113 protein-coding genes, 3 pseudogenes and 1 riboswitch (2 of these 117 only partly in view) are annotated in these 109,053 nt (G+C 70.2%); of the genes and pseudogenes, 58 read left to right on the top strand and 58 right to left on the bottom strand.

What is annotated here, in order from left to right:
- On the bottom strand, nt 1–680 hold the 5' portion of the coding sequence (locus tag ABFX50_RS25095; RefSeq protein ID WP_346149780.1) for an alpha/beta fold hydrolase. Its footprint begins 214 nt before the window's first position; 680 of the gene's 894 nt are visible here — the first part of the coding sequence; its start codon is at nt 678–680; its stop codon lies off the left edge, out of view.
- Between the two features lie 338 nt (nt 681–1,018).
- The gene (locus ABFX50_RS25090; protein WP_346149779.1) at nt 1,019–1,837 is read right to left on the bottom strand and encodes a hypothetical protein; all 819 of its coding nucleotides are present in this window, start codon (nt 1,835–1,837) and stop codon (nt 1,019–1,021) included.
- Between the two features lie 445 nt (nt 1,838–2,282).
- Here ABFX50_RS25090 and ABFX50_RS25085 point away from each other — a divergent pair, with 445 nt between their 5' ends.
- From ABFX50_RS25085 to ABFX50_RS25075, 3 genes are all read left to right on the top strand, one after another.
- Nucleotides 2,283–3,725 (top strand): MFS transporter, encoded by a 1,443-nt coding sequence (locus ABFX50_RS25085; protein ID WP_346149778.1) that lies wholly within the window; start codon nt 2,283–2,285, stop codon nt 3,723–3,725.
- Nucleotides 3,726–3,830: 105 nt separating this feature from the next.
- The gene (locus tag ABFX50_RS25080; protein ID WP_346149777.1) at nt 3,831–5,669 is read left to right on the top strand and encodes an ABC transporter ATP-binding protein; all 1,839 of its coding nucleotides are present in this window, start codon (nt 3,831–3,833) and stop codon (nt 5,667–5,669) included.
- On the top strand, nt 5,666–7,381 hold the full coding sequence (locus ABFX50_RS25075; protein WP_346149776.1) for an ABC transporter ATP-binding protein: 1,716 nt from the start codon (nt 5,666–5,668) through the stop codon (nt 7,379–7,381). The genes ABFX50_RS25080 and ABFX50_RS25075 overlap by 4 nt, the downstream gene beginning before the upstream one ends.
- Before the next feature lie 42 nt (nt 7,382–7,423).
- On the opposite strand, the gene ABFX50_RS25070 is transcribed toward ABFX50_RS25075, so the two are convergent.
- Entirely contained in the window at nt 7,424–7,915 is a 492-nt protein-coding gene (locus ABFX50_RS25070) for a nitroreductase family deazaflavin-dependent oxidoreductase (RefSeq protein WP_346149775.1), read from the bottom strand.
- A 118-nt stretch (nt 7,916–8,033) separates the two neighbouring features.
- A complete protein-coding gene (locus ABFX50_RS25065; RefSeq protein WP_346149774.1) occupies nt 8,034–8,627 on the bottom strand; it encodes a TetR/AcrR family transcriptional regulator in 594 nt (197 codons plus the stop codon).
- 190 nt (nt 8,628–8,817) lie between these two features.
- Here ABFX50_RS25065 and ABFX50_RS25060 point away from each other — a divergent pair, with 190 nt between their 5' ends.
- A complete protein-coding gene (locus ABFX50_RS25060) occupies nt 8,818–9,459 on the top strand; it encodes a TetR/AcrR family transcriptional regulator (RefSeq protein ID WP_346149773.1) in 642 nt (213 codons plus the stop codon).
- Nucleotides 9,460–9,560: 101 nt separating this feature from the next.
- Nucleotides 9,561–10,286: a ubiquinone/menaquinone biosynthesis methyltransferase gene (locus tag ABFX50_RS25055; protein ID WP_346149772.1), complete on the top strand. Its 726-nt coding sequence runs from the start codon at nt 9,561–9,563 to the stop codon at nt 10,284–10,286.
- 207 nt (nt 10,287–10,493) lie between these two features.
- Here the strand turns inward: ABFX50_RS25055 and ABFX50_RS25050 are convergent, their stop codons facing one another.
- On the bottom strand, nt 10,494–11,333 hold the full coding sequence (locus tag ABFX50_RS25050; protein ID WP_346149771.1) for a glycerophosphodiester phosphodiesterase: 840 nt from the start codon (nt 11,331–11,333) through the stop codon (nt 10,494–10,496).
- A 308-nt stretch (nt 11,334–11,641) separates the two neighbouring features.
- Nucleotides 11,642–12,412, bottom strand: coding sequence for a TetR/AcrR family transcriptional regulator (locus tag ABFX50_RS25045; RefSeq protein WP_346149770.1), 771 nt, complete (start codon nt 12,410–12,412; stop codon nt 11,642–11,644).
- An 85-nt stretch (nt 12,413–12,497) separates the two neighbouring features.
- On the opposite strand from ABFX50_RS25045, the gene ABFX50_RS25040 reads away from it, so the two are divergent.
- The 4 genes from ABFX50_RS25040 (at nt 12,498) to ABFX50_RS25025 (ending at nt 15,098) form a co-directional block, all read left to right on the top strand.
- The gene (locus ABFX50_RS25040) at nt 12,498–13,442 is read left to right on the top strand and encodes an ATP-binding cassette domain-containing protein (RefSeq protein WP_346149769.1); all 945 of its coding nucleotides are present in this window, start codon (nt 12,498–12,500) and stop codon (nt 13,440–13,442) included.
- Nucleotides 13,439–14,248, top strand: a complete 810-nt coding sequence (locus ABFX50_RS25035; protein WP_346149768.1) for an ABC transporter permease — start codon at nt 13,439–13,441, stop codon at nt 14,246–14,248. The genes ABFX50_RS25040 and ABFX50_RS25035 overlap by 4 nt, the downstream gene beginning before the upstream one ends.
- 4 nt (nt 14,249–14,252) lie before the next feature.
- Nucleotides 14,253–14,792 carry a DUF1707 SHOCT-like domain-containing protein gene (locus ABFX50_RS25030; RefSeq protein WP_346149767.1) on the top strand — a complete coding sequence of 180 codons (540 nt, stop codon included), beginning with the start codon at nt 14,253–14,255 and terminating at the stop codon, nt 14,790–14,792.
- A 138-nt stretch (nt 14,793–14,930) separates the two neighbouring features.
- Complete coding sequence (locus tag ABFX50_RS25025; protein ID WP_346149766.1) at nt 14,931–15,098, top strand: hypothetical protein; 168 nt, start codon at nt 14,931–14,933, stop codon at nt 15,096–15,098.
- 23 nt (nt 15,099–15,121) lie between these two features.
- Here the strand turns inward: ABFX50_RS25025 and ABFX50_RS25020 are convergent, their stop codons facing one another.
- Complete coding sequence (locus tag ABFX50_RS25020; protein WP_346149765.1) at nt 15,122–15,991, bottom strand: PP2C family protein-serine/threonine phosphatase; 870 nt, start codon at nt 15,989–15,991, stop codon at nt 15,122–15,124.
- Between the two features lie 139 nt (nt 15,992–16,130).
- On the opposite strand from ABFX50_RS25020, the gene ABFX50_RS25015 reads away from it, so the two are divergent.
- On the top strand, nt 16,131–16,385 hold the full coding sequence (locus ABFX50_RS25015) for a hypothetical protein (RefSeq protein WP_346149764.1): 255 nt from the start codon (nt 16,131–16,133) through the stop codon (nt 16,383–16,385).
- A gap of 56 nt (nt 16,386–16,441) precedes the next feature.
- Here the strand turns inward: ABFX50_RS25015 and ABFX50_RS25010 are convergent, their stop codons facing one another.
- Nucleotides 16,442–16,903 (bottom strand): DoxX family protein, encoded by a 462-nt coding sequence (locus ABFX50_RS25010; RefSeq protein WP_246451606.1) that lies wholly within the window; start codon nt 16,901–16,903, stop codon nt 16,442–16,444.
- A gap of 82 nt (nt 16,904–16,985) precedes the next feature.
- Between ABFX50_RS25010 and ABFX50_RS25005 the strand changes: the two genes are divergently transcribed.
- Nucleotides 16,986–17,555, top strand: a complete 570-nt coding sequence (locus ABFX50_RS25005; protein ID WP_346149763.1) for a TetR/AcrR family transcriptional regulator — start codon at nt 16,986–16,988, stop codon at nt 17,553–17,555.
- A 3-nt stretch (nt 17,556–17,558) separates the two neighbouring features.
- Here the strand turns inward: ABFX50_RS25005 and ABFX50_RS25000 are convergent.
- Nucleotides 17,559–17,912: pseudogene (locus ABFX50_RS25000) on the bottom strand (helix-turn-helix transcriptional regulator); the annotation flags it as partial.
- Between ABFX50_RS25000 and ABFX50_RS24995 the strand changes: the two are divergent.
- The 3 genes from ABFX50_RS24995 to ABFX50_RS24985 all read left to right on the top strand — a co-directional run bounded on the left by ABFX50_RS24995 (nt 17,913) and on the right by ABFX50_RS24985 (nt 19,673).
- A complete protein-coding gene (locus tag ABFX50_RS24995; protein WP_346149855.1) occupies nt 17,913–18,128 on the top strand; it encodes a hypothetical protein in 216 nt (71 codons plus the stop codon).
- Nucleotides 18,129–18,243: 115 nt separating this feature from the next.
- Nucleotides 18,244–18,837 (top strand): TetR/AcrR family transcriptional regulator, encoded by a 594-nt coding sequence (locus ABFX50_RS24990; protein WP_346149848.1) that lies wholly within the window; start codon nt 18,244–18,246, stop codon nt 18,835–18,837.
- Nucleotides 18,834–19,673, top strand: a complete 840-nt coding sequence (locus ABFX50_RS24985; protein ID WP_346149762.1) for an alpha/beta fold hydrolase — start codon at nt 18,834–18,836, stop codon at nt 19,671–19,673. The genes ABFX50_RS24990 and ABFX50_RS24985 overlap by 4 nt, the downstream gene beginning before the upstream one ends.
- 20 nt (nt 19,674–19,693) lie before the next feature.
- Here the strand turns inward: ABFX50_RS24985 and ABFX50_RS24980 are convergent, their stop codons facing one another.
- The 3 genes from ABFX50_RS24980 to ABFX50_RS24970 form a co-directional block, all read right to left on the bottom strand.
- Nucleotides 19,694–20,890 (bottom strand): MFS transporter, encoded by a 1,197-nt coding sequence (locus ABFX50_RS24980; protein WP_346149761.1) that lies wholly within the window; start codon nt 20,888–20,890, stop codon nt 19,694–19,696.
- Nucleotides 20,887–21,036 carry a hypothetical protein gene (locus ABFX50_RS24975; RefSeq protein WP_346149760.1) on the bottom strand — a complete coding sequence of 50 codons (150 nt, stop codon included), beginning with the start codon at nt 21,034–21,036 and terminating at the stop codon, nt 20,887–20,889. Before ABFX50_RS24975 ends, ABFX50_RS24980 begins: the two co-directional genes overlap by 4 nt.
- A 95-nt stretch (nt 21,037–21,131) precedes the next feature.
- Entirely contained in the window at nt 21,132–22,109 is a 978-nt protein-coding gene (locus tag ABFX50_RS24970; RefSeq protein WP_346149759.1) for an NAD(P)/FAD-dependent oxidoreductase, read from the bottom strand.
- Nucleotides 22,110–22,201: 92 nt separating this feature from the next.
- On the opposite strand from ABFX50_RS24970, the gene ABFX50_RS24965 reads away from it, so the two are divergent.
- The 5 genes and pseudogenes from ABFX50_RS24965 to ABFX50_RS24945 all read left to right on the top strand — a co-directional run bounded on the left by ABFX50_RS24965 (nt 22,202) and on the right by ABFX50_RS24945 (nt 24,379).
- Nucleotides 22,202–22,801, top strand: a complete 600-nt coding sequence (locus ABFX50_RS24965; RefSeq protein ID WP_346149758.1) for a helix-turn-helix domain-containing protein — start codon at nt 22,202–22,204, stop codon at nt 22,799–22,801.
- A 190-nt stretch (nt 22,802–22,991) separates the two neighbouring features.
- Nucleotides 22,992–23,174, top strand: a complete 183-nt coding sequence (locus tag ABFX50_RS24960) for a hypothetical protein (protein ID WP_428834704.1) — start codon at nt 22,992–22,994, stop codon at nt 23,172–23,174.
- Nucleotides 23,171–23,431 carry a hypothetical protein gene (locus ABFX50_RS24955; RefSeq protein ID WP_346149756.1) on the top strand — a complete coding sequence of 87 codons (261 nt, stop codon included), beginning with the start codon at nt 23,171–23,173 and terminating at the stop codon, nt 23,429–23,431. Before ABFX50_RS24960 ends, ABFX50_RS24955 begins: the two co-directional genes overlap by 4 nt.
- Nucleotides 23,432–23,448: 17 nt before the next feature.
- Nucleotides 23,449–23,568, top strand: a pseudogene (locus ABFX50_RS24950) (helix-turn-helix domain-containing protein); the annotation flags it as partial.
- Nucleotides 23,569–23,689: 121 nt separating this feature from the next.
- Nucleotides 23,690–24,379 carry a LysR family substrate-binding domain-containing protein gene (locus ABFX50_RS24945; protein WP_346149755.1) on the top strand — a complete coding sequence of 230 codons (690 nt, stop codon included), beginning with the start codon at nt 23,690–23,692 and terminating at the stop codon, nt 24,377–24,379.
- 13 nt (nt 24,380–24,392) lie between these two features.
- Here the strand turns inward: ABFX50_RS24945 and ABFX50_RS24940 are convergent, their stop codons facing one another.
- The gene (locus tag ABFX50_RS24940; protein WP_346149754.1) at nt 24,393–24,728 is read right to left on the bottom strand and encodes a hypothetical protein; all 336 of its coding nucleotides are present in this window, start codon (nt 24,726–24,728) and stop codon (nt 24,393–24,395) included.
- A 187-nt stretch (nt 24,729–24,915) separates the two neighbouring features.
- On the opposite strand from ABFX50_RS24940, the gene ABFX50_RS24935 reads away from it, so the two are divergent.
- The 4 genes from ABFX50_RS24935 to ABFX50_RS24920 all read left to right on the top strand — a co-directional run bounded on the left by ABFX50_RS24935 (nt 24,916) and on the right by ABFX50_RS24920 (nt 27,077).
- The gene (locus ABFX50_RS24935) at nt 24,916–25,368 is read left to right on the top strand and encodes an NAD(P)/FAD-dependent oxidoreductase (protein WP_346149753.1); all 453 of its coding nucleotides are present in this window, start codon (nt 24,916–24,918) and stop codon (nt 25,366–25,368) included.
- Between the two features lie 66 nt (nt 25,369–25,434).
- Nucleotides 25,435–26,226 carry an alpha/beta fold hydrolase gene (locus ABFX50_RS24930; protein ID WP_346149752.1) on the top strand — a complete coding sequence of 264 codons (792 nt, stop codon included), beginning with the start codon at nt 25,435–25,437 and terminating at the stop codon, nt 26,224–26,226.
- Nucleotides 26,227–26,412: 186 nt separating this feature from the next.
- Nucleotides 26,413–26,784, top strand: a complete 372-nt coding sequence (locus ABFX50_RS24925; protein WP_346149751.1) for a cupin domain-containing protein — start codon at nt 26,413–26,415, stop codon at nt 26,782–26,784.
- Nucleotides 26,785–26,903: 119 nt separating this feature from the next.
- Complete coding sequence (locus ABFX50_RS24920; RefSeq protein WP_428834701.1) at nt 26,904–27,077, top strand: helix-turn-helix domain-containing protein; 174 nt, start codon at nt 26,904–26,906, stop codon at nt 27,075–27,077.
- 814 nt (nt 27,078–27,891) lie between these two features.
- On the opposite strand, the gene ABFX50_RS24915 is transcribed toward ABFX50_RS24920, so the two are convergent.
- The 4 genes from ABFX50_RS24915 to ABFX50_RS24900 form a co-directional block, all read right to left on the bottom strand.
- Nucleotides 27,892–29,745: a CocE/NonD family hydrolase gene (locus ABFX50_RS24915; RefSeq protein ID WP_346149750.1), complete on the bottom strand. Its 1,854-nt coding sequence runs from the start codon at nt 29,743–29,745 to the stop codon at nt 27,892–27,894.
- Nucleotides 29,746–29,801: 56 nt separating this feature from the next.
- Nucleotides 29,802–30,209 carry a hypothetical protein gene (locus tag ABFX50_RS24910; protein WP_346149749.1) on the bottom strand — a complete coding sequence of 136 codons (408 nt, stop codon included), beginning with the start codon at nt 30,207–30,209 and terminating at the stop codon, nt 29,802–29,804.
- 77 nt (nt 30,210–30,286) lie between these two features.
- Nucleotides 30,287–31,510, bottom strand: a complete 1,224-nt coding sequence (locus ABFX50_RS24905) for a serine hydrolase domain-containing protein (protein WP_346149748.1) — start codon at nt 31,508–31,510, stop codon at nt 30,287–30,289.
- 240 nt (nt 31,511–31,750) lie between these two features.
- Nucleotides 31,751–32,899 carry an FAD-dependent monooxygenase gene (locus ABFX50_RS24900; protein WP_346149747.1) on the bottom strand — a complete coding sequence of 383 codons (1,149 nt, stop codon included), beginning with the start codon at nt 32,897–32,899 and terminating at the stop codon, nt 31,751–31,753.
- Between the two features lie 118 nt (nt 32,900–33,017).
- Here ABFX50_RS24900 and ABFX50_RS24895 point away from each other — a divergent pair, with 118 nt between their 5' ends.
- On the top strand, nt 33,018–33,911 hold the full coding sequence (locus ABFX50_RS24895) for a LysR family transcriptional regulator (RefSeq protein ID WP_346149746.1): 894 nt from the start codon (nt 33,018–33,020) through the stop codon (nt 33,909–33,911).
- Nucleotides 33,912–34,327: 416 nt separating this feature from the next.
- Here the strand turns inward: ABFX50_RS24895 and ABFX50_RS24890 are convergent, their stop codons facing one another.
- Nucleotides 34,328–34,834 (bottom strand): winged helix-turn-helix transcriptional regulator, encoded by a 507-nt coding sequence (locus ABFX50_RS24890; RefSeq protein WP_346149745.1) that lies wholly within the window; start codon nt 34,832–34,834, stop codon nt 34,328–34,330.
- Between the two features lie 202 nt (nt 34,835–35,036).
- Between ABFX50_RS24890 and ABFX50_RS24885 the strand changes: the two genes are divergently transcribed.
- Nucleotides 35,037–35,855, top strand: a complete 819-nt coding sequence (locus ABFX50_RS24885; protein WP_346149744.1) for a DUF899 family protein — start codon at nt 35,037–35,039, stop codon at nt 35,853–35,855.
- A 58-nt stretch (nt 35,856–35,913) separates the two neighbouring features.
- Here ABFX50_RS24885 and ABFX50_RS24880 read toward each other — a convergent pair whose 3' ends face one another.
- On the bottom strand, nt 35,914–36,510 hold the full coding sequence (locus ABFX50_RS24880) for a hypothetical protein (protein ID WP_346149743.1): 597 nt from the start codon (nt 36,508–36,510) through the stop codon (nt 35,914–35,916).
- Nucleotides 36,511–36,919: 409 nt separating this feature from the next.
- A riboswitch (ZMP/ZTP riboswitch) is annotated at nt 36,920–37,002 on the top strand.
- 14 nt (nt 37,003–37,016) lie between these two features.
- On the opposite strand from ABFX50_RS24880, the gene ABFX50_RS24875 reads away from it, so the two are divergent.
- On the top strand, nt 37,017–37,883 hold the full coding sequence (locus ABFX50_RS24875; protein ID WP_346149742.1) for a bifunctional 5,10-methylenetetrahydrofolate dehydrogenase/5,10-methenyltetrahydrofolate cyclohydrolase: 867 nt from the start codon (nt 37,017–37,019) through the stop codon (nt 37,881–37,883).
- A gap of 264 nt (nt 37,884–38,147) precedes the next feature.
- On the opposite strand, the gene ABFX50_RS24870 is transcribed toward ABFX50_RS24875, so the two are convergent.
- Nucleotides 38,148–39,128 (bottom strand): helix-turn-helix domain-containing protein, encoded by a 981-nt coding sequence (locus ABFX50_RS24870; protein WP_346149741.1) that lies wholly within the window; start codon nt 39,126–39,128, stop codon nt 38,148–38,150.
- A 102-nt stretch (nt 39,129–39,230) separates the two neighbouring features.
- Here ABFX50_RS24870 and ABFX50_RS24865 point away from each other — a divergent pair, with 102 nt between their 5' ends.
- On the top strand, nt 39,231–40,265 hold the full coding sequence (locus tag ABFX50_RS24865; RefSeq protein ID WP_346149740.1) for a saccharopine dehydrogenase family protein: 1,035 nt from the start codon (nt 39,231–39,233) through the stop codon (nt 40,263–40,265).
- A 37-nt stretch (nt 40,266–40,302) separates the two neighbouring features.
- Here the strand turns inward: ABFX50_RS24865 and ABFX50_RS24860 are convergent, their stop codons facing one another.
- Entirely contained in the window at nt 40,303–41,736 is a 1,434-nt protein-coding gene (locus tag ABFX50_RS24860) for a DUF6297 family protein (protein ID WP_346149739.1), read from the bottom strand.
- On the bottom strand, nt 41,733–42,359 hold the full coding sequence (gene ccmA, locus ABFX50_RS24855; protein ID WP_346149738.1) for a heme ABC exporter ATP-binding protein CcmA: 627 nt from the start codon (nt 42,357–42,359) through the stop codon (nt 41,733–41,735). Before ccmA ends, ABFX50_RS24860 begins: the two co-directional genes overlap by 4 nt.
- Nucleotides 42,360–42,566: 207 nt before the next feature.
- Between ccmA and ABFX50_RS24850 the strand changes: the two genes are divergently transcribed.
- The gene (locus ABFX50_RS24850; RefSeq protein ID WP_346149846.1) at nt 42,567–43,793 is read left to right on the top strand and encodes an alpha/beta hydrolase family protein; all 1,227 of its coding nucleotides are present in this window, start codon (nt 42,567–42,569) and stop codon (nt 43,791–43,793) included.
- A gap of 111 nt (nt 43,794–43,904) precedes the next feature.
- Here the strand turns inward: ABFX50_RS24850 and ABFX50_RS24845 are convergent, their stop codons facing one another.
- Entirely contained in the window at nt 43,905–44,555 is a 651-nt protein-coding gene (locus ABFX50_RS24845) for a TetR/AcrR family transcriptional regulator (RefSeq protein WP_346149737.1), read from the bottom strand.
- A gap of 114 nt (nt 44,556–44,669) precedes the next feature.
- Between ABFX50_RS24845 and ABFX50_RS24840 the strand changes: the two genes are divergently transcribed.
- Together ABFX50_RS24840 and ABFX50_RS24835 are read left to right on the top strand one after the other, a co-directional pair.
- Nucleotides 44,670–45,245, top strand: a complete 576-nt coding sequence (locus ABFX50_RS24840; RefSeq protein ID WP_346149736.1) for a TetR/AcrR family transcriptional regulator — start codon at nt 44,670–44,672, stop codon at nt 45,243–45,245.
- 67 nt (nt 45,246–45,312) lie between these two features.
- Entirely contained in the window at nt 45,313–45,708 is a 396-nt protein-coding gene (locus tag ABFX50_RS24835; protein WP_346149735.1) for a tautomerase family protein, read from the top strand.
- A gap of 27 nt (nt 45,709–45,735) precedes the next feature.
- On the opposite strand, the gene ABFX50_RS24830 is transcribed toward ABFX50_RS24835, so the two are convergent.
- The gene (locus ABFX50_RS24830) at nt 45,736–46,392 is read right to left on the bottom strand and encodes a class I SAM-dependent methyltransferase (RefSeq protein WP_346149734.1); all 657 of its coding nucleotides are present in this window, start codon (nt 46,390–46,392) and stop codon (nt 45,736–45,738) included.
- A gap of 20 nt (nt 46,393–46,412) precedes the next feature.
- A complete protein-coding gene (locus ABFX50_RS24825; RefSeq protein ID WP_346149733.1) occupies nt 46,413–47,456 on the bottom strand; it encodes an NAD(P)/FAD-dependent oxidoreductase in 1,044 nt (347 codons plus the stop codon).
- Nucleotides 47,457–47,511: 55 nt separating this feature from the next.
- On the opposite strand from ABFX50_RS24825, the gene ABFX50_RS24820 reads away from it, so the two are divergent.
- Entirely contained in the window at nt 47,512–48,123 is a 612-nt protein-coding gene (locus ABFX50_RS24820) for a helix-turn-helix domain-containing protein (RefSeq protein WP_346149732.1), read from the top strand.
- 12 nt (nt 48,124–48,135) lie between these two features.
- On the opposite strand, the gene ABFX50_RS24815 is transcribed toward ABFX50_RS24820, so the two are convergent.
- Entirely contained in the window at nt 48,136–48,360 is a 225-nt protein-coding gene (locus ABFX50_RS24815) for a hypothetical protein (RefSeq protein WP_346149731.1), read from the bottom strand.
- 520 nt (nt 48,361–48,880) lie between these two features.
- Between ABFX50_RS24815 and ABFX50_RS24810 the strand changes: the two genes are divergently transcribed.
- Complete coding sequence (locus ABFX50_RS24810; RefSeq protein ID WP_346149730.1) at nt 48,881–50,011, top strand: sensor histidine kinase; 1,131 nt, start codon at nt 48,881–48,883, stop codon at nt 50,009–50,011.
- Nucleotides 50,008–50,661 (top strand): response regulator, encoded by a 654-nt coding sequence (locus ABFX50_RS24805; protein ID WP_346149729.1) that lies wholly within the window; start codon nt 50,008–50,010, stop codon nt 50,659–50,661. Before ABFX50_RS24810 ends, ABFX50_RS24805 begins: the two co-directional genes overlap by 4 nt.
- Before the next feature lie 109 nt (nt 50,662–50,770).
- Here the strand turns inward: ABFX50_RS24805 and ABFX50_RS24800 are convergent, their stop codons facing one another.
- Nucleotides 50,771–51,673 (bottom strand): LysR family transcriptional regulator, encoded by a 903-nt coding sequence (locus ABFX50_RS24800; protein WP_346149728.1) that lies wholly within the window; start codon nt 51,671–51,673, stop codon nt 50,771–50,773.
- 137 nt (nt 51,674–51,810) lie between these two features.
- Here ABFX50_RS24800 and ABFX50_RS24795 point away from each other — a divergent pair, with 137 nt between their 5' ends.
- On the top strand, nt 51,811–53,271 hold the full coding sequence (locus ABFX50_RS24795; RefSeq protein ID WP_346149727.1) for an MFS transporter: 1,461 nt from the start codon (nt 51,811–51,813) through the stop codon (nt 53,269–53,271).
- Here the strand turns inward: ABFX50_RS24795 and ABFX50_RS24790 are convergent.
- Nucleotides 53,261–54,262 (bottom strand): RNA polymerase subunit sigma-70, encoded by a 1,002-nt coding sequence (locus tag ABFX50_RS24790; RefSeq protein ID WP_346149726.1) that lies wholly within the window; start codon nt 54,260–54,262, stop codon nt 53,261–53,263. The two genes, ABFX50_RS24795 and ABFX50_RS24790, sit on opposite strands and share 11 nt — an antisense overlap.
- 51 nt (nt 54,263–54,313) lie before the next feature.
- Here ABFX50_RS24790 and ABFX50_RS24785 point away from each other — a divergent pair, with 51 nt between their 5' ends.
- Together ABFX50_RS24785 and ABFX50_RS24780 are read left to right on the top strand one after the other, a co-directional pair.
- Nucleotides 54,314–54,457, top strand: coding sequence for a hypothetical protein (locus ABFX50_RS24785; RefSeq protein WP_346149725.1), 144 nt, complete (start codon nt 54,314–54,316; stop codon nt 54,455–54,457).
- Nucleotides 54,454–54,825, top strand: a complete 372-nt coding sequence (locus tag ABFX50_RS24780; protein WP_346149724.1) for a nuclear transport factor 2 family protein — start codon at nt 54,454–54,456, stop codon at nt 54,823–54,825. Before ABFX50_RS24785 ends, ABFX50_RS24780 begins: the two co-directional genes overlap by 4 nt.
- A gap of 536 nt (nt 54,826–55,361) precedes the next feature.
- On the opposite strand, the gene ABFX50_RS24775 is transcribed toward ABFX50_RS24780, so the two are convergent.
- Complete coding sequence (locus tag ABFX50_RS24775) at nt 55,362–56,255, bottom strand: hypothetical protein (RefSeq protein ID WP_346149723.1); 894 nt, start codon at nt 56,253–56,255, stop codon at nt 55,362–55,364.
- A 70-nt stretch (nt 56,256–56,325) separates the two neighbouring features.
- Between ABFX50_RS24775 and ABFX50_RS24770 the strand changes: the two genes are divergently transcribed.
- Nucleotides 56,326–56,910 (top strand): SigE family RNA polymerase sigma factor, encoded by a 585-nt coding sequence (locus ABFX50_RS24770; protein WP_346149722.1) that lies wholly within the window; start codon nt 56,326–56,328, stop codon nt 56,908–56,910.
- Complete coding sequence (locus ABFX50_RS24765; protein ID WP_346149721.1) at nt 56,897–57,628, top strand: hypothetical protein; 732 nt, start codon at nt 56,897–56,899, stop codon at nt 57,626–57,628. Before ABFX50_RS24770 ends, ABFX50_RS24765 begins: the two co-directional genes overlap by 14 nt.
- A 628-nt stretch (nt 57,629–58,256) precedes the next feature.
- On the opposite strand, the gene ABFX50_RS24760 is transcribed toward ABFX50_RS24765, so the two are convergent.
- Nucleotides 58,257–58,820: a hemerythrin domain-containing protein gene (locus ABFX50_RS24760; RefSeq protein ID WP_346149720.1), complete on the bottom strand. Its 564-nt coding sequence runs from the start codon at nt 58,818–58,820 to the stop codon at nt 58,257–58,259.
- Nucleotides 58,821–59,225: 405 nt separating this feature from the next.
- On the opposite strand from ABFX50_RS24760, the gene ABFX50_RS24755 reads away from it, so the two are divergent.
- Together ABFX50_RS24755 and ABFX50_RS24750 are read left to right on the top strand one after the other, a co-directional pair.
- The gene (locus ABFX50_RS24755) at nt 59,226–59,420 is read left to right on the top strand and encodes a hypothetical protein (protein ID WP_346149719.1); all 195 of its coding nucleotides are present in this window, start codon (nt 59,226–59,228) and stop codon (nt 59,418–59,420) included.
- A 97-nt stretch (nt 59,421–59,517) separates the two neighbouring features.
- Nucleotides 59,518–60,681: a DUF418 domain-containing protein gene (locus tag ABFX50_RS24750; protein WP_346149718.1), complete on the top strand. Its 1,164-nt coding sequence runs from the start codon at nt 59,518–59,520 to the stop codon at nt 60,679–60,681.
- Between the two features lie 388 nt (nt 60,682–61,069).
- On the opposite strand, the gene bla is transcribed toward ABFX50_RS24750, so the two are convergent.
- From bla to ABFX50_RS24720, 6 genes are all read right to left on the bottom strand, one after another.
- Entirely contained in the window at nt 61,070–62,017 is a 948-nt protein-coding gene (gene bla, locus ABFX50_RS24745; protein ID WP_346149717.1) for a class A beta-lactamase, read from the bottom strand.
- 302 nt (nt 62,018–62,319) lie between these two features.
- Nucleotides 62,320–63,726: a serine hydrolase domain-containing protein gene (locus ABFX50_RS24740; protein WP_346149716.1), complete on the bottom strand. Its 1,407-nt coding sequence runs from the start codon at nt 63,724–63,726 to the stop codon at nt 62,320–62,322.
- Between the two features lie 137 nt (nt 63,727–63,863).
- Nucleotides 63,864–64,787 (bottom strand): RNA polymerase sigma-70 factor, encoded by a 924-nt coding sequence (locus ABFX50_RS24735; RefSeq protein WP_346149715.1) that lies wholly within the window; start codon nt 64,785–64,787, stop codon nt 63,864–63,866.
- A complete protein-coding gene (locus ABFX50_RS24730) occupies nt 64,784–65,716 on the bottom strand; it encodes an NAD-dependent epimerase/dehydratase family protein (protein WP_346149714.1) in 933 nt (310 codons plus the stop codon). The genes ABFX50_RS24735 and ABFX50_RS24730 overlap by 4 nt, the downstream gene beginning before the upstream one ends.
- Before the next feature lie 115 nt (nt 65,717–65,831).
- Complete coding sequence (locus tag ABFX50_RS24725) at nt 65,832–66,599, bottom strand: SDR family NAD(P)-dependent oxidoreductase (RefSeq protein ID WP_346149713.1); 768 nt, start codon at nt 66,597–66,599, stop codon at nt 65,832–65,834.
- A 216-nt stretch (nt 66,600–66,815) separates the two neighbouring features.
- Nucleotides 66,816–67,427, bottom strand: a complete 612-nt coding sequence (locus ABFX50_RS24720; RefSeq protein WP_346149712.1) for a TetR/AcrR family transcriptional regulator — start codon at nt 67,425–67,427, stop codon at nt 66,816–66,818.
- A gap of 132 nt (nt 67,428–67,559) precedes the next feature.
- On the opposite strand from ABFX50_RS24720, the gene ABFX50_RS24715 reads away from it, so the two are divergent.
- Both ABFX50_RS24715 and ABFX50_RS24710 read left to right on the top strand, forming a co-directional pair.
- Nucleotides 67,560–68,420 carry an SDR family oxidoreductase gene (locus tag ABFX50_RS24715; RefSeq protein ID WP_346149711.1) on the top strand — a complete coding sequence of 287 codons (861 nt, stop codon included), beginning with the start codon at nt 67,560–67,562 and terminating at the stop codon, nt 68,418–68,420.
- 35 nt (nt 68,421–68,455) lie between these two features.
- Nucleotides 68,456–70,153: an FAD-dependent monooxygenase gene (locus tag ABFX50_RS24710; RefSeq protein ID WP_346149845.1), complete on the top strand. Its 1,698-nt coding sequence runs from the start codon at nt 68,456–68,458 to the stop codon at nt 70,151–70,153.
- A 341-nt stretch (nt 70,154–70,494) separates the two neighbouring features.
- On the opposite strand, the gene ABFX50_RS24705 is transcribed toward ABFX50_RS24710, so the two are convergent.
- Nucleotides 70,495–72,075 carry a S8 family serine peptidase gene (locus ABFX50_RS24705; RefSeq protein WP_346149710.1) on the bottom strand — a complete coding sequence of 527 codons (1,581 nt, stop codon included), beginning with the start codon at nt 72,073–72,075 and terminating at the stop codon, nt 70,495–70,497.
- Between the two features lie 488 nt (nt 72,076–72,563).
- On the bottom strand, nt 72,564–73,163 hold the full coding sequence (locus tag ABFX50_RS24700) for a TetR/AcrR family transcriptional regulator (RefSeq protein ID WP_346149709.1): 600 nt from the start codon (nt 73,161–73,163) through the stop codon (nt 72,564–72,566).
- Nucleotides 73,164–73,200: 37 nt separating this feature from the next.
- On the opposite strand from ABFX50_RS24700, the gene ABFX50_RS24695 reads away from it, so the two are divergent.
- On the top strand, nt 73,201–73,659 hold the full coding sequence (locus ABFX50_RS24695; RefSeq protein WP_346149708.1) for a hypothetical protein: 459 nt from the start codon (nt 73,201–73,203) through the stop codon (nt 73,657–73,659).
- Nucleotides 73,660–73,779: 120 nt separating this feature from the next.
- Nucleotides 73,780–76,725, top strand: coding sequence for a hypothetical protein (locus ABFX50_RS24690; protein ID WP_346149707.1), 2,946 nt, complete (start codon nt 73,780–73,782; stop codon nt 76,723–76,725).
- A 112-nt stretch (nt 76,726–76,837) separates the two neighbouring features.
- Here ABFX50_RS24690 and ABFX50_RS24685 read toward each other — a convergent pair whose 3' ends face one another.
- The 4 genes from ABFX50_RS24685 to ABFX50_RS24670 form a co-directional block, all read right to left on the bottom strand.
- A complete protein-coding gene (locus ABFX50_RS24685) occupies nt 76,838–78,247 on the bottom strand; it encodes a hypothetical protein (RefSeq protein WP_346149706.1) in 1,410 nt (469 codons plus the stop codon).
- Between the two features lie 190 nt (nt 78,248–78,437).
- A complete protein-coding gene (locus tag ABFX50_RS24680; protein WP_346149705.1) occupies nt 78,438–78,605 on the bottom strand; it encodes a hypothetical protein in 168 nt (55 codons plus the stop codon).
- Nucleotides 78,574–79,329, bottom strand: coding sequence for an alpha/beta fold hydrolase (locus ABFX50_RS24675; protein ID WP_346149844.1), 756 nt, complete (start codon nt 79,327–79,329; stop codon nt 78,574–78,576). Before ABFX50_RS24675 ends, ABFX50_RS24680 begins: the two co-directional genes overlap by 32 nt.
- Nucleotides 79,330–79,579: 250 nt before the next feature.
- Complete coding sequence (locus ABFX50_RS24670) at nt 79,580–80,785, bottom strand: MFS transporter (protein ID WP_346149704.1); 1,206 nt, start codon at nt 80,783–80,785, stop codon at nt 79,580–79,582.
- A 123-nt stretch (nt 80,786–80,908) separates the two neighbouring features.
- Here ABFX50_RS24670 and ABFX50_RS24665 point away from each other — a divergent pair, with 123 nt between their 5' ends.
- Nucleotides 80,909–81,829, top strand: coding sequence for a GlxA family transcriptional regulator (locus ABFX50_RS24665; protein ID WP_346149703.1), 921 nt, complete (start codon nt 80,909–80,911; stop codon nt 81,827–81,829).
- On the opposite strand, the gene ABFX50_RS24660 is transcribed toward ABFX50_RS24665, so the two are convergent.
- The 4 genes from ABFX50_RS24660 to ABFX50_RS24645 all read right to left on the bottom strand — a co-directional run bounded on the left by ABFX50_RS24660 (nt 81,808) and on the right by ABFX50_RS24645 (nt 83,608).
- On the bottom strand, nt 81,808–81,933 hold the full coding sequence (locus tag ABFX50_RS24660) for a hypothetical protein (protein WP_346149702.1): 126 nt from the start codon (nt 81,931–81,933) through the stop codon (nt 81,808–81,810). The genes ABFX50_RS24665 and ABFX50_RS24660 overlap by 22 nt on opposite strands.
- Nucleotides 81,934–82,222: 289 nt before the next feature.
- Nucleotides 82,223–82,633, bottom strand: a complete 411-nt coding sequence (locus ABFX50_RS24655; protein WP_346149701.1) for a hypothetical protein — start codon at nt 82,631–82,633, stop codon at nt 82,223–82,225.
- Between the two features lie 109 nt (nt 82,634–82,742).
- Nucleotides 82,743–82,970 carry a maleylpyruvate isomerase N-terminal domain-containing protein gene (locus tag ABFX50_RS24650; protein ID WP_346149700.1) on the bottom strand — a complete coding sequence of 76 codons (228 nt, stop codon included), beginning with the start codon at nt 82,968–82,970 and terminating at the stop codon, nt 82,743–82,745.
- A gap of 65 nt (nt 82,971–83,035) precedes the next feature.
- Nucleotides 83,036–83,608: a TetR family transcriptional regulator gene (locus tag ABFX50_RS24645; RefSeq protein WP_346149699.1), complete on the bottom strand. Its 573-nt coding sequence runs from the start codon at nt 83,606–83,608 to the stop codon at nt 83,036–83,038.
- A gap of 115 nt (nt 83,609–83,723) precedes the next feature.
- Here ABFX50_RS24645 and ABFX50_RS24640 point away from each other — a divergent pair, with 115 nt between their 5' ends.
- The 3 genes from ABFX50_RS24640 (at nt 83,724) to ABFX50_RS24630 (ending at nt 85,135) form a co-directional block, all read left to right on the top strand.
- Nucleotides 83,724–84,512: an SDR family NAD(P)-dependent oxidoreductase gene (locus tag ABFX50_RS24640; RefSeq protein WP_346149698.1), complete on the top strand. Its 789-nt coding sequence runs from the start codon at nt 83,724–83,726 to the stop codon at nt 84,510–84,512.
- A gap of 126 nt (nt 84,513–84,638) precedes the next feature.
- Complete coding sequence (locus ABFX50_RS24635; protein ID WP_346149697.1) at nt 84,639–84,764, top strand: hypothetical protein; 126 nt, start codon at nt 84,639–84,641, stop codon at nt 84,762–84,764.
- 92 nt (nt 84,765–84,856) lie between these two features.
- Complete coding sequence (locus ABFX50_RS24630) at nt 84,857–85,135, top strand: hypothetical protein (protein ID WP_346149854.1); 279 nt, start codon at nt 84,857–84,859, stop codon at nt 85,133–85,135.
- Between the two features lie 33 nt (nt 85,136–85,168).
- Here the strand turns inward: ABFX50_RS24630 and ABFX50_RS24625 are convergent.
- The 5 genes and pseudogenes from ABFX50_RS24625 to ABFX50_RS24605 form a co-directional block, all read right to left on the bottom strand.
- A pseudogene (locus tag ABFX50_RS24625) lies at nt 85,169–86,040 on the bottom strand (IS5 family transposase); the annotation flags it as partial.
- A 94-nt stretch (nt 86,041–86,134) separates the two neighbouring features.
- Nucleotides 86,135–86,308 carry a hypothetical protein gene (locus ABFX50_RS24620; protein WP_346149696.1) on the bottom strand — a complete coding sequence of 58 codons (174 nt, stop codon included), beginning with the start codon at nt 86,306–86,308 and terminating at the stop codon, nt 86,135–86,137.
- A gap of 44 nt (nt 86,309–86,352) precedes the next feature.
- Nucleotides 86,353–86,844, bottom strand: a complete 492-nt coding sequence (locus tag ABFX50_RS24615) for a hypothetical protein (RefSeq protein ID WP_346149695.1) — start codon at nt 86,842–86,844, stop codon at nt 86,353–86,355.
- 138 nt (nt 86,845–86,982) lie between these two features.
- Nucleotides 86,983–88,050 carry an epoxide hydrolase family protein gene (locus ABFX50_RS24610; protein WP_346149694.1) on the bottom strand — a complete coding sequence of 356 codons (1,068 nt, stop codon included), beginning with the start codon at nt 88,048–88,050 and terminating at the stop codon, nt 86,983–86,985.
- Entirely contained in the window at nt 88,047–88,745 is a 699-nt protein-coding gene (locus tag ABFX50_RS24605) for an alpha/beta fold hydrolase (protein ID WP_346149693.1), read from the bottom strand. Before ABFX50_RS24605 ends, ABFX50_RS24610 begins: the two co-directional genes overlap by 4 nt.
- A gap of 86 nt (nt 88,746–88,831) precedes the next feature.
- On the opposite strand from ABFX50_RS24605, the gene ABFX50_RS24600 reads away from it, so the two are divergent.
- The gene (locus ABFX50_RS24600; protein WP_346149692.1) at nt 88,832–89,779 is read left to right on the top strand and encodes a helix-turn-helix transcriptional regulator; all 948 of its coding nucleotides are present in this window, start codon (nt 88,832–88,834) and stop codon (nt 89,777–89,779) included.
- 140 nt (nt 89,780–89,919) lie between these two features.
- Here ABFX50_RS24600 and ABFX50_RS24595 read toward each other — a convergent pair whose 3' ends face one another.
- Entirely contained in the window at nt 89,920–90,048 is a 129-nt protein-coding gene (locus tag ABFX50_RS24595; RefSeq protein ID WP_346149691.1) for a hypothetical protein, read from the bottom strand.
- A 454-nt stretch (nt 90,049–90,502) separates the two neighbouring features.
- On the opposite strand from ABFX50_RS24595, the gene ABFX50_RS24590 reads away from it, so the two are divergent.
- The 3 genes from ABFX50_RS24590 to ABFX50_RS24580 are packed head-to-tail and all read left to right on the top strand — an operon-like array spanning nt 90,503 to nt 94,220.
- The gene (locus ABFX50_RS24590; RefSeq protein WP_346149690.1) at nt 90,503–91,012 is read left to right on the top strand and encodes a PadR family transcriptional regulator; all 510 of its coding nucleotides are present in this window, start codon (nt 90,503–90,505) and stop codon (nt 91,010–91,012) included.
- Complete coding sequence (locus tag ABFX50_RS24585) at nt 91,009–91,701, top strand: ABC transporter ATP-binding protein (RefSeq protein WP_346149689.1); 693 nt, start codon at nt 91,009–91,011, stop codon at nt 91,699–91,701. The genes ABFX50_RS24590 and ABFX50_RS24585 overlap by 4 nt, the downstream gene beginning before the upstream one ends.
- Nucleotides 91,698–94,220 (top strand): FtsX-like permease family protein, encoded by a 2,523-nt coding sequence (locus ABFX50_RS24580; protein ID WP_346149688.1) that lies wholly within the window; start codon nt 91,698–91,700, stop codon nt 94,218–94,220. Before ABFX50_RS24585 ends, ABFX50_RS24580 begins: the two co-directional genes overlap by 4 nt.
- Before the next feature lie 166 nt (nt 94,221–94,386).
- On the opposite strand, the gene ABFX50_RS24575 is transcribed toward ABFX50_RS24580, so the two are convergent.
- Genes ABFX50_RS24575 through ABFX50_RS24560 form a run of 4 tightly spaced genes read right to left on the bottom strand, consistent with a single transcriptional unit; the run spans nt 94,387 to nt 100,545 of the window.
- Entirely contained in the window at nt 94,387–97,401 is a 3,015-nt protein-coding gene (locus tag ABFX50_RS24575) for an alpha-mannosidase (protein WP_346149687.1), read from the bottom strand.
- 30 nt (nt 97,402–97,431) lie between these two features.
- Nucleotides 97,432–98,367 carry a carbohydrate ABC transporter permease gene (locus tag ABFX50_RS24570; protein ID WP_346149686.1) on the bottom strand — a complete coding sequence of 312 codons (936 nt, stop codon included), beginning with the start codon at nt 98,365–98,367 and terminating at the stop codon, nt 97,432–97,434.
- Between the two features lies 1 nt (nt 98,368).
- The gene (locus ABFX50_RS24565) at nt 98,369–99,268 is read right to left on the bottom strand and encodes a carbohydrate ABC transporter permease (protein ID WP_346149685.1); all 900 of its coding nucleotides are present in this window, start codon (nt 99,266–99,268) and stop codon (nt 98,369–98,371) included.
- A complete protein-coding gene (locus ABFX50_RS24560; protein WP_346149684.1) occupies nt 99,265–100,545 on the bottom strand; it encodes an ABC transporter substrate-binding protein in 1,281 nt (426 codons plus the stop codon). The genes ABFX50_RS24565 and ABFX50_RS24560 overlap by 4 nt, the downstream gene beginning before the upstream one ends.
- Nucleotides 100,546–100,643: 98 nt before the next feature.
- Here ABFX50_RS24560 and ABFX50_RS24555 point away from each other — a divergent pair, with 98 nt between their 5' ends.
- From ABFX50_RS24555 to ABFX50_RS24545, 3 genes are read left to right on the top strand one after another with little or no spacing between them, the layout of a single operon-like run.
- The gene (locus tag ABFX50_RS24555) at nt 100,644–101,675 is read left to right on the top strand and encodes a LacI family DNA-binding transcriptional regulator (protein WP_346149683.1); all 1,032 of its coding nucleotides are present in this window, start codon (nt 100,644–100,646) and stop codon (nt 101,673–101,675) included.
- A 46-nt stretch (nt 101,676–101,721) separates the two neighbouring features.
- Entirely contained in the window at nt 101,722–102,942 is a 1,221-nt protein-coding gene (locus tag ABFX50_RS24550) for a glycoside hydrolase 5 family protein (protein ID WP_346149682.1), read from the top strand.
- A gap of 12 nt (nt 102,943–102,954) precedes the next feature.
- A complete protein-coding gene (locus tag ABFX50_RS24545; RefSeq protein WP_346149681.1) occupies nt 102,955–105,495 on the top strand; it encodes an endo-beta-N-acetylglucosaminidase in 2,541 nt (846 codons plus the stop codon).
- 90 nt (nt 105,496–105,585) lie between these two features.
- Here the strand turns inward: ABFX50_RS24545 and ABFX50_RS24540 are convergent, their stop codons facing one another.
- Nucleotides 105,586–106,521: a LysR family transcriptional regulator gene (locus ABFX50_RS24540; RefSeq protein ID WP_346149680.1), complete on the bottom strand. Its 936-nt coding sequence runs from the start codon at nt 106,519–106,521 to the stop codon at nt 105,586–105,588.
- A 131-nt stretch (nt 106,522–106,652) separates the two neighbouring features.
- Between ABFX50_RS24540 and ABFX50_RS24535 the strand changes: the two genes are divergently transcribed.
- The 3 genes from ABFX50_RS24535 to ABFX50_RS24525 all read left to right on the top strand — a co-directional run bounded on the left by ABFX50_RS24535 (nt 106,653) and on the right by ABFX50_RS24525 (nt 108,904).
- On the top strand, nt 106,653–107,882 hold the full coding sequence (locus ABFX50_RS24535) for an MFS transporter (RefSeq protein WP_346149679.1): 1,230 nt from the start codon (nt 106,653–106,655) through the stop codon (nt 107,880–107,882).
- Nucleotides 107,879–108,472: a cysteine hydrolase family protein gene (locus tag ABFX50_RS24530; protein ID WP_346149678.1), complete on the top strand. Its 594-nt coding sequence runs from the start codon at nt 107,879–107,881 to the stop codon at nt 108,470–108,472. The genes ABFX50_RS24535 and ABFX50_RS24530 overlap by 4 nt, the downstream gene beginning before the upstream one ends.
- Before the next feature lie 189 nt (nt 108,473–108,661).
- Nucleotides 108,662–108,904, top strand: a complete 243-nt coding sequence (locus ABFX50_RS24525) for a hypothetical protein (RefSeq protein WP_346149677.1) — start codon at nt 108,662–108,664, stop codon at nt 108,902–108,904.
- 42 nt (nt 108,905–108,946) lie between these two features.
- Here ABFX50_RS24525 and ABFX50_RS24520 read toward each other — a convergent pair whose 3' ends face one another.
- On the bottom strand, nt 108,947–109,053 hold the end of the coding sequence (locus ABFX50_RS24520; protein ID WP_346149676.1) for a hypothetical protein. The gene runs 187 nt beyond the window's last position; 107 of the gene's 294 nt are visible here — the last part of the coding sequence; its start codon lies beyond the right edge, outside the window; its stop codon occupies nt 108,947–108,949.

Here is a 109,053-nt window from a genome sequence, read left to right as displayed (position 1 = left end):
TGCTCGCGGTCGAGCGTCGCGGCGGCGCGGTACTCCTCACAGATGGCGTGCACGGTGGCGGGATCGGCGAACTGCGCGGTGTAGGCGGCCCGCACCTCGGGCGGGAAGGCGTCCGGCACCCGCGACCAGGAGTCGAGCATGTGGTCCACGAGGACGGAGGGCGCTGCCGCGATCAACCGCTCGGGCACCGGCTCCGGCGCCGCCAGGAAGGACCACACCCAGTAGCCGAGGGCGAAGTCCGTGTCCGCACGGCCGAAGACCTCCCCGGTGGGCACGATGTCGAGCACGGCCAGCCGGGCGACGGCCTCGCGATGGTCGAGCGCCATCCGGTACGCGCAGCGCGCGCCCCGATCGTGCCCGGCCACGGCGAACCGTTCGTACCCCAGCGCGCGCATGACCTCGACCTGGTCACGGGCGATCGCGCGCATGCTGTAAGGGGCGTGGTCGGGCGTACTCGGCGGCGTGCCGCTGGCGCCGAAGCCACGCAGGTCGGTGGCGACCACGGTGAAGCGCTCGGCCAGCCGCGGCGCCACCCGGTGCCACATGAGGTGCGTCTCGGGGACGCCGTGCAGCAGGAGGACAGGCGGCCCCGCCCCGCCGTGGCGTCCATGGACGGTCGTATCGGGGGTGGCGATGTCGAACTCATCGAAGTCCTTGAACCCTGCCAACACACCGATCACTCTTCCACACGGGTCCGACGAATCCCTGTCGCCGGACGGCCGGCTCAGGGAGGGGCGGAGCAACCCCCACCGTTCCCATGACCGCGGGCCCCCTGCTCACTGGACTGTCCAGTCCTCCTTCAGCGGCGGATAGGCGAACGTCTGGGTACCGCGCCAGCCCTCCCCGACGATGCGGTAGTCGTGCGCGGCTTCGCTGGCGGTGTGGTCGGGACCGATGTCGACCCTGTCGGCGGTCGACCAGCTCCCGTTGACCTTCTGCTCGATGACGTAGAGGAACTCGTTGAAGCCATCGGAGGAGACGAACGTGTTGACGATGGTGAGCGAGCGCCGGCCTGCGGTCAGGGCCGGCGGGATGTCGAAGATCTGGTTCCTCCACTTGTAGTCGCTGTCGCCGAGCAGCGGCCGCCACCTTCCCGCCGGGCCCCGTTCACGGTGACGGTGGCCTGTTGCAGGGGGACTCCCGCATCCAGGCGGCGGATCAGCCGTACGCCGGTGTTGGCGGGATCGACGACCACGGTGAACCGGCTCGAGCCGCCGGGTCCGAACGCACGGCCATCGTCACTGACGATGGAGCCGACCACGGTGCGGTGAGGCGGCTCCTGCGACGCGCCGTGTCGCGGTGCCGCCCTCTGACCGATGAGGATGCCCAGGATCACCGCGGTCGCCAGCGCGGCCACCGCCGCCACCGCCACCACCGCCGGCACGGCCGCTTTGCGCCGGCCTGGGCCGGGGTCGCGCGCCCCCGGCTCATCCGCCCTGGACGCCCGGACGGCGGGCGGCGTGTCGCGAGGGGACTCGCTCCTGTCGGTCTCGCCCGCCCCAGCGGGCAGCCGGGTGACGCGCACCCGCTCCCAGGCCCGTTCCCACGCGGGGAGCTGATCCTCGGCCACGTGGCACGCCCGCAGGAACGCCATCATCACCGCCCTCTTGGGAAAGCGCCGACCGGCCAGCATGTCCGCACAGGTAGCCCGCGGCAGCCGGGTACCGCCCGCCTTGTCCGCCCGCGCCTGCAGCTCGCGCAGCGACACATCGGCCAGCGCGAACTGCTCGGCCAGCAGCTTCACCAGGTCCTCGTGGCAGCTCACCGCCTCCGCCGCGGGTCCATGTGTCTTCGCGTCGGCGCGGAGATCTCCGCGGCCTTCCGGGTCCGCGCTCATCGCCCCTCAGACCCCGTCCTCTCCTGCACCGGGCGGCCCCGCCCACCTGACCGCATCCTCTCTGAGAGTGTACGAGCCATCGCTCAGCGTGTCCGGGGATGAATGACTCCATCCGGGGGCGGGGCCTGAGCGTCTGCAACCGCGGTCGAGCGGGTGCCACCACCTCAGGAAGCCGACGTACTTCCCACGTCGTAGTCCGGCCGGTCGTTGATCCCGAGGTGGTAGCGGCAAATGACTCCGCACGTAGGACGCCCCTGAGCGGTGGCTGCACGACGATTGCGGTCATGGAAACCTCGGTCAGCACATCCACGGGCCGGCGTCGTCGGCCATCGGGATGCCCTCGACGACGCGCTGTCGGCCTTCCACCGGCAAGCGCTGTGCGGTGACGGAAACGCGCATGTCAAGAATTCCCCCCTCGCAGAGGACTCCATCAGCAGGCGGAAGCGTGGTCAGCGAGCCGGGTGCCCGGCCGGGGCTCATCCTCGCCGCGGTGGCCGTCGTGCAGTTCATGGTGTCGCTGGACCTGTCGGTCGTGAACGTCGGACTCCCGGAGATCGCCGCCGGCCTCGGCTTCGGCGCGGTGGGCCTGACCTGGGTGATCCACGCCTACGCGCTCACCTTCGGCGGGCTGCTTCTCCTGGGCGGCAAGGCCGCCGACCGTTACGGCCGCAGGCGGGTCCTGCTGTTCGGGCTCGGCCTGTTCGGCCTCGCCTCACTCGTCGGCGGCTTCGCCCAGGAACCTGGCCATCTGGTCGCCGCCCGTGCCGTACAGGGCATCGGGGCCGCCGCACTGGCGCCTGCCGCGCTGGCGCTGCTGACCACGACGTTCCCCTCGGGCAAGGCCCGCGTCCGGGCGTTCGGGATATGGAGCGCGACGAACGCCGCCGGGGGAGCCCTCGGCGTCCTGATCGGCGGCCTGCTCACCGAGTACGCCGGCTGGCGCTGGGTGATGTTCGTGAACGTGCCCATGGCCGCCTGCGCGCTGGCCCTGGTCTGGAGGGGTGTCACCGCCGGCCCGCCCCCGGCTCGCAGCAGCCGCCCTGATGTCCTCGGTGCCGTCCTGGCCACGGCGGGCATGACGCTGCTGGTGTTCGGCGTCGTCCGCACCGACCAGTATCCGTGGACCTCGCCGGTCACCGTGACGACCCTGGCGGTCGCCGCCGCACTGCTGGCCGCGTTCGTCCACGTCGAGCGGACCACCACCCGCGAGCCGCTGATCCGGCTCGGCCTGTTCGCCAACCGGTCGGTCGTCGGGGCGAACGCCTACAACCTCCTGGCCGGCGCGGCCCTCGCCGCGGCCTTCTACTTCATCTCCCTCTACCTCCAGCGAGTGCTCGGAACGGGGCCGGCGCTGACGGGGCTCATGTTCCTGCCGTTGGCCCTCGGCGTGGTCGCCGGCTCCGTGCTCGCCATCAAACTCGGCTACCGCCTCGCGCCGCGGACGCTTCTGGTCATCGGTGGGCTGCTGACCGGGACCGGGTTCGCCTGGTTCGGTCTGATCAGCCCGGACGGCACATTCGCCACCGACGTCCTGGGGCCCTCGATCGTCGCGAGCGTCGGCTTCGGGCTCTGCCTCGGACCGCTCGTCTCCGTCGCCACCACCGGCGTCGCGCGCCACGAGAGCGGCACCGCGTCGGGCCTGCTCAACAGCTCACGCCAGATCGGCGCCTCGCTCGGGCTCGCCGTCCTCGGCACCGTGGCGCACCACCGCACCGGCCCGACCGTCACACCCGAAACCCTCAACGACGGATACGCGCTCGGCCTGACCCTCAGCGCCGCGCTCCTGGTCGCCGCGGTCCTCGTCGCCCTCACCGTCCTGCGCCGGACCAGCCCGGCCTCAGGGGCTGAGCAGAGCGATGACCGCGATCCGCTGCCCGCCAGGGACTGACCAGCAATCCACCCCATGCCGCGACCTCCCAGTGGCCCGTGGCCGATCCACCATCGGCTCGGCCACGGGCCAGGTCGCGACGAGATCGACGAAGACGGGAAAGCGATGAACGCCACCGACCTTGCCGAGGCGAGGGAGCAGTCCACACCACCATCGGACACCGGTTCCGCGACGGGTCAGAGCATGGCAAGGCTGCTGCGCCCCTATATTTGGAGTTTCGCCGCCGTCGTGATTCTGCAGGTGATCGGCGCTGTCGCGGGTCTGGCGCCGCTGCTGGCGGTCGTCGAACTGGGTCGTACTCTGTTGTCGCCCGGCCCCATCGATCACGGTCATGTCTGGATCGTCGTGATCGCGGGTGCGGTCGGCTTGTTCGTTCGGCTGCTGTTCACGGCAGCATCGTCCGGAATCGGGCATCTTGTCGACGGCCAGGTGCAACTGACATTCCGCCGGCAACTGGCCGCGCGGCTGGGACGCGTCCCGATCGGCTGGTTCTCCCGGCGCGGAACCGGCGAGCTGGCCAAGGTGGTGGGGGAGGACGTGGGCGCCGTGCACCCGTTCATCGCCCACACGCCCGGCGAGCTGGTCTCCGCCTTCGTGGTGCCGCTGGTGTCGCTGATCTACCTGTTCACCATCGACTGGCGGCTCACTCTGATCACGCTGATACCGGTGGTGCTGGCCGTGGCGCTGATCCCCCTGATGATGACCCCGACCCGGCTGCGCGAGCAGAAGGAGTTCGACGGGGCCATGGGACGGATCGCGAGCTCCGTCGTCGAGTTCGTACAGGGGATCGCGGTGGTCAAGGCGTTCGGCGGATCCGGTCGCGCCCACCGCAGATTCCTGACGGCCGTGGACGATTTCGTCGGCATCTTCTCCCGGCTGGTGCGTGGTATCTCCGGGATCGGCGCCGGGATGCAGGTGGCGTTGTCGCCGCCGTTCGTGCTGCTGGTCGTGCTGGTCGGCGGAACGGTTCTGATCACCTCCGGCGGTCTGGCCCCGGCCGACCTGCTGCCCTTCCTGCTGCTCGGACTGGGCCTGACCGCTCCGGTGGCGGCCCTCGGCCACGGTTTCGACGAGCTGCAGGCCGCAGGGCGCGCGGTCGGCAGGATCCGCGACGTGCTCGGGGTGGAGCTGCTGGCGGAGCCCGCGCACCCGGTCGCACCACAGGGGCACAGGGTGGAACTGCGTGACGTTCGATTCGGTTACGAAGCCGATCACGAGGTGCTGCGCGGAATCGACCTGGTGCTCGAACCGGGGACGGTCACCGCGATCGTGGGGCCGTCGGGAAGCGGGAAGTCCACGCTGGTCCAGCTGTTGCCGCGCTTCTTCGACCCGACCCACGGTTCGGTCGTCCTGGGCGGTGCCGATCTACGTCAGATCGGCAGCCAGGAGCTCTACCGGATGGTCTCCTTCGTCTTCCAGGACGTCCGCCTGCTACGCGCGTCGGTCGCGGACAACATCGCGCTGGCGGTACCGCATGCCGACCTCGACGACGTGATCCGCGCCGCCCGGCTGGCGAACATTCATGATCGCATTCTCGAGCTGCCGCGCGGATACGAGACGGTGATCGGTGAGGAGGCCGGGCTGTCGGGTGGCGAGGCGCAGCGGATCTCGCTCGCTCGCGCCCTGCTCGCCGACACGCCCGTGCTGGTGCTCGACGAGGCGACCTCCTTCGCCGACCCGCAGACCGAACAGGCCGTACGCCGGGCCCTGGCGACGCTGGGTGGCGATCGGACGATCCTGGTCATCGCCCATCGCCTGGAGACGGTCGCCGACGCCGACACCGTCGTGGTGCTGGAGAACGGGTCGATCGTCGAGCGCGGCAGGCCCGCGGAGCTGCTGGCGCAGAACGGAAGGTTCGCCGCGTTCTGGCAATCTCACCGATCGGCGATCGCTGACGAGACCGAAACCCACCCTGGCGTCCTGCAAGGAGACGAGCCCCGATGATTCGAATGCTGTTGCGCGTCCTCGGACACGAGTACGCCCAGCCGATCCGTCGCACCGTGGCCCTGATGACGACGACCGCGATAGCCGAAGGTCTGTCCTACGCACTGCTGGTTCCCGTGCTGCGGGCACTGTTCGGGAGCGCGCCCGGGGACGCCTGGCCCTCGCTGATCGCGTTCGGGGCCGTGGTCGCGGTCTACGCGGCGCTGCGCTACTACAGCGACCTGTCCGGCTTCCGCGTCGGGATCGCGCTGCTGCGTGGGATGTATGAGCGGCTCGGCGGCCACCTGGCCCGGCTGCCCATCGGCTGGTACAGCGCCCGCCGCGTCGGGGAGGTCTCGGTCCTGGCCAGTGAGGGCGTCCTGCAGGCGATGAGCGTGATCGCGCACCTGCTGGCACCGTTCATCTCCGCCTGTGTGACCCCCCTGACGATCGTCGCCGTGATGCTCGCCTTCAACTGGCAGATGGGATTGGCCGCGTTGGTCGCCGTCCCGGTCGTGGCCGCGATCCAGATCTGGACGGGACGCTCGATGGCCGCCGGCGACGTGGAGCGCGCCGAACGCGGCCAGGAGGCCACCGGGCGAGTCATCGAATATCTCCAGGCCCAGCCGGTGCTGCGAGCCGGCGGCCGGACCGTCGAACGCTTCCGGTTGCTCGACGACTCGCTGCGGGAGGTCCAGCGCGCCTCCCGCCGTTCCATCCTGTCCGCGCTGTCCGGCGCTGTGGGCCTGACGCTCGTGGTGCAGACGATGTTCACCGTGCTGCTGGTCCTGGGCGCCTACCTCGCGCTCGGCGGGAGCATCGGCGCGGCAGAGGCGCTGGCGATCCTGGTGCTCGCCGCCCGCTGCGCCGATCCGCTGCTGTCGCTGTCGGATATCGGTGGCAAGGTGCGCAACGCGCGTGCCGAGCTGGCGAGACTCGACACGGTGTTGCGTACCGAGCCGCTGCCGGAAGCCGCCGAGCCGATCCAGCCGGTGGGCCATGGCCTGGAGTTCGAGTCCGTCACCTTCAAGCACGGCGAGCGCACGGTGTTCGACGACGTGTCGCTGTCCGTGCCCGAGGGACAGCGGCTGGCCGTCGTCGGGCCTTCGGGCGCGGGCAAGAGCACCCTGCTCCAGCTGCTCGCGCGGTTCTACGACGTGGACGCGGGCGCGGTGCGCGTGGGAGGCGTGGACGTGCGCGCGATCGACACCGAGGTGTTGATGGAGCAGATCGCCATCGTCTTCCAGGAGGTCTATCTCTTCGACGGCACGATCGAGGAGAACGTGCGCCTCGGCCGTCCCGACGCCGATGAAGCCGACGTGCGGGCGGCGGCGACCGCGGCGCGGTTGGACGAGGTGATCGAGCGGTTGCCCGGCGGATGGGCGACGAACGTCGGCGAGGGCGGCGCGCTGCTGTCGGGGGGTGAGCGCCAGCGGGTCTCGATCGCGCGGGCGCTGCTGAAGAACGCGCCCATCGTGCTGCTGGACGAGGTGACCTCCGCACTCGACCCGGTCAACGAGGCGGCCGTTCACGAGGGCATCGAGCGCCTGATGGCGGGCCGGACGGTGGTGATGGTGGCGCATCGGTTGCGGACCGTTCAGCGCGCCGACCACATCGTCTTCCTGGACGGTGGCCGGATCGTGGAGGAAGGCAGCCACGAGGAGTTGCTGCGCCGCAGTGGCCGCTACGCCGAGTTCTGGAACATGTCCCTGACCCCGGCGGCTAGTGAATGAGCCGGCATGTCGCTCGATCCATGGTGATGTGATGATCGATCATCAGGTCACGGTCGTACGGCCGGCGCGTGGCGTGAACCGCACGAACGGAATGCGCCGCCCGACCTCACGGTAGTCCTCCGCGCCGCCGTCGACCGCGAACCCCATGATCTTGCACAGCCGGCGGGCGGCGGCCGGGTGGCGCGGCGCGTACCGGGCCATGACGGTCGCGCCTTCGTCGGTAGAAAGGGGGATGGCGGTCACCTGGTGGATCCGGCCGCCGATCTGGACGGTGACGTTCGGGGTCTTCATGACGTTCCGGTACCAGTCGGCGCGCGGCCCGAAGCCGGAGGCCGCCACGTAGCCGTGCTCGCCGTGTTCGATGACCTCGATGACGGCCTGACGGGGCCGGCCGGAGACTCGGCCGAGGTGGGTGAGCAGCATGATCCGGCGGCCCAGCAACGGGCCCAGCCCCATCCGGTACAGCCGGACGGGGAGTCGCCACAGCATGCGGCGCAGGCCGGTCGGCGGGCCTGGCGTGTTGACGATCCGCATCGTTCAGTCCTTTCCGACGTCGAGGGAGGTCGTGGCGTCCTGCGACGTCAGGATGGTGCCGGCGCCGAACCGGCGGCGTAGGACGGGCGCTCTGACCAGCCAGGGGGCGAGAGGTGCTTCATGTCCGTTCCTCCAGCAGGTCCTCGACCGCGGCCAGCGCCTCCCCGACAGGCAGATCGCGGTCGAGCATGTGGTGCAGCATCAACCCGTCGATCAGCGCGGCGATCAGGGTGGCCACTCCGGTCAGGCGTGCGGGCGGCCAGTCTGGATGCAGTTGACCGACACGGTCGGCGATCTGTCCGCGGGCCTCGCGCAGCTGATCCCGCAGCACCTCGCCGAGGGCCGGGTCGCGCGTCGCCCCCACGATCAGCTCCACGGCCAGGCGGGTCGTCTGCCCGTCACCGGTGGCCGCAGGCAGCAGACGCCGTGCCGTCACCAGCGCCGCCCGCTCGTCCACCGCGCCGAGGAGCTCGATGACCAGGGGGTTGATGACCAGGTCCCCTGCGCGCCCGGCGATCGCCGCATGCAGACCGGGCAGTCCGCCGAAGTGGTAGTGAATCAGCCCGGGATTGGTGTCCGCGCGCTCAGCCACACCACGCGTGGTGACGGCCGGCCATCCCCCCTCGCACAGCAGCGCGACAGCGGCATCCACCAGTTGCTCGCGACGCCGATCCCCACGCACCGAATTTGGTCGATCGCCTAACTTGGCCATATGGCCAAGTTAGCACCTCGCCCCGTGTCATGAGCGCATCGCCTGATGCAGCTGGGCCTGGTCCTCAACTCGATCGCGCCCTCTTCGCCACAAGGGCCGGGCAGGACGTCAGAGCCAGGTCTTCATGGTGGCGGCCAACGGCTCGGTCGGGCGGCCGAGGAGCCGGGCCAGGTCCCCCGGTGTGGGAGCCATGGCGCCGTCGCGCAGGTCGGCGTACGCCACCGAAGGTCTCGACGTCTCCATGGCGGCCGTCGCCAGAAAGGCCGGCGTCGGCAAGGCCACCCTGTCGCGCCGCTTCCCCACCCGCGAGGACCTCATCGCCGAGGTCTTCGCCGACCGCATGGACGCCTACGCGGTGGCCGTCGCCCGAGCTCTGGCCGATCCCGACCCCTGGCACGGCTTCACCGGCTTCATTCACGCCGTCTGCGCCATGCAAGCCGCCGACCGCGGCTTCGCCGAAGTGCTCACCATGACCTTCCCCACTTCCAAGGCCCTGGAAGAGCGCCGTGCCGAGGCGTACCACGGCTTTCTGGAACTCATCGCCCGCGCCAAAGCCGCCGGCCACCTGCGCGACGACTACACCGACCAGGACATGGTCATCCTGCTCATGGCCAACGCCGGCGTCGTCGCCGCCACTGGCGACGCGGCGCCCCACACCTGGCGCCGCCTGGTCGGCCAGATGCTGCGCGCCTACGCCACCCCCCGCGCCGAACTTCCCCCACTGGAGCCGGCCCCCGCGCCTACCGCCCTGTACCGCGCCATGATCCGCCTCACCCACCCCGCGTCCGGCAGCGATGACGACACCAACCCCACCAACGGCCGACGCGGCTGACGATCAAGACACGACCGCGGGCCCGGTGATCCCCCGTGCGAGGGGCTCTTCTCCCTCCTGCGGGGGAGGAGGGCCGGCGATGACACCGGCAGGGTGGCAGGGTGACTGAGGAGCGCGCACAGATGCCATCGCCTGATCCGCCGTCGTCCAAGGGGCAAGAGGCCCAGCGAACGTTCAACAAGATCACTGACTACTACGACCTGATGAATCGGCTCATGACACTGGGGCGACATGCCGTCTGGTGTCGTGACGTCGCGGCGAGGACGAGAGTGCCCTCAGGTGGACGCATGCTCGATGTCGCCACCGGAACAGGCGTCATCGCTCTTGCCGCGCTGAAGAAGTATCCGAACTCGACCATCCATGCCGTCGATTTCTCGGATCGGATGCTGACGGAAGCGGCGAGCAAACCGGGGGCCTCCGCCATCAGGTGGCAGCACGCGGATGCGAACGATCTGCCCTTCGGCGACGAGTTCTTCGACGCCGTCACGCATGGTTATCTCCTCCGCAACGTCGATGATGTCGAGCGCGTGCTCGCAGAGCAGTACCGGGTACTCAAACGCGGGGGCCGGGTCGTGATTCTGGAGACCTGCCCGCCACAAGGACTGCTCCGTTACCCGGTGACCCTGGGAGTTCGCGTTCTGATTCCCCTTCTCGGCCAGGTCGTCGCCCGCGATCGTGAGTCATACGCATATCTGCAGAAGTCCACACTCGGATTCATGACCCCAGAAGAGGTCGTCGCGATCCTTCGTCGAGTCGGCTTCGCCTCCATAGCGTGGAAGAAGAAGTTCTTCGGCACTCACATGATCATCTCCGCCGAGAAGCAATAGTTTCCCAGTTCTGGATCACGGTCATCTTCATCGACACTTCGCGACAGTCGAGGAAGGCTCGTGTGGCGGATGACCGCGAGCTGGGTGGGGGAGGAGCCTGCTTCGCGCGGGTGGCCGCATGATCCCTCGGCGTCTTCCGGTCGCGCCCCCAGGGGGTTCATGCCGGCCCACAAGCGGGATTCACGCGAGCCGTACGGCCGGCTGCGGTCAGGCGTCGGTGACCTCGTCCAACACGTCCGGCCTGTTGGTGATGATGCCGTCCACCTGGTAGGAGATCAGGCGGCGCATGATGTCGGCGTCGTCGACGGTCCAGGTGAAGACCTTCATGCCGTGATCGTGGACGCGCCGGACATAGTCGGCGGTGAGCTCGTGGTGGGGCGGGTTGATCTGCGCGGCGAACCCCGCCAGCCCGGCGAGTTGCCCTGTCGACGGCGTGCCGAGCAGTCCTGTCTGGACCTGCGGCATGAGGCGGTGGAACCTGCGCATCGAGCCCCAGTCGAACGACTGCACCACCAGCCTGCTCGGCCAGGAGACGTTACGGCGCAGCTCGTCGGCCACGCGGGACTCGATGCCGGGGTAGAGGCGCGGCGCCTTGATCTCCAGCAGGAGGCCGAGCCCGCTCTCGCTCATCGCCTGCAGCGCCTCGCCCAGGGTGGGCACTGCCTCGCCCCGGTATGCGGGGGAGGACCATGACCCCGCGTCGAGCCTGCGGATCTCGGCGAGCGTGAAGTCACCGACCCGCCAGGGCGCGCGGTGCGGGAAGAGCTTCTCGACGTCGGTGGTGCGGGCCAGGGTGGTGTCGTGCATCAGGACCAGATGGTGGTCCCTCGTCTGCTGGACGTCGAGCTCGACCATGTCGGCATCCTGCTCGTCGGCCAGTTCGAAGGCGGCGATGGTGTTCTCCGGCGCGTAGCCGGAGGCGCCGCGGTGGGCGACGTTGACGACCGTGACCGAAGAGGCGGCGACGGCGGACGGGGCGGTGAGGGTGGCGGGGGCGGTGAGGGTGGCGAGGAAGGTCGAGATGACGAGGCCGAGTCGTCGAAACATGGGTCTCCTCGGATCTGTGGAGGGGGCCTGGCGTTTCGAACGTGCCTGGCGTTCATGACTGGCGATCGATGGCAGAGTAACCCGGCGATGTCAGGCAGATGAGCAAGCAACGCGGGAGACAACGGACACATGGAGCGGGCGGGGCGGGCTCGCTCGATCGGTGCGCCACGCACGGGGAAGACCGAGGTCGACGGGGTGGTTCGTCGCGTAAAGTCTCGAGGCCGCCACGCCACCCCGCGCGCTGAGTGATCTGCGGGGACACCTTCGCAGCCTGCGAGCACAGCGGCGCATGCCGTCAGAATGACGTGCTAGTCGTCGCGGTCCTCCTGCCCTTCTCGATGCGCCGCCACCGGAGGCTCGGCCGCCGGCGGGAGAGCCGCGGCGATGCAGTCGAGGACGCGCTCCAGCCCGTATCGGAACTGGTCATCGCGGCTGAGGTGCGGCTGGCGCGCCTCCGTCACGATCTTGCGGAAGATGGGGTACTCCCCGCTCTCCAGCAGCTGGTGGACGCGCGGGCCGCTGCGCGCCATCCACTCCGACTCGCTGAGCCCGCTGCGGCGGAGCTCCTCGGCCCGGCTGACCTCCTCGCGGGCGGCGCCCTCGACGTAGCCGTTCAAAATGGCCATGAGGCTGAGGTTCTCGTCGATGGAGACGAAGGCGTCGAGCACTCCCATCAGCCGTTCGATCAAGAGCAGCTGGTTGGGGCCGAAGCTGGTGCGTGACCGGTGCACGGTGGCGATCCATGGGTGCCGCAGCCACATCGCCCGGACGCCTTCGGCGTAGCGGGTCAGATCCGCGCGCCAGTCGCCGGAGGGAACGTCCTCGAGGTCGATCTCGCCCATCAGCCGGTCGGCCACGAGATCGACCAGGTCGTCGCGGCTGGGGACGTACCGGTAGAGGGACATCGCGCCGGCGCCGATCTCGGCGGCGATCCGACGCATGGTGGCGGCCTCCAGCCCCTCGGCGTCGGCGATCCGGACCGCCGCCTCGGTGATCTGCGCGCGACTGTAGGCGGGCTTCGGCCCGCGGGCCGGGCGCTCGGGCCGCATCCAGATGTTCGTGTATTCGGCGTCGGTCACCGTCCCACCTCCTTGTTGCGTACATGGTACCCAGTGACTTAGTCTGGCCGCCATAACCGCGTACAACGTACCCAGTGGAGGGGTCATGCCTGATCCGATCGTGGTCGCCGAAGGGCTGCACAAGTCCTTCGGCGACACCCATGCCTTGCGGGGTTTGGACCTGAGCGTCCCGAGAGGAACGGTCTGCGGCGTGCTGGGGCCGAACGGCGCGGGCAAGACGACCGCGGTGCGCATCCTGGCGACGTTGTCCGATCCCGACGCCGGACACGCCCGCATCGCCGGATACGACGTCGTCCGCGACGCAGGCAAGGTACGAGCCAGGATCGGGCTCGCGGGCCAGTACGCCGCCGTGGACGAGAAACTCACCGGCCGCGGCAACCTGCGCATGTTCGGACGCCTGTCCCACCTGACCCGGCGCGAGGCGCACCGGCGGGCCGACGAGCTGCTCGAACGCTTCGGCCTGATGGACGCCGCCGATCGTCAGGTCGCCGGCTACTCCGGCGGTATGCGGCGCCGCCTCGACCTGATCACCAGCCTCATCCTGCGCCCCGAGGTGCTCTTCCTGGACGAGCCGACCACCGGCCTGGACCCGCGCAGCCGCGGCGAGATCTGGGACAGCGTCCGCGAACTGGTGGCAGAGGGCACCACGGTGCTGCTCACCACGCAGTACCTGGACGAGGCCGACCAACTGGCCGACGACATCGCCGTCATCGACCACGGCCAGGTGATCGCGACGGGCACGCCCGACGAGCTGAAGGCCACCATCGGGGACCGCCTCGACGTCGAACTCGAAGACCCCGCCGCGCTGTCCACGGCGGCGACCGTACTGAACGCCCTGGCCGGGACCGAGCCCACGATGACGGGCGCCGACCAGCTGAGCGTCGCCCTGCCCGGCGGCGGCTTCCGGCTCGCCGACATCGTGCGCGAGCTCGACCGCGCCGGGGTCGCCGCGGCCGACGTGAGACTGCGCCGTCCCACCCTCGACGAGGTGTTCCTGCGCCTCACCGACCGCAAGGAGACCGTCCGATGACCGCCCTCACTCCGCGCCTGCGCTGGACGTTCAGCGACGGGCTGACCCTCGTCGGCCGCGAGCTGGGACGGCTGCGCCAGGAACCCGGCGAACTCGTCGCCGCGCTGGTCTTCCCTGCCGTCATGGTGGTGCTGTTCGGCTACGTCTTCGGCAGCGCCATCCAGGTGCCGGGCGGCGGCGACTACCGCGAGTACCTCATGCCCGGACTGTTCTCCATGGTGACCTTCTCCGCGGTGATGGCAGTCATGACGAGGGTGGCCACCGACGCCTCCCGCGGCGTGATGGACCGGTTCCGCTCCATGCCGATGGCGCGGTTGGCGGTGCCGTTCGGGCAGACCGGCGCAGACTCCCTGATCGGCCTGCTGATGCTGGCCATCATGGTGGGCGCGGGCCTGCTGGTGGGCTGGCAGCCGCACCGCGGCCTGCTCCCCACGGCGGGGGCGTTCCTGCTGCTGATGGTGCTGCGGTACGCGCTGAGCTGGGTGGGCGTGTATGTGGGCCTGGCGGTGAAGAACGACCAGGTCGCCGACGCGATGGTGCCGCTGTTCCTGCCGTTCACGATGCTGTCCAACTCCTTCGTCCCGACCGACGGCATGCCGGAATGGCTGCGCTTCCTGGCCGACTGGAACCCTGTGAGCGCGCTGACGGCCGCCTCCCGGGAGCTGTTCGGCAATCCGGGTGCCCCGTCCGGAGACGTGGCCTGGCCGCTCGCGCATCCGGTGGCCACCGTCCTGCTCTGGTCGGCCGCGCTGCTGGTGGTGTTCGTCCCGCTGTCGGTGCGCGCCTACAACCGTGGGGGACGGTGAAACGGTGACCCCGCTGCTGGGAGGCCCGCCGCCGATCACTGAAGTCGACCGCGAAACGGCCGTGCAGCGCCTGCAGGAGGCGTACACCGAAGGGCACATCTCGCACGAGGAGATGGTCGAGCGCCTCCACCAGGCGCTCACCGCCAGGACGCACCGCGACCTCGCGTCGGCTCTGGCCTCGCTCCCCGAGCCGAACGCGGGCACCACGTCCACGATCGCCGCCGTCAGCGGACGGATCCACCGGCGCGGCGCATGGCGGGTACCTCGGATCCTCAAGGTCGAGTCCGCACTCGGGCGGGTGCGCCTGGATCTGTCCAGGGCGGTCATCGACCATCCGGTGGTCGACATCGAGCTGCATCTCGGCACCGGCAGGGCCAGGATCACGGTGCCTCGCGACGCGATCGTCGACCTCGAGGATCTGCGCACCGGGTGGAAGGATCCGCTCTACAAAACTCGTCGAGGCTCCCGTCCTCGCGGGCCGACGATCCGGATCTCCGGGGTCATGGGGCTGGGACGGTTGACGATCCGCCACGCGCGGCGTTGAGGCCCCATCCGGTGCCCGATATCGGCTCGACCTGGTGGGCCTCCCACAGCTCGATCACGGTCTGCGGCTCGCTGGCCACCTCAGGGCCGATGCCTGAGGTCTGCGCCACGATAGCGAACGCCTATCTTGGGATTCACGATGAAGCAGGTCAAGAAGGCCTACCCACGGCTGAGGTACGTGACGGGTACCGGCCGCCCCTACGTCTCCGTCCCCGGCAACCCGAAGGCCTACTACGAGTTCTTCCCGGACAAGGGCATCGTCACCGGGCTGGCTCTGGGGCTCGATATCCAGGACTGCGTCAGCTGAGTCTCTGGGTCAGCGCGGCCAGATCAGACGTCGGCTCCGGCGTTCGCGCGGCGGCCTCCGGAGTGGGGACCGTGCCAGTCCAGGCACAGGACGGTGGCGTCGTCCTTCACGTGATCGCCGCAGGCGTCGTTGACCGCGGCGATCAGAGCGCGCACGACCTCGCGCGGGTGCTCGGCGGCGGTAGCACGGAGGAGGCCGGGTAGGTCGACTGATTCCGCTTGGCGGTCCTGCATGCCGTCGGTGTAGAGCACGAGGCGGTCACCGGGGCGCAGGTCGAAGTCCTGCACCTGGTACGGGCCCTGCCCGGCGAAGCCGAAGGGCAGGTTCACGGCCAGTTGCAGAACCTCGACCATGCCGTCGCGCAACAGCAGCGGCCAGGGATGGCCGGCGTTGACGAGCTGGGCGCTGGTTCCGTCCAGGGCGATGCGCAGCAGCTGGCCGGTGGCGAAGGTCCCTCGGCCGTGGTCGAGGAGGGCCTGGTGGGTCTGACGGGCCTGCTCGGCGAGATCCGCCCCGGCGCGGCGGGCGCCGCGGGAGGCGTTGACCAGGAGGGTGGCCATGAGCGAGGCCTCGACGTCGTGGTCCATGGCGTCGGTGATGGACAGGTGCAGAGTGTCGTGGTCGAGGCTGTAGTCGTAGGTGTCACCGGCGATGTCGGAGGTCGGGACCAGGGCACCGGCCAGGGCGAACTGGGCCGCCTCGCAGGAAGGGGCCGAGGGCAGGAGCTGGCGCTGGATCTCTGCGGCCAGGCTGACCGAGGTGGTGCGATTGCCCCAGTGGTAGAGGTCGGTGAAGCGGCGGTCGGCGACGATGATGTACGCCAGCGCGTGCGCAGCCTCCTCGACCTGCTCCAGCACGTCCTGGGTGACCTGAGTGAGGAACAGCTCCAGCACCCCGATGGTGTCGCCGCGGTTGGTGACGGGGGCGAGGACCCGCTGTCCTTGCTCCTCCTGTGGGTGCCTGTACCAGCTTCTGGGTGCGCAGGACCGCGTCGTAGACGCTGCTGCCGGCGAGGAGGACCACCTGTTCGGCGTGGCGCTCCTGTTGCGTCGTCGCCTGCTCGTTGACCCGCAGCAGGCGACGGCCGACGACGTCGACAAACAGGAAAGACACGTATCGCGCGTCGAACCGGTCGCGCAGATTACGTGCCACGACGTCGAGGGAGCTCACCGGCGCGGCATCCTCCGCCGCTGCGAGGACCTCAGCCAAGCCAATCCGCCCGTGCGCCACATCAGTCTCCAGTTAGAGATCTTCCTTGCCGCCGACACGACAGGCATCACACTGTGACACACGCTTGCGCACGTACGTGTCTCGGCGAATGACCTCACACATCGAGGGCACACTCACACGGCCGCTGCGACGGCGGCGGCGACGAAGAGCACTTGCAGGGCCGTACGGGTGGGCAGGGTGGTCACCGGTTTGCCGGCCAGCGTGAGACCGCGGCGGGCCGCCGAGACGTTGGCAGGGAACATGGCGATCATGAGGAGTGCCAGCCCGATCGCCGCGTACGGCGCGACCGGCGAGAGCAGCAGCCCGGCGGCGCCGGCCAGCTCCAGGACACCGGTGAGGGTGACCAGCAGGGCCGGGTGGGGGAATGCCGGCGGGATCATCGCGACGAAGTCGCGGCGCCATGAGGGCAGGAAGTGCGGCACGCCGGTGAAGACGAACATCAGGGCGAGAGCGCCGCGCAGTGCGGGTTGCCAGGCGTCCAGTGCGTCGATACCGGCCAGGCCGATCAGCCGCAGGACGACGAAGCCGCCGGTGAGGGCGATGAACGGAACCATCCCGTCCTCCAATCTTGTCATCGGCAAGATTGGAGGAGACTCGCTATCTTGTCAATGTCAAGATAGGGTGAGGTCGACCGCGCGAACGCACCCGAGCTCGGAGGTGAGGCAGATCAACCAAGCGGCCTACCACCACGGCAACCTGAGGCGCGTCATCATCGACGCCGCCCTTCAGGCCATCAGCGAATCCGGCCCCGCGGGGTGGAGTCTGCGCGAGCTGGCCAGGCGGGCGGGCGTCTCGCACGCCGCCCCCGCCTATCACTTCGGCGACAAGCAAGGCCTGCTGACAGCCGTGGCCGCCGAGGGCTTCGCGATGTTCGCCGACACCCTCGAGCGAGCTGCCGCCGACGTGTGGGAGGTCGGCGTCGCCTACGTCCGCTTCGCCATCGACCATCGGCCCTATTCCGAGGTGATGTTCCGGCCGGAGCTGTACCGCGTCGACGATCCCAGCATCGCATCCGCGCGTGAGCGCGCCGCCCACGTGCTCGTCACCAGCGCAGGCACGCTGTCGCCGAGCCCGGAGCACGACCGGTTGACCACGATCGCCGCCTGGTCACTGGCTCACGGCTTCGCCGTTCTGTGGCTGAGCGGAGCCCTGCCTGAGAGCGCCGACGGCGACCCTGAGGCCCTCGCCCGCTCGATGATCAGGCTCGTCTTCGGCGCCATGCGCTGAGAGTCAGGCCGCCCCGCGGTCCGCCTCTGCGGACCCGCATTCTGCGCGCGCGTTTGAGCGGCGGTCTCGTTGTCCACCGAGGCGAACGTGGCACCGGGCCCACCGCGTCGGCGCGGCGCTGTGATGCTCCTGCGGACTGATGCCGTACACCCGCTTGAACGCCGAGCTGAGGGCGAACCCGCTGCCGTAGCCGACCTGCCGGGCGACGGCGTTCAGCGTGGCGTCGGATTGGCGCAGCAGGTCGGCGGCCAGGGCCAGGCGCCACTCGGTCAGGTAGGTCATCGGCGGCGTGCCGACGGTGTTGCGGAAGCACTCGGCCAGCGTCGCCCGTGACACGCCGACCGCGAGCTCCGCTACGTGCCGATCACCCGGGACCAGTTCGCCGACGCAGTCGTCGACGACGGCGCCCCGCGCGAGTTCGCCGAGCCGCTGGCCACGCTCATCTCCGAGTTCTTCGACGGCCGCAACAGCTCGCTGGCCGACGGCGTCGAGCGTGCCCTGAACCGCAAGCCCCGCGACTTCGCGGACTGGGTGGCCGAGATCGCCCCCACCGGCGTATGGGACGCCGCCTAGATGGGAATGCGCTGCGGGCGCTCCACCACCTGACGTTTTGCAATCCTTAGGGCTCAAGGCTTAGCCTAATGGCACTAGTTTGCGATGCGGTGGTCCTAGGAGAAGGGTGGCGCGCATGGCGCGGGCCGGGTTGACGGCGGACCGGGTGACGCTCGCCGGTGCCGAGTTGGCGGACGAGGTCGGGCTCGGCCACGTGACCATGTCCGCGGTGGCGCGGCGGCTCGGGGTGAAGGACGCGAGCCTGTATGCGCACGTGCGCAACCTGGAGGACCTGCGCGGGCGGATCGCGCTGCTGGCGGCGGACGAGAAGACCATCCGCATCGCCGAGGACACCGCCGGGCGGGCAGGCAAGGACGCGCTGGTGGCCTTCGCGAACGCCTATCGGGCGTATGCCCATGACCACCCTGGCCGGTACACGGCGACGCAGATCCCGATACAGATCGATCCCGAACTCGCGGCCCGGGCACCCGGGCCGCGTCGTGCGGTCGAGCTGACCTACGGCATGCTGCGCGCCTATGCGCTCGACGAGCCCGACCTGACCGACGCGGTACGGCTGGTGCGCAGCACGCTGCACGGCTTCGTCAGCCTCGAGGCCGCGGGCGGGTTCGCGCACGCGCGCCCAGCGGAGGACTCCTGGGCCCGCTGCCTCGACGCCCTGCACACCCTCCTGGAGCGCTGGCCCGCACGCCATGAAGGAGACCCGACATGACCGACCCGACCATCGGCCGCCTGCGCGTGGACGGCGCCACCCTGCACTACGAGGTGCGCGGAAGGGGACCACTCCTGCTCCTGATCCCCGGCGGCACGGGCGGCGCCGCCTCCTTCGACGGTGTCGCCGACGACCTGGCCGCCGATCACACGGTCGCCTCCTACGACCCGCGAGGCCTGTCCCGCAGCCCGCTGGACGACCCGGAGGCCCGACAGCGGGTGGCCCAGCATGCCGATGACGCGTTCCAGCTGCTGGAGCTGCTGTCTCCAGACGCTCCCGCCCGCGTGGTCGGCTGCAGTTCGGGGGCGATCGTCGCGCTGCACCTGCTCACCACCCACCCCGAGCGGATCGAACGCGTCGTGGCGCACGAGCCGCCGGTGGTGGAGGTGCTGCCAGACGCCGCCGAGCATCGCGCGCTGCTCGCCCGCGTCCAGGACACCTTCCGCAGGGACGGGCTGATGCCCGCGGCGGCCGAGTTCGCGGCCGGACTCAGGCGGCCCGGCGCCGATCCGGCCGACGCCCAGGCGGCCACGGAGCCGCCGCCGCAGGCGACGGCCCGAGCTGAGCGGACGATGGCGGACATGCCCTACTTCCTCGGGCGTATCGTGCCGAGCTTCATGGCCTATGTCCCGGACGTGGCTCGACTGGAGGCTCTGTCGGACCGGCTCGTGCTCGCGGGCGGAGCGGACTCGCGCGGCGAACTGCCCTACCGTCCCGCCGCCTTCCTGGCCGAGCGGTTCGGCACGGAGCTCATCCACTTCCCCGGCGGGCACACGGGTCTCAGCACGCACCCCGCCGCGTTCGGTGAGCTGCTCCGCAAGGTGCTGAGCACCTAGTCGTTCCTACGCCGACGCTTTCAAGCCCCTCGAGCCGACATCATCCTGTCGAGCAGGACGGGCACAGTCGTGATCGCGGCAAGCCCCGCGCCGAGCCATGGGATGACGGTGATCCCTGCTCCGGCATCGAGCGCGGCGGCGGCCAGTACGGGCACGAGGCTGATGCCGAGTTGGAAGGCGGAGACGGTGCTGGCTCCCGCGAGCGTGGGCGCCTGGGACGCGATGGCGAACACGCGCCCGTAGATGGCCGGGTTCAGCACGAATCCGGCGACGCCGAGCAGCAGGACCAGGGGGACGACGGCCAGCGCGTGCCGGGCGAGTACGGCGAGCAGAACGGAGCAGACCACGATCCCGACCGCCCCCGCCAGGAGCGCGCGGGTGGGCAGCCTGTCGGCGATCCTGCCCCCGATCGACAGACCGATCAGGGCGCCGACGCCGAACAGGGTCAGGATCGCCGGAACCCATACCCCGGGTATGCGGGTGACGTCGGTCAGGAACGCCGCCAGGTAGTTGAACGAGATCATGTAGGCCGCGGTGCTCAACAGGGTGACGGCGTAGACCACCCACAGCTGGGGCCGCCTCATCGTGCGAAGCTCGCTCCTCACGCTCGCCTCGCCGCGCACGCTCGTGGCGGGCAGCGCCACGAGCGTCACGACAGCGCCGGCGATGGTGAGGGCGACCACGGCCCAGAAGCCGCCGCGCCACCCGGTGAAGTAGCTGAGCAACGCGCCGGCCGGGCCGCCGACGATCATCGCGAGGCTGAGCCCGCTGACGACCACACCGGAGGCGCGCGCGGTACGGTCGGCCGGGACCAGGCTGATCGCGGTGACGGCCGCGACCGCCCAGAACCCCGCGTAGGCGAGACCGCACAGGAAACGCGTGGTCAGGAGCAGCGCGTAGTTGTCGGTGAGGATGCCGATCGCCACGCAGGCGGCGAAGACCACCTGCGTGACCACCAGCGTCGGCCGCCGTGGCCAGCGGAGGGTCATGATGGCCAGGGGCGGCCCGCCGACGACGACGCCGGCGGCGAACGCCGAGATCAGCGCTCCGGCGGAGGACAGCGTGATCCGCAGGTCCTCGGCGACGGCCGGCAGAACCCCTGCGAGCAGGAACTCCGCGCTGCCCATCGAGAACAGGCTGAAGGACAGCAGGTAGACCCCCAGAGGCAGTCTGCCGCGGGCGGCCGGCGCCTGCTGGATCGCGGCCTCGGCGCTCATCGGCCGGCACCCCCGTCACGCAGGAGCGAGGTGAGACGCCGGTCGAGCACGTGCCGGGGCGCCGCACCCGTCGACGAGCCGGAGGGACGGCCTCCGGCGTACATGACGAAGGCGGGGAGGGGCTGCTCGGTGTGCGTGGTGGGCATGAGTGAGTCTCCTTCGTGGGGTGAGGGTGAGGTGGCGGGTCGGGGCCCGCGTGAATGTGGCGGCGGGGGAGTGCCCGCCGCGCTGCCTCGGCCGGCTACCTGCTCCCGGCGGCCGAGGCGCGGTGCTGCTCGACGGCGTGGCGGACGTCCTCGTCCACCAGGTCGGCGTTGATGGCGAAAGCGGCGGCCGATCCCATCCCCGCGGCGGTGACGACCTGGGCGCGCGGGTCGATGACGTTCCCTGCCGCCCAGACCCCGGGGACGCTGGTACGGCCCGTCCGGTCGGTGGTGATCCAGCCGGTGTCGTCCTTGGCGCAGCCGAGGCGGGTCAGCAGCTCGTCGTGCGCCACCGTGCGCGGGAAGAGGAAAGCGGCGGTGCGGGGGAGCACGCGGCCGTCGGCGAGCTCGATGCCGCGCAGCCGGCCTCCTTCGACGACGAGGTGGTCGATCTTTCCCTCGACGATGCGCAGCCCGCGCCCCTCCAGGCGCTCCCGGTCCTCCGCCGTCAGGTCGAGGGTGTGCGGGAGGAAGAGCACGTCGTCGCTCCACTGGCGCAGGAGCAGGGCCTGATGCACCGCCCCCGGATGCGTGCCGAGTACGGCGAGCGGCTGGTCGCCGACCTCGTAGCCGTGGCAGTAGGGGCAGTGCAGCACGTCCTTGCCCCACCGCTCGCGCACCCCGGGGATGTCAGGCAGCTCGTCGCGCAGGCCGGTGGCGACCAGGACACGGCGGGCCTCCAGCACGGGGCCGCCCTCCAGCCGGACGGAGAAGCCGTGGTCGATGTCCTCCACGCGGCCCCTGACGAGGCGCACGCCGTACCGGGCGATCTCGGCTCGCCCGAGCTCCAGCAGCGTGCCCGGTGGCAGGCCGTCGCGGGACAGGAAGCCGTGCATGTGCGCGGCCGGGGCGTTGCGCGGCTGCCCGGCGTCGATCACGACCACCTTGCGCCGCGCGCGCCCCAGGAGCAGGGCGGCGTTCAGGCCGGCCGCTCCCGCGCCGACCACCACCACGTCGTGTCTCTCGTCGGCCGCAGTCCGCGCGTCCGCGTCATAACTGTTCATCGCCTTGTTCATGACGATCACCTCCGGCCCCGATGGTGCGTCCCGCCCGGAGCCGATGACAACTTCTGTTGCCATTTCTGGAACGGCGGAGGTGGAATGGGCCCATGGAACAGCAGCCCTCGATAAGCGCCACGCTGGCTCAGGTCGGCGCCCGCCTCAGGCGTATACGCATGCAGCGTGGAGTGTCCCTGTCCGCACTGGCCGAGGCCACCGGCATCAGCAAGAGCACGCTGTCGCGGCTGGAGTCGAACCAGCGCCGCCCCAGCCTGGAACTTCTGCTGCCGATCGCGCAGGCGCACCAGGTGCCACTGGACGAGCTGGTCGGCGCGCCGGAGGTCGGCGACCCGCGCGTTCGCTGCAAGCCCATCGTCCGCAACGGGCGGACCGTACTGCCCCTGACCACCCAGCCGGGGCCCCTGCAGGCGTGGAAGTCGATCATCCCTGCCGAGCAGAACCAGCCGCGGCCGATCACGCACGAAGGCTACGAATGGATGTACGTCCTGTCCGGACGCGTGCGGCTCATCGTGGCCGACCACGACGTGATCATGGGACCTGGCGAGGCCGCCGAGTTCGACACCCGCCTGCCGCACTGGTTCGGGCCGGCGGGCGACACGCCCGTGGAGGTCCTCAACCTGTTCGGCCGCCAGGGCGAGCGCATGCACGTGCGCGCCAAACCCCGCGCCCGCCAGGACACGGCCTCCTAGCGCGGCGCGGCTCGCGCCATAGTCAGATCATCGCGATACAGGAACCGACGTTCCTGATCCTGAGGGCCGTTGCGGCAGGGCCGCAGCACGGCTACGGCATCATCACCGACGTCCTGGAGATCTCCGGTGAGCGGGTGCGGCTGCGCGCCGGCACCTTGTCGCCGCGCTCGACCGGCTCCAGGGCGAGCGGCTGATCGAGACCGACCACGAGGAGGTCGTGGACGGCAGGGCCCGGCGCTACTACCGGCTCACCACCGAGGGCGCGGCCCTGCTGTCCGCGGAGGCCGAACGCCTGCGCAGGAACGCCGACACCGCCGCCGCGCGGCTGCGTCGCGGCCCGGCCGCCCGGCCGTCCCTCGGCGGCGCCTCGTGACCGCGCTGGAACGGCGCTACCGCCGGTTGCTTACCTGGTACCCCAAGGACCACCAGGCGCGGCACGAGGAGGAGATGCTCGCCGTGCTGCTGGCGGCCTCGACTCCGGGCCAGAGCAGCCCGGCCTGGCGGGACGCGTTCGACCTGGCGCGCGGCGGGCTGGCGATCCGGGCGCGCAGGGCCGCGTCGCCAGGGTCGCGGCGCCGACGCGGCGCGCGTGATCCTCCACTCCGCTGCCGAAGAAGCTGTGCAGGCTGACACGCGCACACCGCCCAGTGGCAGACTGTCCGAATGATCGTCAGACTCGCCCAGGAGCAGGATGCACCCGGCTTCATCGCGCCGAGCGGTTGCACATCGTCCAGTCGGCGGTCAGCCAGCAGGCCCGCCGCCTGGAACGCGAGCTGGGCGTGACGCTGTTCGACCGCACGACCCGGCACGTTTCGCCTGTCGGCCGCAGGCGAGCGGCTGCTGCCCGAGGCCCCCGCCGTTCTGGCGGCGGCCGGCAGGACGCTCAGGGTGGCCGCCGACATCAGGTCGGGCGACGACGGCGTACTGCGGCTCGGCGCGGTGAACGCGCCAGGCGACGGGATCTATCGCATGCTGGGCGAGCTGGCCACCGTGGCACCTCGGCTCCAGGTCAGACTGCGGCGGCTGAGCCTGGCCGACCGGCTGGCCGCCGTGCGGTCCGGCGAGCTGGACGCCGCGCTCGTGCGGGCGCTACCCGCCGCTCCCGAGCTGGAGCTGCTGCCCGTGTGGACCGACCCTCTGTACGCGGCGCTGCCGGCCGACCACCGGCTGGCGGACGAGCCGGTGCTGCGCCTCAAGCAACTGGCCGGGCTGCCGGTACGGCTCGCCCCGCGCGAGAACAACCCGCCGTTCCACGACCTGGTCATGGACGCGTTCCGGGCGGCGGGCGTCGAAGTGTGCCTCGGTCCGCCGTTCACCGACTTCCAGGAGACCCTTGTCTCGATCGCGTCAGGTCCTCCGTCGTGGACGGTCTTGTACGAGGTGTCAGGCCTGCCCGTCTTTCCCATGGTGGCCATGCGGCCGCTGGCCGAACCCGCGCTCGTCACCTCGCTCGCCGTGAAGCCGGGACCGCCGAGCCCCCGCGTACGCCACCTGCTCAATGCCCTCGCCGCGACCGGCCCGGCTGCCGGGCGACGTCCAGTTCTCGGCGGTCACCGGTCGGGTCGCCGGGTGACGTAGCCCGGAGCGCCCGTCAGCTCCCCACCCGTTCCAGCGGGTCCAGGCAGAGCCAGAAGCCGTCCAGCCCCACCTCGGCCAGCACCACGTGACGGCCGGCGTCGGAGTCGTGCGCGCGGAACTCCACCGCCACCAGATCGTCCTCGTCCTGGTCCTCCTCGTCGTCGATCAGGCGGAGCCGCAGGACGGCCTCGCCCTCCATCCGCCAGCGGAAGGCCAGCGTCTCCTCGCCGTGAAGGGCCGAGTGGTGGCGCAGCTCGCCCGTGCCGTCGGCGGAGAAGACGACCTCGTCGCTGAACAACACCCCCGCCGTCCCGTTCGCCGAACGCCAGCGGCCGACCAGCTCTGTCATGCCGGCAAGGTTACGACGTGACGGCCGCGATGCCCCCACTGGCCGGTGTTCCCGGGTCGCTGGAACGGGTTGGCTGTGGTGCCTTTGTCGGTGGGTGTTCGCGGGTTGTTGGAATGGGGTGGCCATGATGACCTCGTCGAGCGGCGTTGACGGTTTTGGCGGGACCTCGGTGTGGCAGGTGTCCAGGATGACAACCGTCTGGGACGTGGCGGTCGTCGGAGGAGGGCCCGCAGGCTCGGCGGCGGCCCTGCGCGCCAAGCAGCTCGATCCCGGCGCGCGCGTCCTGCTCCTCGGCAGGGACGACTTCCCCCGCGACAAGGCGTGCGGCGACGGCGTCGCGGCACACGGCAGGGACGAGCTGGCCCTGCTCGGCCTTCCCGATCTCATCGCCGACTACCGGCCGACACAGCGCCTGTCAGTGATCTCGCGGCGGCGTGCGCGTCTCGGCCACGGTCGCCCGCCCCAACCACCGGCCACGAAGTACTGCAGTTGCCGCTCCCACACCTCGAACAGGCGGACCTCCTCACCCCACTCGCTCGCCTCCAGCAGCATCGGGCGTTCGTTGCGCCACTGTTCGAGAACGGCGGCCACCGAGTCCGTCATGTCTGCCTCCGAAGTATGCGAGCACTCATCTATTTGACTGCTACACAAGCACTCGTTACCTTAGCACTCACTTAACTAGCTCTCATTAAGAACGGGTTCGATCATGCCTTTCATCTCCGCGCAGGACACACGTGTGCACTACGAGGTCGACGGCCAGGGCCCCGGCCTGGTCCTGGTCCACGGCATGGGAGGCGATGCCGAGAAGGTCTTCGGCAACGTCTTCGGCCACTTCACCGGCACCCGGACCGTCGTCCGCCCCAACTTCAGCGGCAGCGGGCAGACCACCGACGACGGGCGGGACCTGAGCGTGGACGGCATCGCGGAGCAGATCACCGCGGCCACCCGGGCCGCGGTAGACGGTCCTGTGGACCTGCTGGGGTTCTCGCTCGGCGCGGTCGCCGCGGCCTCCGTCGCCGCGCGCCACCCGGAGTTGGTCCGCAGGCTCGTCCTCGTCGCGGGATGGACGGACTCCACCGGTCCCCGCGACCGCTTCTACTTCGAGACCGCGCGCGAGCTTCTGGACACCGACCGTGAGCTGTTCAAGCGCTTCTCCACCCTGACCGGCTTCGGCGCCGCGGCCCTGGACCGGTTCGGCCACGAGGGCCTGGCCCATTCGCTGGCCGACGCCTGGCCCCCGCCCGGCATCGCCCGCCAGGTCGATCTCGGGCTGAACGTGGACATCCGCCCGCTGCTGCCCACCATCACCGCCCCCAGCCTGGTGATCGGATTCACCGACGACAACATGATCCCGATCGAAGGCTCCCGTCGACTGCACGCCGCCATCCCGGACAGCCGCCTGATCGAGATCGAGCGGCAGGGCCACATGGACTGGTTCGCCGACCCGAGCGAGCTCATCGCGCTCACCCGCGACTTCATCGACACCCCGCGCGCCTGATGTTCTTCGCGCCCGGCGCGCCCCGGGAGGAGTACTTCGAGAACGTCGGCGAGATCGCCGGTCTTGGCGAAGAAGAACGCGCGGAGTTCTTCCTCCGCCACGACAGCTTCTTCATCTAGGCCGCGGATTCCGGCACCGGCGATGGACACACCCTCTACGAAGGATCGAACCGAAGGAGCTTTCACCATGCGCGTCAAGAAGATCACCCACGAGGACGGTGCCTGGACCGGCGTCGAGGACCATCAGATATTCGTGAACGACCTGATCGACGCGGCCACGCAGCCAGACGCGAAGATGACCGTTGGGTTCGCGCGCGTCGCCAGGGGCGAGTCGATGGACATCAGCTTCCCCTACGACGAGGTGCTGATCGTGACCGCGGGCTCCTACGCGGTGCGCACCGAGGACGGCGAGACCCTGCGAGCAACCGCCGGGGACGTGATCTACCTGCCCGGCGGCACCTCCAACTCCTCCTGGGCCGAAGAGGACACCGAGATGGTCTACGTCGCCAACCCACCGGACGTCTACGCCGCCCATGTGGCCGCCTCGGAGGCCGGCTAGGTGTATTGACCACGAGCGTTGTTAACAGAGGGCTTGATCACTAGAGAAGCCTCCGATGTGGTGAAGGTGTCGCATCTGCACCGCACGAGGCTTCATGCCCCCCTAACGCCCGGCTGGCCATGTACGCCCGCCGACTGCTCGTCCAGCGTGTGCTGGCAGGGCGCCCTGTCGCGCACGTGGCCGCCGAGAGGGGCATCTCCCGGCCCACCGCCTACAAGTGGATCCGGCGCCAGCACCGCCCATGCGGGCTGCTTGAGCTGTGTGCGCGGACGACGGGCAAGCACGGTTCTTAGGGGGCGGGAGCGCAGTATTGCGCTCCCGCTACCCGACAAGTGTTCGTACTCGTCCAGGGCGTGGCGTAGGTGGTGTTCGTTCAGAGCAGGCAGCGGTCCAGGAGTTCGTGGCGGCAGGACTGCATCCATCGCTGTCGCGGTAGGGACCGCCCTTTAGGTGTCGCGCGGATGACCAACGTTTCTCTACCTCTGTTCTGGCTTTCGGGGCCTACGGAGGTCGGGAAGTCCACGGTTGGCTGGGAAGTGTTCGCGCAGCTGAGTCGTGCCGGCGTCAAGACCCAGGGACGTTCTTGAGACGGCGGACTGAGGTTGACGGGATCCCGTCTGGTCATCGCGATCAGGCGGGATCTTGTCGTTTCAGGGGTTTCGAATTGAGGCCGTCCTGGTTCGGGGGCCGCGGAGGTCTGAGTGGTGTCAGGGCGGTGGCGGAGGACCGAGTTCGCGTCCGCTGGGCATGGCGATGCCGGCGCCGGGCTGGGAGGTGATCTGAGATGTGCGTTATGGGGTGGGTGGCGGCCTGCGCCGGCCCCGTGAGCGGCGTGCGGTCGCTGTGCTCTGCGGGGATCTCGGGGATATCGGGCTCGTCTGGGCGGCTGGTGGGTGCGGCGCCACTGGTCGAGAGTGCAGGGCTCCGTGGGAGCTGCCCTGCACTCCTCACAGATCCACTTTGTGGTCGAGTGGGAGTCGGTGGCCGAGTTCGCCTGCGGAGTGGGCGAAGTGGCTGGTCGGTCGGGCGCGGTCGACGATGGCGAATGCTGCGGACGAGCCTGGTCGCGACCGCGCCGGCCGCGTCCCTGGGTGAGGATCGATCGGCCTATCGCCCGCTGGACGCGCCGACGACCAGCGGCAGCGAAACTGACGTGCCGGCCAGGTCGACGGTGACCTTGGCCCCGGTGCCGGGTTCGGCGTCGGTGATGTCGTCGTTGGTTCCGGTCAGTACCAGGCCCAACCGATGCCCGGCCTTGAACTCGTAGTCCTGCGGCAGCATCCTCCAAGTGATCTTGTAGAGCTTGCCCGGCGTCAGCGGTGTCCGACGGCTCAGCGACCTGTGGTTCTGCGCGTCCAGGATCCCGCGGGTGACCACCTGGAAGCCGGAGGTCACTCTGTTGTCGGCGGCCCTGAGGTAGCAGCCGTCATCATCGGCCGTGCCCTTGCCGACGCAGTCCTTGCCGTCCACGAGCATGAGGCCTTGCCCGCCGGCAGGGTCGACGCCGTGGATGCGGGTGTCGGTGCCGTAGTCGACGAGCAGGACGCCCAGGTTGGCGGTCGGCTTGTCCAGCTTGAGGCGCAGGCTCACCGACGGTGTTCCGGACAGCCGCATCGCGTCCTTCAGCGGCGAGGTCAGGTAGGCCAGCCGGTCAGGGTTGGCGGTGTCGGGGTTGCCGGCCATCGCGGCCTCGGTCCGCAGGGTGTCGAGGTAGCTGCCGGTGCCGGTCGAGGGCCTGCGGCCCAGCGAGCCGTCCCGCTGCGGCCTGAGAGTCGTCGTCCGTGTTGGCGCCGGCCAGTCGGCCTGAGTGATCCAGCGGCCCGGGCCGAGCTGTACGTCGGCGCGCGGCTGCCGCATGATGTCGTTGGAGACGCCCATCAGTTCATGGTCGAACCACTGGTGCAAGGTGTCGACCCACACGTCGCGGCGGGCCCAGAACGGATCGAGGTGCCCGTACTGGGTCACCCACACCTTGCGCTCCACCCGGCGGGGCAGCTTGGACCACCACTGGGAGAACTGGTCGGCCATCACGTTCCGGTCGTGCATCCCCACTACCGGGAAGACACTGGCACGCACGTTGCGCACGTTCGAGATCGGTCCCGTCCGGTAGTCGCGTTCGTGCCAGTAGGCGTTGTAGTCGCCGGTGTCGTCGTCCGAGCCTTCGTTCATGCGCTGGTGCACCGCCGCGCATTTCTCGTCCGGGTCCTCGTCGACCATTTTGGCCAGCCATTCCTGGCCGCCCTTGAAGTCGGTGAGGCTGCCGTTGGCGCGCCACATGTCGTACCAGCTGCTGGGCGCGGCGAGCGGCACGATGGTCTCCAGCCCGCGCACCCCGGTGCCGGCGACGCCGATGGCGAGGGATCCTTCGTAGGAGTGGCCGATCATCCCGGTACGCCCGGTGGTCCAGGTGGCTTTGACCGGGTTGCCGTTGTCGTCGTAGGCGCTTGCCCGGCCGTTCAACCAGTCGATGACCGCCTTGCCTCCCAGCACGTCGGACGGACCGCCGGTGGTCGGGCAGCCGTCGGACAACCTGGTGCCGACCATGTCGACGGACACGAACGCGTACCCGCGGGGCACGAAGTAGTTGTCGTAGAAGAGCGGGAACTTCGTCACGTTCCCGTCCGCGTCGTACGTCTTGTGATCCAGCTCGAAGCCGGCACCCGGCTGGTCGTAATACGGGCTTTCGTGCATGATGACCGGGACCTTGAGCCCGGAACCGGACTCCTTCGGGCGGATGATGTCCACCCGGACCAGGTCCTTCTTGCCATCGCCGTCACTGTCGGCCGGCGACTGCACGCGGACGTGCTCACGGATGGCGTCTTCGTAGGAGAAGACGGGTTGCGTGACCCCGCCGGAGATCTCGATCGCCGGCGTCACCGCCGCCGATACGGCGGGAGCGCTCGCGACCACGGTCGCGAGTGCGGTGGTGGCGAGGAGCGCTCGCCGTTGGAAGTTTGACATGTGCATTCCTATTGAGCTGTGCGGAACGAGCTGTCGCTGCGTGGGCCGAGGTGTTCTCAAGCCGAATCGAGGGCCTCGGTGATCTTGCGGTTCATGTCGGCGACGGTGGTGCTGGGCCGGTCCCGGAGGGCGCGGGTGGCTGCTTCGACGGCGACGATGACAGCGCGGCGGAAGTTGTCGGCCTCCGCCGGGTCCTGCTGCTTGAGCAGGCTCATGGCTGCGGTCAGGGCGGGCAGCACCTGGTCGGCGAGTGCCGCGACGGACTTGCCGTTCAGGTTGATGTCCCTGGTCTTTTCGGCGAGTACGTGCCCGACCGGGCCGGTCGCGGAGGCCAGGGCGATGGAACCCGCGGTGGCGGCCTTGTGCGGCTTGCCGGCGGCATCGGCGGCCGACATCAGCGAGACGGCGCCGTAAGCGGCGGTACGTAGGGTGGTCTTGTCCTGCTCGGTAAGGGCGATGGACATGGTGGCCTCCTTCAAAAGCTGGGTTGAGAGGAAACGGCCCGGATGGGGCGGGTCGGTATCGCGCGTCGAGCCTGGTGCTAGTCGTCGATGGCCTGGTAGAGCGTGGTCCAGAAGTCGTTCATCAGGTGCGCCGGGTTCGGTACGGAGTAGCCGACCTGGGTGAGCAGGAGTCCGGTCAGCTGGTTGACCGGGTCGGCGTAGGCTGAGGTGCCGGCCCCGCCGTCCCAGCCGAACTGGCCGATGGGCGCGTAGTCGCCGCGGTAGGTGCGCACCGCCATCCCGTAGCCCCAGCCGCCCTGCTGGCCCTGGCCGAAGGAGATATGGACGTTGTTGACGGCCAGGGCGGTGCGGGCGGCGTTCTGCTCGGGCGACAGGCGGTTGGTGGTCATCAGCTCGACCGCGGGTCGCGACAGGATCCGCTTGCCCTGGTGGGTGCCGCCGTTCAGCAGCATCTGGAAGTAGGCGTGGTAGTCGTCGGCGGTGGAGACCAGCCCGCCGCCGCCGCCCTGGAACGCCGGAGCTTCGCTCCACCGTCCCCCCTTGGCCTCGTCCCAGACGAGGAACTCGCCGCTGGCCGGGTCGGGGGCGTACAGGTCCGGCAACCGGTCGATCTGGTCGGCGGGCACGTGAAAGCCGGTGTCCTTCATGCCGAGGGGCTCGAAGATGCGCTCGCGCAGGAACTCCTCGAACGACTGACCGGTGACCCGGGAGACGAGCACCCCGACGAGGTCGCTGCTGATCTGGTACTGCCAGTGCTCGCCGGGCTGGTGCATCAGCGGCAGCTCGCCCAGGCGACGCATCCATTCGTCCTGCTCGGGCACCTCCACCGGCAGGTTGGGCGTGAGCCCCCGCTCGAAGATCGCGTTCAGGATCGGCGTGCCCAGCGCCGTCATGTCCATGCCCAGCCCGAACGTGGAGGCCAGCACGTCCCGCACGATGATCGGCCGCCGCGCCGGCACGGTCTCGTCCAGCGGGCCGTCGATCCGCTTCAGCACCCGCCGGTCGGCCAGTTCCGGCAGCCACGTCTCCACCGGGTCGTCCAGCCGCACCCGGCACTCGTCCAGCAGCACCATCGCCGCCGCGATCGTGATCGGCTTGGACGTGGAAGCCATCCGGAAGATCGTGTCGCGGCGCATCGGCGCGCCACCGTCATGGCGCATCGTGCCGATAGCTTCCACATGCGTCCGGCCGCCGCGGCTGACCAAAGCGACAATTCCGGGGATCTTCCCGGAATCGACATGCCGCGTCAGCACCTCGCGCAGCCTGCGCAACCCCGTCGCGGTGAAGTCGCTGTGTCCCATGATGAGTCTCCTTTACAGAATTGTTTTGATCTTGCTAAGCCCGTTCGTGGCCTGAGGGCTCTCAGGCGCTGGGCCGTTCATGACATCCACGATCGCCGGTCGCTCTGATACCGGCCCGTTGCCGTCCTGACGCCGCCGCTGACACGGCAGCGTCTGGCCGACGGTGAGCGTGAAGGTTGTCCACGCCGTGGGTGAGCGCGTGCACGCCGGTGGGGGCTGAGCCTTCATGGTTGCCATCGGTCACGGCGGCCACCGTGCGGCGAAGCTGGGCGCGTAGTCCTTCAGCCTGACGAGGTGCGTCCGGGGCGCCTCCCGTGTGCCGGCGGCGATCATCTCCGGCGCCTCCTGGATGGGCATGCCCATGAAGAACCGGTCGGCCCCTTCGCGTCCCATCTGCTGATGCTCGGCGACGAAGCCGCGCATCTCCCGCTCGTAGGCGGCGAACGCCGCCGTGTGCTCGCCGTCGGCGACGGCCAGCTCGCCGGCCAGGACGTAGGCGCCGATCAGCGCCTGGGAGGAGCCCAGGCCGGAGGTCGGCGCCGCGCAGTAGCCGGCGTCCCCGAGCAGCACCACCCGGCCCGAGGACCAGCGGTACATCTCCACCTGGGCGTTGGCGTCGAAGAAGAAGTTCTCCGCCCTGCTCATCTCCTCCAGCAGGCGCGGGATGGGCCCGCCTTCGCCGGCGAACTGCCCGGCCACGATGCGCTTGTGCTGCGCGACGTCGTCACGGTCGTAGGCCAGCGGTCCGGAGGTGAAGTGCAGCGCCGCATGCGCCTCGGCGTTGTTGCGGATGCTGAGTATCTCGGCCGCCTTGCCCGGCATGCTGGGGAGCAGGACGGAGCCGGGCAGGCCGAGGTGGCAGGGCAGGCTGAAGGTCGCCGTGTAGATGCCCAGATGCCGTACGAACCACTCGCGCGGCCCGAAGACCAGCGAGCGGGTGCCCGAGTGCAGCCCGTCGGCGCCGGCCACCAAGTCGAAGCGGCGCGGCCGGCCACGTTCGAAGGTGACCCGCACGCCGTCGGCGTCCTGCTCCACAGTGGCGATCGAGTCGCCGAGGACGTACTCCACCTCCTGGCGGGTGGCCTCGTACAGCAGGCCGATCAGCTCACCTCTGAGGATCTGCAGGTCGCCCGCGAAGGCCACCGCGGGCAGGTCGCCGCCACCGTCCGCCCTCGCCGCCCCGCCCATGAGCGGGTTCAGCGCTTCGACCCGCTCCAGCAGGGCCATGCGGTCCAGCACGTCCAGAGCCTCGCCGCGCAAGCCCACCACGCCCGCGCCCGCACGCACCCGCGGGGCCCGCTCGACCACGGTGGGGGTGAAACCGTGGTGGCGCAGCCAGTACGCCAGAGCGGTCCCGGCGACGCCGGCGCCGGAAATGAGGACGTCCATCACCATGCTCCATCGAACGAACGACTCGTGCGATTCGAGGATCAAGTACGGTAACCCCCGGAACAACGACGAATCCTGAAAGATCACCTTCAGCAGGAGTGAACGGAGCAGGTCAGGCGTGGAACTGCGCGACATCGAGATCTTCCTGACCCTGACCGAGGAGCTGCACTTCGGCCGCACCGCTGCCCGGCTGTGCCTGTCGCCCGCCCGCGTCACCCAGGCGATCCAGAAGCAGGAGCGGCAGATCGGCGCGCCGCTGTTCGAGCGCAACAGCCGCACGGTACGGCTGACGCCGGTCGGGCAGCAGCTCCGCGACGACCTGCGGCCTCTCTACGCCGGGCTGAAGCAGAGCGTGGAGCGCGCCCAGCTCGCCGGCCAGGGCATCACCGGCATCCTGCGTGTCGGCATGCTGCCCGCCAACGCCTACGACCTGCGCGCCTACTGGGACATCTTCCGCCTCCGGCACCCACAGTGGAAGCTGCGCATCCGAAGCACCCAGTTCAGTGACGCTTTCACCACGCTGCGCCGCGGCGACATCGACGTCCTGATCGCCTGGCTGCCCATCGACGAGCCCGACCTCACCGTGGGACCGGTCCTGCTCGCCGAACCCCGGGTGCTGGCCGTCTCCACCGGCCACGAGCTCACCCACCGCACGTCGGTCTCCCTGGAGATGGCCGCCGACTTCCAGCGCCCGCACTCCGACACCCCGCCCGACTACTGGTACGACGCCTACGTTCCGCGCGAGACCCGCCGCGGCCGCACGATCGAGCGTGGCCCTGTGGTGCAGAACACCGAAGAGGCCATCACTCTCGCCGGCATGGCCGAGATCGTCGTGCTCTTCCCCTCCCACATGACCCGCTACTGGGTACGGCCGGACATCACCTACCTGCCGGTCACCGGCATGGGACCGTTGCCGTACGCGCTGGTATGGCGCAGCGAGTCGGAGAACGAGCCCATCCGGGCCCTGGCCGAGGTGGTCCGTGATCTGGGCCCTCTTGCTCCGGAGAGCTGATCGCCGAGCAACACCGCGGCAGGTGATCTGCGCGTCGACACCGACGGTCGGCCGGTGCAAGAGGTAGCCACGGACGTACGGGCTCGCGGCAGCAACTGGCCGAGTCTCTTCCCCTGCACGCAGTCCTCTCGAGCAGGGTCAGCCGCCACGGACAGCAAACCCCAGTCGGGCGGCTGAGGAGAGCCCCATACCGATCACGGTAGCCGAGCGCACTCCCGCAAATGACGCAGCATGTACGTGATAACCGCCGTGGTTCACCGGCCTGGCCGGCCTGACGGCGGTCACCGTTGCGACGGCGGCGCTGCTCGGTGTCGCGGCGTGGCTGGCCCGCACGGCGGAACCCGCCTGACGCCCTCCGGCGCCGTCCATCTCCTGGTGCAGGAAGAGCCTGCCGCAAGGTACCGGGGCGCGCGCGATCAGGCGGATTCTTCGAGCGCCGCGGCGTACGCGGAGTCCATGCGGGCGCGTACGGTGGGTCCTTCCGGCGGTGGCCGGCGCCGCGCCTGTGATCCGAGGTGGACCTCGCGTAGCTCGTCCATGTACGCCTCCCATAGTGGGGGTCCACCGCTGACGAGCACCCGCGCGCGGGCGGCGAACTCGTCGGCCACCCCAAGATGTTCGATTCCCCATGCGCTGAGCTGGGCGAAGACCGGGACCAGCTGGATGGCCTGCTCGGTCAGGGAGTAGATGCTCTTCTGCTTGTGGGTGGGGTCGTCGCTCTTGGTGAGCAGGCCGTGTTCGACGAGCGTGGCGAGCCGGTCGGCGAGGATGTTGCTGGAGATCCGCTCCGGGCCGGCGAGCAGCTCACGGAAGTGGCGGGCGCCGACGAAGATCACGTCACGCAGGACGAGCAGCGTCCAGCGGTCGCCGAAGATCTCCAGCGACAGGTTGACCGGACACCTCGAGCGGACGTCCCTCCGCATGGATCCACCTCCGATTCCATTGTCGAACTGGTTGTGTTCTTGTACCAGCTTTCCTTAGGCTGGAAGCGGTTGCAAAACGATAGTGGTTGTGTTTTGCCAGCGAAGCAACTGAGGGGGCAGGCCAGGCAGGAACAGCACGAGAACCAGGCTGTCGCCTTGGCGGACGGGAGAACGGGCATGACCACGGTGAGAGGAGACAGCCATGGAGAAGGACACGACGAACCACAGCGAGCCCTCCGGCTGCTGCGCGGGGTCAGCCTCGCCGCCGTCGGCCACTGTCGGCGCCACCGACGCACCGGGCCTGCCCGCGGCCGTCGACCGGGCCACCTTCCAGGCCGAGCTGGACAGGCTGCGGGCTCGGGAGAAGGCGCACACCAGGGAAGGTGACGCGATCGCCGCGGCCCGGCGTCGCCTGCCCATGGTCGAGGTGGACGCGGGCATCGCGCTGATCGGGCCGAACGGGCCGACCACCCTGCTCGACGCGTTCGAAGGGCGCAGGCAGCTCATCGCCTACTACTTCATGTGGTACCCCGGGAACCCAGCGGCCGAGCAGTGCGAAGGCTGTACGTGGTGCGCCACCCAGGTCGCGGAGCTCTCCTACCTTCATTCCCGCGACATCACCTACGCGGTCTTCTGCCAGGGGCCCTACGACGAAAGCGCCCGCTACCGCGACTTCATGGGCTGGGACGTGCCGTGGTACTCGGCGCAGGACTCCCTCGACACGCTCCTCGTCGGACGCCACATCGGCCTGATGCACCTCGTGTGCTACGTACGCGACGGCGACCGCGTCTTCGAAACCTACTGGACGACCCGCCGCGGCGTAGAGGTGATGGACTACAGCTACGCGCTCATGGACCTCACCGTGTACGGACGCCAGGAGCCGCATGAGGACTCGCCTCCCGGCTGGCCGCAACCGTGGGGGACCGGCTCCGGCAACGTCACACGCATCAACGGACGCCCCATCGCCCAGTGGTCGCGCCTTGAGGCCGGCCGCTCCGACGACCTCACGGCCGGGCCCTGATCGTCGGTGGGGAGGAGTTCCCCTCAACGCCGGGCGCAGGAAACCAGGCCCTGCGGGCTCAGTCGGTGTACCAGGTCTTGTAGTAGTCGCACGACCAGTAGCCCCAGACCTTGAGCTTGAAGCACGTGCGGAACCATCGGGAACCCCAGTTGTTGATCGCGGGCGTCGTCACGCTGGACTTGCCGGAGGCGATCGTGCGGTGGCAGTAGCGCCAGGTCTTCCTGTTGTCGTCCGACCAGTCGAGTGTCACGACGTCGCCGGGCTTGAGATTGCTGCCCCACACCCAGTAGATGCGTTCGTAGCGCTTGGTGTTGCGGTTGTAGTAGACGCGGTTCTTGCTCGTGTACAGCCGCGCGGCCCCGGCTCCCGCCTGCACGCCGCCCCTGTACCAACGGTCCGATTCGCGGGGGACGTACGGGTAGGGGTTGATGTTGGGCCCGCACGAGCCTCCGATGGGTCCGGCGGCGGCCTGGACGCCGACCCGGGTCTCCTCCGGCACGAGGAAGTCCGTCGTCTCGGGGTCGGGTGTGACGGGATCCATGGTCATCGCGCTGTCGGGATCCAGCGGGACGGGGTCGGCGGCGGCGCCCCCGCCGAGCGTGGTGGCCAGGACGAGTGCCAGGATGCCCGCGGTGCGGCATAACCGGTTGACCATGAGCGCATACCTTTCCGTTGGTCGAGGAGGGCGACCAAGCGGACGGCCGGCCCCACGACGAAAGTAGCCATCAGCCGTTTCGCGGTCGTCAGCCGCTGATGCGACTTTTCGCTTCCACCGATCGCAGTAGCGCGCCTCTGCCATCAACCGGCCGTGGTACTGCGCACACCGGCTTCGTCGTCGGCGGAAAACTGATGGATCATGGAGGCGCTGCCGTACAGACTGGGCATCATGACGGAAGGCGACCTCGTGTCGGCGGCGACGACAGGGGAGGTCCGGCGGCTGTTGGACGCCGGCGCGTCCCCGCCAGGGCTGCCGTCCTCTCCGCATTCCCGCTCCTGACGCGGCCGGGCGCGGCGGCTCCGCACGTGGAGGTGGGGGTCGCGGCACCTTCGAATGCCGGGCATCCTAGAGGGAGCGCGACTGGCGGCAAGAGGATGGAATCGACCATCGGGGAGCTCGTCGTGGAAGCCGACCGCCTGGGCGACCACTCCACGAGGAGACGTATGTCCAGCACACGCCTGCTGCCCGGCGGTCCGGTCGCCGAGAGCGTACTCAACGACGTGGCCGCCCGCGCCGCCGTACTGACAGAGAAGAGCGTCACCCCGTCTCTGGCCACCATCCTCGTCGGCGACGACGACGCCAGCGCCGGTTACATCCGCATCAAGCAGCGTCAGGCCGCCGAGCTCGGCTTCGACTCCCCGCACACGCACCTGCCCGCCGACGCCACCCAGGCCGACCTGCACGCCGCCATCGCCGCCTACAACGACGACCCGGCGGTGCATGGGCTGCTGGTGCAGTACCCCGTGCCGGGGCACCTCGACTACGACGCCGCGCTCCAGGCCATGGACCCGGACAAGGACGTCGACGGGATGCACCCGCTCAACATGGGCCGTCTGGCCCTCGGCATGCCGGGCCCGCTGCCGTGCACGCCGGCGGGCATCGAGGCCCTGCTCGCGTACTACGACATTCCGGTGTCCGGGCGCGAGGTCGTCATCCTCGGCCGCGGCGCCACCCTCGGACGGCCCCTGGCCGTGCTGCTCAGCCAGAAGCGCCCGACGGCCAACGCCGCCGTCACCGTGGTCCACACCGGTGTGCCCGACTGGGCCCGCTACACCCAGCGAGCCGACATCCTCATCGCCGCGGCGGGCGTGCCGGGCATCATCCAGCCCGAGCACGTCAAGCCGGGCGCGGTCGTGGTCGGCGGCGGGGTCCGCTACGAAGGCCGCCGCCTGCTGCCGGACGTGGACGAGTCGGTCGAGAGCGTGGCGGGCGCGATCACGCCGCGTGTGGGCGGCGTGGGGCCCACCACGGTCGCGATGCTGTTCCGCAACGCCATCACGGCGGCGGAACGTGCGGTGGCGGCCGCCTGAGCCGCGGCCTACGGACCCAGGCTCACGCCCCGCTCTCCTGGCTGTCTCAGAATCCGATGTAGGAGGGCCGGGTGGGTGCGGCCGGTGCCGGCATGACGGACCCCCACCAATCCGTGGACGCCCAGGGGCATCGAGATCCGGCGAGGTGGCGGCGCTGACCGACCACGAGCCGCCCCTGCCCGGTCTGTCTCGAGAGCCCGAGTGGGGGCCATGACGGGCGGCTTCGCGGGGGAGACGCGCAGGAGCGAGCCCGGCGAGTGTCGCTCACGCCTGAGACGTGGTGGCCTGCCGTCCGCCGCCGTCGGCGTGCGAGGTGCGGAACGTGCGGCGGTAGGTGTCGGGCGGCACGCCGACCGTGCGGTTGAAGTGCCGGCGCAGCGTCGTGCCTGTGCCCATGCCGGTGGCTGCCGCGATCGCCTCGACACTGTCGTCGGTGGTCTCCAGCAGTTCCTGGGCGCGGCGGATCCGCTGGGTCAGCAGCCATTGCAATGGGGTGGTGCCTGCCACCGACCTGAAATGGCGGCCCAGGTTGCGTGAGCTCATGGCGGCCTGGCGGGCCAGGTCCTCCACGGTCAGCGGATGGTCCAGCCGTTCGATCGCCCAAGGGAACAGCTCCGCGAGCGGGTGGTTCTCCTGCGCGGGCACCGGTGAGGTGACGAACTGGGCCTGGCCGCCGGCCCGGTGCGGCGGCACGACCAGCCGGCGAGCGATCGCGTTCGCGACCGCAGAACCGTGGTCGAGGCGGACGAGGTGCAGGCACAGGTCCATGGCGGCGGCCTTGCCTGCCGAGGTGAGCACGCTGCCGTTGTCCACGTAGAGCACGTCAGGATCGACCTCCACCCGGGGATAGCGCGTGGCCAGCACCCCGGTGTGCGCCCAGTGGGTCGTCGCGCGCCGCCCGTCCAGCAGGCCGGCTGCGGCGAGCACGAACGCGCCCGTGCAGAGGGAGGCCACGCGCGCACCCGCCTGGTGGGCCGCCCGCACCGCGTCGATGAGGTCGCCGGGCGGCTCCGCGTCGACGTCGGCCCGTGCGGGGACGATCACGATGTCGGCGCTCGCCAGCCGGTCGAGCCCGTAGTCGGGCTCCAGCCGGAACCTCCCGGCCTGTACGACGCCTGGCCCGCAGCCGATGAGGCGGTACCAGGGGCCGGCCACATCGGCCGGTGCGGTGCCGAACACCTCGTAGGCCACCGACAGTTCGAAATGCAGCATCCCGTCCGTGACGGCGACCGCGACAGTCCTCATGTCCGGAATTGTACGACGTATGGCGTTCCAGACACTCGCGCGTAAGGACCGCTGCTGCCATGCTTTGCTCTCAGCAGTGGAACAACTGAGCACGATGGGGAAATGATGAGTTCAGGTCAGACGGTCGCGGTCTTCGGCGCGTATGGGCACACCGGCCGCTTCGTGGTGGCGGAGCTGCGGGATCGCGGGTTCGTCCCGGTCCTCTCCGGCCGCGACGCCGGGAAGCTGGAAGAGCTGGCGGCGTCCTTTCCGGGGCTCGAGGTCCGGCCCGCGTCGGTCGACGATCCGGCGTCGCTCGACCGCGCGCTGGCCGGCACGGCAGCTGTGATCAACAGCGCTGGGCCCTTCGCCGCGACGGCCGCCCCGGTGATCGAGGCGGCGCTGCGCGCCGGCATCCCGTACGTGGACGTGGCGGCCGAGATCGAGGCCAACGCCGACACGTTCGCGCACTTCGCCGAGCGCGCCCACGCCGCCGGGGTCGTGATCGTCCCCGCGATGGCCTTCTTCGGCGGTCTCGGCGACCTGCTGGCCACCGTCGCGATGGGCGACTGGACCGCCGCCGACGAGGCGCACGTCGCGTACGCGCTGAGCAGCTGGCACCCCACCACGGGGACGCGCGACGCGGGGACGGTCTCCAGGGAACGGCGGGACGGCCGGCGGGTCCGCTTCACCAACGGGAAGCTGGAGTACCACCAGGACGCTCTGCCGTCCCTGAAGTGGACGTTTCCCGAGCCGGTGGGCGTCCGGCCCGTCTTCGGGGAGTTCAGCATGGCCGACGTCGTCACGATCCCCAGCCACCTGGCGATCCCCGAGGTGCGCTCGTACATGACGGTCGAGGCGGTCGAGGACCTGTCGGCCCCGGACACGCCGGCGCCGACGGCGGCCGACGAGCGCGGACGCTCCGACCAGACGTTCCTCGTCGATGTCGTCGTGCGCTCCGGCGATGTGGAACGGCGCGCCACGGCGAGCGGCCAGGACATCTACGCCATCAGCGCGCCGCTCGCGGTGGAGGCGGTCCGCCGCATCCTCACCGGTCAGACCAGGACGACCGGGGTCGCCTCCGCTGGAGAGATCTTCGACGCGGCCGACTTCCTCCGCGCGCTGTCCGCGCACCTGTCGTTCGAACTGCGTCAGTAACCGCTGGGCGGGTGATCCTGGGAGTTCTGGCGTCCGGTCACCGCTTGTGGCCGGTGGCGGCGAAGGTGTATCCGCCGATCACCCCCAGGCCTGTCAGCGCCTGCGCCATCAGGTAGGGGATCAGGTCGGCCGGCTGTACGGCGAGGGCGACGAGGGCGGGCGCGCAGCCGAGCAGGGCGAGGTCCACGCCGGTCATCGCCCACAGCAGGGGCCCGGTGGGAATCGCGCCGCCGGGCGTGTCGATGATGGGCAGGGAGTGGTCGACCGGCCGCCGACCGGCCATGCGCAGCGCCGCCGCCGCCAGCGCGGGGGCGCACGCGGGCCCGAGCAGCCACCATGGTCCGGCGGACAGGGCGCCGGCGGCGCTCATCCCGGCCAGGGCGGCGCTCAGCCAGGCCGCTCCCAGCAGGGCGGGAGGCAGGGCGCGCGCGCTCGTCGCGGCCCTACGCCCCACGGCCAGCAGCCGTGACAGCGCGGGATTGTCGCTGTCGCGCCGTGCGCCGGCCGTCACCGACGCGGCCGCGCCCAGCGCACCGGCCACCACCAGGACGGTGGCCACTCCGGTCAGCCCGGCGGTCACGGCCAGGGCGGGCAGGGCGCAGGAGCTGACCAGCACCGCGAACCGGACCGGCCGGCGGGCGGTGCGGCGGACTTCTTGCCAGGCCAGTGCCCATGCGCCGCGCACGGGCCACGGTCGTGAGCGCAGCGTGCGGGCCCGCCAGTGATTGTCTTCCGCCGCCCAGGTCAGCGCGCCGGGATCCACCATCACGGTCGCCTGCGCGACCTGGCCACTCCTGCCGGAGGCGTCGATGATCGCGCGGGCGGGTAGGCGGTCGAGCGCGATCCAGGCCTGCCGTACCAGGAACGCGGCCACCGCGGCCGCGCATCCGGCGGCGGCCACGGCCAGGCCCACCGGCGCTCCGGCCAGGACCGTGGTCAGGTGCCGTCCGGGGCCGGCGCCGAGCACGGCCAGCAGGACGGCCGCCACCACGGTGAACGCGATCAGCGCCTGCACCCATTCGTCCCAGGCGGGGGAGGCCTGCCCCAGGACGGTCAGCGCCATGCCGCCCAGCCCGGCCCCGACGCCGAGCACCAGCGCAACCGTCAGGCGTAGAGAGGTGTGGTCGGGTGCGCCGAGCGCCGAGATCAACGCCACGCCCAGGACCAACCCGCTCAACACCGAGATCGCCAGCAACGCCGGCGTCGTTCTGCCGAGGACGGTACGTCGCGGTAGCGGCGACAGCAGCCGCCAGGAGGCGTCGGCGGCTGACACCACCACCGGGCCGGCCGCCCGTGCCAGCGTCAGGTAGGCCGCGTAGGCCACGGCCACCAGCGCCAGCCCGGAGCCGGCGCGGGCGGGGTCGGCCTGCCGGGCCAGCGAGCCCAGCGCGGACGCGATCGGCTGGCTGACGATCGCGATGAGCATCGCGGCGCCGAACAGCGCCGTGTACCGCTCCTGCCAGCCCTTCATGCGGCGGCCTCCAGGGTGACCAGGCGTGCGCCACACTCGCCGGCGAGCTCGTGGTCATGGGTGGCCATGATCACGGTGCCGCCTTCGGCGGCGTACCGGCGCAGCACGCCCGCCAGCCGGGCGCGGAAGGCGGCGTCCAGCCCACGCTCCGGCTCGTCCAGCAGCAGCAGCCGGCTGGGCCTGATCAGTGCCATGGCCAGTGACAACCGCTGCCGCTGCCCGGTGGACAGGGCAAGCGGGTGCAGCTCGCCGCGCTCTTGCAGGTCGAAGGCCGTCAGCGCCTCTTCCACGCTCAGGCGCCCGCCGCCGTGCACCGATACCGCCAGTTCCAGATGTTCGCGCACGCTCATCCCCGGATACCAGGCCGGTTCGTCACCGGTCAGCGCCACCTCGCGCCAGAAGCCCGCCGTGTCGGCCGGCGGCGCGTCCAGCACCTCGATGTGGCCGGCGGCCGGGCTGTGCAGCCCGGCCAGGCAGCGCAGCAGGGTCGACTTGCCGACGCCGTTCTCGCCGGCGACCGCGACGATCTGCCCTGGTCCGGCGGTGAGGTCCACCCCACGCAGCACGGGGCGCCCGCCCAGGTCCACCCGCACACCCCGGGCGGAGATGATCTCTGTCTTCATGCGGGGAGTCTAGGCCGGGCCGCAGGAATGCCCTGGCTCGAGGCGATCGAGCCGCCTCGCCTGGACAGGTAACGCGGACCCGCCACCCACGTAGCCGCCGGAGCAAGGCGGCAGGGTGCTGGAGACGCGGATCAGCTCAGGCGGACATCAATCGGAAGCTACACACTGCGGATATAATCTCAGTGTATAGTCAGCGGCGTGGATCACATGATCGAACCCCCGAACCGGGCCGCGCTGGACGACAGCCACGGCGAGGTGCGCAGACCCTGGAGGCGTGGCCGACTGGCCACCATCACCGGACTGGTCACCGTCATGGCCGCCTCGCTCCTCCAGGCCCTGCCGGCCGCCGCGTCCCAGGCGCCCACGCCGTACCTGCCCAAACCGACCGGCTCCCAGCAGGTCGGCACCACATCCCTACACCTGAAGGACACCTCGCGCCCCGACCCCTGGGTTCCCACTGTCAAGTACCGCGAACTCATGGTCTCGCTGTGGTACCCGGCCAGGTCGCCAGGCCGTAAGCGGGCGCAGTACATGACGGCGAAGGAGTCTGAACTGCTCCTGAAGGACGGAGAGATCACCAGCATCCCGGCCGACACGCTGAGCAAGACGCGCACCAACGCCTTCACCGACGCCCGTCCCGCCGGGCGCAGGCACAGCCTGCCCCTCGTGGTGCTCTCCCCGGGGCACAGTAAGCCCCGCAGCATGCTCACGGGCCTTGCCGAGGAACTGGCAAGCCGGGGATATGTGGTGGCCGCCATCGACCACACCTACGAGAACGTCGCCACGTCCTTTCCCGACGGACGGGTCACCACCTGTGTCACGTGCGAGATCTCCAAGGAGAAGGGCTGGTGGGTGAAGCTGGAGAAGAGCCGGGCCGCCGACGTGTCCTTCGTGCTCGACCAACTGACCGGCGCGCACCCGAAATGGAAGAGCGCCGGCCTGATCGATACGTCGAAGATCGGCATGGCCGGGCAGTCGGCCGGCGGCGCGAGCACCGTCACGGCCATGGTGGAGGACCCTCGGCTGCGGGCCGGCATCGATATGGACGGAACCGTGGAAAGCACGATCCCCGCATCGGGACTGTCCCGGCCGTTCCTCCTTCTGGGCAAGCCCGCGACCTACACGCCGGGCAAGGGCGAAACCGCTGCCTCGTGGGAGCGCGTCTGGACGGGGCTGACCGGCTGGAAGCGCTGGCTGCTGATGACAGGAGCCGTGCACCTGTCCTTCACCGACCTGGGAGTCCTGGTTGACCAGGTCGGCGTCGAGGTCGGCGCCGACCTCGCCGGCGTCCGCGCCATGGACATCACCCGCAGGTACGTCACGGCCTTCATGGACCAGCACCTACGCGACAAGCCTCAGTCCTTGCTGGCCAAGCCTTCGGCGAGCTACCCCGAGATCACGTTCTGCGACCCGCAGAAGAAGACCTGTGCCTGACGCGCTCGCCGGGTAGCGCCGCCCAGCGCGTAGGGGCCGGGGCCAGAATTCGGTCCGGTCCTCCCCGCAGGCCGCCTTCCGCCCTACGCGATGCGGCTGCGATGCGCAGCTTCATTCGGGGCTATCCACGGCGGTGGGAACGGGCGGGAGGCCGAGAACGCCGCGCACCGCCCTCTCGGCGAGTTCGACGTCGTAGGGCGCGTGGCCGGCAAGCGGGATCGTGACGCCCTCGAGGGCGCCGAGGTAGGCGTCGGCCGTCTGCTGGGGTGGCGGCCCCGGGGGGATCGCCCCGGTGGCGCGTCCTGCGGCGATCCGGTCGGCGCAGACGGCGAGCACCCTGTCGACGATCTCCGCGATGGCCCGGCCGACGGGATGATCCTGTCCGGCGAACTCCATCCGGAGCGTCATCAGCACCCCGGCGACGTCGCGGCGGCAGTAGACGGCGTGACCCCGCGCCATCAGCAGGAGCGCCTCGACGGGGTCGGCCTCCTCGTCGGCGAGCCTGCCGACCTCGGCGTTCCAGCTCTCCTCGACCCAGCGCACCACCGCCAGCGCCAACTCCTCCTTGTTGGCGAACAGGTGATACAGCGCCCCACGCGTGTATCCCGCCTCGCTGGCCACCCGCTCCAGCACCAGGTTGGCGTACCCGTACGTGGACAGCCCCCGCGCCGCGGCCTCCAACAGGGCGCTCCTGGTCCGAGCGCGCCGATCCGCCTGCTTCTGCCGGCCACCCTCGGGAATCTCAACTTTACCTACAGGCATGTACGTAGGTTATAGTGGCCGGCCCCACACTGCAACGCGGCACCTCTGGCGGGAGCGGGAGCGAGGTCGCCGGACGTCGTTGCTTCTGTACCTACTAGTATGTACGCTGGCACCATGGACACGAGGGAACGGCTGATCGAGAGCGCGCGGGAGCTCCTGTGGGAGTTCGGATACGTGGGCACCTCGCCGAAGGCGATCCAGCAGCGGTCCGGGGCGGGTCAGGGCAGCATGTACCACCACTTCCGCGGCAAGCCCGACCTGGCGCTGGCCGCGATCACCCGCAGCGCCGACGAGCTGCGGGATCGCGCGGAGGCGGAGTTCTCCGGCCCAGGCACTCCGGTCCAGCGGGTCACCACCTACCTGCGCCGGGAGCGGGACGCCCTCCGGGGCTGCCCGGTCGGACGCCTGACCCAGGACCGGGACGTGATGGCCGATCCCGCGTTGCGCCGTCCGGTGGAGGAGACGTTCGCCTGGCTGCGAACCCGGCTCGCAGGGGTCCTCGCCGAAGCGGTGGCCGAGGGCGAGCTCGACGCCACGCTCGACCCCGCGGCCACCGCGACCGCGCTCGTCGCGGTGCTCCAAGGTGGATACGTGCTGGCCAGGGCCGCCGGCGACGCGGAGGTGTACGCGCAGGCCGTGGACGGCGCGCTGGGCCTGCTCGCCGGACATGTCCGCAGCACGGCTACCTGACCGACTTCGGCATCACCCACCCAGAGCGACCAGTTCATCTGATCGAATCACTTGAAAGGACGTCACGATGCCATTTGTCCGTATTGACGCGATTCGTGCAGACGAGAAGCGGTTGGAGGCCGTGGGCAGGGCCGTACACGATGCGCTGGTGGAGGCCGTCGGCATCCCGCAGGACGACCTGTTCCAGGTGCTCACCAGCCACGACGGCTCACAGCGCGTGCTCCGCTACGGCACCTTTCCCGCCATGGACAGGGACGACGACATCGTGTTCGTCGCCATCACCATGCGCTCGGGACGTACCGCGGAGCAGAAGCAGACGCTCTACCGCAGGATCGCCGAGCTCGCCCAGGAGTACGCGGGCACCGAGCCACGCAACGTCCTCGTCACGATCACCGAGAACGAGCCGATCGACTGGTCGTTCGGCGACGGCGTGGCACAGTACGCGGAGGCGGCCCCCCACTGACGGACCCTGCCGGGAAGGTCCGTCGGATCAACGGAGGGGCGTCACCTCCGTGGGCCATGGACGCCTGCGGGCGCGAACGACGGCGTCGTGCATGGTCATCTTGTGACCGTCGGGGGCGGTGGCCGATCGGGACCTGGCCTCGGCGACGGCGATGTCCCACAGGCCGGGGTCGAGGTCGGCGGCGACCTCCTCGGCGGTGAAGTGCACCGCGGGCGAGGGGCCGTGCGAATGGGTGGTGTGGGGATCGGACGGGTGGTGGCCGACGATGAGCAGCGTGCCGCCCGGCGCGACCGATGCGGCCAGGCGGCCGAACAGCGCCTCGCGCGATGCCGCCAGGTGCACATAGTGAGTGGAGACCAGGTCGAAGCGTTCCTCGGCGGGCGTCCAGCTGGTCAGGTCGGCCTCAACCCAGTCGATCCGGCTCGCGAGGTCGGCGCCGAGGCTTTCGGCGTGCTCTCGCGCGCGGGCCAGCGCGGTGGCGGCGATGTCCACCGCCGTCACCCGCCAGCCGCGTGAGGCGAGCCAGACGGCGTCGGCTCCCTCGCCACAGCCCGCGTCCAGTGCCGTGCCGGGCGGCAGATCGCCGGCCTCCGCCACGAGCTGCGGGTTGGGCCGCCTGCCACCGACCGCGGCGTGGCCGTGGTAGCGCTCTTCCCAGTACGTCCTGTCGAATTCTTCGGACACAGTGGTTCCCTTTCTCTTGTTCACAGGCCGTGGCGACGGTCGCCCATCGCCAGTTCACACAGACGCGCCTCGGACTCGGCCGAGAACGGGTCCAGATAGGAGGCGACCGCCAGCCGGGTCTCCTCCGCGACCAGGTCGGCGTTGATCTGGGCCGCCGCGGCAGCCCCCGCCGCCGCCGAGGCCCCGACCTGGGCCGCCAGGTCGGTGACGTTGCCCGCGACCCACACCCCCGGCACCTCGGTACGGCCGGCCGCGTCGGAGGGGATGTGCTCACCGGCCCCTAACGGGTGTTCGGCCGGCCGCAGTCCGAGGGCCGCCAGGAAGCAGGCACGCGCCGTCATCCGCGGCGAGACCGCCACCGTCTCGCGGCCGACCAGCGTGCCGTCGCTCAGCCGTACGCCCACGAGGCGGTCCTCGGCGATCTCCAGGGAGGCGACCTCGCCGTCCACCACGCGGATGCCGCGGGCGGCCAGCTGTCGCGCCTGCTCGCCGGTCGGCGGCGGCATGGTGTGGGAGAAGAAGGTGACATCGGCGCTCCACTGCCGGAACAGCAACGCCTGGTGCACCGACAGCGGCCCGGTGGCCAGCACGCCGATGGCCTGGTCGCGGACCTCCCAGCCGTGGCAGTACGGGCAATGCACCACGTCACGGCCCCACCGATCCCGCAGGCCGCGCACGTCCGGCAGCTCGTCGACCAACCCGGTGGTCACCAGGAGCCGGCGTGCCCGGACGGACCTGCCGTCGGCCAGCGTCACGGTGAACCCCTCGGTGTCGCGGACCGCCGTGACGACCTCACCTGACACCACGTGCCCGCCGTACCGGCGGACCTCGGCCCGGCCGCGCTCCAGCAGCTCGGCGGGCGGGGTCCCGTCGAGGGCCAGCAGCCCGTGCACGCCTTCGGCAGGGGCGTTGCGCGGCGCGCCCGCGTCGATCACCGCCACCGCCCGCCGTGCCCGGGCCAGCATCAGCGCCCCGCTCAACCCGGCGGCGCCACCGCCGAACACCACCACGTCGTAGCCGTCCTTCAGCTGATCGGTCACCATGACCACCTCCACGACAACCATGCGAGCACACCAGGCATATGTGCAAACCTTGTTGCCGATCTGGCAAACTGCTTTCATGGACAGCGACCTCCACCAAGCGCTCGACGCGGTAGGGCCCCGGCTGCGCGTGCTGCGCCGGCAGCGCGAAACCACGCTGGCCGACCTGTCGGCGGCCACCGGCATCTCGGTGAGCACCCTGTCCCGGCTGGAGTCAGGGGCCCGCCGCCCGACCCTCGAGCAACTGCTCCCTCTGGCCAGGGCCCACGGCGTCACGCTCGACGACCTCGTCGACGCCCCGCCCACCGGAGACCCGCGTATCCACCTGCGCCCTGTCACCCACCACGGCATGACCATGGTGCCCCTGACCCGCCGAGCTGGCGGCATCCAGGCGTACAAGCTCGTGATCTCGGCCGGCGACCCCCGGAAGGAACCCGATCCGCAGACCCACGAGGGCTACGAGTGGCTCTATGTCCTCAATGGACGGCTGCGGCTCGTCCTCGGTGAACAGGATCTGGTGCTCTCACCCGGCGAAGCGGCCGAGTTCGACACCCGCGTGCCGCACTGGTTCGGCGTGGCGGGTGCCGAGCCGGTCGAGTTCCTCAGCCTGTTCGGCAGGCAGGGCGAACGCGCGCACCTGCGCGCCCGTCCCAAACCAAGGAACCCGCCCGGACGGCCCGAGGAGCCGTGAGGGGACCGCCAGTCACCCGAGGTTCCAGCTCGGATCGAGGCCGGTCAGGCCGGCGCTGGCGGTCCACACCCGCGCCGCGAGTTCAGCGTCGGCCAGGTGACCCCGGAGGGGTTCGAGGGTGGGCAGGCCGCGAATCCCGAACACTCGGGGTCCCCAGCTGGCCACCGGCCCCTCGACCAGCCCGAAGAGCAGGCCGAACATGGCCGCGGCGAGAAGCCCCGACCCCACCCCGTCCACGCGGATGGACGCGTCTCCTTCGTCGTGCGGCAGCAGCCGGACGTTATGCCAAACGTGCGGCCGAGCGCGGTTGGGCGGGGCGGGTGAGGCGGTGCTCGCCGGGGCGCCGCCTCCGCAGGCGGGCGCGGCACTGCAGGAGCGCGGCCCCGGCCTGAGTCCACCACCCGCCTTGCCGGAGGACCCGCCGAAACACCATGGATGTCGCCCTTCTGGGAGCAGGGTCCCAGAACGGAATCCTCCGCAGGGCCGAGTGAACCGGCGGCGCGACGGGCCACGCTGAAGGCATGATCGTCAACGCACTGACACTCACGTGGGGCGCGGCCCTGCTGCCCGGCGCACCCACCCGCATGGGTGCGCGAGCGCGCGCCGCGACGGCCGCATCCCTCACGAGAAACGGTGGGGGCCCTGGAGGCTGGCCGAGCGAGAACCGTTCGATGGCGGCGATGAGCCGAACCCTTCGTGTGCTGCTTCGCCCTGTGGCCCGGGTCCACGGCGAAGCAGCGTGACTTAGGGTTTGAGCGTGCGCGTGGCACGAACCTTCATGACGATCGTGCGTTTCCTCAGACGCCCCCGGGTCTTCGACACGACGCTGGTGATCGTGCTCCTCGCCCCGGTGCTCCTGGGCGCGATCTCCATGATCGCCGCCCGGGGCGAGACATGGGCGACGCTGAGCGCCGGGTTTCACGTGGCGGGCTCACTGTGCCTGCTCATGAGGCGTGGCCGCCCGATCCTGACCGTCGGGCTGGTGGCCGCGCTGGACGTCGTGGGCATCATGACGCAGTCGGTGTTCTTCACCAGCCTGCCCTCGCTCATCGCCTGCTACAGCCTGGGCCGCTACACGACCGGCCATCCGACCCTGATCACCTCGGCGGCGGTCTTCGTCGTCTACGCGGTCGACACGGAGGTGTTCCTCGCCGGTACGGGCAGCTGGTTGGGGTCCCTGTTCGCCGTCCTCGTGCCCGTGGGCATCGGCCAGCTCGTCAGGCTCAGGACCGAGCTCGACGAGCGCGGCAGGCAGGAGGCCGCCGACGCCGCCGTACGCGCCGAGCGGAGACGCATCGCCAGGGAACTGCACGACGTGGTCGCTCACCACATCACCGTGATCAACGCCCTGGTCGGCGGCGCGCGGGCCACGCTCCCACCGGGGCAGGATGTCACCAAGAACGCTCTGGAGAGCGCCGAGCAGACGGCCCGCCAGGCGATGTCGGAGATGCGCCGCCTGCTCGACGTGCTCAGGGTCGACGGCAACGAAGGGCCGGACGCCGCGACGGGAGTGGGCGCGGAGCGGCTTCCCGTACTGATCAAGGAGGCCGGCTCGTCGGGACTGCCCCCCAGCCTGACGGTGACCGGCGAGCCCGTCGAGCTGCCCTCCGCCGTGGACCACGCGGTCTACCGCATCGTGCAGGAGGCGCTGACCAACACCCGCAAGCACGCCGTGAGCGCCAGGACCAGCGTGCGGCTGGCGTACGAGCCGGCCGCGGTGGAGGTCGAGGTGCTCGACGACGGCCTGCCGAAGGAGGTCGGCGCGCCGGGGTTCGGGCTCGTCGGCATGGCCGAGCGGGTGGCGTTGTGCGGCGGCCGGCTGTCCACGGGCCGGCGTCCGGAAGGCGGCTTCCGGGTGCACGCCCGCATCCCCCTGGAGAGACCATGATCAGAGTTCTGCTCGCCGACGACCACGAGCTGGTGCGCAAGGGCTTCACGCTGATGCTGGACGCCCAGCCCGACCTGAGCGTGGTCGGCGAGGCCGCCGACGGCGCGGAGGCGGTGGAGCTGAGTGGGAGACTCCGGCCCGACGTGGTGCTCATGGACCTGCACATGCCCGGCCTGGACGGCGTGCGCGCCACCGAGCTGATCACCGCGCAGCTGCCGGGCGTCCGGGTACTCGCGCTGAGCACGTTCGACCTGGACGAGAACGTGATCGCGGCGCTGAGGGCCGGCGCCGACGGCTTCCTGCCCAAGGACGTCTCGCCCGAGGAGCTGATCGAGGGCGTACGCGTGGTGCACCGCGGCGAGTCGGCCGTCGCGCCGCGCCTGCTGACCAGGCTCATCGGCACGTTCGTCCGCGCCTCGCGTCCGAAGGCGCTGCCCGCCGAGCTGTCCGGGCTGACCGACAGGGAGCGGGAGATCCTCGTGCTGATCGCCCGAGGCCGCTCGAACCCGGAGATCGCCGCCGCCCTGTCCGTCTCCCCCTCGACCGTCAAGAACCACGTGACGAACCTGTTCTCCAAGATCGGCGTCAGGGACCGGGCACAGGCCGTGATCGTCGCGTACGAGGCGGCATTGATCGAGCCTGGGGCGTAGAAGCCCGGATGCCCGCCGGGCGAAGGATGACGAGATCAGCCACATACCGCCGAACAGCAGTCAGGTGCCCGGTCGCTGGCTGCGGGGGAGGAGCACCGCAACCGGATCATCAAGCCTGCCCGTCGAAGCGGCACACGTCGAGCACGCAGTCGCGCAGCCACCGGTGAGCCGGATCCGCGTCGAGCCGGACGTGCCACAGCAGGGACACCGTCACCTCCGGGGCGCGGAAGGGCAGCTCGAAGGTGCACATCCCCTGGCGCAGGTTCTCGGTGTGACGCTCCGGAACCGTGGCGACCAGGTCCGAGGCCTTCGCCAGCGCCAACGCGGCGCTGAAGCCGTCCACCACCGTCACGATCTCCCGCCCGCCGCCCGCCGGGCGAAGAGCCTCGTCCACCAGCCCCTCGGTCAGACCGCGCCGCGAGACGTGCACGTGGCGCGAGGAGGTGTACCGGGCCGTCGTGACCTTCCCGGTGCTCAGGGGGTGCTCGCTTCGCACCACCCCGACGAACCGGTCGGTGAACAGGGGCGTGCTCAGCACGTCCGGAGCCGGCGCGTGCTCGACGACGCCCGTCTCCAGGTCGACACCGCCGTCTCGCAGGGGGCCAGCGTCCTTCCTGGTCTTCTGCAGGAACCGCAGGCGTGCGCCAGGGGCCTCTCTGCCGACCCTGGCCACCAGCGCGGGTCCGAACCTCTCCACGAATCCGTCGCTGGTGCGCAACGCGAACGTCCTCTCCAGCGTCGCCAGGTCCAGTTTCTCCGCCGGTCGCAACACCGCCTCGGCCTCCTGGACCAGGCCGCGCACACGCTCGCGCAGTTCCAGGGCGCGGGGTGTGGGCACCAGCCCTCGGCCGGCCCGCACCAGCAGCGGGTCACCCGTGGCTCGCCGCAACCGCGCGAGCGCGCGACTCATCGCGGACGGACTGAGCGCCAGCCGTTCTCCCGCCCTGGTCACGCTGCCCTCCTCGAGCAGTACGTGCAGCGTCACCAGCAGGTTCAGGTCGGGCCTTGCCATGCGCACACCTCCTCACACCTCGGCCTGACATGGCGTTCCATGCACATTTGAGTTTCCATCATTGCGTCTTCCGCCAGGTCGAAGCGGGGCCTACGTTCGTTGCGACCCCCCCTCGACTCCAGGAAGAGGCCATCATTGTGAGATCAGCGACCCCTCCCGGCATCGAGCCTCGGCAGACATCGCCCGCGCGCCGTCCATCACCGGCCTGGGTTCTCACCGCGCTGTCGCTGTCCATGCTGCTGCCCTCGCTTGCCACCAGCATCGCCAACGTCGGCCTGCCGAGCATGGCGGTGGCCTTCGACGCCGCGTTCAACGAGGTCCAGTGGGTGGTGATCGCCTACCTTCTGGCCATCACGACACTGATCGTCGGAGTGGGCCGACTCGGCGACCTCGCCGGTCGACGTCGCCTTCTCCTGACCGGCATCGCCGTGTTCACCCTCGCCACGCTGCTGTGCGCTCTGGCCCCGAACCTTCCCCTCCTGGTCGCCGCCAGGGCGCTCCAGGGAGCCGGTGCCGCGTGCATGATGGCGCTGACCATGGCCTTCGTCGGCGAGACGGTACCCAAGGACCGCACCGGCAGCGTCATGGGGCTGCTCGGGACGATGTCGGCGGTCGGCACCGCGCTGGGGCCCTCCCTCGGCGGGGTCCTGATCGCGGTCTTCGGCTGGCGTGCGATCTTCCTCGTCGGCGTGCCGCTCGGCCTTCTCGCGCTCGCGCTCACCTTCCGGGTGCTGCCCGGCTCGGCGCCGGCGGCCGGCTCCGCACGGCGGCGGTTCGACACCGTGGGTACGGTGTTGCTGGCGATCACCTTGGGCGCCTACGCGCTGGCCATGACGATCGAAGGGAACGCGTTCGGCCTGCTCACGATCGGGCTGCTCGTCGCCTCGGGGGCGGGCCTGGCCCTGTTCGTCATCACCGAGAGCCGGGTCTCATCCCCGCTGCTCACCCTGTCGATGTTCCGCGACCCCGTCCTGGCCGGTGGTCTGACGACGAGCGCCCTGGTATCGGCCGTCATGATGGCCACTCTCGTCGTGGGGCCCTTCCACCTGGCCCTGGCACTCGGCTTCGACCCGGCCTTCGTCGGCCTGGCGATGTCGGCAGGCCCTGCGGTGTCCGCTCTCACCGGCGTCCCTGCAGGCCGCGCCACCGATCGTTTCGGAGCAGAGACGATGGTGGTCGTCGGGCTGTGCGGGATCATCGGCGGCACCGTGGTGCTTGCCCTGACGCCCACGGCGGCCGGTGTCATCGGCTACGTCCTGCCGCTGGTCGCCGTCACTGCCGGCTATGCGTTGTTCCAGGCGGCCAACAACACGGCGGTCATGAAGGACGTCTCCCCGACCCGGCGTGGCCTGGTGTCGGGCATGCTGAACCTCTCCCGCAACCTGGGGCTCATGACCGGCGCATCGGTCATGGGCGCGGTCTTCGCCTTCGCCGCCGGCACGAGCGATGTGACCACGGCCGCGTCGGCGGAGGTGGCCCGAGGAACCCACTGGACCTTCCTCGTCGCGGCCCTGCTCGTGACCTTCGGCCTGGCCGTGGTCCTGGGGCTTCGGCTGCGTTCTCGTGCGACGACCCCTGAGGGCGGGGCTACCACGTGAGCGTGGCGGGCAGTCCGAACCGGAGCGGAAGGTCGTTGCCGAGGAACTGGGTGATGGCGTGAATCTGGTGCGGGCCAGGGGTGAGCACGATCAGCCCTGCCGGGTGGGCGATCGGCCGGGAGCGGTCGGGGAGGTACCAGCCGAACGCGGCCTGGGTGTTGGCGCGGGTGGCGACGAGCCTGAACGGGCGGCCGGGGCGCCAGGCCGTACTGGCGCGCAGGAACGCCACGATCGCGTCCGGACCGTGGTACTCGTGCGGCGCCGGCGGCATCGCGAGCCACGCGTCGTCGGTGAGCAGGGAGACGATGCCGTTGATGTCGTCGGCGGTGAACGCGTCGGCGAAGCGCCTGGTGAGGTCGCGCTCCTCGGCGGAGCCGGGCCGAGCCAAGGTCACGTCGCCGCGGCGTTTGTCGAGTGTGGCGCGGGCGCGCTGCAGGGTGCCTTTGACGGCGGTCTCGGTGGTGGCCAGCATGTCGGCGACCTCGGCAGCGGAGTAGCCGAGCACGTCGCGAAGCACCAGCGTCGCGGTCTGGCGTGGCGGCAGTTGCTGCAGTGCCGCGATGAACGCCAGTTCCACCGCCTCCCTGCCGTGGTAACGGACCTCCGGCCCTGGATCGGCGTCGGGTATCTGTTCCAGCAGCGCGTCGGGGTAGGGCTGGAGCCAGGTCGTTTCGCCGCGGCGCGTGGGTTCGGGAGGGTCGAAGGGCGGGACCGGCTCTGCCGGGACGCGGCGACGGCCGTCGCGGAGGGCGTTGAGGCATCGGTTGGTGGCGATGCGGTACAGCCAGGCCCGTAGCGATGCCCGGCCTGCGAAGGTGTCCAGGCCGCGCCAGGCCGCCAGCAGGGTCTCCTGCAGCAGGTCGTCGGCGTCGGTCAGCGAGCCCAGGATCCGGTAGCAGTGCAGGTGCAGCTCGCCGCGGTAGGGCTGGGTGAGCTCACGGAACGCTTCGCCGTCGCCGGCACGGGCGCGCGCCAGTGTGGCCTCGGTCACTGTCGGCCCCTTCCCCGTTCCGTTCATGGCGACGGCGGTGTCTCAACTTACATGGACACCACGGGAATCGACACGGCATTCGAACGGATGCTCGCGCGGCAGTGGGTCCGCCTCACCCCGACCGACGAACACACCTGCGTTGCCTTCCTCGAGGAGGCGCGCGACTTCGTGATGAGCAGAAAGGGACCCCGATGACCGACCACACCAGCCCCGCCCTGACCACCGCGCTGGCCTACCACGACGCGTGGACCAGCAAGGACCTGGAGAAGGCGATGACCTACATCGCCGACGACATCGTCTGCGACGCCCCGGCCGGGCGCATCGAGGGCGCCGCGGCGTACCGCGCCTTCCTGGAGCCGTTCGCGCAGACTCTTCTCAGCACGAAGATGATCGCGGCCTTCGGCGATGAGGAGACGGCACTCGTCATGTACGACACCGAGAGCATCCCCGTGCCGAGCGCGCCCGGCGCCGAGTGCGTCACCGTCACGAACGGAAAGATCACCTACAGCCGATTCCTCTTCGACAGGGCACCGTTCCTGGCCGCGGCCCAAGCGGCGAGCTGAGCACACGATCGCCCTTCGTCTTCCCGAGCAGCGCCCTTGGCCGGGCACACGCCGTACCTGAGTGGGCCCGGCCGTGAGTCCTTCGGGGGTTCACCCGGCTGTTGGCGGTGCGGCAGGCTGGTGGTCGCGCCCGGGGCGCTGCCGGGAGTGGTGCTCCTTCTGTTCGTGTCGCTCGATCCGGGCCATCCGGGCCATCCGGGCCGTCAGGTCCTCGAGGTCGGCCGGGGTGAACTCCCAGCGGCGGCTGCCGGTCCTGCCGCGCTCCGGATGGCCGGGGGCTTCAGGAAGCTCGTGGCCCAGGCGACCGGTATGACGACCACAGCGATGATCAGGCCGGTGACCACCGCGGAGGAGGCGGTGGAACTGCCGATCGCCACGCCACCGGCGGCCGAGCCGAACGCGATGCCCACGTTGACCGCCGAGGCGGGCAGCGACTGCGCCAGCGCGCCCCCGGGGCCGGCCAGGCTCAGGCCACGGCGGCGGGTTCGACGCGTTCCAGGAGCACGCCGTCGCCCCGGCCGCCTGGGGGCCGCCCGTCAGGGCAGGGCCGGCACGGCCGGCTGGGTGTTGGTCCAGCCGGCCTCGATCAGCGTGTGGTCGAAGCTCTTGGGCACGAACGCCTTGCCGTTGACCGTGACCGTCCCGCTCTGTGACAGCAGCACCATCTTGGTGGTGTCGACGACCAGTCTCACCATGGACGAACTCGTGCTCTTCTCGCTCGTCCTGTCGATCAGGACGGCGGCGCCTGACCTGCCCAGGCCGTCCTTCGCGTCGCCGTCGGCGCGCACGCCCGGCATCGTCAGCAGCGCCTGGTAGGCCGCGGCGCGGACCTCCTTCGGAGCGGGAAGGTCGTGGAGGATCTGAGGCAGGATCGTCGTGAGCGAGCTGCCGATGAGGTTCTCCGGAATCCGGTGGACCCGGCTCGCCTTGGTGAGCCAGTCCTTCAGGCGGTTCGGGTCGGCGGGCAGTCGCTGGACCTCGTCGTAGGTCAACCGCTGCCCCGCGAGCTCGAACGAGTTCGGGCTCTGCTGCTTCACAGGGTTCACCCTGCCCTTGGCGGGCTGGGTGGACAACTTCACGGTCTTGCCGTCGATCGACTCGCTCCACGTGGAAGGGGAGCCGTCACGCTGCCATGCCTTCTTGTCCGCCGCGCTCTTCGGCTGCGTCGCCAGCTCCCGGTATCCGAACCACGACCTGCCGTCGGGCGCGCTCCACCTTTCCACGATCTCCTGCTGCACCAGCGAGTAGGGGTCCGAGCTGGTGCCGAACTGCCAGGGATGGGTGGTCGTCGTCAGCGTCCTGGTATGCCAGTAGGCGCCCTCAGGGGGAGCGGCTGCGGCGGCCGACGGCGCGCCCAGGACGGTGGCACCCACCGCCAGGCTGACTCCGAGAGCGATCATCTGCCGAGCCGGTGCGGTCGCGAACTTCATATGTTTCCTCCATGGATGCGAAGTCACGACTGTCTATACGCCTGGGTTCCCTCGAACGGTTGCCCGCGGAATGTTCTTCGCGAGCGGGCAACCCTGGCGAAGGCCGAGGCGTATTAGGAGGCGTGAAATCGGACAGACAGCCGTGAGCGGCGTGGAACATGACTTCAGCGCCTTCGTGGCCGCACGTGCCACCAGCCTGCTGCGGGTCGCCTATCTCGCCTGTGGCGACCAGACGGAGGCCGAGGACGTGCTGCAGACGGCGCTGGAGCGTACCTACCGGAACTGGGACCGGGTCCACCACGAAACCCTTGAGCCCTACGTGCGCCGCGTCATCGTCAACGCTGCCATCAGTCGCGCCCGCCGCCGGGCGATCCTCAGCATCATCCCGATGCACAGCCCGCCGGAGAGGTCGGCGCATGCGACCGACACGGACCTGCGGCATGTGCTCATGGAGGCGCTGCGTGCTCTGCCGCCCCGGCAGCGCGCGGTGATCGTCCTGCGGTACTGGGAGGACCTCAGCGAGACGCAGACCGCCGAGGTGCTCGGATGCGCGGTCGGCACGGTCAAGAGCCAGGCGTCGAAGGCCATGGCCAAGCTCCGTTCGGTGCTCGGCAGGGAAACAGTGGAAGGAGTGATCAGGAATGCCCATGCTTGAGGACGAGATCCGCAGGCTCATGGCGGACGAGACCGCGGGGCTGCAGGCCGCGTCCGACCTGGCGGAGCGGGTGGTGCGCTCCTCCCGGGTCAAGAGGAGAAGGACCTGGACCGCCGCGGTGGCCGCGTCCGTGGCCTTCGTGGCCGCCGCGCCCGTCGCGTACCTGACCGTCGGCTCGGTGGCCACGACAGGGGCGCAGGTCACGGCCTCCGTGGCGCCGGAGCCACCCCCCATTGACGACATCCCGCCCCTGCCGTCCGCCCCGCCGGAGCTCGGGGACCTGGGTGACGGGAAGGAGTTCGGGCACGTCAAGGTGGGTTACCTGCCCGAACGGCTGCGGTGGTCGCACTGGTCGGTCGACTACGGCGACACGTACTCGACCTCGTACGACTACAAGGGCGACAAGGACGGCTTCTACTGCGTCCAGATCTACATGTACGAGGAGACGGCCGTCCAGGAGGTCGTCGACCGGATCCAGGGGTACCGCGACGAGGGCGACGGCGAGGAGGTGACCATCGGCGATCGAACCGGCTACCTGGTCGTGCAGCACGTCGGTGAGGACGGTATGAAGGGAACCCCGACGCTCTTCCTCAGAATGGGCGAGAAGCAGTGGGCCGAGATCATGTTCAGCCCCACCTACGCCAAGGAGTTCTCCGGCCCCGAGGCCGTCACCGCCGAGCTGAAGAAGATCGCGGAGGGGCTCACCTCCACTGTCTGATCCTGGCGGCCGGGCGCGGGGCTGCCCATGTCCTGATCTTCTGCTACTCGTCAGGGGCTCAAGGTCGGTCACTCCTGTGCCGCTCGGAATATCGAGCGGCACAGAAACCTGATCGTGCGCGCGGCCCCCGCCGGCACGCCGGACCAACCAATTGCCGTCGATCTTCCGGAAGCAGAAAGTGCCCCGGACCCACATGCCGCTCGTCGCTGTCCCGTTCTTCAGCATGCCGCTGAGCCGACCGAAGCAGTGCCCGAAGGCCACATCCTCGCGTTGCGTAGGCGGGGCTTGACCACTGGGCGCGCCGCACACGGCTGCCCGGCGAGCGCCCGGCCCGCCGTACGGCATCAGGATTCAGGCCGGGAAAGGGTGCGGGAGGTGACCGCGCCGTACCGGGCATCTCCGAGGAAGTTCAGTTGAGTACCGCGCCCTCTCTACGCATTCGGCGCAGACCACCATCGGGTAGGTCGGGGCTGCTCCCGTGCGCCCACAACGCGAGACGAGGGGCGCTGCTGACAGCCAGCGCAGCAGGGCCTCTCGTCGGTTCTGGAGACCTCGTCGAGCGGTCGAACAGTGCATCGACGAAGAATCGCCAGCTGGTAGATGTCCTGGTGTCTGTCAGGAATGAGGTTCAGGACCGTCCTCGTCCGGTGAGCGCGTCCCGCATGCGGTCCACCAGTCCCGTTCCTGGCGCCAGGAGCTTGTTGCCGGGCGGCGTGTCCGGCGCTGCCGGATGTGGCCGGGTCGGGGCCATCTTCTTGGCCTGCTGCACCTTGCCGGCCAGTTCGACGAGCTGCTCTTCGGGGCAGGCTTGACGCAGCCGCGGGAACAGGTTGTTCTCCTCTCCCTCGATGTGGTGGCGGATCTGCTCCATCAGCTGGCGCAGGGTGGGCCAGAACTCAGGATCAGAGGGCTCCAGCCGCTCCAGTGTCTTCATTGTCTGTTCGGCCTCAGCGTGCTCGGCGAGTTCCTGATCGGCCAGCTGGCCGCCGTCGGGCACGTGTTCGCGTACGGTGGGATAGAGGTATTCCTCCTCGGCGACGGCGTGGCGGACCAGTTCGATGACCACCTTCTCGGCCAGCGTCTTGGCCTGCTCGCCCGCGCCTTCGGACATCTGCTCGAGCTCGGTGAACATCTGCTCGACCTCGCGGTGGTCGGTGACCAGCACCGCGATGACGTCGTTCCGCTCGTCCATGTCAGGCCTTTCGCAGGTCGGCGGGCAGGGTGAAGGTGAGGTCGACCAGTCCGTCGTCGGTCGGCCTGTCTTGTCTGATCATTCATGATCCTTGTGTCGTTGCTCGGCAGGGCCGCCTTGGCCGAAACAGCGTCTCGCCCAGGCGGCCAGCGACCGCAGTGCTCCCGTGCAAGAGGGCGTGCGGCACGCTTCCGCTCATTGGAGGGCGCTGTGCCCATTGACGGCAACGCGCCACGGCGGCGGACAACAGCATCTTGATCCGTACTTGTCGCTCGCCTGGATCTCAACGACGGCGACGCTGGTCAGGCTGCATACCGACCGATGCAGGGGCGGCCGACGACCAACACCGTCCACGTCGCGAGGGCGGCGGCGACTTCTTGACGCGCTCGCTCGCGGATCCAAGCCATGCCAGGACCCACCCTCCGGGCCGCGGGGAACTTCTTCGTGCTCCTCACCCGCATCACCGCCATGCCTGAGGAGAGCGCCGCCGTACACGCGCGAACGCAGGCGATGTTCTCCGGCCCGCCCGTTCTCGATGCCAGCGGCGGGTTCGCCTTCAGCAACCCGCGCGGAGGCCGGCACCTGACCGGGTGTATCTAACTCCACCCCAACTCTGGGCTCAGCACCATTCCGGCCGGCCGGCCCGTCTCGTTACGTTCGTGACCTGGGGAAAGTTGTCCGAGACGGGAGATCGATGATGAGCAGGGCAATCGAGGCATCGGCGCGGTCGTATGCATCGCTCGATCCGTCCGCCAGAGCGCCGGCACCCGACCTGGCCAGGGGCGTGATGCTGCTGGCCATCGCTTTCGCGCACGCGCCGTTATTCGTGACGAAAGTGGGCCTGGGCCCTGCCGTACTCAATGAGATCGCGGAATTCTTCCACGTGCTCTTCGTCAGCAACCACGCACGGCCGATGTTCGCGTTTCTGTTCGGCTACGCGCTGGTCCAGCTCCTGAACCGGCAGACAGGGCGCGGCGCCGACTGGGTGACCGCGCGCAAGCTGCTGCGGCGCAGGGGGTGGTGGCTTGCCGCGATCGGGTTCGCGCACATGGTGTTGCTCGTCCCCATCGACATCCTCGCCGTGTACGGCGTCGCCGGCGTCCTTGTCGCTGGCATGCTGCGCGCCAAGGACTCGACGCTCCTCTGGGTGGCGGGGCTCAGCCTGGTGCCCGCCACCCTCATGGTCGGGGCCGCCATGTGGTTTCCGATGTCGCGGGACGTCTCCACTTATGCGGCGGGAAGCGTCGCGGCGGGGACGCGAGGCCCGGTAGAGCTGTTACTCGACCGGCTCCAGGCCTGGCCCTTCGGCCTTGTCGCGGGCGTCATCATGGTCGTTCCCGGGGTGCTGTTCGGGATCTGGGCGGCCAGGCGCCAGATCCTGGAAGAGCCGGCACGCCATCGGACGTTCCTGATCCGCACCGCAGTGATCATGACGACCCTCTCCGTGGCCGGTTCCCTCCCCGTCGCCCTCATCCAGGCCGACATGTGGGCCGATCCGTCGGCGGGCGCGCTGTGGGCCGCCGCGATCGCACAGCCGCTCACCGGCTACTTCGGCGGAATAGCCATGGCGGGAATCGTCGCCCTGCTGACGCCGTGGGCCACCCGGAGGAACAACCGCCTGACAACGGCGCTCCAGGCGATGGGGCAGCGCTCGATGAGCCTCTATCTCCTCCAGTCCGTCGTCTTCATAGCGCTCTTCTACCCGTACGGCCTGGGCCTCGAGGACGACCTCGGCCTGGCCGTCGCCACCGGAGTAGCAATCGCGACCTGGCTGCTGTCGCTGGTCATCGCCGACCTCATGCGAAGAGCCGGATATCGAGGTCCCGCCGAGATCCTGCTCCGCCGCCTCACCTACCGCTGATCCAGAGCGCTGAAAGGCGGATGCGGTCCTGCCGGCGTCGGCCGGGTGGACATACCCTACTATCGGGCGAAGTTGGCCTGTGAGCAGCTCGGGGAACGCTCTGGCCTGCCGTGGACGATCCAGCGTGCGACCCAGTTCACGAGCTCATCGTCTGGATGTGCACGAGCCAGCGGTGACTGCCGGTGATCGTGATGCCCAGCGGAGTCAGCTTCCAGCCCGTCGACGCCGGTGAGGTGGCCGCATCGCGACCATGGTGTGGCCCGATATCCACCGGGCCGTACTCGGGCCAGGACGGTGAGCACCTGACGCGTCTCGGCCGAAGCCGTGGCCACCGCGACCCGGGAAGCTGGGCCGCTTGGCGCACCCGGGTGCCGATCAGGGGGAGTTCTCAGAGCTTGCCGAGGCCTCGGGCCAGGATGGTGGCGGTCTTCGCGATGGTCGTGTTGTCAGTGGCGAGGCCGGGAGCGCGGTTGGTGTAGATCGCCATGATGAGAGAAGCGGCGCCCTTCTCTGGCCAGATGACGGCGATGTCGTTGCCGCCGCCGAACCCGTCGGAGTTGGTGCCGGTCTTGTCGCCGATCGTCCAGGTCTTGGGCAGGCCGGCCCGGATGCGCGCGGCGCCGGTCTTGCTGGCGAGCAGCCAGGCGATGAGCTGCTCGCGGTCCTTGGCGTGCAGCGCCTGGCCCGTCGTGAGCACGCGCAGGTCGCCGCCGATGGCCGCGGGGGTGGTGGTGTCGCGCTTCTCCCTCGGGGTCCAGTCGTTGAGCTGGGGATGCCAGCGGTCCATCCGGGAGATCGGGTCCTTCAGCGTACGGAAGTACCTCGTCAGGCCCGCAGGCCCGCCGATCTCCTTCAGCAGCAGGTTGGACGCGGTGCCGTCGCTCATGGTGACGGCCGCCTCGCACAGCTGGGCGACGGTCAGGCCGTCCTCGAGGTGCTTCTCGGTGACCGGCGAGCCGGGCGTCATCTCGGCGGCCGTCCACTTGACGAGCCTGCCCAACAGGCCGGGCTCGGACGTGCGCGCCTTGTGCAGCACGGCCGCGCAGAGGGGGGCCTTGAAGGTGGACAGCATCGGGAAGCGCTCGCCCGCCCGGTAGGCCACCGTCCTGCCGGTGGCCGTGTCCATCGCGTACGCGCCGATGCGGCCCTTGAAGGACGCCTCCAGCTCGCGCAGCTCCTTCTTGACGTGGGCTTCTCCGGCAACCGCCCCGGGGGCCGTCACCACCGTCGCGGCGGAGGCAGGGCCCGCGCCGAGGACGCCACCGGACAGGAGGGAGCTCAGCAGGGCCGTCGCGGACAGCGCGGCGCCGAGCCGGCGGGCACGGAAGTCTCGCATGTCAGATCCTCGTTCGTCGTCTGTCAGAGAGCAGGAGCCAAGCAGACGCGATCACATCGTGTCTAATAGCGAGACCAGGAGGCGATCGATAGCGGTTCACGTATGAGTCCTCGTCAGGACCTACGCGGCCGGCTTCGGTGGGCGGGAGGCGGGAGGCGGGGCGACGGGTCGCGGCGCTGGTCGATGATGGATCGCGTCTCGACGAGCAGGGGGTGGCGGGGGCGATGCCCAGCTCGGCGGCATCGTCGGCGGTGGTGCGGGCGGAAAGGACGGACGAGCCGAGAGTGGGGTATCTGCACGAGTCAGCGACGGCGTAGCCGTACGGCGTTGAAGAGGCGTGCGGCCACCACCGCCGTGCAGGCGATCGCGGCGGCCACCAGCCACATCATGAAGGTCGGGTAGAGATAGGCCACCTGAACCCACATGATGTCACTGCCCCTGGCGAGCACGCGGAAGATCGGGGTGACCGCGGCGCACAGCGCCACCGGCGCCAGGTACGGCAGCAGCCGCCACCGCTGCCACCCCGTACGGCGGGCGGGCCACCGCCGTGAGCGGGCCACACCACGCACGGCCAGCCCGACGGTCGCCAGGGTCAGCAGCACGAACACCAGGTCGGTCACCAGCGTGGGCGGCAGGGAGGGGATCTCGGGCCTGCCTCCCTCGATCAGGTCGACGATGCCCTCCATGAGCGCTTCGGCGTCGGCGAAGGCCATGCCCGTGTTGGCCATGACCGCGACGCCGTACCCGGACTCCGGCATGAGCAGTTGATAGGCCGTCGAGGTGAAGAGATCGCCGCCGTGTTCGATGACAGGCGTGCCGCGCTCGGTCTTGCCGATCGACCACCCGAGCGCGTACGTGTCGTCCTGCTCGGAGGGCGTGCGCATCTCCTTGAGGCTCGCAGGGGAGAGGCTGCCGTCCTGCTGCGCGATCAGCCAGCGGGCCATGTCGTTGGCCGTGCTGAGGACTCCGCCCGAGCCGTTGCCGAACGCGGTGGGCTCCGGCAGGGCGACCGCCTGGCCGAGGACGTACAGGTGGCCGCGGGCGCTGCCGGGCAGGTCCCTGTCGGTGTCGACGGTGGTGCTGTGGCGCATGCCGAGCGGCGCGAACACCTGTGATCGCAGGTGGGCCGCGAACGGCCGTCCGCTCACCACTTCGACCAGCCGCGCGGCGACCTGGTAGTTGGTGTTGTGGTAGCTGAAGGCGGTGCCCGGCTCCGAGGCGAGCTTCGCCGTCCTGAGCCGCGCCACGGCGCCTTCGAGGGTGCGGGGCTGCGGCAGGCTCTTCTCGCGGAAGGTCGAGTCGGCCATGCCTGAGGTCTGGTTGAGCAGCTGCCGTACGGTGATCGTGGCCGCTCTGGGGTCCGCCATCGTGAACTCGGGCAGGTAGCCGCGCACCGGCCTGTCGAGTTCGACCTTGCCCTGCTCCACCAGCCGCATGACGGCGAGGGAGGTCATGGACTTGCTGACCGACGCGACGGCCATGGGGGTGTCGGCCGTCACGGGGTCGCCGGCGGCCGTTCGGCCGTAGCCGGCGGCGTGGACCACCTCCGTCCCCTTGGTGATCGCGACCGCGGCCCCGGGCAACCCCGTCGCTTCACGGTATTGCGCGACGAACTCGTCCACTGCCGCGGGCGTGATGCCGGGTGGCGGGAGATGGCCGGAGGCGGGGAGAAGTGCCAGACAGAGGGCGGTAAAGGTATTTCTCAGCACCTTTCGACGCTATTGACGCCACCTGGCCCGCGACCATTGCGGAACTCCCGTGAGTTTCTTACGGGTAGCCGCCACTCCTGATCGACACCCAGGGTTCACCCCCCGCCCGGCACCCCTGGTCTGGAACGCTCTTGCGGTCAGTCGGTGGGACGGCGGGCCTGGTTCGCCTCACGGAGGACCGCCCAGGCGTCCGCCACGGGGCCGACGTGCCCGAGCTTGTCGGGGTTGATCACCGTGCGGATCGTCTGGATCCGCCCGTCGAGGATGTCGAGCGTCCAGGTGTTGAGGACCTTGCCGTCCCGGTCGCGGAAGATCGCGCCCGGCTGGCCGTTCACCTCGTGCGGCTCCACGACGCCGCCGATCCGCGCGAACGGCGGGACGATCGCGGCCAGCACCCGGGCCACGTTCTCGGCGCCGAAGATGCCCGTGCCCCACTGGGGGGCCTTGCCGCCGCTGTCGCTGACCATGTGAACGTCTGCGGCGAGGAGCTCACGCAGCCCGGCGACCTCTCCTTCCCTGAAGGCGTCGAAGAAGCGCTCGGCGAGTTCCTCGCGCTCGCGCCGGTCGGCCTCGAACCGGGGCCTGCCCTCGTCCATGTGGCGGCGAGCCCGCACCGCCAGCTGGCGGCATGCCGCCTCCGACCGGTCCACCGCCGAGGCGATCTCCGGGAAGCCGAACCCGAACACCTCACGCAGCACGAAGACCGCCCGCTCCAGCGGGCTGAGCCGCTCGAGCAGCAACAGGGCCGCCATCGACACCGAGTCGGCCAGCTCCGCCGACCGCTCAGGATCCTCGTAAGGGTCGGCCAGCAGCGGCTCGGGAAACCACGAACCGACATACTCCTCCCGCCGGACGCGGGCCGAGCGCAGCACGTCGATCGAGATCCGGGTGACCGCGGCCGAGAGGAAGGCCTTGGTCGACGTGGGCTGTGTCGGCGAGGCTCCGAAACGCAGCCAGGTCTCCTGGACCGCGTCCTCGGCCTCGCTCACGCTGCCCAGGATCCGGTAGGCGATCGAGAACAGCAGCGGCCGCAGCTCCTGGAACTCCTCGGCCCTGCTCATGCCAACTCCTCCTTGAAGCCTTGGCGCCAGGAGGGGTGGCGCAGCTTCCAGCCGAGCTCCCGTTTGGCCTTGGCGTTGGAGAAGCCGCGCCCCTCGGTCATCATCGTCACCGCCACTTCGCCCGCCAGCGGCCGGGCCAGCCAGGTGGGGACCCGCATCGGCCGCTTCGCTCCCGCGCACGCGGCAAGATGGGGCAGCCACTCGACGGCCGGAGCCGGTTCGTCGTCGACGATGTTGAACACCCCTCTCGCCCGCTGCTCCACAGCCAGGACGGTAGCGCTCGCCGCGTCGTCGAGATGCACCCACGAGCAGTGGCCGGCGCCGCCTCCCACCACAGGGAACTGCCGCTTGCGCACGGGCTCGACCAGGTCGTCGGTGGCGCCGGGCCCGTAGAACCAGCCGTATCGCAGGACCGCGCCGCCGGCCTTGACGACCACGTCCTCGACGTGGCCGAGAGCCCTCATCCCCGGCTCCGCCGGCGTCCCCCTCATCGGGTCCACCGGGTCCTGCTCGGTCTTCACCCAGCCGCCTTCACGGATGCCGTTCCAAGCGGCGTAGCCCTGCGCGACGAAATGGGTCGTGCCGCTCGCCTCCGCGGCGGCCAGCAGGTGGTCCGTCCCCTCGGTGCGCAGCCGGTTGGTGCCGGCGAACCACCGATCCATGTGCTTCATGTCGGGCTTGCCTGCGTGCGCCGTGGAGATCGCGGTCATCTGGTGCACGATCACCTCCGGCCGGGCCTTGGCCACCGCCTCGCCCACCGACGCCGCATCCAGCCCGTCCATCACGACCGCCTCGGCGCCCATCTGCTCCAGCAGACCCAGCTTGGTCGCGCTCGTCGTGGTAGCCGTCACTCGGTGACCCCTGGCCACCAGCTGCGGCACCAGCCGCCGCCCCAGCACCCCGGTCCCACCGGCCACGAACACCCGCATGACCATCACCTTCCTCATCCCACCATCTGTTTCGAAGCCCGAGACGAGACAGCGCTCGCCGAGGGCCTCACCGAGGCCGTCCACACCGTCCGCCTGCGGCGGTCCGGGGCTACCATCACCAGGGCACAGGGCCGTCCTCGCTGAAGAACCCGGCGGTCGGCCCGTCCGCGCCGAGCGTGGCCAGACGCACCACGACCGCGGCGCCCTGCGCGGGGGTGAGGTGTCCGCTGTGGTTGTTGCTGTCCGTGTCGACGAAGCCGGGGGCGACGGCGTTGACCAGGATGCCGTCCTTCCGCAGCTCGTTGGCGTACTGCACGGTCAGCGCGGACAGCGCGCTCTTGGACGGCGTGTACGCGGCCGAGGGCAGCAGTGCGGTGAAGGGGCCGGCCGGGTCGCTGGTGAGGGTCAGCGACGCGGCGTGACTGCTGACGTTGACGATGCGCGGCGCCGGTGACCGTCGCAGCAGCGGCAGCATGGCGTTGGTCACCGCTATCACCCCGAAGACGTTGGTCTCGAACACCGCCCGGACCATGTCCAGGTCGACGGAGCTGGGGATCTGATCGTAGGCGTCTTGGGGCGAGACCTGCCCTGAGCCGGTGATGCCGGCGTTGTTGATCAGCACGTCGAGGTGGCCGAAGCGCTCCTCTACCTGCGTCGCGGCCGTCCGGGCGGTGGCCTGGTCGGTGACGTCCAGGGCGAGCGCGTGGGCGTCGCCGCCTGCCGCGCGCAGCGCCGCAGCGGCCTCCTCGCCGCGCCGCGGGTCTCTGGCGCCGATCAGGACCGTCATGCCCAGCGCGGCGAGCTGCTCGGCAGCCGCACGGCCGATCCCCTTGTTCGCCCCGGTGATCAACGCGATCTTCTGGTGGGTGGTCTGCTCGCTCATGCCCGGTTCCTTGCTGTCGAATGATGTGTTCTTGTCAGGACCTGTCTTCGAGACCCGAGACGAGACAGCCCAGCCACCTGTGACATGCCGACAGAAAAAGTTTGTGGCGGCGCAGCCTGCCGGTGGAATGATCAGGCAGGCTCCGAAGCGCCGACACCTCAGCCCAGGTCCGGCGTGGGACAGACGCGAAGGAACTCAGGGGATGTCGCGCGAGCCTCAGCTACGCGGGCGCAGACCGTGCAGTGCGGTCTCGACGATGCTGTCGGCGTAGCCGGGGGTGAGCTCTCCGCTGCGCTGGAGCCATCGGTTGAGCAGTGGTCCCCACAGCAGGTCGACCGCCACGTCGAGGTCGAGGTCCTCGGCCAGCTGCCCGGCCCGCTGCGCGCTGCGCAGGCGTTGTCTCTTCAGTTCTCTCATCGGGCCGTCCAGCCGTTCCGCGTAGAGAGCGGCGAGCGCCGGATCATGCGTGATCTCCGTGTTCAGGGCGCGCATAGCCTCGTCGTAGCGCGGATCGTTGAGTTCTTCGATCGTGGCCCTGAGTACCGCCTTCAGGTCCGCTTCCAGATCACCGGTGTCGGGCAGGCCGGCCCCTTCGCCGTCCGGTTGCTCACTGAGCATGAGGAAGGCATCGAAGAGGACCGCCCCCTTGGAGGGCCACCAACGGTAGATCGTCTGCTTGCCGACGCCGGCTCGGGCCGCGATGCCCTCGATGCTCAGCTTGGCGTATCCCACCTCCTGCACCAGCTCGAACGCCGCGGCGAGGATGGCCCGGTGGGAGGCCTCGTTCCGGCGGGCCGAGCCGGAGAGGGCCTTGCGCTGTGTCGTCATGCCGTCAAACCTAACAAATAACTAGACGAGACGGTCCGTCTTGACTCGGCAACGGGAAAGCGCTACGGTCATGCTTCGAGACGAGACGGCTCGTCTCGAATAGGTGAAACGCAACCCCTTGGAGTTCCGCACATGCGCACCCCGGATACCGTCTCTTCCCGCACCTGGTTCATCACGGGAGCCAGCCGCGGCCTGGGCCGTGCTCTCGCCCTCGCCGCGCTGGAGCGCGGCGACCAGGTGGCCGCCGCCGCCCGCACCATCACCCGACAGGACTTCGACGACCGGTACGGAGATCGGCTCCTTGTCCTTCCCCTGGACGTGACCGACCGCGACGCGGTGTTCACCGCCGTGAACAGCGCCGTCGAGCACTTCGGCCGGCTCGACATCGTGGTGAACAATGCCGGGACCATGTCCTCGGGCATGGTCGAGGAGTTCACCGAGGCCGAGGCGCGCGCCCAACTGGAGGTCAATCTCTTCGGGGCGATGTGGGTCTGCCAGGCCGCCCTGCCGCCTCTGCGCGGCCAGGGGTCCGGCCACATCGTGCAGGTCTCCAGCATCGCCGCTCTGGGCGGCTTCCCGAGCACCGGGATGTACAGCGCGAGCAAGTTCGCGCTCGAGGGCATGAGCGAGGCACTGGCGATGGAGGCCGCGCCGTTCGGCGTCAAGGTCAGCATCGTCCAGCCCGGCGGCTACTGGACCGACCTGTACACCAGCATGACGACGGCGTCGCCTCTGGAGGCGTACGGCCCGCTGCGCGCCGAGCTGGAGAAGCAGTGGGCCGAGGGCTCGATCGACAGTGAGGCGCGCCTGGCCGCCGAGGCGCTGCTGAAGCTGGTCGACAGCGAAGACCCGCCGCTGCGGCTGCTGCTCGGCAGCATGGTCTACGACCTGGCCTTCGACATCTCCCGGCGGCGGATGGAGACCTGGGCCGCCTGGGAGCAGGTCAGCCGCGCCGCCGAACACGCCGTCCCCGCCCCCGAAAGCGCCGGTTGACCGGCGGGTCCGAGCAGGTCCCGGGGGTGCCGCCGATGACGCGGTGGCCCACGAGACGGAGGCTCGGTTGCGGCTTCTCCCGTGACATAGGCCAGACTCCTGGGACCGAACGACACGATTGGAAGGCCATCGACATGCAGCATCACGTTGTTGACGATCGGGTCGCGCGCGGACGCGACGAAAGCCTGGGAGGGGAGCGGCCGATGTCGGACGCCGATGTGATCATCGTGGGGGCCGGCCCGACCGGCCTCATGCTGGCGAATGAGCTGCGCCTGGCCGGGGTACGACCGCTGGTGCTGGAGCGGCAGCCACAGCGCCGGGACACCCCCAAGGCCGGTGGCCTCGGCGGGCAGATCCTGGAGCTGCTGCGCTACCGGGGCTTGCTGGAACGGTTCGAAGCGGCCTGCACCGATCCTGTCCCGGCGCCCCGATTCCCGTTCGGCGGCGTGCATCTGGACTTCACCCAGCTGGCGGATCCTCCGATGCACGCCCTGCCGCTCCCGCAACAGCTGCTGGAGAGGCTGCTCGACGAACGCGCCGGCGAACTCGGTGTCGACATCCGACGCGGACACCAGGTGGTCGGGGCGAGCCAGGACGACGCCGCGGTGACTGTGGAGGTGCGGGGTCCGGACGGGCCGTACCGGGTGACCACCCGTTACCTCGTGGGTTGCGACGGCGCACGCAGCCGGGTCCGTGACTGGGCCGGCATCGGCTTCCCCGGCACCACCTATCCGGAGGTCAACCGGCTGGCCCAGGTCACCCTGCCCGAAACGGTGACCATACTCGGCAACGGCGATCTCGACGTCCCCGGCTTCGGCACGATCCGCGCGGGCTTCACCCGTACGGATCATGGTCTCCTCGGAGTCGCCGCATCGCCCGCCTCCGCTGTCGTCTCCCTCTACACCGTCGAAGACGAGAGCACCGAATACGACGACGACGCCCCGATGACCGTGACCGAACTCCAGGACAGCCTCCGCCGCGTGATCGGCGTGGATCTGCCCCTGGGAGAAGCGGTTCGGCTCTCGCGGTTCACCTTCAAGGCTCGGCAGGCCGAGCGATACCGTGACGGGCGGATCCTGCTGGCGGGAGATGCGGCGCATCTGTTCCCCGCCACGGGTGTGGCGATCAACGCCGGCATGCTCGACGCGGTGAACCTGGCATGGAAGCTGGCCGCCGACATCCACGGCTGGGCCCCGCCCGGCCTGCTGGAGACCTACCACGGCGAACGCCACCTCGCCGGCGCCCGCACCATGCTGCACACCCGAGCCCAGGTGGCGCTGCGGCGCGGACACGACCCGGCCGCCGAGGCGCTGCGGGAGGTCTTCCAGGAACTACTCGCAGACGAGCAGCCGTTGCGCCGTATGGGAGCGCTGCTCGCCGGCACTGACATCCGCTACCCGATGCCGGGCTCCGACCACCAGGCGTTGGCCGGCACCTTCGCCCCCGACCTCACCCTGCACACCGACCAGGGCGTGACCAGCGTCGCGGAACTCATGCACACAACGAGGCCCATCCTCCTCGACCTCGCCGACCGCCCAGACGTCCGTCAGGTCGCACAAGAATGGCAGCATCGCGTCGACGTCCGCACCGCCAAAACCGACCAGCGGCCGGCCGACGCGCTGCTGATCCGCCCGGACGCCCACATCGCCTGGGCCGCGACCATCGACGAGCCCGCCGGCACCGCCGCGCCCGCCCTGAGAGAAGCACTCTCTCGCTGGTTCGGCACGCCCTGAACCGACGACCCGATCGAGACTGAACGACCGGCGGCCTGGCCCGGCCCGGCCTGGCCCGGCCCACGACCATGTCGATCCGGGGCCAGGCCCGGGTCAGGCCACCGGCTCATGCAGCAGTCGCCACAAGGTCCGCTCGCGCAGTGTGACCCCTTCACGGCGTGGGGCGCTCGGGAACGGCCACGATGTAGGCGATCAAGTGATGCGGGGTCCGCCCACGGTGCCTCGGCAGGAACCGCGGTGCTCTGGTACGGCTGCGCGCTCAGCCGTACCGGAGGCTGGGGATCAGCCCACGGCGTACGCCCGAGTGATCGTCTGGGTCAGGCCGGCGCCCGTGGCGTCGGTCACCACCGCGCGCAGACCCGGTCGGCGGACAGGTTCAGCACTTCGCCGTCGACGGCGAGGTCGAGGCTGATCGGGGTGTCACCGGTGTTGGCGTAGGTGATGGTTCTGGTCGTCGCCCGCTCGCCCGTGCCGTTCCACGGGAAGGAGGCCCACACGTTGCCCGGTGTGGCCACGACCTCCTGCTTGAGCGCGCGCACCAGGTCGACCAGCCCGGCGCCCTGCTGGTAGAGCGTCGCATCGTTCGACGGCTTGGCGCTGCCGATGAGCGCGGTCTTCAGCTGCGCGCCCGTCCAGTCGGGGTGCCGCTGGGCGAGGATCGCGGCCGCTCCTGCCACGTGGGGCGAGGCCATCGAGGTGCCGTTGTAGGCCACGTAGGGGCCGTCGGCCGTGCCGGAGGCCGCGGCGGCCACGATGTCCGCACCTGGCGCGGTGACGTCCGGCTTGATCGCATGGTCGCTCACCCGCGGCCCCACGCTGGAGAAGTCGGCGAACCGGTCCTGCTTGTCCACGGCTCCCACGGCGAGCGCGGCCTCGGCGCTCCCGGGACTGCCGACCTTGCCGTTGGGACCGCTGTTTCCGGCCGCGGCGACGAACAGGGTGCCGGTCCGCTCCGACAGCGTGTTGACCGCCTGCTCCAGCGGGTCGAGCTCCAGGCTGTCCACATCGCCGAAGCTCATGTTGACGACCTTGGCCTTGACCTCGACCGCCGCCCATTCCATGCCCGCCAGGATGGCGGAGTCGGTGGGGCCTGACGCGGTGCCCACCTTGCCGATCGCCAGCTTCGCCTCCGGCGCCACCCCTCGGTACTTCTCGCCCCTTCCCGCGACGATCGAGGCGACGTGGGTGCCGTGACCGAGAGTGTCGCGGATGTCGGGGTCCTCGCTGAAGTTGCGCGCCTGGACCACCGCGTCCTTCAGGTCGGGATGGTCGGGGTCGTAGCCGGAGTCGAGCACGGCGACGGTGACGTCCTTGCCGGTCATGCCCTGCTGCCACGCCTGGGGGGCGCCGATCTGCTTGACGCTCTGGTCCAGAGAATAGGACCGTCGGCCGTCCAGCCACAGCTTGGTGGTGCCCGCCGCCAGGGCGCGGGCCCCTCCGCCGGTCAGGTCCTTCCACGTCTGCGCTGCGCCGGCCTTGGGGACGCTGGACGCGCTCATCCCGAGGCTGGGCAGCCTGCGGGTCTGCCGCACGCCCTGAGGTGCCAGGGCCTGGCCGTCCGCCGCCTGCGAGATCACGGGGATGTCGGGGGTGTCGGCGTCGCCGTACCCCCAGGCCAGCAGCTGGGTGACGTCGAACAGCCGCCGGTCCAGCACCCCCTGGGCGATCAGCGCATGGGCATCGGACGGGATCACGTACAGGTGCCCTCCGCGCACCTGGCTCGTGAAGTCCACCTGCCTGCCGGGTCCAGGCTCGACACGGTGTCCGCCACCGGTGACCACGACGCGGTCGCCGGTGATCAGGGTGACCCCACTCGCCTTGGCCGTGCCGGCCTGCGTGGTCGGGGGCGACGGTTCCTGGGCGGGCGTCATGCCGACCGCCCCGGTCAGGAGTACGGCGATGAGCGACTTGCCTAATGTCATGACATGCCTCACAGGTGAAGGAAACGATCTCTTCCTCTTCGTCGAAGTCCGCGATCGGGTTCTCGCTCTCTTCGCCTGTGCAGGTCACGCTCGTGTCGTCCCGACTGGCAGCCGGTGTCGTCTGGACGGCTTCGCCGGGCGCTTGTCTGAGAAGCGGAAGTGGTGAAGGCGGCGGAAGTGACCGCCGCTGACCCGGGGCCCGGCGCCTTGGTCCGGGCGGTGTGGCGCAGGCTTCCTGTCGGTCGACTGGGGTTGTCTGTGCGGTCTGCGGTCTGCGGTCTGCGCCCGTGCGCGTGCAGAGTGGGAGCGTTACCTGGCCGGTGTGCCGTACCGCGGGATTCGCCCGGCCGGCCGGGCCCGAGGAGTCCCGCGTGGCGATCGGCGTGGAGAGGTAGGAGCTCGTGGCACCGCCCGTGGGCCCTGTGAGTAAGGGGAGGTGCCAGGCAGGCCGGGCGGGCGCGGGAGATCGAGGTGATCCCGCGCGCTGATCAGGTGAGGCTCTGGAGGTGGTGGCGTAGGACCCTGGCCATGGCCTCGGCGTCCATGCGATCGGGGTGCAGGACGGCATGCACGGTCAGTCCGTCGATCAGCGCACAGAGCCGCTCGACCTCCACCGCCAGGTCGGCGCCCTCCCGTAGGCGGTCACTCCTGTGCGCGCCGTCCAGCACCTTGAAGACCAGGCGGCGCAGGCCGTCGTAGCTCTCCTCGGCGTGCGGGCGCAGCTCGGGACGGGTACGGGCGGCCGTCGCGAACGCCAGCCAGATCGTGGCCTCCTCGCGCCGCCGCTCGTCGAGGGGGAGCAGTTCGGCCAGCATCGACTCCACGAGGGGAAGGCGGTCGTCGGTGCTCTCCAGCTTCTCGACGTGCTCGAGAAGCCGCCGCACCACGCGCTCGTTCATCGCCTGCATCGCGAAGACCATCAACTCGCTGTGCCCCGCGAAGTAGTGCCTGACCGAGCCGATGGCCAGCCCCGCCTCCTCCGCGACGTTGCGCAGCGAGGCCTGTTCGAGCCCGTCGCGGCGCACGACACGGAAGACGGCCTCCGCGACCTGCTCGCGGCGGGCCTCAGGATCGACGACTTTCGGCACCTTTCTTTTATAGCACGTCCCTGCTAATTTATTTAGCATGACCGTGCTAAATGCTGCGCTGATCGTCGGGCTCGTCGGCTACGTCGTGGTCAGGCGCATGATCGGCGAGCCGCTGAACGCGCGTGACGTCTACCTTGCGCCTCTGGTCCTGATCGGCTTGGGGATCCACGCGCTGACCGGCCTTGCCCTCACGCCCGTTGACGTGCTCTGGCTCGTGATCAGTGGCCTGGTCGCGCTGGGGTTCGGCGCGATGCGCGCCTCGACGACCGGGCTGTTCGAACGCGAAGGGGTGCTGTGGCAGCGCTACACGTGGCGGACTCTGGTCGTCTGGGTCGTCTCCGCGGGGGCGAGCATCGGCGTCGGCCTGCTGGCCACCCGATACGGCCTGCACGAGCAGGCGAGGCCGATGTCGCTGTCCATCGGCGTCGGGCTGGCGGGGGAGGCGCTGGTGACGGCCGTCCGCGCCCGAGCGATCGGCGTGCCGTACGCCAACTAGAAACCACTCGGAAACGGAGACGCGCGCTGAACCTGCTCGGTGGGCGTTGAGTACGCCCTACTCATGCGGGACGGCGGCGATGCCCTCACCGTGGGCGAGAGCACCCACAAGGGAGGGACCATGCGGTTACGACACCTTGCCGCACTCGTCGCGAGCCTGCTCATGCTCGCGCTGGTGCAGACACCGTCGGCGGACGCGGCGGGCACCCGGCCCGTCGCGATCACCATCACCAAGGTCAGATGCGTCGACGACTGCCGAAACGAGGGACTGGAGGCGGCAGGCGAGTCGGCGGCCGACTTCTTCGCCGAGGTCTGGATCGACGGCGTGGACCTGCCCAGGACACCACGGGCGCCCGACGACCAGGAGCTGGTGGAGCCATTCTGGCCCAAGGGTCACGACGTACCCGACACGCGCGCACAGGTGCCGATCTCGGTCCAGATCTGGGACTGGGACACCACCTCAGGGCACGACAACGGCGACGCCAGCCCGCGCAACAACGACAACAACCTGGACATCACCGTCGATCTGGCCACCGGACGCTGGACCGGCGACGTCAACTGGCCGCAGTCCTGCGCGATCGGCGACGGCAACCAGGATGACGACGAGGACGAGCCGCGGGTGGAGGTCTGCTTCGACGTCAGCACCGACACCACCTCGGGCGACGCCGACGGCGACGGGCTGCTGGACGGTTGGGAGCGCAACGGCTACAACGACAACGCCGACTCCACCATCGACGTGGATCTGCCGAGGATGGGCGCGGACCCGCGGCACAAGGACCTCTTCGTCGAGATGGACTGGGTGGGCAACCGCGTCCCCACCCGAGAGAGCGTCGCGGAGATCCGCGCGGCCTTCGCCGCCGCGCCGGAGAACGCGGGCGGGGTGACGAATCCCGACGGCAAGCGCGGCATCACTTTCCACCTGGACATGGGCGGACTGCCGGACATCAACCTGCGTGAAGCCGGGATGCCCCAGGGCACCTGCAACGACGGCGTGGACAACGGGGGCGGCGACGCGATCGACGGCGCCGACGTGACCGACTGCTTCTACCGCAGCGGCAGCGTGGAGGACCCGCCCCCGGGCGACTGCGGTGACAACACCGACAACGACAACGACGGCAGGCCCGACGCCCTGGATCCCGACTGCCTGGTCGCCGACGACTTCGGCGCCCTGGCCAGGGGCAACCCGCTCACCGGTCAGGGAACCACCCAGGTCTGCGGGCTCAACCAGGCCTTCTTCGACATCAAGAACCAGTTCTTCGACCAGGCCAGGCGCTTCATCTTCCACTACGGGATCAGCGTGGCGGGCGCTGCCGGGTGCACCAAGGGCGGTCAGGGCCGGATCGGCGGCGGCGTCTTCGTCGATCACAACAACAGCGGCCGCACCGTCTTCCACGAGCTCGGGCACAACCTCGACCTGCATCACGGCGGCGTCGACGAGAACCGGTGCAAGCCCAACCACGTGAGCCTGATGAACTACGACCACCGTCCGGGCGTCCCCAGGCAGGGCGGCGGGGTCATCCTGGACTTCTCGCCGCCGCGCATCGCGCTGGACGGCTCCGACCGCGGTCGCGCTCCGCTCGCCCCGATCACGGAGAACATGCTCAACGAGAACACGATCGTCGACCCGCGCGACACGGAGAACCGCTTCATCTTCGTGGACGCCACCGGGGCCAAGGCGCCGCACGACCTGGACGCCAACCCTGACTGGAACGGCGACGGCGACGATCCGCCGTTCGAGAACCCGGTGATCGCCAACGTCGACACCGTGGGCGCCAACGGCAGGCCCCCCGCGTGCCGGAACACCAGCACGACCGACACGCTGCAGGGAGCGGATGACTGGAGCCGGATCAAGCTGCGCTTCAACCAGTCGGGCGGCGACGCGGATCTGGACCCGGAACCCCTGGAAGAGGAGATCGAGCAGCTGTGGGAGCAGCTGAACACCGCCGACCTCTCGGTGGCCGTCTCCGACTCACCCGACCCCGTGGCGGCGGGGACCGAGACGGTCTACACCGTGACCGTGCGCAACGCCGGTCCCGCCCCGGCTACCTCGGTACGGGCGCTGGTCTCCCTGCCCGTCGGCTTCAGGTACGTCGGCAGCAACGCTCGCTGCACCACCTCGGGCTGCTATCTGGGTGAGATCCCGGCGCACGGCGAGCGTCGCTTCACCGTGACCGCCGCGGTGGCGGAGGATCTGGTGCACCGCAACGGCGGGCCCAAGACCGTCGCCACCTCGGTCGAGGTCGCCAACCTGGCCGGTCCCGACCCCTCTCCGGCCGGTAACAAGGCGCAGGAGGACACGCGCGTCGTCGCCGTGGCCGACCTGGCGATGACCGGCTTCACCGCCACCGCGCCCGACCAGTTGCTCGTGGGGCAGAGCGCTGAGGTGCCGCTGAAGGTGAAGGTGGCCAACAACGGGCCCTCCACGCCGATGGACGCCGTCGTGAGCTTCACCGGCGGTGTCGCCGACCTGCCTGTCCTGGCGCTGGCCAAGGGCAGCCCCCGCGAGCTCGCGGCCACGGTCCGGTTCAGTTGCGACAAGCCCGGCAACCAGAGGGTCGCGCTCGCCGCGTCTGTCGCTCCGGCCTCCGCCGCGGACACCGATCCCGAACCGGGGAACAACGGCGGCGAGGCCTCGTTCACGGTCGACTGCGTGATCCCGGTGGCGATCAACATCAAACCGGGCTCGAACCCCAACTCGATCAACCCGAAGGAGGCGAACGTGCCCCTCGCGGTCCTGACCACCAAGGCCGGCGAGTACGGCCTGCCGATCGCCTTCGACGCGACCTCCATCCAGCCGCTGAGCGTGCGCTTCGGCCCACGCGACGCGGCGTGGACGGGGCAGGCGACCGGCAGCGAGGTGCACCGGCGTGGACACGTCGAGGACTCACTGGAGCGCGGTAACCCCGAGACGGTGCGCGATGGGGATGCCGACATGGTGCTGCACTTCGGTTCCGGGGAGTCGGGCCTGACCCCGGGGCTCGCGGAAGCCTGCGTCAAGGGAACGGTCACCGGGGCAGGAGCTGCGGTCTACCGCTTCTTCGGCTGCGATGCGACCCGCGTCCACTGACGTTGGAGCGCAGGGCGGGTACGGCATCGCCGTACCCGCCCTGGTGAACGTTCGGCACCCTCCCTCGCCACCGTCTGCCCCACGCCGCGGTTCCTGACGAGCTCGTCGACGACTACCTGAGGATCTCGGTCCTGCGGGACGAACCCGGAAAGATCATGACGAGGAACCGCTGGCGGGCGTCGCCGTCGTCCTTCATTGCGGCGTCGGCGCCGCGCATGTGCACGCGGACCCGGTAGCGGCCAGGGCCCTTCACCAGCGGGTTCGGGAGGTCGGCCGCGGCCTCGGCCCAATGGGTCAGCTCGCCCTCGGGGCTCGTGTAGCCGATTTCGACGACCTTCTCCCAGCCCTCGCGCTCGACGGGCGGGCGCGTGCCGTACCCCTCGACCGTGACGCAGACGTGCATCGCCTCGTCGGCGGTGAGGATGGCGAGCTCGCCCTCGGCCGCGCCCACGAGGTCGTTGCCGAAAGCCTTGTCCAGCGCAGCTCCCTCTGGTGGTTCCTCGCCCTCGAAGGCGGTCACCGCGCCGTAGTCCGACCACATCGACGCCGCGCCCTGCACCGCCGGCCTGATTCGTGGCCGGTGCGGCGGGAGGCTCGCGCAGCGCTTCTTCGCGGTCGCGATGAACCCGTCGTTCTCCGCGTCCTGCCGCTTCTCCTCGGCCTGCTCGCGCGCGTCCACGTCGGGGCAGAGCAGCGCCAGCGCCTGCGTCGTCTCGATGCCGAGGGTCACGCCGGTCTCGCCACGGAGGCGTTCCAGCTCCTTCGGGTCGGCGCGCATGCTCGCCCCGCACAGGCTCCTGCCGAAGGCGACCAGCTCGGCGTCGGGCACATCGCGGAACCTCCGCGGCAGGAGGCGGCTGTTTCTCCGCGCCACGCAGACGAAGGCGGTCTCCCTGTCCGTACGGCCGGCAGGCCTGGTGCCGTGGCGGAGGTTCCAGGGGCGGCACTTCTCCTCGGCCGCCTCCGTCACCTTCCCCACGACACTGTCCCCGGTCTGCAGGCCCACAAGGAGGAGCACGGCGAGGACGGCCCCCGCCGTACGGGCGATCCAGCCTCGGGGGGTCGTGCGGCGCACCCTCACCGCGACGAGGATCAGCGCGAGCGCCAGCGCGTCGCCCGCCGTCCACGTGATGGACATGGCGCCCCGGAAGAACGGGGCCCACGTCTGCCGGCACCCCTCGTCCCCCACCAGGTCCACCGCCGCGAACCCGAGCTTGAGAAGGGTGGGCCAGGTGACGCCCACCGCGGCCAGCCATCCGGCCGCGCGGCCCCACCGCGGCCTGCCCTTCCGCACCAGGAGCAGCCAGAGGCCGAATCCGACGAGGGCGATCAGCGGTTCGGGCACCACGTACAGCGGCAGGAGGGCCATGCTGACATCACTGTGGAGCTCGAAGCCCGGGCACGTCGCCGCCATCGACATGGCGATGAAGCCGGACCCCTCCATCGTGAGCGAGATCGCGTAGGGGAGCGCAGTCAGCGCCAAGGCCAGCGCCCACAGCACGAGTGATGATCGCCGTAACATGGGCCGTCACCCTAGCGCGCGTGACCGACATCGCAGCGATCAGCGAAGACCGTGCCTGCCCGCCTGCCCCGCGACGGCGGAGGCGATCACGAGGGGCTGGTCCACGGGGCGCGCAGGAAGACCATGGGAGTGCCGGTGCCGGCTACTCACCCCAGCAATCAGAGATCGCGGAACGTCACCAGGCCATACGTCAGCACGGACGCTTGGTGACGCCGTCAGCCATGGCGCGCTCGGCGGTGACATCGGTGATGAAGGACCTCATCGCCGCGGCGCACTCGGGTGCGTGGGTCTCCAGCAGGAGGTGGCCGGCGTCGTAGACGTGCATCTCAAGCCGGTCGAGCGCTCGCGCGTAGCCCATGATCTCCGACAGGTCGAAGAACGGGTCGTGGCGGCCCCAGAGCAGCAGGCACGGCGGTTGGCGGGTCCGGTGGTAATCGGCCAGTTCGCCGAAGCGGGCGACGTGGCCGGGCTTCGACGTTGCCGGGCCGCGACATCCGCGCCCAGTCCAGGTGCCACGGCTCGGGCGGATGGAGGACGCGCACCCGCTCCGGCAGCCCGCCCAGGTACTGCTCGCGAGTGCCCTCGAAGTTCAGCCACTCGGGCAGCCGGGCACGGTTGGCTTCCGAAGGATCGGCCCAGAAGGCCCGTGCGCTGTCCCACTGGCTACCCAGGCCGTCCTCGTGGGCGTTGCCGTTCTGCACGATGAGCCCGAGGACGCGCTCGGGACGCCGGGTGGCGAGGTGGTAGCCGACCGGGGCGCCGAAGTCGTGCAGGTAGACGAAGAACTCGTCGACGCCGATCTGCTCGAGGAACGCCTCGACGGTGTCGGCCAGGTTGGCGAACGTGTACGCGTACTCGTCGACGCCGGGCGCGGCGGAGAACCCGAAGCCCGGCAGGTCCGGGGCGATGACCCAGCTCACCTCGGCCAGCGGGGAGAGCACGTGCCGGAAGGTGTGCGAGGAGCTCGGGAAGCCGTGTAGCAGCAGTACGCAGGGCTTGTCCGCCGTCCCGGCCTCCCGGTAGAAGATCTCGAGTCCGTCCACGTCGAGGCTGTGGTGGCGCGGCTTGTCGGTCGCCTGCATCGTCACGGTCTCCTTCGGGTTGGCCTATCCCGCCGATTCCCACGGAGCCAAGGGCCAGAACATCCTGGTCGCCTCGTCCACGGACGCGTCCGGCAACGCGCCGCGGATTGCTCATACGTGAATGGCGGCTTTCCTGCGATTGATGGCAGGAAACACTGTTGATCCCGTTCCGGGGACCCGGCGATGAGGTCGCGGTGCTGCCTGCCGACCACCAAGCCGCCGCGCTCGTCGCCCTGCAGACGATGACCGACTACGTCAACGAGCTGGCCGGGACCGAGATCGACTGGCCCGCGGCCTCCAGAGGGTCCCGGCCCAGCCGCCTGACCGGCTTGATCAACAGCAGCGCCGCCACCACGCCGGCCGTCACCACGGCCGACACCAGCATGAAGGCGCGCGGTTCGACAAGTGTGGCGACCGGACCGGCCAGCGCCTGCCCGACTGCCATGCCCGCGACCGAGCCGGCCACCTGGTAGGCGTTGACCCGGTTCACCACGTCCGGCGCGACCTGCGTCTGCACGCTGGTCGACCACATCACCGACCAGAACGCCAACGCGCACCCCCCGAGCAGGTGCCCGGCCATCAGGAGCGGCAGGGGGAGCCCGAGGGCGACCGTCAGCGGCATCGCCACGTACCCGCTCAGCGCCACCGCCCCGGCCGCCAGCGGCCTGCGCGGCCTGAGCCTGATCGCCACCAGCCCGCCCAGCACGGTTCCGAGGCCGAGCGTCGCCATCACCCAGCCGTAGTCGGCCCCGATGACCTGCGACGACAGCGGCACGTACGGCCCGACCACCAGAACGCCCCAGAACACCCAGACCAGGATGACTGACCACATCCAGCTCCTGGCCTTGAACTCCTCCCAGCCCCTGCGCAGGTCGCTCAGCACGTCGGACGGCTGCGGCCTGGGTACGGTGACCCGGACCAGCAGCAGGCACACCCCGCTGACCAGGAACGTCGCGGCGTCCACCGTGTAGACGAAGACCGGCCCGGCGACCACGATGAGGACTCCAGCCAGTGCGGGACCCGCCAGATGGGTGACCGCCTCGGCGATCTTCAGCGTCGCGTTGGCCCGCTGCGGATCCCTGGCGACGAGGGAGACCATGCCGTTGACGCCCGGTTCGAACATCCCGGCGGCCGTCCCCGACAAGAACGCCATCACCAGCAACAGGGCGTACGGCGGAGCGCCATCCAGGAAGGCGACGGCCACGACCCCCTGGGTGACGACCCTGACCACGTCCGCGCCGATCATCAGGCGCCGGGCGCCGATCCGGTCGGCGACGACCCCGCCGAACAACATGACCAGCACAGCCGACGCGGTCCAGATGGCGAGCACGTAGCCGACGCCCGCGATCCCGTAGACTTTCCCGATCGCCAGCGCCGAGGCGACGGGCATCATCGCGTCACCGAGCAGCGAGATCGTGCGGGCCCCGAAGTAGAGGGTGAAGCTCCTCGTCCACATGAGCCCCAATTCTGGATTTTTCCAGATCAGAGCACCGGTGTCCCAAATGACATCATTAGGTACATTTGCGCCATGCCCCTGGATTGCCCGGAAACGCCCCCGGCGCCCCTCAACCCGCATCGCGTGGTCGCCTTGGTCGCCCCGAACCAGGAGCTCTACCCGGTCACCTCCGCCTCAGCCGTCTTCGGCTACCACGGCCCAGACATCCCCCAGCACTACAGCTTCAGCCTGTGCGCCGAACACCCCGGCTCCCTCCCCACCACTCTCGGCGTCCCCATCCAGGTGGACAGCGGCCTCGAAGCCCTCGACGACGCCGACACCGTGGTCATCGCGGGCTGGACCCTCATCCCCTCGCCCGCCGTACTCCACGCGGTGTCCCAAGCCCATGCCCGAGGCGCCCGCATCGTCGCCGTCTGCGCCGGAATCTTCATCCCCGCCGCCCTGGGCCTCCTGGACGGCCGCCGCGCCTCCGTCCATTGGGAACTGTCCGGCGAACTCGCCGCCCGCCACCCCCGCGTCATCCCCGACGACACCGTCATCTACGTCGATCACGGCGACGTCGCCACCGCCGGAGCCTCGGCCGCCACCCTCGACCTCTGCCTTCACCAGGTCCTCCAGGAGTACGGCGCGGCCCACGCCATGCGCATCGGCCGCCAGCTCGCCGCCGGTCCGCACCGTGAGGGCTGCCAGCGCCAGTACCCTTCCCTCCCCACCACCGGCCCCATGCCGGACTCCCTGGCCCCCCTGCTCGAATGGCTCCTCTCGCGCCTGCACGACCAGATCACCGTCGAGGACATGGCCGCCTACTCGGGCGTCTCCCCCCGTACCCTCACCCGCCAGTTCGCCGAACAGCTCGGCGTCCCACCCGCCCGCTGGCTGCTGGAACGTCGCCTGGCCGCCACCCGCGCCCTGCTGGAGGACACCGACCTACCCGTCGAGACCATCGCCACCCGCGTCGGCCTCTCCTCGGCGGTCAACCTCCGGCGCCGCTTCCACACCGCTCTGCGCACCACCCCGGCCGCCTACCGCCGCTCCTTCCGCTGAGGAGCCGCCGTCTCCACCAGTGAGCGCAGCGGGGCCCAGCGGTCGGCCTTCGGGCCGTCGAACAACTCGACGGGGAAGCTGGTCGGTGTGTTGTTCGCAGTCATGCCGGCATGCAAGCACGCAGGCAACGGGGCGGGTCGAGCTCGAGGGTCTCGACCCGAAGATGGGTGAAGCCGGCCTGGGTGAGCATGTCCTGGAGCTCTTGGGCGGCTCGGGCCGTGGTGTCCCGGTCGGCGCCGGGGGAGCGGGGCTGGCTGACGAGCGCGATGCGTCCTCCATGGCGGATCCGGGCCTTGGCTCGAAGCCGAGGCACCCCGGCCAGAACTCACCGCCACCAGAAGTAGCGAACAAGGGGTCCGGGGTTGCCTGGGAGGCGGGCTTCCCGCGCCCCGATCAGATGACGTTGACGGCGTCGAGGAAGCGGGCGGCGAGCTCGGTGTCGCCGGTGACCGTGACGTCGCTGTCGTGCCAGGATGACCGCTGCGTGCCCCAGTCGGGGAAGGTCAGCGCGGGGGCGGTGACGTGCGCGGCGACCGCTCCGTTGGATGGAGTCAGGCCGCCTGCCTCGTCGATCCACCAGGTCCCGCCGCCGGGGCCGGTGAGAGTCAGTGCGACGCGGGCGTCGAGCCCGGCGACTGGCGCCTGCGCGACCTGATTGCTCAGTACGGCGATCATCCACGTCAGGACCGCGCGCATCCTGTCCGCATCGGTGGGCGGCACGGGCCGGCCGAGCGCTGGGGCCATGTCGTGCCGCAGGTGCGTGTGATGGTCGAAGACGAGTGCGCCGCCGATCATCAGACCCATGGGTGGCGACCGAGGTCGGCCAGCGGTACCCGCACTCGGGCGGCGGGCGTGCGTCTCACGACGTCGAGGAGCGTGGTGGCTCGCCGGCCGGCCCGCTGGTACTCGGCCATTACCTTGGCACGGCTACCTTGGCACGGCTCCAGTCCCGCCGTCGGTCGACGGGGTCCTCGTTCACCCGTTCGAGGCTGGCGGCGAAGATCGTGCGCAGCCCGGCGGGTGTGTAGAAGCTACGCGCCGTCGCACCGATGTGGGCGACGACGTCGGCGATGCGCCATCCAGCTGCGGCGCTGGGCGCGGTCCATTCGTCGTCGGTGAGGCTGCTGGTGCAGTTCAGCATCTAGGCGCGTTCGGCGCGGAGGGCGGCGGCCATGTTCGGTAGGTCCGCCGCAGGCAGGCGATCGGTCATGTCATCTTCTCCTCTGGTGGTGAGGCCGGGCGGCGGATCGCCTGCACCGCTGCGTCGTAGAGGTCGAACAGGTCGACCTGTCCGCCCAGGCGCACCCACTCCTCGTTCGCTGCCTGCAGGCAGGTGATCGCCGCGGCCGCGATCGCGCGCGCCTGCAGGGTGCGGTGGTCGGAGTCGGGCAGTCGCGGCTCGATCAGCGGCGCGAACAGGTCTTGCCAGCGAGCCTGCTTCTCGGCGTGCCCGGCGCGCAGGGACTCGTTGCCGAACAAGAGCGTGATCATTTCGAGCCGGCGCTCAGGCGTGGTCTCGATGTCCTCGAGCACCTGGAACGCCGCGCGCAGTGACGTCCAGGCGTCCTCCTCGACCGGGCGCTCGGCGAGCCGCGCGGCGATCGCTTCACCCTGCTCGGACAGGCCGCTGAGCGCGAGGTCTTCCTTGTTGCGGAAGTAGTTGAACAGGGTCCGCCGAGAGACACCCGCCGCGGCGGCGACCTCCTCCAGCGTCGTGTTGTCGAACCCCTTGGCGGCGAACAGTTCGATAGCGGTCCGAGCCAGCAGCGAGCGGACCACCGAGCGGGTCTGTTCCCGAAGGGGTGTCGGTTTCTGAGCCATGCACCGATGGTACGGAGGATCACATGATGTAGCAACTTGCACTCCGTGCATATCCGTGCGTAGTGTGAATGCCATGAGCAAAGTCGACTACCGCCGTCAGATCGTCATCGTCACCGGAGCGAGCTCCGGGCTCGGCGCGGAATTCGCGCGCCAGCTGGCCCGCCGCGGCGCGGATCTCGTACTCGTCGCCCGCCGCGCGGACCGGCTCAAGGACCTGGCCGACGAACTCACCCGCGCCCACGGCGTCACGGTGAGCGTCGTCGCCCGCGACCTCGGCCTGCCCGACGCCGGTCGCACGCTGCGCGCCGAACTCGAGTCCCGCGGCATCTACGCCACCGGACTGGTCAACAACGCGGGCTTCGGCACCCACGACGCGTTCACGGACGAGGATCCAGACCGCCTGCAAAGCATGATCGCGCTGAACGTCAGTGCGCTGGTCGACCTCAGCCGCGCCTACATCGACCCGCTGGCCTCCGCCGACACCGGCGTCCTGATCAACGTCGCGAGTCTGCTGGGCTTCCAGCCGACCCCGTACCTGAGTGTCTACGGCGCCACCAAGGCGTTCGTCCTCAGCTTCACCGAGGCGCTGTGGGAGGAGAACCACGACACCGGCCTACGCGTTCTCGCCGTGTGCCCCGGCGCCACGCGGACCGAGTTCTTCGACGTCGCCGGCAGCCAGTCGGCCGACTACGGCACGAAGCGAGCCACCCCCGAGCACGTCGTCAGGACGGCCCTCGACACGCTCGACCGCCGCTCCGCGCCCCCGTCGGTGATCACCAACGGCCGCCCGCTCGCCCTCGCCGGCAAGATCCTGCCGCGCCGCCTGATCGTCCGGTTCATGGGCCGGATGGCCCGCCGCTAACCGGAGGCCGCCGCTCTCCACCACGTACTCGGCGCCCCACTCCACGTCCCAGGCGGCGCTGCTCCTCCGTCGCCACCACCAGCAGGAGTCGCCCTCACCAGCAGCCAGCGGCAAAGGAACAACATCATGACCATCACAGAAGCCACCTCACAGCCCACGGACGCGAAGCGCTTCGGCCACATCCTCGCTGTTCAGCGCGCTGCCTACCTCCGCGACGGAGCGCCTTCCTGGCGGCGCGGCGCAGCGATCTGAGCCGGCTCAAGGCGGCACTGATCGCCCGGCGGAGCGCCATCGAGGAGGCGATCAACACCGACTTCGGAAATCGCTCGCGACATGAGACCGCGATGATGGAGCTCGGTGGCGTCGTTCAAGGCATCGCCTCCCTGGAGCGCAATCTCCGTCGATTCATGCGCCCGACCGGCCGCCATACCGCCTGGCACATGCGTTTCGGCACCAACCGCATCGAATACCAGCCGCTCGGAGTGGTCGGGGTCATCTCACCGCGGAGGCCGGAGACCGTTTCGCCGCTTGGCGGCTGGCCGATCTCCTTGCCGAGCTGGGCCACCGGGGACAGTTGGCAGCGCGAGCTGATGCCGGCGATTTTGCTGCCGCCCGGCAGCTGATCGTCTTGCTTGCCAGGCCGTGTTGCTGAAGGTCTGGACCCAGTGGAGTGTGGCGGCGAGGCACTGACCGGAGTGGTGGTTGCGGGCGGTCTTGTCTGATCGCATCGCAAGCCCGCGCCACTGCTTGAGCTTGTTGAAGCAGCGCTCGACGACGTCGCGGCCCCGGTACCGCTGCCGCTGCTCGTCACCGAAGTCGATCGGGCGGCCAGGTCGCTTGCGGCGGTGGGCGATCTGGTCGTCACGTTCCGGGATCGTCGTGGCAATGCCGCGCTCGCGCAGCCACGCCCGGTTCGCCCTGGACGGGAGCCTTTGTCCGCCAGCAGCCGGTCCGGGCGCTGACGTGGCCGTCCGGTCGCGCCGGCCACGCGGATCTCCTCAAGCGTGTCGCGCAGCATGGTCGTGTCCGCGACCCGGCCACCGGTCAGGACGAACGCCGGCGCCCGCCCCTTGCCGTCGGCGACCAGGTGCGTCTTGATGTCAACCCGCCACGGGAGCGGCCGATCGCGTGATCAGCGGGTTCATCTCCGAGCTTCTTGTAGTTCGGCCGTGCCCCCTTTGTCCCTGGGCAGGGTCGCGCCGTGCTGGTGGACACGCACGATCGTGGAGTCGATCGACGCGATCCAGTCGACGTCGCCGCGCTGGTGAGCCAACGCCTGGACCTGCTCGAGGGCGCGCGCCCAGACCCCGGCCTTCGACCAGCGGTCGAAGTTCTTGTAGATCGTGTTCCAGTTCCCGAACCGCTCGGGCAGATCACGCCATGGCGCCCCGGTGCGAAACCGCCACGCCGTCGCCTCGACCACCGTGCGTCGGTCTACCGGCGGACGGCCCGTAGCCTTCACAGCGGGAAACAGAGGCCCGAGCACGGCCCACGCCTCATCAGAGATCACGTCACGCGACACAAGCACAAGGCTGCGCCCGACGACTTCGAAGACCCTCTAGCAACACGCTCCGAGGCTGACCGAGACTCGTTGCCCGCGCGCACCACGAAGCGCCTACTGGTCAGACGGGATCGGTGAACGAGATCGGCTTGCCGGTGGCGTGGGCATATGCGATCTCCCTGCTCGTGGACTCGCCGATATACCCGCCGGGGTTGACGACCAGAACCCGGTCAGCCAGGTCGATCTTGCGCAGGTGGAGGGCGTCCAGCGCGGTCTTCTGCTCGTTGGTGATCAACTCGTCTGCTTCGCCTGGCGCGACGACAATGACACCGGCGAAGGTCAGATCACGGTTCGCCGCACGCATCTCGTCCACGAACCGGGTAGAGCCGCAGATGCAGACAATCTCAGGTCGGTCGGGCACGGCTCAGTCCTTCGGCCGAACGGGAAACCGTCAGTGTGCACGTTGACATCGCAGACAGGCACACGAGCCAACAGTTTACGCAGCGAGATGGACACCACGCGGCTGCACCGTCGCAGGCGGGAGGCGTGGCCCGTAGTGGGAATGGCGCTGCTCGACGGCGAAGTCGGGGGTGCACCCGACTCACCAGCTTTCTTTAGCAACACGGCCTCGCGATCGAGGATCGCCGCGAGCTGGTCGACAGGACGCACGAACACGGCGTCGTCGTAGCCGCTGACCGTCAGCAGCCGCGGCGCCGCCCGGTTCACCACCTCGCGGGGCGAGGTGTCGCCGACCTCGATCAGGACCGTCCCGTTCGTCTGGAACGACCGTGCCGACGACGCCCCTGCGGCGCGCAGCGCGTCTTCGAGCATCGCCCGGGCCGTTCGGGTGGCCCAGGTTCATGTTCCGGTAGAAGACGACGAAAGCGGTCGGCATGCGCTTGCTCCCCTTTTGTGTTCCCCATCGGGTGAAGACCACCGGTGTCGCGACCGGTGCGCTTGCAGGCGACGTCATCGGCGGGCGGTGAAGAACATACGGAGGTCATCGGCGAGGAGCTGTGGTTCCTCTTGCGCGGCATGGTGTCCGCCTTTGTCGTAGGCGTTCCAGTGCACGATGGCGCTGTGGTCGCGGTCGGCGAGCGGGCGGATGGAGGGAAAGAAGTCGTCGGCGAAACAGGCAAGGCCCAGGGGGACCGATGACGGCTCGGCAGGCGGCCTGTTGCCGTGATAGCCGATCAGGGCCGAGCTGCCGGAGGTGTCGGTCAGCCAGTAGATGGCGGCGTTGGTGAGGATGTAGTCGTCGCTCACCGCGTCGCCGAACAGCTGCAGGTTCCAGGCCAGCTGGCCGGCCGGGGAGTCGGCGAGCGCATGCGCCAGGGTTTGCGGCTGGGTGGCTTGGAGGTTGAGGTAGGCGCTCCGGCCGGCCATGAAGCGTTCCAGAGCGGCCAGTTTCGCCCGGTCGCCGCTTCCCAGCAGGGCGCGCTCCGCCGGATCGCCGGAGGGCAGGGAGAAGATCTGGGTGACGTGCACCCCGACGACGCGGCGCGGATCCAGGCGTCCCAGCTCGATGGAGATCAGGGAGCCGACGTCGTTGCCGTGCGCGCCGTAACGTTCGTACCCGAGCCGGCACATCAGCTCCGCCCACGCCGCGGCGACGCGGCGGCGGTTCCAGCCCGGCTCACGCGGTACGCCGGAGAACCCGAAGCCGGGCACTGAGGGGATGACGAGGTGGAAGGCGTCGCTCAGCCGGTCGATCAGTGGCAGGAACTCGACGACCGACATGGGCCAGCCGTGGGTGAGGATGAGCGGCAGGGCATCCGACCGGACCGAACGGATGTGCAGGAAGTGCACGTCAAGCCCGTCGATCTCGGTCAGGAACTGCGGGTGGACGTTGATCCGCCGCTCCCAGGCGCGCCAGTCGTAGCCGTCGCGCCAGTACTCGACCAGGTGCTGGACGCGGTCAGCGGGCACACCGAGCCCGTGGCCGGGCAGCGGGCGGGTGAAGCGGGTCGCGGCCAGCCGGGAAGCCAGGTCGTCCAGGCTCTCCTGCGCAATCTCCACCCAGTACGGCCGCATCATGACCGGGCCGCCTCGTCCAGCACCCGGGCCAGCGACTCCGGGTCGGTGATCATCGGCCAGTGCCCGGCCTCCAGCGTGATGACCTCCATGCCCGGCACGCGCGGCGGGCCGCCTGGGTCGCCCGTGCAGGCGATGTAGGTGCGGGGCAGCCTCTGCACCGCGCGCAGGTCGGCCGGCGCCGGGTCCTGGTAGGTGCCGATGGGCTGGCCGGCGCCGCGTGCCCGCAGCCAGGTCCGGTCTTCGGGGGTGAGCCCGTGCTCGCCGAAGTTGGCGTCGATGATCTCGTCGCTCATCACCGGGATCCGCCCGTCCCGGACGGTTTCCATGATCGCTTCGACGACGTGCGTGGGCGTGCTGTCGAACAGGCTCCTGCCCGGTTCGGGCAGGAGCGCGGCGAGGTAGACCACGTGGGAGATCCGTTCGGGAATCGTGTTGGCGGCGATCGTGGCGGGGGCTCCGCCGTAGGAGTGCGCCACGAGCACCACCTCGCGCAGCCCGGCGTACTCGATCGCGGCCGTGATATCGCGGGCATGCGTGCTGAGCGTCGTGTCCGGCGAGCCCAGATGCGCGCGGTCGCCGAAACCGGTGAGCGTCAGCAGATGCACCTGGTGGCCGTACGCGGTCAGCAGCGGCGTGACGCGCCCCCAGGCCCATGCGCCGAGGAACGAACCGCCGACAAGAACGATGGTCGACATCGCGTCGACTCCTTTCGATCGGTCTCTTATCGGCGCAAGGCTAGGGAGGATTGTGGACGCTTTCTGCCCTCATTAGGATCGCGACCGTGTCCCGTCCCGCGACCCGCGTCCTGGCCCTGCTGGAGATCCTTCAGGACCGCGGCCTGGTGCCCGCCGACGAACTGGCCCGGCGCCTGGGCGTCGACGCCCGCGCCGTCCGCCGCTACGTCACCGCCCTGCGCGACATGGACATCCCCGTCGAGTCCGTCCGCGGACGCTACGGCGGCTACCGGCTGGCCCGCGGCGGACGCCTGCCGCCCCTGATGTTCGCCGACGACGAAGCGGTCGCCGTCGCGGTCGCGCTGGCCACCGGCAAGCAGCACGAACAGGTGGGAGAGCCCGGCCCGACCGACCGGGCGCTGGTCAAACTCAACCGCGTCCTGCCCGCGCACCTGCGCCGGCGCGTCACCGCGCTGATCGCCGCCACCTCGGCGACGGCAGGCCCGTTGACCCCCGAACCACACCTGGCGCTGACGCTGGCCGCGGCCGTCCACGCCCGCCACGCCGTCCGGATCGAGCACACCCGCGGCGTACGCGAGGTGGACCCGTACGGGCTGGTCGTGCACGCACGCCGCTGGTACCTGGTCGGACACGACCACCTCCGCGCCGCCATCCGCATGTACCGCCTGGACAGGATCAGCGGCGCCGCCGAACTGCCCGGCACATTCACCCCGCCCGACGGTTTCGACCCCGTGACCCACGTCCTGCGCACGTTGACGCTCGGCGCCTGGACCCACCGCACCGAGGTATGGCTCGACACCGACCTGGACACCGCCCGCGACCAGTTGCCGGCCACCTTCGGCGACCTGCACGCCTGCCCTGACGGCGGCGTGCTCCTGGTCAGCGGCGCGGAGAACCTGCCCGCCATGGCGCGCATCCTCACCGGCCTGCCCTGGCCCTTCACCGTCCGCAATCCGCCCGCGCTGGTCGCGGCGCTCGCCGAGCACGTCACCGCGCTCACCCTGGCCGTCGCCCGCTCCCGTCCCGCACCGTAGCCGTCGGCGCCTCACATCCCCGCTGCGCGGCGGTGTCATCGTCGCCGCTCTCGCCCATGAATCCTGATGGCTGTTTTCGCCGGTATCCCCTCGCGCCGAACGTTGGCAACGCTGGCTCAGCGGCGGGGGCAGAGTCCGGCTCAGGCTGCGTCGGCCTCCTCACCGAGGTCGAGGTGGACCTCCATGCCGTCCAGCGGCGCGCGCTGCCGGGTGCGGATCTCCTCCAGCTCCGCCTTGGCCCGCTTGACGTGGGCGGCATGCGCTTGCACAGCGTCTCGGCCAAGTCGTCGCGGACCCGCATCCGGGCGGTGTGCGTCAGGCAGGCCGGCAACGCCACCTGCTTGACCGGCGGTCCGCTCGATCCACGTCATTCCAGGGCCGTCCCTCGCCTCGCTTCCGGCGTCCAGACGCCGAAAACCGTAGCGGTGATCAACCCTGCCGAACGGCCGTGTTCATCAAACCGCGACCAAACCCAAGCGGAGGGTCACATCGCCTGACAAACAACCCCTCTGAGCAGCACTTCAACACCCCACTGTCTGCCCCCTCGAAGAGGCTCACGAAGAGGTTCATTCGCACTGACCCTGCCGTCGAGAGAGGCGGCCTCACCGTCGGCGCGAGATCGTCACGGATGACGGCTCGGGACCAGCTCTCCGTGAACGCTGTGTGCAGCAATGCGGCGGATCCACTTGATGAGCACATACTGCGTATGCATACTTAGTATCCATGTTGATCAGGCAGGGACTGCTCGCCCTGCTCAGCAGGGGGCCTCGGCATGGCTACCAACTGCGGGTGGAGTTCGAGGCGTCGACGGGGGCGACCTGGCCGCTCAACATCGGCCAGGTCTACACGACGCTGTCCCGCATGGAGCGCGACAGCCTGGTGGAGCCGGGCGAGTCGGACGAGCAGGGCCGGGTCGTCTACACGATCACCGCGGCCGGCCGGGAGGAGCTGGCGCGGTGGTTCAGCACCCCCGTTGTCCAGTCCGACCGGCCGCGGGACGAGCTGGTCATCAAGCTGGCCATGGCCGTCGCCGCCAAGGAGGTGGACGTCTCCGAGGTCATCCGCAAGCAGCGGACCGCGACCATGCGAGCCCTCCAGGAGCTGACCAGGGCCAAGCGAGCTGCCACGGAAGGCGCGGCCCAGCGGCTCGTGCTCGATTCCATGATCTTCCAGGCCGAGGCCGAGCAACGGTGGCTGGATCACTGCGAGGCCGTTCTCAAGGAGGAAAGATGACGGTCGTACGGCTGGCCGAGGTGGCCAGAACCCACGGCGAAGGGGCGACAGCCGTACACGCCCTGGAAGGCGTGAATCTCGAGGTCGACGAGGGAGAGCTGGTGGCGGTCATGGGCCCGTCCGGGTCCGGCAAGTCGACCCTGCTCAACCTCGCGGGCGGGCTCGACCGGCCCACGTCCGGGACGGTGCACATCGACGAGCAGGACCTGGCCACCGTGCGCGACCTGGCGGTGCTGCGGCGCCGCAGCGTCGGCTACATCTTCCAGGACCTCAACCTGATCACGTCGCTGACGGCGGCGGAGAATGTGATGCTGCCGCGCGAGCTCGACGGCGTGCGGTCACGCCTGGCTCGCGAGGAGGCCATGGCCGCGCTGGCGGAGATCGACGTCGAGGACCTGGCCGACCGCTTCCCTGACGAGCTGTCCGGTGGCCAGCGCCAGCGGGTCGCGATCGCCCGCGCTCTGGTCGGCGAGCGGCGCCTGCTGCTGGCCGACGAACCGACTGGCGCGCTCGACACGCGTACCGGCGACGAGATCCTGCACATATTGCGGGCTCGTTGTGACGCGGGCACGGCGGTCCTGCTCGTCACCCATGAGCCGCGCTACGCCGCCTGGGCCGATCGTGTGGTGTTCCTCCGCGACGGGATGATCACGGATTCCACGAGCGTGTCGCTGGTGAGTGCCCGATGAGCGCTGTTCTCGCCGCGCTGCGCATCGCCCGCCGGAGCGCGTGGCGTTCCCGGGGACGGAGCGCGCTCATCATGGTGATGATCGGCTTGCCCGTCTTGGTGATCACGGCGATGCTCACCCTCTTCGCGACCATGAGCGTCACCGGGCGGGAGGGACTGGTGGCCGAGCTCGGCGCGGCCGACGCCCGCCTCACGCAGATACCCGAGGGTAGCGTGATCCACCAGGAGCCGAACGGGGCGATCTCGGGCCCGGGCGACGACGGAGCGGCCTTATCCAGACCCAGCGCCGCCGAGGTAGCCGCACTGCTCGGACCGGGCACCCGGTTGATCCCCTTCAGTACCGGCGTGCTCCGGCTGGGGACCGAGCGGGTCGACGCGCTGGAGGGCGACCTGCGCGATCCGCTGACCAGGGGGATGCTGACGCTGAGGGAGGGCAGGTTTCCCTCCGCCGGGGAGGTGGCGGTGACACCGGCGCTCGGCCTGCGGTCAGGCGATCTCCTGCGGCCGTCCGGTGCGGCGCCGCTGACGGTGGCTGGCGTGGTCGAGCACCCGCACCGGCCGTCGCTGCGACAGGTCGTGGGTCCTGATCTGCCGTTGGCGCCGTTGGATGGATGGGGGTCTCCTGGTGAGTACGGCATCGGCTGGCTCGCCGACACCCCCAAGCCAGTGACCTGGGCCGAGGTGCCCGCGCTGAACAGGGCCGGCCTGTTCGTCACCTCCCGCGCCATGGTCGCCGACCCGCTGCGCACTCCGGTTCGTGCCTCAGCCTTCGACGTCCAGAGCATGGTCGGGGTCGGCGCCATGGTGATCATGGTGGTGCTGGTGACCGTGCTGCTGGCTGGGCCGGCCTTCGCGGTCGGACTCAGGAGACGGCGCCGGGAGCTGGCGGAGATCGCGGCGCAGGGCGGTTCGGCCGGGCACCTGCGGACGATCGTGCTGGCCGACGGGCTGGTCCTCGGCGGTGCGGCCGCCCTCGTGGCGACGGTGCTGGGCATCGGGGCCGGGATGCTGGGCGCCCAGATCGCGGCGCGCTGGGGAGTGGGAGCCGGCGCGCGTTGGGGCCCGACGGTCGGCCCGCCGGACGTACCGTGGTCGCCGGTACTGAGCGTCGCCGCGCTGGGCCTGCTCACCGGGCTCGTGGCGGCGCTGGTGCCTGCCGTACAAGCGGCTCGGCAGGACACGGCGACCGTGCTGGCCGGTCGCGCGCCCGCGGTAGCCGATCGGCCGGGATGGCCCCTGGCGGGGGCTGTGCTGGTGCTGGCCGGACTGGGGGCGACCGTGGTGGCGCGGCGTCAGCCTGGCTCGGTGTGGGTGCTCGCCTCCGCGGTGCTGGTCTTGCTCGGGCTGGTGGTGATGACGCCATGGCTGGTCGGCTACACGGGACGGCTGGCCGCGCGGTTGCGGCTCCCGCTGCGGGTGTCCGTCCGCGACGCGGTCCGCCACCGATCCCGGACGGCGAGCGCCGTGGCGGCTGTCATGGCGGTCACGGCCACGGTCACGGCGATGGGCATCGGCACCTACAGCGAATACGTGGACCGGCGCGACGCCTATACCTCGGCGCGCCCGACCGGCACGCTGGCGATCTGGGGCGGCACCATGGCCGACGCGACCTGGGACAAGCTGCGCGCCACAACGGCCTCCCAGTTGCCGGGCGTGCCGCTGGCCGCCGGCTTTCAGGCGAAGGACGCCCAGGGCCGCCGCTACGCGTTGCGGTACACGGTGCGATGGAACGGGACACGGACGCGTCGCACGGTGGCCATCGGAGACCAGGCCCTGCTCAGGCTCCTGCAAGGCCGCCACGACCCGCAGGCAGCCGCGGCGCTGGCGAGCGGCAAGGCCGTGGTGTTCGACGCGGCCGCGCTGCGGGACGGCAAGCTCGCGCTGCGGGCGAGCTCCACGTCCGGCCCTGCGCGCAAGCTCGATGTGCCCGCGGTGCTGGCCACACCCGCCGACAAGCACCAGGGCGGCGCCCTGCTGCCGCGCACCCTGGTCGAGCAGGCCGGTTTCTCGACGGCGGAGCGCCAGCTCTACGCCATGCACCGGCTGTCAGCCGACTCGACACTGTGGCGCGATCTCACCAAGGTGACCCCCCGTGTCACGATCGCCGCCGAGGAGGGCTACCGCAACGTGCCCGACCCCGGCTTGTGGGGCTGGCTGGGCGGCGCTCTCGTCCTCGTCGTCGGCGGCACCCTGGCCGCCACCCGCCTGGCAGCCGCCGACATGCTTCCTGAGCGGGCGATGATGACGGCCATCGGCGCCCCGCCCAGGACGGTGCGGATGGTCGTGGCCGGCCAGGCCCTCTACATCTCCGCGCTCGGCGCGCTGGTGGGGCTGGTCGCCGGAACGGTGACGGGCGTGGCGCTGAGCCGGCCGATGACGACGCACGGCGCCGGAGATCTCGCCACGATCGCCATACCGTGGCCCTTCGTGATCGCCGTGGTGGTGGGGCTGCCCGTCCTGGCGACTGCGGCGGCGCTGATCACCCGGACCAGGCTGCCCCTCGCCCGCCGGCTCCTGTGACACGAATCCTGGACACCTCGCGACCACCGGGGAGCGAGGTGACGGTGCGTCGTGTCATCCCGGGATGACACCCGCCGAGGGCCGTTGTCGAGTGGAAGCGGGAGGAGCCGCTCAAGACGAAAGCGCCTTCGGCGTACCAGGCGGGCGGTACGCCGAAGGCGGGCGCTCAGCGGCTGAACCGCAACGTGACCAGCTCGAACGGGCGCAGTGACACCGCCACCGACCCGTCGGTCAGCTCCGGCGCGGCCACGTCGGCGAGCGGGCGCTCCAGCAGGTCGGTGACGGCGACGCCGGTGGCGGCGAAGCCGGTCGAGAGGCGGGCGCGGGCCCGGCCTCCCCTGGACTCGTGGAAGCGGACGACGACGTCCCCGCTCCCGTCGTCGGCCAGCTTCACGGCGGTCACCACGACCGCGTCGTCGTCCACGGTGACCAGCGGCGCGATCACCGCGTCGCCCGGCACCCGCCGCTCGGGCAGGTTGATGAACCAGCCCTCACGGACCGCGTCGCCGATCGTCGCGCCGGGCACGAGCGCGTGACGGAAGCGGTGCACGCCCTGGTCGGTCTCGGGGTCGGGGAAGCGCGGGGCGCGCAGCAGCGACACCCGCAGCGTGGTGGTCGTGCCCGAGTCCGACGCCCGCACGGCGCGGGTCACGTCATGGCCGTAGGTGGAGTCGGTGACCAGTGCCACGCCCCAGCCCGGCTCCTCCACGTGCACGAACTTGTGGTTGCACGCCTCGAACTTGGCCGCCTCCCAGCTGGTGTTGGTGTGGGTGGCGCGGTAGGCGTGGCCGTACTGGCTCTCCGAGGCGTACCGGTCGGCGTGCACGTCCAGAGGGAAGGCCAGCTTGAGGAACTTCTCGGTCTCGTGCCAGTCGACCTCGGTGCGGATGTCAAGCCGTCCGGCCTTCACGGTGAGGAGCTGCGTGACCCGCGACGCGCCGAACGAGCGCACCACGCGGACCGAGCCGGGCTCCTCGCCCGGCGCGACCTCGGCGGCCTCCACCAGGTCGGTCACCGTGTTCCGGTAGAACTGGTCCACGTCCCAGGCGTCCCACATGTTGGGGAAGTCAGGGTGGATCTGCAGGAGGTTGGCGGCCTGCCCTGGCGCGACCGTCTCCCGCTGCGACCGCAGGTCGTACGCCGAGACGACCAGGCCGCGGCCGTCGATCTCCACCCGCAGCAGCCCGTCGTCCAGGACGTACCCGCCCTCGTCGCGGGTGCGGAGTTCGGCGGCGAGAGCGGGGGCCGCAACCGCGGCCGCTCCACCTGCCGGGACACCGTTGCGGGCGTGCGGCGCCGCGTTGAAGACCAGCTCGCCGGAGCCGGGGTTCCCCGCGAGGGCCCGCTGCGCGGCGTCGATGAGGTCGTTCAGCTCCGCGGCCACGGCGGTGTACGTCTTCTCGGCCTCGCGGTGCACCCAGGCGATGGACGAGCCGGGCAGGATGTCGTGGAACTGGTGGAGCAGCACAGTCTTCCAGATCCGGTCGAGCTGCTCGTAGGGGTAGGGGTGCCCGGCGCGGACGGCGGCGGTGGCCGCCCACAGTTCTGCCTCGCGCAGCAGCGACTCGCTGCGCCTGTTGCCCTGCTTGGTCTTGGCCTGGCTGGTGAGCGTGGCGCGGTGCAGCTCCAGGTAGAGCTCGCCGACCCAGACCGGCGGGTTGGGGTAGTCGGCCTCGGCCTTGGCGAAGAAGTCGGCGGGCGTCTCCCATGTGACGGTGGCCGAGCCCTCCAAGTCCCGCAGCCGGGCCGCCTTGGCGACCATCTCGCGGGTGGTGCCGCCGCCTCCGTCGCCCCAGCCGGTCGGGGCGAGGGAGTGCCGCGCGACGCCCTTGTCCTTGAAGTTGCGCGCCGCGTGGGCGATCTCGCTGCCCTTCATCGAGCAGTTGTAGGTGTCCACCGGCGGGAAATGGGTGAAGATCCTGGTCCCGTCGATGCCCTCCCACAGGAACGTGTGGTGGGGGAACGTGTTGACCTGGCTCCAGGAGATCTTCTGGGTGAGCAGCCGCTTCGACCCGGCGGCCTTGATGATCTGGGGCAGCCCTGCGGCGAAGCCGAACGTGTCGGGCAGCCACACCTCGTCGTTCTCGATGCCGAACTCGTCGAGGAAGAACCGCTTGCCGTGGACGAACTGCCTGGCCATGGCCTCCGAGCCGGGCATGTTGGTGTCCGACTCCACCCACATGCCGCCCGTGGGGACGAACCGCCCCTCGGCCACCGCCTTGACGACCCTGGCCCAGACCTCCGGCCTGTGCTCCTTCACCCAGGCCCACTGCTGCGCCTGGGACATGGCGAAGACGAAGTCGGGCTCGTCCTCCAGCAGGGCGGTCATGTTGGAGGTCGTGCGGGCCACCTTGCGGACGGTCTCGCGCAGCGGCCAGAGCCAGGCCGAGTCGATGTGGGCATGGCCGACCGCGCTGATCCGGTGGGCCGAGGGCGCCGCCGGCGTGGCCAGCACCCCGGCCAGCTCGGCACGGCCGGCGGCGGCCGTACCGTTGACGTCCTGCAGGTCGATCGCGTCGAGGGCCCGCTCGACGGCGCGCAGCAGCTCCCATCGCCGCGCGCTGTCGACGGGCAGCTCCGCCATCAGCTCGCCGAGAACCTCCAGGTCGATCACCAGCTGCCAGACGGTCTCGTCGAAGATCGCCAGGTCCATGCGGGCCAGCCGGTACTGCGGCTCGGTGCCCGCCGTCTCCTTGTCGCCGAGCTTCGTGGGCACGAAGGGGTGGTAGTCGAGGATGACGGGGTTGGAGGCCGCCTCGATGTGCAACCGCACCTCCTCGCCGCCCTCGACCGGCGCCCCGACGCGGATCCACTGGTTGCGCGGGTTGAGCCCCTTCACCGGGGTGCCGTCGGGACGGTAGACGAGCCCCTCGCACTGGAAGCCCGGCATGTTCTCGTCGAAGCCGAGGTCGAGAACCGCCTCGACGCTCCGGCCCGCCCACTGCGCCGGAACCGTGCCCGTGACGGTGAACCAGCTGGTGCCCCAGGGAGCGCCCCACCTGTCGCCGACCGCGATGGGCTCGGGCACGGCCGACAGGCCCTCGGCCACCGGCACGGGTTCGCCGGGCGCGTGCCACACGGCCACCTCGAGCGGCACCGACTCGGGGTACACGGCCGGGCGGATGCGCTCGTCAAGGACGCGCTTGAGACGCGCTTCGACCAGCTGGCGGTCGTCATGCATGGAGAGAGACTCCTTGTTCTGGAAACCGGTTCAGCCCTTGATCGCGCCCTCCGCGACACCGCGGAAGAAGAACCGTTGCAGCGAGGCGAAGAGGATCACGATGGGCAGGAAGGAGATCATTGTCCCGGCCGCGATGAGGCGGGGATTGGCGGTGAAGGTTCCGTTGAGGTACTGCAGGCCAACGGTGAGCGTGAAGTTCTTCGGGTCGTTGAGCACGATGAGCGGCCACAGGAAATCGTCCCAGGCCCCGATGAAGGCGAAGATCGTGATGACGCTGAGCATCCCGCGCACGTTCGGCAGGCCGAGGTGCACCAGCCGTTGCCAGGGCGTCGCCCCGTCGATGACCGCCGCCTCGTCCATCTCCTTGGGGATGGCCTGGAACGCCGTGCGCATCAGCAGCACGTTCAGCATCCCGATCGTGCCGGGCAGTGCCACGCCCAGCAGGGTGTCGGCCAGGCCCATGCCCCGGACGGTGAGGTACTGGGAGATGATCGTCACCTCGCCCGGCAGCACGAGCGTGGACAGGAACAACGCCAGGAGCAGCTTCGCGCCCCTGAACTCCAGCCGGGCCAGCGCGAACCCCGCCAGCGTCGCGCCGATCGCGTTGCCGCACACGACGATGACCGCCACGATCAACGAGTTGAGCGCGTACGTCCAGACGGGGATCGTCGCCGCGACCTTCGCATAGTTCTCCAGCGTCGGCTGGAGCGGGATGAAGCTCGGCGTCTGCGCGAAGACATCCTCGTACGGCCCTTTGAGCGAGGTGGACACCTGCCACAGGAACGGCAGCACCGTGATCGCCAGCACGACAAGCAGCAGCGTGTACCGCAGCACCAGCTCGCCGGGCCCCGGAGCGCCGAAACCGCCCCGGCCCCGCCGTACCCGGCCCGCGTGCCGCCCCGACGACGATCGAAGGGCGGGCACGGCGGCGCCGGTCGTCGCCTCGCGCGTCTTCATGTCCGCCATGTCAGGCCCCCTTCCTGGAGAGCCGCGCCAGCAGGAGCATCGGACCGATCGTGATGACGAAGAGGAGGATGCTCAGCGCTGAGGCGTAACCGAAGTGGCCGTAGAAGCCGCGGCTGTAGAGCTGGATCAGCATCACGAGCGACATCGCGCGCCCGCCGGGCCCGCCCGTGCCGTTCGACAACACGAACAGTTCGGAGAACACCCGCAGCGCCGAGACCGCCACCAGCACCGAGACCAGCAACATCGTGTTACGCACGCCCGGGACCGTCACGCTCCAGAAGCGGCGCACCGGCCCGGCCCCGTCCACGGCCGCGGCCTCGTGCAGCTCACGTCGTACGTTCCCAAGCGCCGACAGATAGATGATCATGTAGTAGCCCAGGCCCTTCCACACCGTCAGCGTGATGGCGCTGAACACCAGCAGCCAGCGGTCGGTCAGGAACGGCAGCGGCCCCTGGAGCACCCCCATCTCCTGCGCGAGCCCGTTGATCACGCCCCGGTCGCTCAGGAGCCAGCTCCAGATCAGGGCGACCACGACCGCCGAGGCGACGACGGGGGTGTAGAAGGCGGTGCGGAAGAACGTGATCCCCGGGATCTTCTTCTCGACCAGCACTGCCAGCAGCAGCGGCAGGAAGGTGAGCACCGGCAGGCAGACCACCATGAACACGATGCTGTTGAGCAGCGCGTCGACGAGCTGGGCGTCGTCGAGCATGCGCCCGAAGTTCTCCAGGCCGGTGAAGTGCCCGCCGCTCAGCGGCTTCGCGTTCGTGAACGCCAGGACCAGCGTGTTCAGCGAGGGCCAGACGTTGAAGACGAACAGCCACAGCGCGGCGGGCGCCACCAGCAGCCAGGGGATGATCCGGCGGCGGAGGGCGCTCTGCGCGGGGAGTGCGGGAGTGGTCACTGGTTGAGCAGCTCGTTGCATTTGGCGACCGCGGCGTCCAGCGCCTCCTTCGAGGAGACCTCGCCGGTGAGCGCCAGCGCGACCTGCTGCCGAATGAACTTGCTCATCGCCTCGGTGACCTCGAAGGGCTGGAGAACCTTCGCCGTGGCGAGGGACTTGAACGCGATGACCTTGGCGTCGCCGCCGTTGGTGCCGTCGCTCTTGGTGAAGAACGGGTCGTTGGCCGAGGCCTTGGTGCTCGGGAAGACGCTGACCTCGTGCGCGAACGCAGCCTGGTTCTCCGGGCTGGTCACCCAGCGGGCCAGCGCGATCGCCGCGGCCGGGTTCTGCGACTTCTTCGAGACCGACAGGCCCTGGACGTACAGCGGCGGGATGCCCATGGCGACCGACGGCACGACCTTGGGTGCGAGCGAGGGGTTGTCTGTCTTGACGGCGATGATGTGGTTGGCGCCAGCCGTCGTCCAGGCCACGGTGCCCTCGTTGAACAGCTTGGCGTTGCCTGCGTAGGTGTCGGTGAGCACGTCACGCGGCAGCAGGCCCTCCTTGTAGGCGGCGCGGTACTTGTCGATCACCGCGGCGGCCTCGGGGGTGTTGAAGACGAAGCTCTTGCCGTCATCGGAAAGGATCTTCACACCCGCCTGGACGAGGTCGCCCAGTTCGGGACGGCGGCTCATCAGGTAGGCCTTGCCGCCTGACTTCTGCTTGAAGATCCGGGCCTGCTCGACCAGCTCGTCGAAGGTCGCCGGCGGCTTGGCCGGGTCCAGCCCGTTCTTCTTCATCAGCTCGGAGTTCCAGTAGTTGACGTCCGTGTTGAGGTACCACGGGTAGCCGTACGTCCCGGAGAACCCGCGGAACTTGTACGCGTCGAGGCCGCCGGCGACGTACTCGTCGGCGAGCTTGGGGTCGACCTGGGCGACGTCGAGCAGCATGTCCTGCGTGACCAGCGGCCGGGCGAAGTCCGGCGGCAGGTTGGTCACGTCCGGCAGGGTGCCCGAGGCGGCCTGGTTGAGCACCTTCTCCGAGTAGGCGTCCGGGGGCTGGTCGATCCATTCGACCTTCGTGCCCGGGTACTTCTTCTCGAAGGCGCCGATGACGCCCTCCATGTACGTCGTGAACTTGGGCTTCAGGGCCCAGGTCTGTAGCGTGACCGTGCCCTTCACCTCGCCCGTGGCCGCCGCGGTCGGGGCGGGGGCAGCCTGCGGGTCGGCCCCGCCCAGCCCGCAGCCCGAGACGACCATGACGGCTGCCACCGCCAGTCCCGTCCAGTACCTACGCATGGCGCTCTCCTTGCGTGCTAAATCGCTCTAGTTGCCGGACTATTCCCCTGGCTAGACTCGTGTGTCAATAGCTGAGACGAACTCGTGAAGGAGCAGCAGTGCGCCGACCGACGATCACCGACATCGCGCAGCGGGTCGGGGTTTCGAAGGGCGCGGTGTCCTTCGCGCTCAACGGCCGCCCGGGGGTCGGCGAGGCCACCCGCGCGCGAATCCTGCAGGTCGCGAAGGAGATGAACTGGCGCCCGCACAGCGCCGCCCGGGCCCTGGGCGGCGCCCGCGCGGAGGCGGTGGGCCTGGTCATCGCCCGGCCCGCCAGCACCCTCGGCGTGGAGCCGTTCTTCGCCCAGTTACTGTCCGGGCTGCAGGCGGGGCTGTCGGCGCAGTCGGTGGCGCTGCACCTGCTGATCGTCGAGGACGTCGAGGCCGAGATGGAGGTCTACCGCGAGTGGGCCTCCGCGCACAGGGTGGACGGGTTCGTCATGGTGGACCTCAAGGTCCGGGACCCGCGCATCGAGGTGCTGGAGGAGGCGGGGACGCCCGCCGTGGTCCTGGGCGGTCCCGGCAGGCACGGGAGTCTGTCCAGCGTGTGGGCCGACGACCGCGGGGCGATGCTGTCGGTCGTGGACTACCTGGCCGCGCTCGGCCACCGCAGGATCGCCCACGTCGCGGGCCTTCCGGCGTTCCGGCACACCCAGCGGCGCATGCGCGCGCTGCACGACCGCGCCGGCCGGCTGGACCTGGAGGAGGCGGTGTCGGTGCCCACCGACTTCAGCGACTCCGAGGGCGCCGCAGCGACCAGGGCGCTGCTGTCCCGCCCCCGCCGGCCGACGGCCATCGTCTACGACAGCGACGTGATGGCGCTGGCCGGGCTGGGCGTGGCGGGCGAGATGGGGGTGAAGGTGCCGGACGAGCTGTCCATCGTGGCCTTCGACGACTCGGTGCTGACCAGGATCGCGCACCCCGCGATCAGCGCGCTCTCCCGCGACACCTTCGCCTTCGGCAAGCAGCTCGCCGAGGTGATGCTGGAGGTCATCGCCGAGCCCGGGCTGCGCAGGGACGTCAAAACGGCGACCCCCCGGCTGGTGGTCCGGGAGAGCACGGCGCCGCCCGGGGCTTGGCAGGAGAACTAAAACGCTTTAGGCTCCGCCGGGAGATCGTTCGACCCCCGGAGGACGCGTGCCCCTGTCCGACCCCATCCGCTACGGCGCCAACTACGTGCCCTCGGCCGGCTGGTTCCACAGCTGGCTCGACCTCTCGCTCGACGCCGTCCGCCGCGACTTCGAGGACCTGGCTTCGATCGGCCTGGACCACGTGCGAGTGTTTCCGATCTGGCCGTGGATCCAGCCGAACCGGGCGATGATCCGGCAGCGTGGCGTGGACGACCTGCTGGCGCTGATCGACGTCGCCGCCGAGTTCGACCTGTCCGTCGCCGTGGACCTGCTTCAGGGGCACCTGTCCAGCTTCGACTTCCTTCCTTCGTGGGTGCTCACCTGGCACCGGCGCAGCCTCTTCACCGACCGTGACGTGCGTGACGGCATCGCCACGTACGCCGACCTGATCGCCCGCGCCGTCGCCACCCGCGACAACGTGTTCGCCGTCACGCTCGGCAACGAGGTCAACAACCTCTATCCGAGCAACCCCACCACGCCCGAGGCGTCCACGGCCTGGGCCGCGGAGCTGGTCGATGTCGTGCGCTCCGCCGCGCCCGGCCTGCTCGCCCTCCACTCGCTGTACGACGCCACGTGGTACGACCCTGAGCACCCCTTCCATCCCGCCGACAACGTGGACCTCGGTGACCTGACCACGGTCCACTCCTGGGTGTTCAACGGTGTCTCCGCGATAGACGGCCCGCTCGGCCCCGCCACCGTCGGCCACGCCGACTACCTCGTCGAACTGGCGGCGGCCACCTCGCTCGACCCGACCCGGCCCGTCTGGCTGCAGGAGATAGGCGCGCCCCTGCCCGACGTGCCCGAGGCACACGCCGCCGAGTTCGTCCGTCGCACGCTGGACACGGTGACCGCCAACCCCGCCCTCTGGGGCGTCACCTGGTGGTGCTCGCACGACCTGGAACCTTCTCTGGCCGACTTCCCCGAGCGGGAGTACGACCTGGGCCTGTTCACCGTGGACCACCGCCCCAAGCCGGCGGCCAAAGAGCTCGCGACGATCATCGGCGAGCGCCGCCGCCGTACCGAGGAAGGGCGCCCCGCCCTGCGGTGCGACGTGGACCTGCGGACCGAGCCCTGGCGCCGGGCCGAGGTCGCGCCCGGCAGCGCCTTCCACACCGAATGGGTCCGGCTGCGCCAGACCGGACCCGTGGCCATCGTCGCCGGCGACCGCGCCGCCGACCCTGGCCACCTCACGACTCGGGGAATCGACACCGTCCTCACTCAGGAATGAGAGGGAACCCAGATGCGACGCCGCCTGTTACCCGCCCTGTGCGGAGTCCTGATCGCGACGGCCCTCGTCGCCCAGCCCGCCCTGGCCGACCCCACGGCCCGGTCCACCTCCAGGCCCCCCTCCTCACCCGCCGAGCCGTCCGTTGATCCGTCCCCCTCGGATACCCCGACCGCCTCGTCCACCCCGGCGGGACCGGGCCGGTCGGGCCGCGCGGCGGTGCGGGCGGCGGGCGGCCAGCCCTACGCCTCCTACTGGCACCCGAACACGATCCTGAACTGGAACCCGGCGACGGACCCTGACGCGCGGTTCAACCGGTCGCGGGTGCCGCTGCGGCCCCGTGTCTCGGACCCCGCGCTCAAGGCCAACCCGAACGCCCGCGCCGGCGAGGGCAAGATCGCCTCGCTGGTGTCGTTCGGGCCGACCTCGAACAACCCCTCGCAGGGCTCCCTCGACCCGAACTACTACGCCTTCACCCACTGGCAGTACATCGACACCCTGGTCTTCTGGGGCGGTTCGGCGAGCGAGGGCCTCATCCTCGCCCCCAACGCGACGGTGATCGACGCCGCGCACCGCAACGGGGTCAAGGTCTACGGCACGGTGTTCTTCCCGCCCACGGCATACGGCGGGCAGATCCAATGGGTACGCGACTTCGTGCGGAAGTCCGGCTCGAACTACGCGGTCGCCGACAAACTGGTGCAGGTGGCCCAGCACTACGGGTTCGACGGCTGGTTCATCAACCAGGAGACCGCGGGCGGCGACGCCGCCCTGGCGACCGAGATCCGCTCACTGATGAAGTACGCCAGGGCCAAAAGCCAAGTCGAGTTCATGTGGTACGACGCCATGACCGAGAACGGCTCGGTCACCTGGCAGGACGCGCTCACCACGGCCAACGACGCCTTCCTGAGCGACCCCGCCAGGGTGTCCGACTCGATGTTCCTGGACTTCGGCTGGGGCGCGGGCAACCTGCGGTCGTCGCGCGACCTGGCCCGCTCCCTCGGCCGGGACGAGCACGAGCTGTACGCGGGCATCGACACCGAGGCCAACGGATACAACACAGGGGTGAGCTGGGACGCGGTCTTCCCCGCCGGTCAGCCGCACGTCACCTCGTTGGGCATCTACCGGCCCGAGTGGACATGGAAGTCCTCCTCGAACCCGGCCGACTTCCGCACCCGCGACTCCCGGTACTGGGTGGGCGCGAACGCCGACCCGTCCAACACCGCGACCTCCTCCTCCTGGAAGGGCCTGGCGCACTACATCGCCGAGTCCACGGCCGTGACCGCGAAGCCGTTCGTCACCGGGTTCAACACCGGGCACGGCGACTTCTACAACGTCGGCGGGGCCCGCGTGCGCACCGGCGGCTGGAACAACCTGTCAGTGCAGGACGTGCCCCCCACCTATCAGTGGGTGGTGAACTCCACCGGGAACCGGCTCACGCCGTCCATCGACTACGGCGACGCCTACGAGGGCGGCTCCTCGCTGCGGCTCACCGGGAAGCTCGACGCGGCCAACACCGTGCGGCTCTACCAGGCGAAACTGCCGGTGACGGCCGACACCAAGCTGTCCGTCGTGGTCAAGACACCCGCAGCGGGCCCGACCCAGCTGAAGGCCGCCGTCGCGTTCACCGACGCGCCTGGCACCTTCACCACGGTCGACCTGGGGTCCACGAGCGGCACCGGCTGGGAGCGGAAGACGCTGGACCTGTCGGCGCACGCCGGCAAGACCATCGCCCAGCTCGGCCTGCGCGCCGAGGGCTCCGCCGCCTCGTACGACATCCGGGTCGGGCAGCTCGCCGTGTACGACGGAGCCGTGGACGCGCCCGCCGCGCCCTCCGGCCTCCAGGTGCTCGGCGCGACCGACGTGTCCTCCTCCCGCAAGTCGCTCCGCCTGGCCTGGACCGCCGCCGGCTCCGGATCCGGCGGCCAGGTCCACCACTACGACGTCTACCGCCGCAACGCCGACGGCTCCAGGACGTACCTGGGTGCGACCCCGAACGACGCGTACTTCGTGCCGCAGCTCGACCGGGCCGGCGCGGAGACCAGCACGACGATCGAGGTCGAGGCCGTCTCCACCGAGTACGGCCGGTCGGCCGCCGCGACCGCGACGGTCGCCTGGTCGGGTGAGCCGGGGGAGGAGAACCGCGCGCTCGGCCGTCCGGCGACCGCCTCAGGGCAGTGCGCCGCGGACGAGGGCCCGGCCAAGGCCGTGAACGGCAGCGTCACCGGCGGGAACTCCGACAAGTGGTGCACGCTCACCGCGGACAGGTGGCTGGAGGTGGACCTCGGCGAGGCCCGCTCCCTGACCCGGTTCGTGGTCCGGCACGCGCAGGCCGGCGGGGAGTCTGCGGCGTTCAACACCCGGGACTTCACGATCCAGGTGCGCTCCGCCGCCTCGGAGGAGTGGAAGACCGCGGTGACCGTCACCGGCAACACGGCGGCCACCACCACCCACCCGGTCACCCTCACCGCCCGTCACGTCAGGCTGTCCATCAGCAAACCGACCCAGAACACCGACCCCGCCGCCCGGATCTACGAGTTCGAGGCGTGGGGGAGGTAGCACGGTAACGCGCCCCACCAGGCCGGTCGCGCCGCTTGCTCCCCGCGACGCGACCGGCGGTGCCGACTTGATCGCGGACGCGGCGGCGTTTCAGCGCGGTATCACCCAGCCCGGCGCCCAGGTCCCGGCGGCGTCGTGGCCGGCCGCCGTGGCGGCGAGATGGGCGCGGAGGGTGGCCATCCCCGGGTGAGGGTTGTCGCGGTGCCACAGGAGCGAGTGCGGGTAGACGGGCGTCGGGTCGGTCACCGGGATGCGGCGCAGGCCGTGGTCGGCGGGCCAGACCAGACGGGTCTGCTCACCCATGAAAGTGGCCAGGGCCGGGGTGTCGGCGATGGTGTCGAGGAGCGCGTCGGAGCCGAAGTTGGGGCCCGTCGCCTCGATGGTGAGGCCGAACTCGGCGACGAGATCGTCGTAGTAGGCGGCCCACTCGGTACCGGGGACGATGCCGGGCATCCAGATCCGGTGCCCGGCGAGCTGAGCAACGGTCAATGACCGGGCGCCCGCCAGCGCGTGGGCGGGCCCGGTGAGGAGCTGGAGCGCCTCGTCGAGCACCCGGACGGACTCGATGTCCTCGGGAAGGGGCCGGCCGGGCACGGCGACGGCGCGGAAGGACGCGTCGATCGCACCGGACCGAATGGCGGCCACGGCCGTCTCGATGTCGAACAGCATCACCACGTCGAGCTCGATCTCGGGGTGCGCGCGATGGAAGGCGCGCATCAGGCCCGAGGCCGCGCTGCGTGAGGCGATCACGTCGACGCGCAGCGGACGGCTGCCGGGGAGCACGGACGCGACCGCGCGCTCGGCGACGCGCAGCAGCTCGCGCGCGTGGGGCAGGAACGCCTGCCCGTCGATGGTGAGCCGGGCCCCGCGCGCCGTGCGGGTGAACAGCCGCACGGCGAGGTCCTTCTCCAGCCCGGCGATGCGCTTGGAGACGGCCTGCTGGGTGATCGACAGATCTGCGGCGGCGTCCTGGAACTGGCCGGCGTCCACGACGGCGACGAACGTGCGCACAGCATCGAGATCCACACCGACTGACCTTAGTGCACAACTTGGGGTTGTGTGCTTCCGGTCAGTCGGTTGTTTGACCTGCCTTCTGGCTGCGCGTTTTGATCTCTCCAATCAACGGGTGGTTGTTCCAAGAGATGGCGGGGTGCGCGTTGCGAAGGTCGCTGGGACGGCAGTTCAGGTGGTTCTGGGCCGCGTATGCGGTCAGCACGTTCGGCACATGGCTCGCGTTCGACGCGTTCGCCCTGATCGCGATTCTCGCTCTGGACGCAGGGCCTGCCGAGGTGTCGGTTCTGGCCGCCGCGGGGCTCGCGGTCGGGGCGGTGGTCGCGGTGCCGCTCGGGCCGTGGGTGGAGTTCCGGCGTAAGAGACCGGTGATGATCGCGATGGACCTGATCCGGTTCGCGGCGCTGATGAGCGTTCCCGCCGCCTACGTGCTGGGCCGGCTGAGCTTCGCTCAGCTCCTGGTGGTGGCGGTCGTTGTCGGCGCGGCCGACATCGCCTTCACCGCTGCGAGCGGAGCATGCCTGAAATCGCTCGTCCGCTCCGAGGACCTGCTCGTTGCGAACGGGCGGTTCGAGGCCACGACCTGGACCGCCACCGCGCTCGGGCCGCCGCTCGGCACCGCCGCGATCGGACTGATGGGCCCGGAGACGAGCGTGGCGGCCAACGCGGTCAGCTTCCTCCTCTCGGCCGTGGGAATCCGCGCCATCGGCGGGCGGGAGCCACGTCCCGCGCTACCCGCCACACCGCCCCGGCCTGGAGCCGGCGACCTGCTGGAGGGATGGCGGTACATCCTCGCCAGCCCGGCGCTGCGTCCGTTGTTCTTCAACACTGTCCTGGTCAGCGGCCTGATCATGGCAGCCTTACCGTTGCTCGCCGTCCTCATGCTCGGCGACCTCGGGTTCGCGCCCTGGCAGTACGGCCTCGCCTTCGGCCTTCCCTGCATCGGCGGACTCATCGGCTCGCGACTGGCCCGCCCGCTCCTTGCACGGTTCGGACAGCACAAGGTCATGCTCACCGCCGGGACGCTGCGCGCGTGCTGGCCACTCGGACTGGCCTTCGTCCACCCCGGTCCCACCGGGCTCTTCCTCGTCATCGCCGTCGAACTCGGGCTGATCACCTGCATGGGGGTGTTCAACCCGGTGTTCGCCACCTACCGGCTCGAACGGCTCCCTTCGGACCGTGTCGTCCGCACGCTGTCCGCCTGGTCGATCACCAGTAAAGCCACCGTCGCCGCCATGACCGGCGTGTGGGGCCTGCTGGCCGGCCTCACCAGTCCCCGCATCGCGATCGCGATCGCCGGTCTCCTGCTCCTGGCGACCTCACTCCTGCTCCCTCGACACGACCGCACGCCCTCGGAAAGGCAAACACTCGCATGAACGCCCCCGCGCTCGACCCCGCGCGCACCGCCCTGCTCCTCATGGACTATCAGCCCGCGATCCTCGCGCTGCTACCCGAAAGCGACAGTGAAGCCCTGCTGGGACGGATGGAGAAGGCAATCGCCGACGTTCGCACCAAGGGCGGCACCGTCGCCTACGTCCGGGTCGGGTTCACCGAGGCCGACTGGGCCGCGATCCCGCCCGCCAACAGGTCCTTCGCACCGGTCGCCCAACACCGTCTCATGCACCACGCAGACCCTGACACCGCCATCCACGAACGTCTCTCTCCCCAGGACGGAGACATCATCGTGCGTAAGACCCGTTACGGAGGCCTGTCCACCACCGACCTCGATCAGCGGCTGCGCGAACACGGCATCACCACCCTGGTCATCGCGGGCATCAGTACCAGCGGCGTCGTCCTGTCCACCGTCCTCGACGCGGCCGACCGCGACTACCAGCTCTACGTCCTGGCCGACGGCGTCGCCGACCCTGACCCCCAAGCGCACGACGTCCTGCTCCATCAGGTCTTTCCCTCACGGGCCCACATCCTCGAAACCGCCGAGCTGCACACCCTCCTGCGGACTGACTGACGCGGGCCGCGCCCGCCCGCGACCGGCGAGGTGCTGATGTCGCGAAGCCTTCTGGCAGCGGTCACTGATGGTGAGACCAGGAACCGCCCGTCGGCGCCGCGCGTCGATCTCCAGTCAGATCCAACTCGTCTCCAAGCCCTCGGCGGTGGACTATGCCGTGGTTCCACAGGAATGAGATGGGAGTCATCAATGTCACGACTGTCCAGGACGGGCAAGCGCATCGGAGCCGTGCTGTTCGGCGCGGTGGCCGCCGCCCTGATCAGCACCACGGCCGCAGCTCCCGCCCACGCGGCGCCCCCGTGGTGGTCCTACCAGGACGAGCTCGGGGATGCAGGCCTGTACCAGGTCCATTACGAGGACGGCCGCCCCTACACGGTGGAGCTCTGCTGGACCCACGACTGGGGCCAGGTGCCCTGCGGCCGGTACTTCTGACCGACCGACCGGACCCCTCACAGGGGTCCGGTCCGTCCCAGTTCAAATCCCCACCGTCTCCCAGTCGATGGCCTCCGCCGAGCCGTTCGACAGCGTCACAGGGCCGATCTCCTCGCCCCGGGAATATGACGTGAGAGTGAGCGGGCCGT

This window comes from Nonomuraea recticatena (assembly GCF_039533245.1).
GTDB classification, from domain to species: Bacteria; Actinomycetota; Actinomycetes; order Streptosporangiales; family Streptosporangiaceae; genus Nonomuraea; species Nonomuraea roseola.
The sequence above is the reverse complement of the archived record's forward strand: the minus strand, read 5'-3'. Positions and strand labels throughout refer to the sequence as shown.

Excerpts from the sequence above, each read along its gene's own strand:
- ABFX50_RS25090 (WP_346149779.1), bottom strand. The coding sequence starts at position 1,837 with ATGAGCGCGGACCCGGAAGGCCGCGGAGATCTCCGCGCCGACGCGAAG.
- ABFX50_RS25080 (WP_346149777.1), top strand. The coding sequence starts at position 3,831 with ATGAACGCCACCGACCTTGCCGAGGCGAGGGAGCAGTCCACACCACCA.
- ABFX50_RS25075 (WP_346149776.1), top strand. The coding sequence starts at position 5,666 with ATGATTCGAATGCTGTTGCGCGTCCTCGGACACGAGTACGCCCAGCCG.
- ABFX50_RS25070 (WP_346149775.1), bottom strand. The coding sequence starts at position 7,915 with ATGCGGATCGTCAACACGCCAGGCCCGCCGACCGGCCTGCGCCGCATG.
- ABFX50_RS25065 (WP_346149774.1), bottom strand. The coding sequence starts at position 8,627 with ATGGCCAAGTTAGGCGATCGACCAAATTCGGTGCGTGGGGATCGGCGT.
- ABFX50_RS25060 (WP_346149773.1), top strand. The coding sequence starts at position 8,818 with ATGGCGCCGTCGCGCAGGTCGGCGTACGCCACCGAAGGTCTCGACGTC.
- ABFX50_RS25050 (WP_346149771.1), bottom strand. The coding sequence starts at position 11,333 with ATGTTTCGACGACTCGGCCTCGTCATCTCGACCTTCCTCGCCACCCTC.
- ABFX50_RS25040 (WP_346149769.1), top strand. The coding sequence starts at position 12,498 with ATGCCTGATCCGATCGTGGTCGCCGAAGGGCTGCACAAGTCCTTCGGC.
- ABFX50_RS25035 (WP_346149768.1), top strand. The coding sequence starts at position 13,439 with ATGACCGCCCTCACTCCGCGCCTGCGCTGGACGTTCAGCGACGGGCTG.
- ABFX50_RS25025 (WP_346149766.1), top strand. The coding sequence starts at position 14,931 with ATGAAGCAGGTCAAGAAGGCCTACCCACGGCTGAGGTACGTGACGGGT.
- ABFX50_RS25010 (WP_246451606.1), bottom strand. The coding sequence starts at position 16,903 with ATGACAAGATTGGAGGACGGGATGGTTCCGTTCATCGCCCTCACCGGC.
- ABFX50_RS24990 (WP_346149848.1), top strand. The coding sequence starts at position 18,244 with ATGGCGCGGGCCGGGTTGACGGCGGACCGGGTGACGCTCGCCGGTGCC.
- ABFX50_RS24985 (WP_346149762.1), top strand. The coding sequence starts at position 18,834 with ATGACCGACCCGACCATCGGCCGCCTGCGCGTGGACGGCGCCACCCTG.
- ABFX50_RS24980 (WP_346149761.1), bottom strand. The coding sequence starts at position 20,890 with ATGAGCGCCGAGGCCGCGATCCAGCAGGCGCCGGCCGCCCGCGGCAGA.
- ABFX50_RS24975 (WP_346149760.1), bottom strand. The coding sequence starts at position 21,036 with ATGCCCACCACGCACACCGAGCAGCCCCTCCCCGCCTTCGTCATGTAC.
- ABFX50_RS24970 (WP_346149759.1), bottom strand. The coding sequence starts at position 22,109 with ATGAACAAGGCGATGAACAGTTATGACGCGGACGCGCGGACTGCGGCC.
- ABFX50_RS24965 (WP_346149758.1), top strand. The coding sequence starts at position 22,202 with ATGGAACAGCAGCCCTCGATAAGCGCCACGCTGGCTCAGGTCGGCGCC.
- ABFX50_RS24940 (WP_346149754.1), bottom strand. The coding sequence starts at position 24,728 with ATGACAGAGCTGGTCGGCCGCTGGCGTTCGGCGAACGGGACGGCGGGG.
- ABFX50_RS24935 (WP_346149753.1), top strand. The coding sequence starts at position 24,916 with ATGACAACCGTCTGGGACGTGGCGGTCGTCGGAGGAGGGCCCGCAGGC.
- ABFX50_RS24930 (WP_346149752.1), top strand. The coding sequence starts at position 25,435 with ATGCCTTTCATCTCCGCGCAGGACACACGTGTGCACTACGAGGTCGAC.
- ABFX50_RS24925 (WP_346149751.1), top strand. The coding sequence starts at position 26,413 with ATGCGCGTCAAGAAGATCACCCACGAGGACGGTGCCTGGACCGGCGTC.
- ABFX50_RS24920 (WP_428834701.1), top strand. The coding sequence starts at position 26,904 with ATGTACGCCCGCCGACTGCTCGTCCAGCGTGTGCTGGCAGGGCGCCCT.
- ABFX50_RS24915 (WP_346149750.1), bottom strand. The coding sequence starts at position 29,745 with ATGTCAAACTTCCAACGGCGAGCGCTCCTCGCCACCACCGCACTCGCG.
- ABFX50_RS24910 (WP_346149749.1), bottom strand. The coding sequence starts at position 30,209 with ATGTCCATCGCCCTTACCGAGCAGGACAAGACCACCCTACGTACCGCC.
- ABFX50_RS24905 (WP_346149748.1), bottom strand. The coding sequence starts at position 31,510 with ATGGGACACAGCGACTTCACCGCGACGGGGTTGCGCAGGCTGCGCGAG.
- ABFX50_RS24900 (WP_346149747.1), bottom strand. The coding sequence starts at position 32,899 with ATGGACGTCCTCATTTCCGGCGCCGGCGTCGCCGGGACCGCTCTGGCG.
- ABFX50_RS24890 (WP_346149745.1), bottom strand. The coding sequence starts at position 34,834 with ATGCGGAGGGACGTCCGCTCGAGGTGTCCGGTCAACCTGTCGCTGGAG.
- ABFX50_RS24885 (WP_346149744.1), top strand. The coding sequence starts at position 35,037 with ATGGAGAAGGACACGACGAACCACAGCGAGCCCTCCGGCTGCTGCGCG.
- ABFX50_RS24880 (WP_346149743.1), bottom strand. The coding sequence starts at position 36,510 with ATGGTCAACCGGTTATGCCGCACCGCGGGCATCCTGGCACTCGTCCTG.
- ABFX50_RS24875 (WP_346149742.1), top strand. The coding sequence starts at position 37,017 with ATGTCCAGCACACGCCTGCTGCCCGGCGGTCCGGTCGCCGAGAGCGTA.
- ABFX50_RS24870 (WP_346149741.1), bottom strand. The coding sequence starts at position 39,128 with ATGAGGACTGTCGCGGTCGCCGTCACGGACGGGATGCTGCATTTCGAA.
- ABFX50_RS24865 (WP_346149740.1), top strand. The coding sequence starts at position 39,231 with ATGATGAGTTCAGGTCAGACGGTCGCGGTCTTCGGCGCGTATGGGCAC.
- ABFX50_RS24860 (WP_346149739.1), bottom strand. The coding sequence starts at position 41,736 with ATGAAGGGCTGGCAGGAGCGGTACACGGCGCTGTTCGGCGCCGCGATG.
- ccmA (WP_346149738.1), bottom strand. The coding sequence starts at position 42,359 with ATGAAGACAGAGATCATCTCCGCCCGGGGTGTGCGGGTGGACCTGGGC.
- ABFX50_RS24850 (WP_346149846.1), top strand. The coding sequence starts at position 42,567 with ATGATCGAACCCCCGAACCGGGCCGCGCTGGACGACAGCCACGGCGAG.
- ABFX50_RS24845 (WP_346149737.1), bottom strand. The coding sequence starts at position 44,555 with ATGCCTGTAGGTAAAGTTGAGATTCCCGAGGGTGGCCGGCAGAAGCAG.
- ABFX50_RS24840 (WP_346149736.1), top strand. The coding sequence starts at position 44,670 with ATGGACACGAGGGAACGGCTGATCGAGAGCGCGCGGGAGCTCCTGTGG.
- ABFX50_RS24835 (WP_346149735.1), top strand. The coding sequence starts at position 45,313 with ATGCCATTTGTCCGTATTGACGCGATTCGTGCAGACGAGAAGCGGTTG.
- ABFX50_RS24825 (WP_346149733.1), bottom strand. The coding sequence starts at position 47,456 with ATGGTTGTCGTGGAGGTGGTCATGGTGACCGATCAGCTGAAGGACGGC.
- ABFX50_RS24820 (WP_346149732.1), top strand. The coding sequence starts at position 47,512 with ATGGACAGCGACCTCCACCAAGCGCTCGACGCGGTAGGGCCCCGGCTG.
- ABFX50_RS24805 (WP_346149729.1), top strand. The coding sequence starts at position 50,008 with ATGATCAGAGTTCTGCTCGCCGACGACCACGAGCTGGTGCGCAAGGGC.
- ABFX50_RS24800 (WP_346149728.1), bottom strand. The coding sequence starts at position 51,673 with ATGGCAAGGCCCGACCTGAACCTGCTGGTGACGCTGCACGTACTGCTC.
- ABFX50_RS24785 (WP_346149725.1), top strand. The coding sequence starts at position 54,314 with ATGGACACCACGGGAATCGACACGGCATTCGAACGGATGCTCGCGCGG.
- ABFX50_RS24780 (WP_346149724.1), top strand. The coding sequence starts at position 54,454 with ATGACCGACCACACCAGCCCCGCCCTGACCACCGCGCTGGCCTACCAC.
- ABFX50_RS24775 (WP_346149723.1), bottom strand. The coding sequence starts at position 56,255 with ATGAAGTTCGCGACCGCACCGGCTCGGCAGATGATCGCTCTCGGAGTC.
- ABFX50_RS24770 (WP_346149722.1), top strand. The coding sequence starts at position 56,326 with ATGTTCTTCGCGAGCGGGCAACCCTGGCGAAGGCCGAGGCGTATTAGG.
- ABFX50_RS24765 (WP_346149721.1), top strand. The coding sequence starts at position 56,897 with ATGCCCATGCTTGAGGACGAGATCCGCAGGCTCATGGCGGACGAGACC.
- ABFX50_RS24760 (WP_346149720.1), bottom strand. The coding sequence starts at position 58,820 with ATGGACGAGCGGAACGACGTCATCGCGGTGCTGGTCACCGACCACCGC.
- ABFX50_RS24755 (WP_346149719.1), top strand. The coding sequence starts at position 59,226 with ATGCCAGGACCCACCCTCCGGGCCGCGGGGAACTTCTTCGTGCTCCTC.
- ABFX50_RS24750 (WP_346149718.1), top strand. The coding sequence starts at position 59,518 with ATGAGCAGGGCAATCGAGGCATCGGCGCGGTCGTATGCATCGCTCGAT.
- bla (WP_346149717.1), bottom strand. The coding sequence starts at position 62,017 with ATGCGAGACTTCCGTGCCCGCCGGCTCGGCGCCGCGCTGTCCGCGACG.
- ABFX50_RS24735 (WP_346149715.1), bottom strand. The coding sequence starts at position 64,787 with ATGAGCAGGGCCGAGGAGTTCCAGGAGCTGCGGCCGCTGCTGTTCTCG.
- ABFX50_RS24730 (WP_346149714.1), bottom strand. The coding sequence starts at position 65,716 with ATGCGGGTGTTCGTGGCCGGTGGGACCGGGGTGCTGGGGCGGCGGCTG.
- ABFX50_RS24725 (WP_346149713.1), bottom strand. The coding sequence starts at position 66,599 with ATGAGCGAGCAGACCACCCACCAGAAGATCGCGTTGATCACCGGGGCG.
- ABFX50_RS24720 (WP_346149712.1), bottom strand. The coding sequence starts at position 67,427 with ATGACGACACAGCGCAAGGCCCTCTCCGGCTCGGCCCGCCGGAACGAG.
- ABFX50_RS24715 (WP_346149711.1), top strand. The coding sequence starts at position 67,560 with ATGCGCACCCCGGATACCGTCTCTTCCCGCACCTGGTTCATCACGGGA.
- ABFX50_RS24710 (WP_346149845.1), top strand. The coding sequence starts at position 68,456 with ATGACGCGGTGGCCCACGAGACGGAGGCTCGGTTGCGGCTTCTCCCGT.
- ABFX50_RS24705 (WP_346149710.1), bottom strand. The coding sequence starts at position 72,075 with ATGACATTAGGCAAGTCGCTCATCGCCGTACTCCTGACCGGGGCGGTC.
- ABFX50_RS24695 (WP_346149708.1), top strand. The coding sequence starts at position 73,201 with ATGACCGTGCTAAATGCTGCGCTGATCGTCGGGCTCGTCGGCTACGTC.
- ABFX50_RS24690 (WP_346149707.1), top strand. The coding sequence starts at position 73,780 with ATGCGGTTACGACACCTTGCCGCACTCGTCGCGAGCCTGCTCATGCTC.
- ABFX50_RS24685 (WP_346149706.1), bottom strand. The coding sequence starts at position 78,247 with ATGTTACGGCGATCATCACTCGTGCTGTGGGCGCTGGCCTTGGCGCTG.
- ABFX50_RS24680 (WP_346149705.1), bottom strand. The coding sequence starts at position 78,605 with ATGGGCTACGCGCGAGCGCTCGACCGGCTTGAGATGCACGTCTACGAC.
- ABFX50_RS24675 (WP_346149844.1), bottom strand. The coding sequence starts at position 79,329 with ATGCAGGCGACCGACAAGCCGCGCCACCACAGCCTCGACGTGGACGGA.
- ABFX50_RS24670 (WP_346149704.1), bottom strand. The coding sequence starts at position 80,785 with ATGTGGACGAGGAGCTTCACCCTCTACTTCGGGGCCCGCACGATCTCG.
- ABFX50_RS24660 (WP_346149702.1), bottom strand. The coding sequence starts at position 81,933 with ATGACTGCGAACAACACACCGACCAGCTTCCCCGTCGAGTTGTTCGAC.
- ABFX50_RS24655 (WP_346149701.1), bottom strand. The coding sequence starts at position 82,633 with ATGGGTCTGATGATCGGCGGCGCACTCGTCTTCGACCATCACACGCAC.
- ABFX50_RS24650 (WP_346149700.1), bottom strand. The coding sequence starts at position 82,970 with ATGCTGAACTGCACCAGCAGCCTCACCGACGACGAATGGACCGCGCCC.
- ABFX50_RS24640 (WP_346149698.1), top strand. The coding sequence starts at position 83,724 with ATGAGCAAAGTCGACTACCGCCGTCAGATCGTCATCGTCACCGGAGCG.
- ABFX50_RS24635 (WP_346149697.1), top strand. The coding sequence starts at position 84,639 with ATGACCATCACAGAAGCCACCTCACAGCCCACGGACGCGAAGCGCTTC.
- ABFX50_RS24630 (WP_346149854.1), top strand. The coding sequence starts at position 84,857 with ATGATGGAGCTCGGTGGCGTCGTTCAAGGCATCGCCTCCCTGGAGCGC.
- ABFX50_RS24615 (WP_346149695.1), bottom strand. The coding sequence starts at position 86,844 with ATGCTCGAAGACGCGCTGCGCGCCGCAGGGGCGTCGTCGGCACGGTCG.
- ABFX50_RS24610 (WP_346149694.1), bottom strand. The coding sequence starts at position 88,050 with ATGATGCGGCCGTACTGGGTGGAGATTGCGCAGGAGAGCCTGGACGAC.
- ABFX50_RS24605 (WP_346149693.1), bottom strand. The coding sequence starts at position 88,745 with ATGTCGACCATCGTTCTTGTCGGCGGTTCGTTCCTCGGCGCATGGGCC.
- ABFX50_RS24590 (WP_346149690.1), top strand. The coding sequence starts at position 90,503 with ATGTTGATCAGGCAGGGACTGCTCGCCCTGCTCAGCAGGGGGCCTCGG.
- ABFX50_RS24585 (WP_346149689.1), top strand. The coding sequence starts at position 91,009 with ATGACGGTCGTACGGCTGGCCGAGGTGGCCAGAACCCACGGCGAAGGG.
- ABFX50_RS24580 (WP_346149688.1), top strand. The coding sequence starts at position 91,698 with ATGAGCGCTGTTCTCGCCGCGCTGCGCATCGCCCGCCGGAGCGCGTGG.
- ABFX50_RS24575 (WP_346149687.1), bottom strand. The coding sequence starts at position 97,401 with ATGCATGACGACCGCCAGCTGGTCGAAGCGCGTCTCAAGCGCGTCCTT.
- ABFX50_RS24570 (WP_346149686.1), bottom strand. The coding sequence starts at position 98,367 with ATGGCGGACATGAAGACGCGCGAGGCGACGACCGGCGCCGCCGTGCCC.
- ABFX50_RS24560 (WP_346149684.1), bottom strand. The coding sequence starts at position 100,545 with ATGCGTAGGTACTGGACGGGACTGGCGGTGGCAGCCGTCATGGTCGTC.
- ABFX50_RS24545 (WP_346149681.1), top strand. The coding sequence starts at position 102,955 with ATGCGACGCCGCCTGTTACCCGCCCTGTGCGGAGTCCTGATCGCGACG.
- ABFX50_RS24530 (WP_346149678.1), top strand. The coding sequence starts at position 107,879 with ATGAACGCCCCCGCGCTCGACCCCGCGCGCACCGCCCTGCTCCTCATG.
- ABFX50_RS24525 (WP_346149677.1), top strand. The coding sequence starts at position 108,662 with ATGTCACGACTGTCCAGGACGGGCAAGCGCATCGGAGCCGTGCTGTTC.